General features: G+C 67.7%; 105 protein-coding genes and 1 pseudogene (2 of these 106 only partly in view). 62 read left to right on the forward strand and 44 right to left on the reverse strand.

Translation table 11 applies throughout. The features are described from left to right. Window positions 1-551 carry the final stretch of a cell envelope integrity protein CreD gene (gene creD, locus U5798_RS04515; RefSeq protein ID WP_322081334.1) on the forward strand. The gene continues 838 nt to the left of window position 1, outside the view, so 551 of the gene's 1,389 nt are visible here — the last part of the coding sequence; its start codon lies beyond the left edge, outside the window; its stop codon occupies window positions 549-551. Window positions 552-625: 74 nt separating this feature from the next. Here the strand turns inward: creD and U5798_RS04520 are convergent, their stop codons facing one another. Next, entirely contained in the window at window positions 626-1,048 is a 423-nt protein-coding gene (locus tag U5798_RS04520) for a RidA family protein (protein ID WP_322081335.1), read from the reverse strand. A gap of 144 nt (window positions 1,049-1,192) precedes the next feature. On the opposite strand from U5798_RS04520, the gene U5798_RS04525 reads away from it, so the two are divergent. Then, window positions 1,193-1,390 carry an oxidoreductase-like domain-containing protein gene (locus tag U5798_RS04525; protein WP_124449758.1) on the forward strand — a complete coding sequence of 66 codons (198 nt, stop codon included), beginning with the start codon at window positions 1,193-1,195 and terminating at the stop codon, window positions 1,388-1,390. A gap of 69 nt (window positions 1,391-1,459) precedes the next feature. Here U5798_RS04525 and U5798_RS04530 read toward each other — a convergent pair whose 3' ends face one another. Next, window positions 1,460-2,920, reverse strand: coding sequence for an MFS transporter (locus U5798_RS04530; protein ID WP_322081336.1), 1,461 nt, complete (start codon window positions 2,918-2,920; stop codon window positions 1,460-1,462). A 145-nt stretch (window positions 2,921-3,065) separates the two neighbouring features. Between U5798_RS04530 and U5798_RS04535 the strand changes: the two genes are divergently transcribed. After that, window positions 3,066-3,938, forward strand: coding sequence for a LysR family transcriptional regulator (locus tag U5798_RS04535; RefSeq protein ID WP_322081337.1), 873 nt, complete (start codon window positions 3,066-3,068; stop codon window positions 3,936-3,938). 43 nt (window positions 3,939-3,981) lie between these two features. Continuing rightward, entirely contained in the window at window positions 3,982-4,302 is a 321-nt protein-coding gene (locus U5798_RS04540; RefSeq protein WP_124449764.1) for a hypothetical protein, read from the forward strand. A 31-nt stretch (window positions 4,303-4,333) separates the two neighbouring features. On the opposite strand, the gene U5798_RS04545 is transcribed toward U5798_RS04540, so the two are convergent. Then, a complete protein-coding gene (locus U5798_RS04545; RefSeq protein WP_124449765.1) occupies window positions 4,334-5,236 on the reverse strand; it encodes a LysR family transcriptional regulator in 903 nt (300 codons plus the stop codon). A gap of 98 nt (window positions 5,237-5,334) precedes the next feature. On the opposite strand from U5798_RS04545, the gene U5798_RS04550 reads away from it, so the two are divergent. Further along, window positions 5,335-6,318 (forward strand): NAD-dependent epimerase/dehydratase family protein, encoded by a 984-nt coding sequence (locus U5798_RS04550; RefSeq protein WP_322081338.1) that lies wholly within the window; start codon window positions 5,335-5,337, stop codon window positions 6,316-6,318. 351 nt (window positions 6,319-6,669) lie between these two features. Here the strand turns inward: U5798_RS04550 and U5798_RS04555 are convergent, their stop codons facing one another. The 5 genes from U5798_RS04555 to U5798_RS04575 form a co-directional block, all read right to left on the reverse strand. Then, window positions 6,670-7,371, reverse strand: a complete 702-nt coding sequence (locus U5798_RS04555) for a DUF2848 domain-containing protein (RefSeq protein ID WP_322081339.1) — start codon at window positions 7,369-7,371, stop codon at window positions 6,670-6,672. Window positions 7,372-7,420: 49 nt separating this feature from the next. After that, entirely contained in the window at window positions 7,421-8,740 is a 1,320-nt protein-coding gene (locus tag U5798_RS04560; RefSeq protein ID WP_124449771.1) for an MFS transporter, read from the reverse strand. Between the two features lie 91 nt (window positions 8,741-8,831). Beyond that, window positions 8,832-9,521 (reverse strand): DUF4286 family protein, encoded by a 690-nt coding sequence (locus U5798_RS04565; RefSeq protein WP_322081340.1) that lies wholly within the window; start codon window positions 9,519-9,521, stop codon window positions 8,832-8,834. A 99-nt stretch (window positions 9,522-9,620) separates the two neighbouring features. Continuing rightward, window positions 9,621-10,658 carry a LysR family transcriptional regulator gene (locus U5798_RS04570; RefSeq protein WP_322081341.1) on the reverse strand — a complete coding sequence of 346 codons (1,038 nt, stop codon included), beginning with the start codon at window positions 10,656-10,658 and terminating at the stop codon, window positions 9,621-9,623. A 236-nt stretch (window positions 10,659-10,894) separates the two neighbouring features. Continuing rightward, window positions 10,895-11,686 carry an SDR family oxidoreductase gene (locus U5798_RS04575; RefSeq protein ID WP_322081342.1) on the reverse strand — a complete coding sequence of 264 codons (792 nt, stop codon included), beginning with the start codon at window positions 11,684-11,686 and terminating at the stop codon, window positions 10,895-10,897. A gap of 402 nt (window positions 11,687-12,088) precedes the next feature. Here U5798_RS04575 and U5798_RS04580 point away from each other — a divergent pair, with 402 nt between their 5' ends. The 12 genes from U5798_RS04580 (at window position 12,089) to U5798_RS04635 (ending at window position 25,181) form a co-directional block, all read left to right on the forward strand. Further along, entirely contained in the window at window positions 12,089-12,970 is an 882-nt protein-coding gene (locus tag U5798_RS04580) for a neutral zinc metallopeptidase (RefSeq protein WP_124449779.1), read from the forward strand. Window positions 12,971-13,133: 163 nt separating this feature from the next. After that, on the forward strand, window positions 13,134-13,862 hold the full coding sequence (locus U5798_RS04585) for a helix-turn-helix transcriptional regulator (protein ID WP_322081343.1): 729 nt from the start codon (window positions 13,134-13,136) through the stop codon (window positions 13,860-13,862). A gap of 79 nt (window positions 13,863-13,941) precedes the next feature. Beyond that, window positions 13,942-14,139 (forward strand): hypothetical protein, encoded by a 198-nt coding sequence (locus tag U5798_RS04590; RefSeq protein ID WP_124449783.1) that lies wholly within the window; start codon window positions 13,942-13,944, stop codon window positions 14,137-14,139. Between the two features lie 218 nt (window positions 14,140-14,357). After that, the gene (locus U5798_RS04595; RefSeq protein ID WP_322081344.1) at window positions 14,358-15,860 is read left to right on the forward strand and encodes an aldehyde dehydrogenase family protein; all 1,503 of its coding nucleotides are present in this window, start codon (window positions 14,358-14,360) and stop codon (window positions 15,858-15,860) included. A 63-nt stretch (window positions 15,861-15,923) separates the two neighbouring features. After that, on the forward strand, window positions 15,924-17,264 hold the full coding sequence (locus U5798_RS04600; RefSeq protein WP_322081345.1) for an aspartate aminotransferase family protein: 1,341 nt from the start codon (window positions 15,924-15,926) through the stop codon (window positions 17,262-17,264). A gap of 238 nt (window positions 17,265-17,502) precedes the next feature. Continuing rightward, on the forward strand, window positions 17,503-19,005 hold the full coding sequence (locus U5798_RS04605; protein WP_322081346.1) for an APC family permease: 1,503 nt from the start codon (window positions 17,503-17,505) through the stop codon (window positions 19,003-19,005). Continuing rightward, window positions 19,002-19,589 (forward strand): DUF3156 family protein, encoded by a 588-nt coding sequence (locus tag U5798_RS04610; protein ID WP_124449791.1) that lies wholly within the window; start codon window positions 19,002-19,004, stop codon window positions 19,587-19,589. Before U5798_RS04605 ends, U5798_RS04610 begins: the two co-directional genes overlap by 4 nt. A 70-nt stretch (window positions 19,590-19,659) precedes the next feature. Beyond that, a complete protein-coding gene (locus U5798_RS04615) occupies window positions 19,660-20,598 on the forward strand; it encodes a helix-turn-helix domain-containing protein (protein WP_124449793.1) in 939 nt (312 codons plus the stop codon). Between the two features lie 166 nt (window positions 20,599-20,764). Then, complete coding sequence (locus U5798_RS04620; RefSeq protein WP_322081347.1) at window positions 20,765-21,973, forward strand: porin; 1,209 nt, start codon at window positions 20,765-20,767, stop codon at window positions 21,971-21,973. A 208-nt stretch (window positions 21,974-22,181) separates the two neighbouring features. Next, on the forward strand, window positions 22,182-23,420 hold the full coding sequence (locus U5798_RS04625) for an ABC transporter substrate-binding protein (RefSeq protein WP_322081348.1): 1,239 nt from the start codon (window positions 22,182-22,184) through the stop codon (window positions 23,418-23,420). Window positions 23,421-23,454: 34 nt separating this feature from the next. Next, a complete protein-coding gene (locus tag U5798_RS04630; protein ID WP_322081349.1) occupies window positions 23,455-24,324 on the forward strand; it encodes a sugar ABC transporter permease in 870 nt (289 codons plus the stop codon). After that, window positions 24,321-25,181: a carbohydrate ABC transporter permease gene (locus U5798_RS04635; RefSeq protein WP_322081486.1), complete on the forward strand. Its 861-nt coding sequence runs from the start codon at window positions 24,321-24,323 to the stop codon at window positions 25,179-25,181. The genes U5798_RS04630 and U5798_RS04635 overlap by 4 nt, the downstream gene beginning before the upstream one ends. A 44-nt stretch (window positions 25,182-25,225) precedes the next feature. Here U5798_RS04635 and U5798_RS04640 read toward each other — a convergent pair whose 3' ends face one another. Then, window positions 25,226-26,248, reverse strand: coding sequence for a LacI family DNA-binding transcriptional regulator (locus U5798_RS04640; RefSeq protein ID WP_322081350.1), 1,023 nt, complete (start codon window positions 26,246-26,248; stop codon window positions 25,226-25,228). Window positions 26,249-26,254: 6 nt separating this feature from the next. Between U5798_RS04640 and U5798_RS04645 the strand changes: the two genes are divergently transcribed. After that, window positions 26,255-27,175, forward strand: a complete 921-nt coding sequence (locus U5798_RS04645; RefSeq protein ID WP_322081351.1) for a phosphatidylinositol-specific phospholipase C — start codon at window positions 26,255-26,257, stop codon at window positions 27,173-27,175. 119 nt (window positions 27,176-27,294) lie between these two features. On the opposite strand, the gene U5798_RS04650 is transcribed toward U5798_RS04645, so the two are convergent. Next, window positions 27,295-27,906, reverse strand: a complete 612-nt coding sequence (locus tag U5798_RS04650; RefSeq protein ID WP_322081352.1) for a LysE family translocator — start codon at window positions 27,904-27,906, stop codon at window positions 27,295-27,297. Between the two features lie 95 nt (window positions 27,907-28,001). On the opposite strand from U5798_RS04650, the gene U5798_RS04655 reads away from it, so the two are divergent. After that, a complete protein-coding gene (locus U5798_RS04655; protein WP_322081353.1) occupies window positions 28,002-28,529 on the forward strand; it encodes a GNAT family N-acetyltransferase in 528 nt (175 codons plus the stop codon). 27 nt (window positions 28,530-28,556) lie between these two features. Here U5798_RS04655 and U5798_RS04660 read toward each other — a convergent pair whose 3' ends face one another. Beyond that, window positions 28,557-29,471 carry a LysR family transcriptional regulator gene (locus U5798_RS04660; RefSeq protein ID WP_322081354.1) on the reverse strand — a complete coding sequence of 305 codons (915 nt, stop codon included), beginning with the start codon at window positions 29,469-29,471 and terminating at the stop codon, window positions 28,557-28,559. 118 nt (window positions 29,472-29,589) lie between these two features. Here U5798_RS04660 and U5798_RS04665 point away from each other — a divergent pair, with 118 nt between their 5' ends. From U5798_RS04665 to U5798_RS04675, 3 genes are read left to right on the forward strand one after another with little or no spacing between them, the layout of a single operon-like run. Beyond that, window positions 29,590-30,774, forward strand: coding sequence for a M20 aminoacylase family protein (locus U5798_RS04665; protein WP_322081355.1), 1,185 nt, complete (start codon window positions 29,590-29,592; stop codon window positions 30,772-30,774). 60 nt (window positions 30,775-30,834) lie between these two features. Beyond that, the gene (locus U5798_RS04670; protein WP_322081356.1) at window positions 30,835-32,007 is read left to right on the forward strand and encodes a porin; all 1,173 of its coding nucleotides are present in this window, start codon (window positions 30,835-30,837) and stop codon (window positions 32,005-32,007) included. Between the two features lie 13 nt (window positions 32,008-32,020). Further along, on the forward strand, window positions 32,021-33,301 hold the full coding sequence (locus U5798_RS04675; RefSeq protein WP_322081357.1) for an MFS transporter: 1,281 nt from the start codon (window positions 32,021-32,023) through the stop codon (window positions 33,299-33,301). 65 nt (window positions 33,302-33,366) lie between these two features. Here U5798_RS04675 and U5798_RS04680 read toward each other — a convergent pair whose 3' ends face one another. After that, on the reverse strand, window positions 33,367-34,428 hold the full coding sequence (locus tag U5798_RS04680) for an alkene reductase (protein WP_322081358.1): 1,062 nt from the start codon (window positions 34,426-34,428) through the stop codon (window positions 33,367-33,369). A 69-nt stretch (window positions 34,429-34,497) separates the two neighbouring features. Next, window positions 34,498-34,818: an ArsR/SmtB family transcription factor gene (locus U5798_RS04685; RefSeq protein ID WP_124449813.1), complete on the reverse strand. Its 321-nt coding sequence runs from the start codon at window positions 34,816-34,818 to the stop codon at window positions 34,498-34,500. A 378-nt stretch (window positions 34,819-35,196) separates the two neighbouring features. On the opposite strand from U5798_RS04685, the gene U5798_RS04690 reads away from it, so the two are divergent. Then, entirely contained in the window at window positions 35,197-36,675 is a 1,479-nt protein-coding gene (locus U5798_RS04690) for a sensor domain-containing diguanylate cyclase (RefSeq protein ID WP_322081359.1), read from the forward strand. On the opposite strand, the gene U5798_RS04695 is transcribed toward U5798_RS04690, so the two are convergent. The 4 genes from U5798_RS04695 to U5798_RS04710 form a co-directional block, all read right to left on the reverse strand. Beyond that, window positions 36,660-36,881 carry a hypothetical protein gene (locus tag U5798_RS04695; RefSeq protein ID WP_260434841.1) on the reverse strand — a complete coding sequence of 74 codons (222 nt, stop codon included), beginning with the start codon at window positions 36,879-36,881 and terminating at the stop codon, window positions 36,660-36,662. The genes U5798_RS04690 and U5798_RS04695 overlap by 16 nt on opposite strands. Before the next feature lie 66 nt (window positions 36,882-36,947). After that, on the reverse strand, window positions 36,948-38,396 hold the full coding sequence (locus U5798_RS04700) for an aldehyde dehydrogenase family protein (protein WP_322081360.1): 1,449 nt from the start codon (window positions 38,394-38,396) through the stop codon (window positions 36,948-36,950). Window positions 38,397-38,399: 3 nt separating this feature from the next. Continuing rightward, on the reverse strand, window positions 38,400-39,503 hold the full coding sequence (locus U5798_RS04705; RefSeq protein ID WP_322081361.1) for a tartrate dehydrogenase: 1,104 nt from the start codon (window positions 39,501-39,503) through the stop codon (window positions 38,400-38,402). Window positions 39,504-39,815: 312 nt separating this feature from the next. Beyond that, on the reverse strand, window positions 39,816-40,736 hold the full coding sequence (locus U5798_RS04710) for a LysR family transcriptional regulator (protein WP_322081362.1): 921 nt from the start codon (window positions 40,734-40,736) through the stop codon (window positions 39,816-39,818). A gap of 387 nt (window positions 40,737-41,123) precedes the next feature. Here U5798_RS04710 and U5798_RS04715 point away from each other — a divergent pair, with 387 nt between their 5' ends. From U5798_RS04715 to U5798_RS04760, 10 genes are all read left to right on the forward strand, one after another. Next, window positions 41,124-42,452 carry an MFS transporter gene (locus U5798_RS04715; protein WP_322081363.1) on the forward strand — a complete coding sequence of 443 codons (1,329 nt, stop codon included), beginning with the start codon at window positions 41,124-41,126 and terminating at the stop codon, window positions 42,450-42,452. Window positions 42,453-42,510: 58 nt separating this feature from the next. Beyond that, the gene (locus U5798_RS04720) at window positions 42,511-43,413 is read left to right on the forward strand and encodes an NAD(P)-dependent oxidoreductase (RefSeq protein ID WP_322081364.1); all 903 of its coding nucleotides are present in this window, start codon (window positions 42,511-42,513) and stop codon (window positions 43,411-43,413) included. Window positions 43,414-43,749: 336 nt separating this feature from the next. After that, a complete protein-coding gene (locus tag U5798_RS04725) occupies window positions 43,750-44,550 on the forward strand; it encodes a phosphodiesterase (RefSeq protein WP_322081365.1) in 801 nt (266 codons plus the stop codon). Window positions 44,551-44,868: 318 nt separating this feature from the next. Further along, entirely contained in the window at window positions 44,869-47,142 is a 2,274-nt protein-coding gene (locus tag U5798_RS04730) for a LamG-like jellyroll fold domain-containing protein (protein ID WP_322081366.1), read from the forward strand. Window positions 47,143-47,299: 157 nt separating this feature from the next. Beyond that, window positions 47,300-49,537, forward strand: coding sequence for a dockerin (locus U5798_RS04735; RefSeq protein ID WP_322081367.1), 2,238 nt, complete (start codon window positions 47,300-47,302; stop codon window positions 49,535-49,537). Window positions 49,538-49,796: 259 nt separating this feature from the next. Then, entirely contained in the window at window positions 49,797-50,108 is a 312-nt protein-coding gene (locus tag U5798_RS04740) for a winged helix-turn-helix transcriptional regulator (RefSeq protein WP_226196263.1), read from the forward strand. 82 nt (window positions 50,109-50,190) lie between these two features. Next, window positions 50,191-50,883, forward strand: a complete 693-nt coding sequence (locus U5798_RS04745; protein WP_124449832.1) for an HAD family hydrolase — start codon at window positions 50,191-50,193, stop codon at window positions 50,881-50,883. 34 nt (window positions 50,884-50,917) lie between these two features. Next, window positions 50,918-52,270, forward strand: a complete 1,353-nt coding sequence (locus U5798_RS04750; RefSeq protein WP_185658135.1) for an MFS transporter — start codon at window positions 50,918-50,920, stop codon at window positions 52,268-52,270. An 85-nt stretch (window positions 52,271-52,355) separates the two neighbouring features. Next, on the forward strand, window positions 52,356-53,552 hold the full coding sequence (locus tag U5798_RS04755; protein WP_124449837.1) for an alpha/beta fold hydrolase: 1,197 nt from the start codon (window positions 52,356-52,358) through the stop codon (window positions 53,550-53,552). A gap of 59 nt (window positions 53,553-53,611) precedes the next feature. Further along, on the forward strand, window positions 53,612-53,923 hold the full coding sequence (locus U5798_RS04760; protein WP_322081368.1) for a 3-phosphoglycerate dehydrogenase: 312 nt from the start codon (window positions 53,612-53,614) through the stop codon (window positions 53,921-53,923). Between the two features lie 40 nt (window positions 53,924-53,963). On the opposite strand, the gene U5798_RS04765 is transcribed toward U5798_RS04760, so the two are convergent. From U5798_RS04765 to U5798_RS04780, 4 genes are all read right to left on the reverse strand, one after another. Continuing rightward, on the reverse strand, window positions 53,964-55,103 hold the full coding sequence (locus U5798_RS04765; RefSeq protein WP_322081369.1) for a patatin-like phospholipase family protein: 1,140 nt from the start codon (window positions 55,101-55,103) through the stop codon (window positions 53,964-53,966). Between the two features lie 150 nt (window positions 55,104-55,253). Then, window positions 55,254-55,715: a cupin domain-containing protein gene (locus U5798_RS04770; protein WP_322081370.1), complete on the reverse strand. Its 462-nt coding sequence runs from the start codon at window positions 55,713-55,715 to the stop codon at window positions 55,254-55,256. 94 nt (window positions 55,716-55,809) lie between these two features. Next, window positions 55,810-56,151, reverse strand: a complete 342-nt coding sequence (locus tag U5798_RS04775; protein WP_322081371.1) for a cupredoxin family copper-binding protein — start codon at window positions 56,149-56,151, stop codon at window positions 55,810-55,812. Window positions 56,152-56,170: 19 nt separating this feature from the next. Next, the gene (locus U5798_RS04780) at window positions 56,171-57,115 is read right to left on the reverse strand and encodes a metallophosphoesterase family protein (RefSeq protein ID WP_124449847.1); all 945 of its coding nucleotides are present in this window, start codon (window positions 57,113-57,115) and stop codon (window positions 56,171-56,173) included. A gap of 255 nt (window positions 57,116-57,370) precedes the next feature. Between U5798_RS04780 and U5798_RS04785 the strand changes: the two genes are divergently transcribed. From U5798_RS04785 to U5798_RS04795, 3 genes are all read left to right on the forward strand, one after another. Further along, window positions 57,371-58,960 (forward strand): inorganic phosphate transporter, encoded by a 1,590-nt coding sequence (locus tag U5798_RS04785; RefSeq protein ID WP_322081372.1) that lies wholly within the window; start codon window positions 57,371-57,373, stop codon window positions 58,958-58,960. Window positions 58,961-59,040: 80 nt separating this feature from the next. Next, complete coding sequence (locus tag U5798_RS04790; RefSeq protein ID WP_322081373.1) at window positions 59,041-60,795, forward strand: ABC transporter permease subunit; 1,755 nt, start codon at window positions 59,041-59,043, stop codon at window positions 60,793-60,795. Window positions 60,796-60,806: 11 nt separating this feature from the next. Beyond that, complete coding sequence (locus U5798_RS04795; protein ID WP_124449853.1) at window positions 60,807-62,156, forward strand: AAA-associated domain-containing protein; 1,350 nt, start codon at window positions 60,807-60,809, stop codon at window positions 62,154-62,156. Between the two features lie 27 nt (window positions 62,157-62,183). On the opposite strand, the gene U5798_RS04800 is transcribed toward U5798_RS04795, so the two are convergent. Further along, window positions 62,184-63,062, reverse strand: a complete 879-nt coding sequence (locus tag U5798_RS04800; RefSeq protein ID WP_124449855.1) for a MurR/RpiR family transcriptional regulator — start codon at window positions 63,060-63,062, stop codon at window positions 62,184-62,186. A gap of 364 nt (window positions 63,063-63,426) precedes the next feature. Between U5798_RS04800 and ggt the strand changes: the two genes are divergently transcribed. Both ggt and U5798_RS04810 read left to right on the forward strand, forming a co-directional pair. Beyond that, window positions 63,427-65,178, forward strand: a complete 1,752-nt coding sequence (gene ggt / locus U5798_RS04805) for a gamma-glutamyltransferase (protein ID WP_124449857.1) — start codon at window positions 63,427-63,429, stop codon at window positions 65,176-65,178. A 184-nt stretch (window positions 65,179-65,362) separates the two neighbouring features. Continuing rightward, window positions 65,363-66,691 (forward strand): dicarboxylate/amino acid:cation symporter, encoded by a 1,329-nt coding sequence (locus tag U5798_RS04810; protein ID WP_322081374.1) that lies wholly within the window; start codon window positions 65,363-65,365, stop codon window positions 66,689-66,691. Window positions 66,692-66,720: 29 nt separating this feature from the next. Here the strand turns inward: U5798_RS04810 and U5798_RS04815 are convergent, their stop codons facing one another. Together U5798_RS04815 and U5798_RS04820 are read right to left on the reverse strand one after the other, a co-directional pair. Next, entirely contained in the window at window positions 66,721-67,119 is a 399-nt protein-coding gene (locus U5798_RS04815; RefSeq protein ID WP_124449861.1) for a DUF3331 domain-containing protein, read from the reverse strand. A gap of 44 nt (window positions 67,120-67,163) precedes the next feature. Further along, window positions 67,164-68,456 (reverse strand): NAD(P)/FAD-dependent oxidoreductase, encoded by a 1,293-nt coding sequence (locus U5798_RS04820; RefSeq protein ID WP_322081375.1) that lies wholly within the window; start codon window positions 68,454-68,456, stop codon window positions 67,164-67,166. 149 nt (window positions 68,457-68,605) lie between these two features. Here U5798_RS04820 and U5798_RS04825 point away from each other — a divergent pair, with 149 nt between their 5' ends. Beyond that, on the forward strand, window positions 68,606-69,259 hold the full coding sequence (locus U5798_RS04825; protein WP_322081376.1) for a TetR/AcrR family transcriptional regulator: 654 nt from the start codon (window positions 68,606-68,608) through the stop codon (window positions 69,257-69,259). Between the two features lie 236 nt (window positions 69,260-69,495). On the opposite strand, the gene soxR is transcribed toward U5798_RS04825, so the two are convergent. Next, the gene (soxR, locus tag U5798_RS04830) at window positions 69,496-69,975 is read right to left on the reverse strand and encodes a redox-sensitive transcriptional activator SoxR (RefSeq protein ID WP_124449867.1); all 480 of its coding nucleotides are present in this window, start codon (window positions 69,973-69,975) and stop codon (window positions 69,496-69,498) included. Between the two features lie 81 nt (window positions 69,976-70,056). Here soxR and U5798_RS04835 point away from each other — a divergent pair, with 81 nt between their 5' ends. From U5798_RS04835 to U5798_RS04860, 6 genes are all read left to right on the forward strand, one after another. After that, window positions 70,057-71,259, forward strand: coding sequence for an efflux RND transporter periplasmic adaptor subunit (locus U5798_RS04835; protein ID WP_322081377.1), 1,203 nt, complete (start codon window positions 70,057-70,059; stop codon window positions 71,257-71,259). 13 nt (window positions 71,260-71,272) lie between these two features. After that, window positions 71,273-74,446 carry a multidrug efflux RND transporter permease subunit gene (locus tag U5798_RS04840; protein ID WP_322081378.1) on the forward strand — a complete coding sequence of 1,058 codons (3,174 nt, stop codon included), beginning with the start codon at window positions 71,273-71,275 and terminating at the stop codon, window positions 74,444-74,446. Beyond that, complete coding sequence (locus U5798_RS04845; RefSeq protein ID WP_322081379.1) at window positions 74,443-75,960, forward strand: efflux transporter outer membrane subunit; 1,518 nt, start codon at window positions 74,443-74,445, stop codon at window positions 75,958-75,960. Before U5798_RS04840 ends, U5798_RS04845 begins: the two co-directional genes overlap by 4 nt. Before the next feature lie 128 nt (window positions 75,961-76,088). Next, on the forward strand, window positions 76,089-76,544 hold the full coding sequence (locus U5798_RS04850) for a MarR family winged helix-turn-helix transcriptional regulator (RefSeq protein WP_124449876.1): 456 nt from the start codon (window positions 76,089-76,091) through the stop codon (window positions 76,542-76,544). Between the two features lie 249 nt (window positions 76,545-76,793). After that, a complete protein-coding gene (locus U5798_RS04855; protein ID WP_124449880.1) occupies window positions 76,794-77,444 on the forward strand; it encodes a glutathione S-transferase family protein in 651 nt (216 codons plus the stop codon). 202 nt (window positions 77,445-77,646) lie between these two features. After that, window positions 77,647-79,164, forward strand: coding sequence for a purine-cytosine permease family protein (locus tag U5798_RS04860; RefSeq protein ID WP_322081380.1), 1,518 nt, complete (start codon window positions 77,647-77,649; stop codon window positions 79,162-79,164). Between the two features lie 94 nt (window positions 79,165-79,258). On the opposite strand, the gene U5798_RS04865 is transcribed toward U5798_RS04860, so the two are convergent. Further along, window positions 79,259-80,014, reverse strand: a complete 756-nt coding sequence (locus tag U5798_RS04865) for a glucose 1-dehydrogenase (RefSeq protein WP_322081381.1) — start codon at window positions 80,012-80,014, stop codon at window positions 79,259-79,261. A gap of 43 nt (window positions 80,015-80,057) precedes the next feature. Further along, entirely contained in the window at window positions 80,058-80,594 is a 537-nt protein-coding gene (locus tag U5798_RS04870) for a VOC family protein (protein ID WP_322081382.1), read from the reverse strand. 245 nt (window positions 80,595-80,839) lie between these two features. Between U5798_RS04870 and U5798_RS04875 the strand changes: the two genes are divergently transcribed. Next, window positions 80,840-82,090, forward strand: a complete 1,251-nt coding sequence (locus tag U5798_RS04875; protein ID WP_322081383.1) for an MFS transporter — start codon at window positions 80,840-80,842, stop codon at window positions 82,088-82,090. A gap of 179 nt (window positions 82,091-82,269) precedes the next feature. After that, a complete protein-coding gene (locus U5798_RS04880; protein ID WP_124449890.1) occupies window positions 82,270-82,881 on the forward strand; it encodes a cysteine hydrolase family protein in 612 nt (203 codons plus the stop codon). Between the two features lie 19 nt (window positions 82,882-82,900). Here U5798_RS04880 and U5798_RS04885 read toward each other — a convergent pair whose 3' ends face one another. The 3 genes from U5798_RS04885 to U5798_RS04895 form a co-directional block, all read right to left on the reverse strand. Then, window positions 82,901-84,526 carry an amidohydrolase gene (locus tag U5798_RS04885; RefSeq protein WP_322081384.1) on the reverse strand — a complete coding sequence of 542 codons (1,626 nt, stop codon included), beginning with the start codon at window positions 84,524-84,526 and terminating at the stop codon, window positions 82,901-82,903. Window positions 84,527-84,916: 390 nt separating this feature from the next. Continuing rightward, a complete protein-coding gene (locus U5798_RS04890) occupies window positions 84,917-85,732 on the reverse strand; it encodes a helix-turn-helix transcriptional regulator (protein ID WP_124449894.1) in 816 nt (271 codons plus the stop codon). A 126-nt stretch (window positions 85,733-85,858) separates the two neighbouring features. Then, a complete protein-coding gene (locus U5798_RS04895) occupies window positions 85,859-86,335 on the reverse strand; it encodes a nuclear transport factor 2 family protein (RefSeq protein ID WP_124449896.1) in 477 nt (158 codons plus the stop codon). Window positions 86,336-86,671: 336 nt separating this feature from the next. Here U5798_RS04895 and U5798_RS04900 point away from each other — a divergent pair, with 336 nt between their 5' ends. Further along, window positions 86,672-87,058 (forward strand): winged helix-turn-helix transcriptional regulator, encoded by a 387-nt coding sequence (locus U5798_RS04900; RefSeq protein WP_124449898.1) that lies wholly within the window; start codon window positions 86,672-86,674, stop codon window positions 87,056-87,058. Window positions 87,059-87,350: 292 nt separating this feature from the next. Here U5798_RS04900 and U5798_RS04905 read toward each other — a convergent pair whose 3' ends face one another. Then, complete coding sequence (locus tag U5798_RS04905) at window positions 87,351-87,722, reverse strand: YXWGXW repeat-containing protein (protein ID WP_124449900.1); 372 nt, start codon at window positions 87,720-87,722, stop codon at window positions 87,351-87,353. 577 nt (window positions 87,723-88,299) lie between these two features. Between U5798_RS04905 and U5798_RS04910 the strand changes: the two genes are divergently transcribed. Next, window positions 88,300-89,382, forward strand: coding sequence for a porin (locus U5798_RS04910; protein WP_124449902.1), 1,083 nt, complete (start codon window positions 88,300-88,302; stop codon window positions 89,380-89,382). 178 nt (window positions 89,383-89,560) lie between these two features. Here the strand turns inward: U5798_RS04910 and U5798_RS04915 are convergent, their stop codons facing one another. Next, window positions 89,561-89,959, reverse strand: a complete 399-nt coding sequence (locus U5798_RS04915; RefSeq protein ID WP_124449904.1) for a GreA/GreB family elongation factor — start codon at window positions 89,957-89,959, stop codon at window positions 89,561-89,563. A 511-nt stretch (window positions 89,960-90,470) separates the two neighbouring features. Here U5798_RS04915 and U5798_RS04920 point away from each other — a divergent pair. Continuing rightward, complete coding sequence (locus U5798_RS04920) at window positions 90,471-90,800, forward strand: DUF4148 domain-containing protein (RefSeq protein WP_124449906.1); 330 nt, start codon at window positions 90,471-90,473, stop codon at window positions 90,798-90,800. 157 nt (window positions 90,801-90,957) lie between these two features. On the opposite strand, the gene U5798_RS04925 is transcribed toward U5798_RS04920, so the two are convergent. Continuing rightward, entirely contained in the window at window positions 90,958-91,416 is a 459-nt protein-coding gene (locus U5798_RS04925) for a CBS domain-containing protein (RefSeq protein WP_034189919.1), read from the reverse strand. A gap of 178 nt (window positions 91,417-91,594) precedes the next feature. Here U5798_RS04925 and ribA point away from each other — a divergent pair, with 178 nt between their 5' ends. Together ribA and U5798_RS04935 are read left to right on the forward strand one after the other, a co-directional pair. Then, entirely contained in the window at window positions 91,595-92,245 is a 651-nt protein-coding gene (gene ribA, locus U5798_RS04930) for a GTP cyclohydrolase II (protein ID WP_124449908.1), read from the forward strand. A 156-nt stretch (window positions 92,246-92,401) separates the two neighbouring features. After that, the gene (locus U5798_RS04935; protein WP_322081385.1) at window positions 92,402-92,968 is read left to right on the forward strand and encodes a GNAT family N-acetyltransferase; all 567 of its coding nucleotides are present in this window, start codon (window positions 92,402-92,404) and stop codon (window positions 92,966-92,968) included. Between the two features lie 21 nt (window positions 92,969-92,989). Here U5798_RS04935 and U5798_RS04940 read toward each other — a convergent pair whose 3' ends face one another. After that, window positions 92,990-93,376, reverse strand: a complete 387-nt coding sequence (locus U5798_RS04940) for a VOC family protein (RefSeq protein ID WP_124446684.1) — start codon at window positions 93,374-93,376, stop codon at window positions 92,990-92,992. A gap of 296 nt (window positions 93,377-93,672) precedes the next feature. Here U5798_RS04940 and U5798_RS04945 point away from each other — a divergent pair, with 296 nt between their 5' ends. Then, entirely contained in the window at window positions 93,673-93,948 is a 276-nt protein-coding gene (locus U5798_RS04945; RefSeq protein ID WP_322081386.1) for a hypothetical protein, read from the forward strand. Window positions 93,949-94,122: 174 nt separating this feature from the next. Here the strand turns inward: U5798_RS04945 and U5798_RS04950 are convergent, their stop codons facing one another. From U5798_RS04950 to U5798_RS04960, 3 genes are all read right to left on the reverse strand, one after another. Then, window positions 94,123-94,887 (reverse strand): hypothetical protein, encoded by a 765-nt coding sequence (locus U5798_RS04950; protein WP_322081387.1) that lies wholly within the window; start codon window positions 94,885-94,887, stop codon window positions 94,123-94,125. Window positions 94,888-94,938: 51 nt separating this feature from the next. Then, the gene (locus U5798_RS04955) at window positions 94,939-95,547 is read right to left on the reverse strand and encodes an acyl-homoserine-lactone synthase (RefSeq protein ID WP_124446688.1); all 609 of its coding nucleotides are present in this window, start codon (window positions 95,545-95,547) and stop codon (window positions 94,939-94,941) included. Window positions 95,548-95,756: 209 nt separating this feature from the next. Beyond that, the gene (locus U5798_RS04960) at window positions 95,757-96,200 is read right to left on the reverse strand and encodes a DUF4902 domain-containing protein (protein WP_322081388.1); all 444 of its coding nucleotides are present in this window, start codon (window positions 96,198-96,200) and stop codon (window positions 95,757-95,759) included. Between the two features lie 73 nt (window positions 96,201-96,273). Between U5798_RS04960 and U5798_RS04965 the strand changes: the two genes are divergently transcribed. After that, complete coding sequence (locus U5798_RS04965; protein WP_124446692.1) at window positions 96,274-96,993, forward strand: autoinducer binding domain-containing protein; 720 nt, start codon at window positions 96,274-96,276, stop codon at window positions 96,991-96,993. A 42-nt stretch (window positions 96,994-97,035) separates the two neighbouring features. On the opposite strand, the gene U5798_RS04970 is transcribed toward U5798_RS04965, so the two are convergent. The 6 genes and pseudogenes from U5798_RS04970 to U5798_RS04995 form a co-directional block, all read right to left on the reverse strand. Further along, on the reverse strand, window positions 97,036-97,743 hold the full coding sequence (locus tag U5798_RS04970; protein ID WP_322081389.1) for an MgtC/SapB family protein: 708 nt from the start codon (window positions 97,741-97,743) through the stop codon (window positions 97,036-97,038). A gap of 307 nt (window positions 97,744-98,050) precedes the next feature. Further along, complete coding sequence (locus tag U5798_RS04975) at window positions 98,051-99,595, reverse strand: TolC family protein (protein WP_322081390.1); 1,545 nt, start codon at window positions 99,593-99,595, stop codon at window positions 98,051-98,053. Continuing rightward, a complete protein-coding gene (locus tag U5798_RS04980) occupies window positions 99,582-101,651 on the reverse strand; it encodes an FUSC family protein (RefSeq protein ID WP_322081391.1) in 2,070 nt (689 codons plus the stop codon). The genes U5798_RS04975 and U5798_RS04980 overlap by 14 nt, the downstream gene beginning before the upstream one ends. Beyond that, complete coding sequence (gene mdtN / locus U5798_RS04985; protein ID WP_322081392.1) at window positions 101,632-102,681, reverse strand: multidrug transporter subunit MdtN; 1,050 nt, start codon at window positions 102,679-102,681, stop codon at window positions 101,632-101,634. The genes U5798_RS04980 and mdtN overlap by 20 nt, the downstream gene beginning before the upstream one ends. Then, window positions 102,678-102,971 carry a hypothetical protein gene (locus tag U5798_RS04990; RefSeq protein ID WP_322081393.1) on the reverse strand — a complete coding sequence of 98 codons (294 nt, stop codon included), beginning with the start codon at window positions 102,969-102,971 and terminating at the stop codon, window positions 102,678-102,680. The genes mdtN and U5798_RS04990 overlap by 4 nt, the downstream gene beginning before the upstream one ends. A gap of 382 nt (window positions 102,972-103,353) precedes the next feature. After that, window positions 103,354-103,728 (reverse strand): annotated as a pseudogene (locus tag U5798_RS04995) (LysR substrate-binding domain-containing protein); the annotation flags it as partial. 162 nt (window positions 103,729-103,890) lie between these two features. Here U5798_RS04995 and U5798_RS05000 point away from each other — a divergent pair. Next, complete coding sequence (locus U5798_RS05000) at window positions 103,891-105,036, forward strand: metallophosphoesterase (RefSeq protein WP_322081394.1); 1,146 nt, start codon at window positions 103,891-103,893, stop codon at window positions 105,034-105,036. A gap of 298 nt (window positions 105,037-105,334) precedes the next feature. On the opposite strand, the gene U5798_RS05005 is transcribed toward U5798_RS05000, so the two are convergent. Then, entirely contained in the window at window positions 105,335-105,922 is a 588-nt protein-coding gene (locus U5798_RS05005) for a malonic semialdehyde reductase (protein ID WP_124446706.1), read from the reverse strand. Between the two features lie 237 nt (window positions 105,923-106,159). Here U5798_RS05005 and U5798_RS05010 point away from each other — a divergent pair, with 237 nt between their 5' ends. The 7 genes from U5798_RS05010 to U5798_RS05040 all read left to right on the forward strand — a co-directional run. Next, a complete protein-coding gene (locus tag U5798_RS05010; RefSeq protein ID WP_322081395.1) occupies window positions 106,160-106,756 on the forward strand; it encodes an alpha-ketoglutarate-dependent dioxygenase AlkB family protein in 597 nt (198 codons plus the stop codon). Between the two features lie 303 nt (window positions 106,757-107,059). Further along, window positions 107,060-107,266: a hypothetical protein gene (locus tag U5798_RS05015; RefSeq protein WP_124446710.1), complete on the forward strand. Its 207-nt coding sequence runs from the start codon at window positions 107,060-107,062 to the stop codon at window positions 107,264-107,266. A gap of 327 nt (window positions 107,267-107,593) precedes the next feature. Beyond that, the gene (gene gspI, locus U5798_RS05020; protein ID WP_322081396.1) at window positions 107,594-108,025 is read left to right on the forward strand and encodes a type II secretion system minor pseudopilin GspI; all 432 of its coding nucleotides are present in this window, start codon (window positions 107,594-107,596) and stop codon (window positions 108,023-108,025) included. Next, window positions 108,009-108,677: a type II secretion system protein J gene (locus U5798_RS05025; protein WP_124446714.1), complete on the forward strand. Its 669-nt coding sequence runs from the start codon at window positions 108,009-108,011 to the stop codon at window positions 108,675-108,677. The genes gspI and U5798_RS05025 overlap by 17 nt, the downstream gene beginning before the upstream one ends. 178 nt (window positions 108,678-108,855) lie before the next feature. Beyond that, window positions 108,856-111,078, forward strand: coding sequence for a tetratricopeptide repeat protein (locus U5798_RS05030; RefSeq protein ID WP_322081397.1), 2,223 nt, complete (start codon window positions 108,856-108,858; stop codon window positions 111,076-111,078). A 42-nt stretch (window positions 111,079-111,120) separates the two neighbouring features. Continuing rightward, entirely contained in the window at window positions 111,121-113,364 is a 2,244-nt protein-coding gene (locus U5798_RS05035; RefSeq protein ID WP_322081398.1) for a tetratricopeptide repeat protein, read from the forward strand. Continuing rightward, window positions 113,361-114,576, forward strand: the 5' portion of a protein-coding gene (locus U5798_RS05040) for a tetratricopeptide repeat protein (RefSeq protein ID WP_322081399.1). It continues 1,052 nt past the right edge of the window; only the first 1,216 of its 2,268 coding nucleotides appear in the window; it begins with the start codon at window positions 113,361-113,363; the stop codon falls past the right edge of the window. The genes U5798_RS05035 and U5798_RS05040 overlap by 4 nt, the downstream gene beginning before the upstream one ends.

Genomic DNA, 114,576 nt, shown 5'->3' on the forward strand with positions numbered 1-114,576 from the left:
CCGGCAACGGCGGGGACGAGATCGAGATGGCGTCGGTGTCGTTGATCGAACCCGTGAACGTCTATCTGCAGGCGGAGCGTGCGACGAAGTACGGTGCATTGTTCGTGATGCTCACGTTCGCGAGCTTCTTCATGTACGAGCTCGTGAAGCGGCTGCGCATTCACCCGATCCAGTACACGCTGGTCGGCCTGTCGCTCGCGCTGTTCTTCCTGCTGCTGCTGAGCCTGTCCGAGCACATCGCGTTCGGCTATGCGTATCTCGCGGCGAGCGCCGCATGCATCGGACTGCTCGGCTTCTACCTGTCGTTCGTGCTGCACAGCGTGAAGCGCGGCGCGACGTTCACGGCGCTGCTCGGGATGCTCTACGCGGCGCTCTACGGGCTGCTGCTGTCGGAAGACAATGCGCTGATGCTCGGTTCGCTGCTGCTGTTCGCGATCCTCGCCGGCATCATGACGCTCACGCGCCGCGTCGACTGGTATTCGCTCGGCGCCGCATGGCAGCCGCTGGCGGACAAGCAGGGTGCCGCGAAACCGGGCGCGCCGGCGAAGTAATTGCGCGGGTGGCGAGCACGCGCGCCGGCCGGGAATGCCGCGGCCGGCGCGCTTTTGTACGGGGCGCTCGAGCCTTATGCGAGCGATGCAGGCCGGCGAAACCGCGCCAGCGGAATCTCGGCGACGGCCGTGATCTCGATCAGCAGGTCGGGCTGGTAGAGACGCTCGACCTGAACGGTCGTCGTCACGGGATAGGGCTCGGCGAAATACCGCTTGCGGATGTCGCCCGCCTGCATGAACGCGTCGATGTCGGTTGCGTAGTGGACGAGCGAGATCACGTCCTGCATCTGCCCGCCCATCGCGGCCAGTACGTCGCGGATGTTGTCGAGCGTCTGGCGTACCTGGGCGCGCATGTCGCCGTGGCCGACAACCTGCCCGTCGCGGTCGAGCGCGACCTGTCCCTTCAGATGCACGATCCGGCCGTCGCCCTGGATCACGGCCATCGAGAACGCGCCGAACGGCGCCCAGACTTCCGGTGGATTCAAGGCTTCGGCCATCGCGCAGCTCCGGTAGGGCGGGCACGGGATACCCGTGCCATCGCGGCATTATGGCGGAGTTCCTCGTCGCCCCGTCCGTCCGGCTGACAGCGGCGGTGGCTCCGATCGACCTATACTGATCGTTCCACATTACCGGGCCACGCCGTGCCGAACCAAGCTTCAGAAGATCCGTCCGTCGACGATCCCCGTCCGACCCCGCCTGTCCAGCCCGAGCTGGAGGACTGCTGCAACAGCGGCTGCTCGCCTTGCGTTTTCGATTTATACGACGAAGCGCTCGCGCGCTATCGTATCGAACTGGCCGAATGGGAGGCGCGGCAAGCGCAACGCAAGCATCATCATTGAACCGGGCGCCGGCGCGTGCCTGCGCCATCGCGCGATCCGGCTCATTAAGCCGCTGCCATCCCTGTCCGGCTACGCGCCGGCATGCAGCCGCCGATGCAGCGGCCCGAGCGCCGTCGACAATGCGATGCACACCAGCAACACGACCGTCAGCGTGAACATCGACGTCCGGAATCCCTGCACGTAGTCGATCGCGGCCGGATGCACGCCGAGCCGCGCGAAGAACACGCCGCCGATCGTCGCGGCGCCGACGGCCGCGCCGATCTGCAGCATCGCGCTGACCATCCCGGACGCGACGCCCGCGCGGGCCGCGTCGACTTCCGCGAGCACGATCCTCACGACCGACGGCAGCACGAGGCCTTGCCCGATCCCGATCGCCGCGATGCCCGCATAGAAGCCGGGCGCCGGCGCATCCGCACGGGCGAGTGCGGCGGCGGTCGTGACGCCGGCCGCGAGCATCACGAAGCCGAGCGTGAGCACGCGATGGCCGCCGAACCGGCCGACGAGGCGCGGCATCAGCAGCGGGCTTGCGAGGAAGCCGAGCCCGAGCGGCAGGATCGCGAACCCCGACGCGAGCGGCGACCAGTTCAGGCAGCCCTGCAGATAGATCCCGTAGCTCAGGAAGAACGCGCTCAGCATGTAGAACAGGAACGCGAGCAGGAGCCCGAGCGCGACGACCGGGTTGCGGAACAGGCGCACGTCCAGGAGCGGATCACGACCGCCGGCAAGCCGGCGCGATTCGACCGCCAGCAGCGCGCCGAGCATCGGCAGCGCGCCGACGAGGCACGCGATCATCCACAGCGGCCAGCCGGCTTCGCGGCCGTGTGTGAGCGGATACACGAGCATCAGCAGGAACAGCGACATCAGCACCGTGCCGGGCACGTCGATACGCTGGCCGCGCGGCGGCCGGTTCTCCGGAATGAAGCGCCAGCTGCCGATCAGCGCCAGGATGCCGATCGGCAGATTGACGAGGAAGATCGCGCGCCAGCCGAGCCCGAATGGATGCAGGCTGATCAGCGCGCCGCCGCCGAGCTGGCCGATCACGGCCGCGAGGCCGAACGCGAACCCGTAGAAGCCCATGACGCGCACCTGTTCCTGCGGGCTGAACACGCTGCGGATCGTCGCGAGCACCTGCGGCGCGAGGATCGCGGCGAACAGGCCCTGCAGCACGCGGCCGCCGACCAGCACCGTGCCGCTGCCGGCGAGCCCGCACAGCGTCGACGCGAGCACGAAGCCGGCCATGCCGAGCATGAACATGCGCTTGCGGCCGTACAGGTCGCCGAGGCGGCCGCCGGTGATCTGGACGACCGCGCTTGCGCACGCATACGCCGACACGACGAGCTGCAATTCGGCCGGTCGCGCGCCGATGCCGTCGCGGATGGCCGGTAACGCAAGATTCACGATGAAGTAGTCGAGCGGCGGCAGAATGGCGCCGACCAGCAGGACCACGAGCGCCCAGCCGTGATGGCTGCGCGGCGTCGCCGCGGCAGCCGCGCCGGCCGGCGCGCAAGGAGCAAGGGTGGGGTTCGTCATGAAAGCGGGTCCAGAAAAATGAGGGCCGTATGTGCAGGCGACGCACGCAGGCCGTTGACCCCGTATTCTGGCGATGGCCTATGGTTCGGAAAAGCGGGAAAGAGTGGTAGCATCCATCGGGTTATTCGATGGATAGGAGATGGCGATGCGCGGTTTCGACCTGGACCAGTTGCGCACGTTCGCGGCGGTCGCCGACGCCGGCAGCCTGTCGGCAGCCGCGCCGCTGCTGCACCTGTCGCAGTCGACGGTCAGCGAGCAGGTGCGCAAGCTCGAGTCACGTGCCGGCGTGCCGCTGTTCGTGCGCAGCAAGCGCGGTGTCGAGCCGACGCCGGCCGGCACGCGGCTGCTGCATCACGCGCGGCGTATCGTGGCACTGAACGAGGCCGCGTTCGACGAGCTGCGCGGGCAGGCGATCAAGGGCGAGCTGCGCGTCGCGATCACCGATTACTACCGCACGAATGAAGTGGCGGGGATGCTGGCGCGGCTGCGGGAGTGCTACCCGCAGTTGAGCCTGCACGTGAGCGCGATGAAGAGCGTGGACATCGAGGCGGCGCACGCGCGGGGGCAGATCGATCTCGGCGTCGTGATGAACATGTCGAGCGGGCCGTTCCGGCCTGCGTCGGCCGATACGCGCTGGGTGTTGCGTCGCGAGCCGCTGTCGTGGGTCGCATCGCCCGCGCTCGCCGAGCAGTTGCCCGAGCCGCTGCCGCTCGTGCTGCTGCCGGACGACTGCATGATGCATCAGGTCGCCGTGCGCTCGCTCGACGAGCAGCGCACACAGTACGTGCTCGTGCACAGCGCGTCGGGCGTCGCGGGGCTGCAGTCGATGCTCGCGGCGGGGCTCGGGGTCGGCTGCCTGTGCGCGTCGGCGATTGGCGACGGCCTGATGCGGCTCGGCACGAAATACCGGTTGCCGCCGTTGCCCGACGCGGTGTTTTCGCTGACGCCGCCGATGCCGGGCGAGCGCGAGACCGTCACCCAGGCGCGCGAGGTGCTGTCGCGCCAGTTGCTGATGTAAAACCAGGCCGTGCGACACGCGGCGGCGCGTTCGAGAGGCGTGCATGAACGACGAACTGAAGAACCAGATGGCGGCGAAGCTGCAGGACGCGCTGGAACGCGTGGTCGACGAGCGTTCGCTGATCTACTTCCTGCGCGTGCTCGGCCATGACTGGCACAAGGAGCGGCAGCTCGAGGCCGACGTGCCGCCGTCGCCGTACGCGCGCGCCGCGTTCGGCTGGGAAAACCGCTCGATCGGCGAGTATCTGGAGGCGATGGTCGACTGGGCCGAGGCGTCGGAGGAGGGGCTGCGTTTCTACGAGGTGCCCGACAATCCGTGGCGGCGCATCGCGGACATCCTGTTCGCCGGGAAAAGCTACGAGTAGCGACGCGCGGGCGCTTTATGAGCGCGGCGGCCTACTCGGCAACTTCCCCTTCCGCATATGCACGCAACCCGTTGGCCAGCGCATCGAACACGGCGCGGCAGCGCGGGTTCGTCCGCAAATCCTCATGCATCACGACCCAGGTTTCCAGCTTCATCGCGAGTTCGTCCGGCAGCACGCGCACGATTCGCGCATCGCGTTTCGCGAGCGCCGACTGGCAGAAGCCGATGCCGTAGCCGGCGCGGATCATCGCGAGTTGCGCGAGGTTGCTGTCGGTGCGCAGCGCAAACGCTTCGCGCTTCCATAACGGCATCCCGCGCCCCGCCGAGCGGATGAACGGCGTGACCGTATCGAAGCCGATCAGCGCGTGATGCGCGAGTGCGTCGGTCGTCGCGGGCGCCCCGTGGTGCGCGAGATAGTCGTCGCGGGCATACAGCCCGACCTCGATTTCGCCGACGCGCCGCGCGACGAGCGCGTCCTGCGCGGGCGGCGCCATCCGGACCGCGATGTCGGCCTCGCGCTTCAGCACATCCTGGATGCGGTCAGTCGGCACCAGCTCGATGACGAGCCCCGGATGGTCGCGCCGCAACTGCGCGAGCATCGGCGGCAGCACCTCGACGGCGATCACGTCGCTTGCGGAGATCCGCACGATGCCGCGCACGCCCGCGCCGTGGCTCGCGGCCGCACGCTCGAACGCGGCGGCCGCGCTGCGCAGCGCTTCCGCGTGGCCGCGCAGCGCAAGCGCCGCCTCGGTCGGCAGCAAGCCCGACGGCGAGCGCGTGAACAGCGTCTGGCCGAACGCGGCTTCGAGCGCCGCGACGTGGCGGCCGGCGGTGGGCTGCGTAATGCCGAGCGCGCGCGCCGCGCCGGACAGCGAGCCTTCCGTCAGCACGGCGAGGAAGGTCCGGTAGCGTTCCCAGTTCAGGTCGATGGTCATACATAAATGTATAGCTGATCATCCAGGTTAGGTAATTTATTGTTGGCCGCCGGCGCGCGAGAATGCGTCTCACGATGAATCATTCAAGGAGAGCAGCGATGACGACGAATGCAGGCGGGACGCAACGGCAGGCACTCGTGCTCGGCGCGAGCGGCGGGATTGGCGGGGAAGTCGCACGGCAGTTGCGCGATGCGGGCTGGCAGGTGCGCGCGCTCAAGCGCGGGCTCGATGCCGAGGTCGTGGAGCGCGACGGCATCGCGTGGATGCGCGGCGACGCGCTGGATCGCGAGGCGGTGATCCGCGCTGCACGCGGCTGCAGCGTGATCGTGCATGCGGTGAATCCGCCCGGATACCGGAACTGGGCGCAGCAGGTGCTGCCGATGATCGACAACACGATCGCGGCGGCGAAGGCGGAGCGGGCCACCGTCGTGCTGCCGGGCACCGTCTACAACTACGGCGCCGACGCGTTTCCGGTGCTGGTCGAAGATGCGCCGCAGCATCCGTCGACGCGCAAGGGCGCGATCCGCGTCGAGCTGGAGTGCCGGCTGCAGGACGCGGCCGGGCAGGGCGTTCGCACGATCATCGTGCGTGCCGGCGATTTCTTCGGGCCGAAGCTCACCGGCAACAGCTGGTTTGCGGCGGGGTTGGTCAAGGCCGGGCGGCCGGTTGCTGCCATCAGCGTGCCGGGGCGGGACGGCATCGGGCATCAATGGTCGTACGTGCCGGACGCCGCGCGCGCGATGGTCGAACTGATCGAGCGGCGCGACACGCTGGAACCGTTCGCGCGCTTTCACCTCGGCGGGCATTGGGACGAGGATGGCTCGCAGATGGCGGAGGCCGTGCGCCGCGTCGCGCAGCGGCACGGGCTGCGGCCGACGGTGCGCAAGTTCCCCTGGTGGTTCGTGTGGGCCGCGGCGCCGTTCGTCACGACGCTGCGCGAATTGCTCGAGATGCGCTACCTGTGGCGCGAGCCGATCCGGCTCGACAACACGCGCGTGACCGCGGTGCTCGGCCGCGAGCCGGTGACGCCGCTCGATACGGCGGTGGAAGCGACGTTGGCGGGGCTGGGGTGTCTCAAATGAGCCGCGGCCGGTAGCACGAGTTGCACCCGGGCACCGAAACGCGTCACGGCGAACCACTGCACTCGCGGAACAACAATTCTCCACATACCCGCACGCGTCCGGTGCGCATCATGTCGGTCAATGCCGAGACGGCGGAAACGGGGGCGCGATGGGGTATTTCGGATGGAAAGTGTCGGTTGCGGGGGCAATCATGTTCACGTTGAGCGGGTGCACCAACCTGGCCGGCGTGCTGTACTGCGGCAACTCGCAATTCAATTTTCCGGATTACCACTGCTTCGAATCGTACCGGTAGAACAGGCGCGCCGACCGAACGCCGCCGCGCCCGCGTCCCATGCGGTTTCCCGCTGCCCGTTACGCCACGACCGGCAGCACCTCGACCACATACCGGTGCCGCAGGCTGCGCCCGAGCACCGGATCGTGCAGTTCCATTTCGAACGCGTCACCGTCGCCCATCGCCGCGATTGCGCCATGCACGGCGACCGTGCCGCCATACATCGCGCAGCGCGCGGGCATCGTGCGGCGGTCGTCGAAACGCTGGCACAGCACCTCGGGCACAAGCAGGCCGCTGACCGCGCCGTGCTGATATGCCGTCCGTTCGCCAGAGCGCGAAATCAGCCAAGAACGCATCTCGATCGCATCCCAGTGATCCGCTACTTCCGCGTAAAGCCACGCGTCGCGGCCGAGCGGCTTCGCGCATACCTGCTTCGACACTGCGACGCCATACGCCTCGACTTCACGATCCGTATGATCGGAGCCGACGGTCACGAGCGTGCCGGCCGGGCTGTCGACCAGCACGCATTCGATTTCGCCGCCCGAGCGCGCACCGAGCACGCCGATCGACGGCGCCTGCGTGAGCAGCGCGGACGACACGCGGTAGAAGCACGGCGTGGTCGACGGCGGCGCGACGCCGAGTGCCGCGAGTTCGTCGATATGCGCCTGGATCGCTGCCGGGTCGCGGCCGGCCCAGCCGGCAATCACGACGCGCTGGATGTCGACGTCGACGGCGGTTGGCGCGCCTTGCAGGGAAATCATGTTGAACGACAGGGTTGGCATGCGGAGATCCGTTTGAAGTGCGAAGAAAAGAATCGGCTGGCGGCGACGCTCAATCCTCGAGCGGCCGGTGCGCGGTTTCGCGCGCGACGAGCAGCGCAATCGACGTGACGACGAGCGCGGCGGTGACGTACAGCGACACGGCCGTCGTCGTGCCCGTCTGCCGGAACAGCGCGGCGATCACGAGCGGCGCGAAGCCGCCACCGACGATGCCCGCGAGCGTGTACGCGAGCGACGAGCCGGCATAGCGCACGCGGGTCGGGAACTGCTCGGTCACGAACGCGCCCTGCGGGCCGTACATCACCGCATGGATCACGAGGCCGATCGCAACCGCCGCGACGATCGCACCGGGGCGCGCCGAATCGAGCATCACGAAGAACACAAACGCCCACACGATGCCGGCCATTGCGCCGGCGAGATACACGGGCCGACGGCCGAAGCGGTCCGACAGCGCGCCGAAGAACGGCACCGCGAGCGCGTTGCAGGCCGTGCCGATCATCACGGCCGTCAGCGCGACGGGGCGCGACAGGTGCAGCACGGTCGTCACGTAGGTGAGCGTGAACACGACGATCAGCGCATACAGCACATCCGAGCCGATCCGCGAGCCGCCCGCGATCAGCAGGCGCTTCCAGTGATGCTTCAGCACGTCGGCGACGGGTACTTCGGCGGTCGCGTGCGACTCGGCGAGTTGCTCGAACTGTGGCGTTTCGTCGACGCCGCGTCGCAGCCAGAAACCGAACACGACGAGCAGCGCGCTGGCCGCGAACGGCACGCGCCAGCCCCACGACAGGAAGGTGTCGGACGTGGTCGACAGCGTCACGAGCGCGATGCAGCCGGTGCCGAGCAGCGTGCCGAACGACGGGCCGATCTGCGTCCACGACGCGGACAGGCCGCGCCGGTTCTGGTCGCCATGCTCGACCGACAGCAGCACCGCGCCGGCCCATTCGCCGCCGAGCGCGACGCCCTGCACGAAGCGCAGCGCGACGAGCAGGATCGGGCTCAGGATGCCGGCTTGCGCATAGGTCGGCAGCGCGCCCATCAACGCGGTCGTCACACCCATCAGCACGAGCGTGAGCATCAGCACCGCGCGGCGGCCGATGCGGTCGCCGAGGTTGCCGAACACGAAACCGCCGAGCGGGCGCGACACATAGCCGACCGCATAGGTCGAGAACGCGAGGATCGTGCCGGCCAGCGGATCGACCGACGGGAAGAACAGGTGGTTGAAAACGAGCGCGGCGAGCGTGTTGTAGATCGTGAAGTCGTACCACTCGAGCGACGTGCCGATCATGCTCGCGGTCGCGAGTCGGCTGGTGCGGACGCGGCGGGGCGCGCGGGCGGCGGGCTGGGCGAGAGTGCTCATGGTATCGGGCAGGTCGTGACGGATGACGGGAGTAGGCGCACAGCCGGCGTGCCGGCCGCGTACGGGTGCGGTACGGCGAGCGCAGGCGGGCGGCGTTCAGTGTTCAGGCAGGCAATGCGGCAGCGGCGGCCGGTGCGTCTTCGGCGGCGCGGTGTGCAACCTGCAGCGGTGCAGCGGCGCGCCACAGCAGGTCGAACGTGCGCACGTCGTCGTGCCCGGCGAGCGCGGCGGCCACGCGACGCGTCACGGCGGCGTCGCTGCCTTCGATCAGCACGAGCGCATCGGCAGCCGGGCGGGCGGCCGCATCGGCGCCGATCGGCGCGGACAGGTCGGGTGTGGTGCGGAAGAGCCTTGCGGCGTGGATATGCGGTTCGTGTAGCGCGCCGTCGAAGCGTTCGCGCAGGTGCGGCGCGTCGATGCGGTCCGGCGGCAGCACGAACAGCGCGAGATGCGCGCCTTCGCCGTCGCCGGCCTCGATCGTCAGTTCGCCGACGCGCCGCTGCGTGCCCGTCATGCGTTCGAAGTTCGCGAGCGACCACGCGGTCTGCTGCGTGAACGCGCGCCGGTATGCATCGCCGCGGAACACGTCGAGCGCGTCCGTCACGTACAGCGCGAGGTACTTGCGCGGGCCGCCGTCGGTCGCGCGAAAGCGCCGCGCATGCGTGAAGCCGGGAATCGCGACACGCTCCTGCATGTGCTCGCGGTCGTACCACGCGTTGAAATCGGCTTCGTGCGCGGGGTCGATATCCGTCCAGACGCAAAGCTGGCCGTGCGGAAGGGAAAGGCGGGTCATCGCGGGGTTCCTCGTGACGGGGGTGTCAGGAACCTCAGTTTCCCGAAGCCGGGCTGCGCCCGTCCAACAAGAAAACAAATTCGCGGTGAACAGGTTTTCTTATGAGCGGCGCGAGCGGCGTTTCGCGGCGGGGGCGGCAGGCGGCTCGGCCTTGGTCGTGCGCGTCGCTTTTGCGTGCGTTTTCGTCTTGGTCCGCGGCGCCTTGCGTGCCGGCGTTGCATCGATGCGTTCGGGCGCGGCCGGTTTCGCGTGACCGGCGGCGGCGGCCATCGCGCGTGCGACTTCGCTCGCGAGTTCCGCGATGCGCGCGGCCACCGGCAAACCCTGGCTGCGGTACGTCGCGACGAGCGGCAACGCGGGGAATTCGGGTTCGACGTCGAGCAGTTCGAGCGTGCCTTCGTGCAGCTCGCGCCCGATGATCGCGGGCGGCAGCGCGGCCACGCCGAAGCCGTCGGCGACGAGGCGAATCATCGCGGCGACCGACGTGATGCAGTTGATGCTGGCCGGCCGTTCGACGGCAGCGAACAGCCGCTCGATCGTCGCGTGCGGCCCCGAATGGCGCGAGAAGCTGATGATCGGAAACCCGGCCAGGCGCGCGACGTCGAGCGGCTGGCCGCCGAGCCCGAGGCGCGGGCTCGCGGCCCAGCGCACCGGGAATTCGCACAGCGGCAGGTTCGTGAAGTCGGGGCCCGGCACGGGGTCGGTCTGCAGGATCAGGTCGACGCCGTCGGTGCTGAGCAGACGGATCAGGTGCAGCGTCGTGTCGCTCGTGATCTCGACGTCGAGGCGCGGATAGCGCTCGCGCAGTTGCGCCATCAGCGCCGGGAACCAGCTGTGCACGATCGATTCGATCACGCCGATCCGGATCAGGCCCGCGTCGCTCGCCGCATCGATGTCGCGACGCATTTCACCGTCGAGCCGCACGATCCGCTCTGCGTACGCGAGCATGCGGCGGCCCGCGGGCGTCAGCGTGGCCGAGCGCGTGTTGCGGTCGAACAGGCGCACGTCGAACGCTTCCTCGAGCGAGGCGATGCGGCTCGATACGGCGGCTTGCGTCGTGTGCAGCTTTTCGGCCGTGAGCCGGAAGTTTTCCAGCTTCGCGAGCCAGACGAAGGTTTCAAGAAACCGGATGTTCATCGATGACCGAACTGTGAGGCGGCGCCGGACGGGGCGGCAGGATCGGTCGATGGTAGCGGATTTTCGGGGCGGGCAACGGGCAGACAAACGGGCAGACAAACGGCGCGTTTGCCGCCGGGCAGACAAACGGGCAGGCGGCGCGGCGCGTTTGCCGCGGCGGGTACGGATGCTCGCGGCGCCGGTGCCGGCGCACTTGCCCGCTACGACGTGCCGCGCGGGCGGTGCGCCGCTCCGTGTCAAAGCGCGTCGAACGCGAGCGTCGGCACGTCGACGACCATCGCGCCGCCGTCGGCAACGAGCGTCGCTCCGGTGATGAAGGACGCGTCCGGCGACGCGAGGAACGCGCAGACGGCCGCGATTTCGTCCGGCTCGGCCGCGCGGCGCAGCGGCACGTCGGCGCTCACGCGCGCATACGCGCCGTCGAGCGAGTCGCCGTGCGCGGCCATCAGCGGTTCCATTTCCGCGTCGGCCATCGGCGTGCGGACCCAGCCGGGGCATACGGCGTTCGCGCGCACACCGTGCGGCCCGTAGTCGCGTGCCAGCGACCGCGCGAGCCCGAGCAGCGCATGCTTGCCGACCGTGTAGCCGCATACGCCTGGTCCGGCCGCGAGCGCGGCGATCGACGCGACCAGCACGATGCTGCCACGCTGCGTGATCAGGTCGGGCAGGCACGCACGCGCGCTGACGAACGCGGTGTCGAGGTTTGCGTGCATCGTGTTGCGCCACTGCGTGTCGTCCGTTTCGTCCGCTCGGCCGACGCCGTGGCCGCCCGCGCACGCGACGAGCGTGTCGACGCGGCCGAAGCGTTCGGCGATGCGTGGCATGAACGCGGCCCAGTCGGCGGTGCTCGCGGCGTCGCCGGCGAGGACGAGGCCGCCCGTCTCGGCGGCCAGCGCGTCGAGCGGCGCCTGACGGCGCCCGATCAGCACGACGCGATCGCCGCGGCTGGCGAAGCGGCGCGCGCATGCGGCGCCGATGCCGGTGCCCGCGCCGGTGATCGCGATCGTGCGAGATTGCGGGTGCGTCATGTCGTTCTCCGGAAAGGTGTCGTTACCGGCCACTTTAGGCGGCGCGGGCGCGCGACGGTATCCGCCGAAAGGATGAACGCGGGTCGTTCGGACGGCCGGCGCGGCCGTGGCCCATTTTGCAAAGGCTGACGATGTCCGGCGCCGAATCGCTCTATCCTCCACATTTTTGGGATAAGTCACGAAAGCCCGGCAAAATAGCGCAGGCGTGCGCGCGCCTCGACGCGCGGCGCGTCGGCCGGCCGATTCCGTCGTGCGAGCGGAGCGGCAGGCGGACGAGATCGGCGCGAGCCTGCGCCCGATATGCGGGCGTCGTGCCCGCCGATGGATCGGGTCGCCGCGGCGTATCGCCCGGTTGCGCGCTGGCGCGGCCGGACCATCGACACGAACAGGGAGGGGCCGGCAATGAGGCTGGACGACGAAAGTGAAAGCATGAACGTCGAGGATCGCCGCGGCGCCGGCGGTTTCGGCGGCGGGCGCGGCGCGACGATCGGCATCGGCACGATCGTGGTCGCGCTGGCCGCGTCGTATTTCTTCGGGATCGACCCGCGCGTGGTGCTCGAAGGCGCATCGGCGCTGCAGGGGCGCCAGCAGCAGGCGCAGCCCGCGCCGACGCAGCACCAGGGCGCATCGGCGAACGATCCGGGCGCGGTCTTCACGCGCAAGGTGCTCGGCAATATCGAGCGCACGTGGACGGGCGTGTTCAATACCCAGCTGCATGCGCAGTACCAACCGCCGAAGCTCGTGATGTTCACGAATTCGACGCCGACCGCGTGCGGCACCGGCCAGACCGCGATGGGGCCGTTCTACTGCCCGGGCGACCGCAACGTGTATATCGATCTCGGCTTCTACGACGAACTGCGCAAGCGTTTCGGCGCGGGCGGCGATTTCGCGCAGGCCTACGTGATCGCGCACGAAGTCGGCCATCACGTGCAGAACCTGCTCGGCATTTCCGACAAGGTCGACGCCGCGCGCCGGCGGTCGAGCCAGGCGCGCTCGAACGCGCTGTCGGTGCGGATGGAGTTGCAGGCCGACTGCTTTGCCGGCGTGTGGGCGAACAACGCGCAGCGCGCGAACCAGCGGCTGATGGAGCCGGGCGATTTCGAGCAGGGGCTGAAGGCGGCGGCCGCGATCGGCGACGACCGGCTGCAGCAGCAAGGGCAGGGCTATGTCGTCCCGGAAAGCTTCACGCACGGCACCAGCGACCAGCGCGTGTACTGGCTGCGGCGCGGGATGGAGTCCGGCGAGGTGAGCGCCTGCGACACGTTCGCCGCGAACGCGCGCTGAAAACGGGGCGCGCACCGTCGCGCGCCCGTATCGTCCCGCCCGAACCGGCCACCGCAGCCGGAACGGGACGATTTGCCGATTCGTGCTCACCCGTGCTTTTCGGCGCCGGTAGGCTGGCCCGGACTTCGCAATTCGATCCGTGCGCCCGCGAGCCGACTCCACCATGCCGACCCCTTCCGTTTCCGCCGACCCGGACGCCGCCGACTGGCAGCGCGCGCTGCGCGCGTGCGTGGACGCGTTCGATGCGTTCGCGAGCCCGTCCGCGATCGTTTTCTACCGGCTCGACCAGAGCGGCGAGCCGGCCGATTTCGAGCTGTTCGGGATGCCGGAATCGATGCACCGCACCTATGTCGCGCGCTATCGGATGCTCGATCCGCTGCACCCGTCGCGCTGCGCGGCGGGCGAATGCGCGGTCGTCACGCTCGCATCGCAATTGCCTGACGAAAGGCGCGATGCGTCCGCGTACTGGACCCGCTTTCTGAGGCGGCACGACGTCGCCGACGTCATCGAGATCTGGCTGCGCGATGCGGGCCGGACGGTCGGCGCGTTTTCGCTGCTGCGTTTCGGGACGGGGGACGCGACCGGCAACAGCACGGCAGGGCGGTTCGCGCCCGGCGAAATCGACGCGCTCGCGCGGTTGCAGCCGGTAGCCGAAGCCGCGCTGAGCCCGCTGCTGCGCGCGCGGCGCGGGATCCACCGGATCGGCTGCGAGGAACGGCTCACCTACCGTGAGGAGCAGATCGCGCGTCTCGTGCGCGACGGCCGCTCGAACAAGGAGATCGCACGCGACCTCGCGCTCGGGCAACCGACGATCAAGACCCACCTGATGCGCATGTACCGCAAGCTCGGCGTGTCGAACCGCACCGAACTGGTCGGGGCGCTGTTTCTGTAGTCGTTCTGCGAACGGGCCCGCGACGTCGTGCAGTACCATGCGCGATCGTCGTTTCGATAACAATCAGAGGGCCGGGAACATGGACGTCACGATCATTGCCGCTTCGCTTGTGGTCATCGCGTTGAGCGTTGCGTTACCGATTTTCATCATCAGAACCGTGCGAAGCGGGATCTACGACTCGCTGTACTTCCTGATTCCGCTTGCGCTCGGCGTTTACTGGCTGGACTACCAGGCATACAACTTCCTGGCGTCGATGGCGCACGGTTTCAGAAACTGACGATTCAATGACCGGACCTCCGTCCGGCACCAAAACGACTGCAGCCCGGCCGATCACCCGCATCGCTCGCCAGCATCCCCGCGGATTCGAACCCGCCACCTTCCCCCCACGCGCTGCCAATTTGCGCTCACCGGGCGTGATCCCCCGTCGATACAGTGGTCCGACGCCCGCGTGCCTCACCCGCACGCGGTCCAGCCACGACAATCCTCGAGACGCCCATGAGCAACACGAACTTCGTCGCCGTCAGCGACACCGTGCGCACCTTCGTTGCGCGCGATTTCGGCCTCTTCATCGACGGCGACATGCAGCCCGCGCATGCGGCTGCACGGCTCGACGTGTACGACCCCGCCACGGGCGAGCGGCTCGCCACGGTCGCGGATGCCGACGCACACGACGTCGACCGCGCGGTCGCCAGCGCGAAGCACGCGTTCGACACGCGAGTATGGAGCGGGCTGCGCCCGGCCGACCGCGAACGCATCCTGCTGAAGCTCGCCGACCTGATCGAAGCCGACGCCGAAACGCTCGCGCAGCTCGAAACGCTGAACCAGGGCAAGTCGATCCACGTGTCGCGCGCGATCGAAGTCGGCGCGAGCGTCGAATACGTGCGCTACATGGCCGGCTGGGCGACCAAGATCACCGGCCAGACGCTCGACGTGTCGATCCCGTTCCCGCCCGGCGCGCGCTATACGGCCTATACGCGCAAGGAGCCCGTCGGCGTGGTCGCGGCGATCGTGCCGTGGAATTTCCCGCTGATGATCGCGGTGTGGAAGCTGATTCCCGCGCTCGCGGCCGGCTGCACGATCGTGCTGAAGCCGTCGCCGGAAACGCCGCTCACCGCGCTGCGCCTTGCCGAGCTCGCACGCGAAGCCGGCGTGCCGCCGGGCGTGTTCAACGTCGTCACGGGCGGCCGCATCTGCGGCTCGGCGCTCGCGAGCCACCCGTCGATCGCGAAGATCTCGTTCACGGGCTCGACCGCGACCGGCAAGCTGGTCGGCGCGGCGGCCGTGCAGAACATGACGCGCTTCTCGCTGGAGCTCGGCGGCAAGAACCCGATCGTGATGCTCGACGACGTCGACGTCGCGCAGGCGCTCGACGGTGTCGCCGCCGGCGCGTTCTTCAACCAGGGGCAGGTGTGCGCGGCGGCGTCGCGCATCTATGTGCACCGCAGCAAGTTCGCGCAGCTCGCCGACGGCCTCGCGGGCGTTGCGCAGTCGATGAAGCTCGGCGCGGGCCTCGACACGACCGCGCAGATCAACCCGCTCGTGTCCGCGCACCATCGCGACAAGGTCGTCCAGCACATCGAAGGCGCGCGCCGCGCGGGCCTCACGTTCCTCGCGGGCGGCACGCCGGCCGACGACCTGCCCGGCTACTACGTGAAGCCGGCCGTGATCGCCGATCCGCATCCGGACAGCGCGATCGTACGCGACGAGGTGTTCGGCCCGGTGATCGTCGTCGTGCCGTTCGACGACGCGGCCGATGCCGTGCGTCTCGCGAACGCGTCGCCGTACGGCCTCGCCGCGAGCATCTGGAGCAACGACCTGAAACGCGTGATGAACCTCGTGCCGCAGATCGAGGCCGGCACCGTGTGGGTGAACTGCCATATCCCGCTCGATCCGTCGATGCCGTTCGGCGGCTACAAGCAATCGGGCATCGGCCGCGAATTCGGCCAGTACGCGATCGAAGGCTTCACCGAAACCAAATCCGTCTGCATCGCGCACTGACGCGCGGCGCGACCTCCGAACCCGAACGACCTCGGTTCAAACGATCCGACAGTGGAGACTGCAATGAGCTACAACGAAGCGAAATTCTGGCACCCGATGGTGCACCCTAACGAGATGAAGCAGCGCAAGCCGATCCGCATCGTGCGCGGCGACGGCTGCTACGTGTTCGACGAAGACGGGCGCAAGCTCGTCGACGGCGTCGCGGGCCTGTGGAACGTGAACGTCGGCCACAACCGCCAGGAAGTGAAGGACGCGATCGTGCGCCAGCTCGACGAGCTCGAATACTTCCAGCTGTTCGACGGCATTTCGCATCCGCGCGCGGAAGAACTGTCGAAGAAGGTGATCGACATGCTCGAACCGGAAGGGATGCGCCGCGTGCTGTACAGCTCGGGCGGCTCCGATTCGATCGAGACCGCGCTGAAGATCGCGCGCCAGTACTGGAAGGTGCGCGGCCAAGCCGACCGCACGAAGTTCATCTCGCTGAAACAGGGCTATCACGGCACGCACTTCGGCGGCGCGTCGGTCAACGGCAACACGGTGTTCCGCCGCAACTACGAACCGAACCTGCCCGGCTGCTTCCACGTCGAGACGCCGTGGCTGTACCGCAACCCGTTCACGCAGGACCCCGAAGAACTCGGCCGGATCTGCGCGGAAATGCTGGAGCGCGAGATTCAGTTCCAGAGCCCCGACACCGTCGCCGCGTTCATCGCGGAGCCGATCCAGGGCGCGGGCGGGGTGATCGTGCCGCCGGCCAACTACTGGCCGCTGGTGCGCGAGGTGTGCGACCGCTACGGCGTGCTGCTGATCGCCGACGAAGTCGTGACGGGCTTCGGCCGCAGCGGCAGCATGTTCGGCAGCCGCGGCTGGGGCGTGCGCCCGGACATCATGTGTCTCGCGAAGGGGATCTCGTCGGGCTACGTGCCGCTCGGCGCGACGGTCGTGAACGCGCGGATCGAGGACGCGTTCGCCGCGAACGCCGATTTTGGCGGTGCGATCATGCACGGCTACACGTACGCCGGCCACCCGGTGGCATGCGCGGCCGCGATCGCGAGCCTCGACATCGTCGTGAAGGAGGACCTGCCGGCGAATGCGGCGAAGCAGGGCGCGTATCTGCTCGAAGCGCTGAAGCCGTTCGCGGAACGCTTCGCGGCGGTCGGCGAGGTGCGCGGCAAGGGGCTGATGCTCGCGCTCGACCTCGTCGCGAACAAGGACACGCGCGAGCCGATCGACCCGCTGTCCGGCTACGCGAACGCGGTGGCGGAGGTCGCACGCGAGAACGGCGTGCTGGTGCGCCCGGTCGGCACGAAGATCATCCTGTCGCCGCCGCTCGTGATCCAGCGCGAGCAGCTCGACCGGATCGTCGACGCGCTCGCGGCCGGCTTCGAGGCCGTGCCGTTCGCGTGACGGCGTAGTCGCGTGACGGCCAACCTGCGGCGGAGGACGTGGAGTCGCCGCGGGTTTGCCGATTTGCGCTATGACCGGATTATTTTGCCTGCGTATTTTTTCGACATCGGATCACGACGTGATCGACAGGGGACCGGGGTGCCGCAGCACTGAAGCGCCGCCCCGGGCCGACCGCAAGGCAAGTGGCCCCAGCCGCCGACGAAGCGCCGGTGCAGGCCAGTCAAGGAAGGAGACAACGATGTCGGGATGGTCGGGAGTGACCGGCGCCGCGGGCGATACGTCCGCAGGCTCGCCGGCGGAAGCGGGCAGTGGCACCGCGCTGAAGGCCGGGGCAGTCGGCTTTCCGACCGCGCTGGCGAGCGCCGTCGGCCTCATCATGGCGAGCCCGGTGATCCTCACCGCGACGTCGGGCTTCGGGATGGGCGGCTGGGCGTTCGCGGTCGCGATGATCATCGCGTTCGTGATGATGCAGGCGCAGGCCACCACGTTCTCCGAAGCCGCCGCGATGCTGCCGACGGCCGGCTCGGTTTACGATTACCTGTCGTGCGGGCTCGGCCGCTTCTGGGCGATCACCGGCACGATCTCCGCGTATTTCCTCGTGCACGTGTTCGCCGGCACGGCGGAAACGATCCTGAGCGGCATCATGGCGCTCGTCAACTTCGAATCGCTGAACGCCGCGTTCGAGAAGCACAACAGCTCGTGGCTCGTCGGCGTCGGCCTCGTGGTGACGTTCGCGATCACCAACATCATCGGCATCAAGGTGTTCAGCAAGCTCGAGATCGTGCTGACGGCCGGCATGTGGCTGTCGCTGATGATCTTCGGGATCCTCGGGCTCGCGGCCGCGCCGGCCGTGCATCTCGACGGCTGGTTCGGCGGCTCGGAAGTCGGCACGTCGGTGCCGGCCGTGCTGTCGCTCGTCGGGATGGCGATGTTCATGTTCGTCGGCTGCGAATTCGTCACGCCGCTCGCGCCGGAAATGAAGGCGCCGGGCAGGACGATCCCGCGCGCGATGGCGCTCGGCCTCGTCGGCGTCGCGATCTGCATGTTCCTGTACGGCGCGGCGATCCGCCGCCAGGTCGCGAACGTGCCGGTGAGCGCCGACGGCCTCACGCACCTGCTCGACACGCCGGGCGCGATTCCGGCGTTCGCGCTGCAGGTGCTCGGGCCCTTCGGCCGCATCTGGTTCGGCATCGCGTTCCTGTGCGCGGGCGCCGCGACGATCAACACGCTGATGGCCGGGCTGCCGCGCATCCTGTACGGGATGGCGATCGACGGCGCGCTGCCGCGCTGCTTCGCGTACCTGCATCCGCGCTTCAAGACGCCGGTGGTCGGCATCGTGGCGTCGGCGATCGTGCCGATCTTCCATGCGTGGCTGATCAACGGCAATCTCGACAGCATCCTGCACCTCGTGCTTGCCGCGACCTGCGCATGGGGCACCGCGTACCTGCTCGTCACCGCGTCGGTCGTGATGCTGCGCATCCGCCGCCCGGACCTGCCGCGCCCGTACCGGTCGCCGCTGTTCCCGCTGCCGCAGATCGTGTCGAGCGTCGGCATCGTGCTCGCGATCTGGTACATCACGCCGCCCGGCATGAATCCGCGCGACATCTACGTGCCGTTCGGCGCGATGCTCGGGCTCACCGCGCTGTATGCGCTGTTCTGGACGCTCGTCGTGCAGCGCCGGCATCCGTTCAAGCCGGTGCCGGTCGAGGACGTGCTGCGCAACGAGCACATCGCGTCGTGAGGGCCGTACTCGCCCGCTGGCGCACGGCGCCCGACGCACCGCCGCCCGGTCATCGGCCCGGCGCGATCGCCGCGCGCGTGCTGGCCGATCTGCAGGCCGTGCGTGATGCCGACGGTGCGTTCGGCGCCACGGCCCGGCTGCCGAACGGCGTGCGCGTAAGCGTCGACGAGCGTGTCGAGCGCCAGTTCCTGATGCATACGGTCAGCGTGAAGGTGGCGGCGACCGCCGGCGGCCCGGCCGCGCAGGGGAGCGCCCGCGTGCGGCAGACCGGCTGGCTGCGCAGCACGGGAATCGATGGTGTGCCCGCATCCGGATGCGACCCCGTATTCATTGAAACGCTGGCCGCGCTGATTGCCGGGCCGTCGCTGGCCGGCGCGTTGCGGCCGCTGCATCTGGCCGACTGCACGATCGACGCGCGCGACGGCCGCTGGACGCTCGCGATCGTGCCGTTCGGCGGCAGCGAAGTGGTGAACCGGATGCCGTCGTTTCGCCGCTACGTCCGCCTGACCGGCGAGCAGGCCGCCGCGCTGTCGGCGGCGCTGCTTGCGTTCGAAACCGCACTACACGGGATTTTGCGAGGGTAAGCTGTGGCGTTGCGTGCCGTGCGAACCCGGCGGCCGCATCCAGGACCCAAGGGTTTTACCGGAGATGCCGATGCTGTTCCAGTCACGCTCACACGAAGACGTGCACGATCACGGGCTCGCGATCGCGGGCTGGCATCAGGTCTACCGCCAGATGACGCCCGGCCGCTTCAAGGGCACCGTCACGCAGGTGCTGTACGACGATTTCCATTTCTTCCGCGAGACGACCAACCGGCGTGTCGCGCAAACCGGGCTCGCGCCGGCCGGGCGCACGTCGCTCGCGGTGCCGCTGTCGGTGCCGCTCGCGGGCACCTTCCAGGGCCAGCCGGTCGACGGCTATGCGCTGCTCGCGCTGCGCGCCGGCGAGGATTTCGAATTCCACACACCGGAAGGGATGGGGCTCGTCGGGATCAGCGCGGCGTCCGACATGGTCGACGAGCTGTGCGAGGCCGAATTCGGCGCGGCCGGCGCGCGCAAGCTGCGGCATGTGACGCGGCTGTCCGACGAGCAAGGCGTCGCGCTCGGCGTGCGGCTGTCGTCGCTGATCGACGACGCGCAGCGCAATCCGGGCCACCTCGAATACGCGGCCACCCGCAAGGTGTTCCGCGACGCGATGCTCGGCATGTTCCTCGACGCGCTCGAACAGGGCATCGGCGTCGAGCGCCGCGACATCACGCACGCCACCTACAGCGACATCGTGAGCCGCTGCGAGAAGCATCTGCGCGACCGGCCCGAAGAACCCGTCACCGTGCTCGAACTGTGCCGCGCGCTGCGCTGCAGCCGCCGCACACTGCAAACGAGTTTTCAACGCGTGGCCGACGTCACGCCGGTCGGCTACCTGCGCACGATCCGGCTGAACGCGGTGCGCCGCATGCTGCGCACGACGTCGGTGCGGCAGCTCGGCGTCGGCGAGGCTGCCGCGAGCTGGGGCTTCACGCATCTCGGCTATTTCGCGCGCGAGTATCGCGACCTGTTCGGCGAACTGCCTTCCCAGACGACGCGTCCCGAATGACGCACGCACGCCGCGACGGCGCCGCCGGGCAGCGTCGCGGGCAGTGCAACCCACCGTTTGCCGATTTGCGATAGAGGTCCTGAATTTTCGCTGGATAGAGTCCTGTCACCCATATCGACAACGCCATCGATTCGCACTGCGAATCGATGAACACAGAGGGCGGGACATGAAGATCGGACGACGACTGGCCGCAGCCGCGGCGACGCTGGGGTGCATGCACGCCCATGCGCAGACCTCGGGGAGCGTGACGCTGTACGGCACCGTGGACACCGGCATCATCTATTCGACGAACCAGCAGTTCACGCGCGCCGACGGCAGCACGGGCGGCGGCCATGCGTGGCAGATGGGCGGCGGCAACCTCGTGCCGTCGCGCTTCGGCTTCCAGGGCGCCGAGTCGCTCGGCGGCGGGCTCGACGCGGTGTTCACGCTCGAGCAGCAATTCCTGTCCGCGAACGGGCAGGCGCTGCAGGGCGGCACGGCGTTCAGCCGGCAGGCGTGGGTCGGGCTGCGGCGGGACGGCATCGGCACGCTGGGCCTCGGCCGCCAGTACGACTCGTACACGGACATGCTCGGCGCATACGTGTCGAGCAACAACTGGGCAACGCCGTACGGTTCGCATCTCGGCGACGTCGACAACCTGAATGCCGCGTTCAACTTCAACAACGCGGTGAAGTTCACCAGCGCCGATTTCAACGGCCTCACGGTCGGCGGCACGTTCAGCTTCGGCGGGCAGGCCGGCGACTTTTCCGCGAAGCGCGGTTATGCGGTGGCCGCGACGTACACGCGCGCGCCGGTGGCATTCTCGGTCGGCTACCTCGACCTGCACCAGCCGCTCGACGCGGCGCTCGGCGGCGCGAGCGGCTATATCGGCGACTTCGCGTGCAGCAATCCGGGTGCGATGTACTGCCTGCTGCAGGATGCCGGCTCGATGCGCGCGTTCGGTGCAGGCGGCTCGGTCACGCTCGGCGCGGCGACGGTCGCGCTGACCTACACGCATACGCGCCTCGGCGACAGCCGCTATTTCTCGACCGCCGCGCAGCCGCGCACGCAGGCGTTCACGTTCGACATCGGCGAGTTGAACGTCACGTACATGTTCACGCCCGCGCTGCAGGGCGGCGTCGCGTATCTCTTCAACGCCGCGCATACGGACGGGCGCGGCACGACGCGGTTCCACCAGGTGAACGTCGGCACGAACTACAGCCTGTCGAAGCGCACGGCGCTGTACGCGGTCGCGATCGGTCAGATCGCGAGCGGCACGGGCCTCGGCACCGACGCGAACGGCAATGCGGTGAACTACGCGCAGATTCCGGTGCTCGCGAACAGCAACTCGAGCCGGCAGCTCGCGGTGATGGCCGGGATTCGCGTGAACTTCTGATCCGGCCGGGAAGGTCCGGCCGGAGGCCGGGGCACCAGGCGGGGCGGGGCAGGCGGGCACGGCGGCTGCCGTTCCCGCCGTGTGCCATAAATTCTTAACGATCGGCGTGAACAATGGCGTTCGCACCCGGCGGCCAGCCGCGTCACCCGCGTTGCACACGTGTGCAACGCCTGGCCGTCCCGCCATCACGCCGAACGAGAGAGACCTCATGACCTTGCTGAGCCGCCTGCGCGCGCTGTCCGCCGCCGTTGCGCTATCCGTTGCCGCCACGCACGCCTTCGCGGCGGATCTCGTCATCGCAGGCCGCGACGACATCTACGGCAAGGGGCTGGCCGACGCCGTCGCCGGTTTCACCAAGCTGCACCCGGGCACCGAGATCGAGCTGCTCAAGCTGCCGAACGCGAACCTGTACCAGAAGCTCAAGCTGTCGATGCGCGAAGGCACGGGCGCATACGACCTCGTGATGATGGACGACACGTGGGCGCCCGAATTCATCGGCAACGGCTGGCTGAAGCCGCTGCCGGCCTCGCTCGCGGACGCCGATCTCGTGCCGTCCGCCGTCGCGCTCGGCCGCAACGCGGCCGGTGCGCTGTACGCGCTGCCGATCGTCGGCAACGTCGAGATGTTCGCGTACCGCAAGGACCTGCTCGCGAAGTACAAGCTGCAGCCGCCGCGCAACTGGGACGACGTGCTGAAGATCGCGCAGACCGTCGGCGGCGCGGACAAGAGCGTGTCGGGCGTCGTGTTTCGCGGCACCAAGGGCAACCCCGTCGTGACGGGTTTCCTGCCGATCCTGTGGGCGTACGGCGGCGACGTGTTCGACCATGCCGGCAACGTGACGATCGATTCGCGCGAAGCGCAGGCCGCGCTGAAGACGTTCCTCGCGCTGAAGGCGTCGGCGCCGAAGGACGTCGACGTGTACGGCGCGGCGGAAGTGCGCGACGCGCTGCAGCGCGGCACGGCCGCGCAGTCGATCGAGGTGTGGCCGGCGTGGGTGCCGGCGCTCGACGATCCGAAGCAGTCGCGCGTGGTCGGGCAGATCGCGCTGCAGCCGCCGCCCGGGCAGACCGCCGGCCCGGCGCCGATGCTCGGGATCTGGCAGATGGGCATTCCGAAGGATGCGCCGCACGAGAAGCTCGCGCAGGATTTCCTCGCTTACCTGACCGCGCGCGATACGCAGACGCGCCTCGCCGGCATCGGCATTCCGCCGACTCGTCGCAGCGTGTTCAACGATCCGGCGCTGGTGCGTCAGTACCGCTGGTATCCCGATCAGCTCAAGGCGCTCGAAGCCGGCCGTGCACGGCCGCGCGTGAAGGACTGGCAGCAGGTCGAGAGCATTCTCGGCGACCAGCTGCAGCTCGCGCTGACGGGGCAGGCCGCACCCGACGCCGCGCTGCGCCAGGCGCAGCAGAAGATCACGCAGGCGACGGCCGCGGCCGGCAAGTGACCGCGCACGTGAATCCGTCGGCCGGAGATCGCGCATGAAAGGCTTCGGCCGCAGCCTGCCGTTCGTCGCGCTGCTCGGTCCCGCGCTGCTGGTGCTCGCCGCGCTCGCGCTGTATCCGGTCGCGCAGGTGCTGATCGATTCGTTCTGCCAGGTCGACTACGCGGCCGGGCGCCGCGCGTTCGCGGGGCTCGCGAACTACCGCGCGGTGCTAGGCGACGATGCGTTCACGGCCGGCTTCGGCAACACGCTGCGCTTCACGATCGTTGCGTCGCTCGCCGAAGTCGCGCTGGGCTTCGGCCTCGCGCTGCTGTTCGTGCGTGCGTTTCCGGGGCGGCGCATCGCGCTGCCGCTCGCGATCCTGCCGATGATGCTGTCGACGCTCGTGTGTTCGGCGATCTGGCGCAACTGGCTGAACTTCGACGGCTTCCTGAACGCGCTGCTCGCGGCGTTCGGCATCGAAGGCGTGCGCTGGCTGTCCGACCCGCATCTCGCGCTGTGGTCGCTCGCGCTCGTCGACGTCTGGCAGTGGACGCCGATGGCGTTCCTGATCGTGCTGGCCGGGCTGCAGTCGATTCCGCAGGAACTCTACGAAGCCGCGCGCACCGACGGCGCGAGCGAGTGGCAGTGCCTGCGCGACATCACGCTGCCGCTCGCGGCGCCGCAGATCGGCCTCGCGCTGCTGCTGCGCTCGATCGACACGTTCAAGCTGTTCGACAAGGTCTATGCGTTGACGGGCGGCGGCCCCGGCAACGCGACGCAGACGTTGTCGACCTATATCTACGACACGGGCTTCCGCTTCTTCAACGTCGGGCCGGCGAGCGCCGCGTCGGTGCTGATGCTCGCGGCGTCCGCCGTGCTGGTTTCGGGGTACGTATGGCAGACGGTTCGCAAGCGGCGCGCATGACGGCGCATCCGGCAGGCATCACGGGCGCGCGAACGGGCGCCGCATTCGGTCGCGCGATGCCGTGGGTCTTGCGCATCGCCGCGCTCGCGCTGTTGCTGCTGCCATGCATGTGGATGGCCGGCGCGGCTTTCATGCCGACGCTCGAACGCCTCGATCATCCGCTGCGGATCTGGCCGGCCGCGCCGACGCTCGAGCATTTCGCATCGGTATGGTCGAACGGCATCGGCGCGCCGCTGTTGAATTCGCTGCTGGTCGGTTTCGGCACGACGCTGCTCGCGCTGGCGCTCGCGTTTCCGGCCGCGTACGCGCTCGTGCGTCTGCGGTTTCCGGCGCGGCTCGACCTGCTGTTCCTGGTGCTCGTGCTCGCGTTGAAGCTGATGCCGCCGATCACGATCGCGGTGCCGTTGTTCGCACTCGCGAAGCGGCTGCACCTGCTTGATTCGACGCTCGGCCTGATGCTCGCGTACCAGATTTATGCGCTGCCGATGGCGATCTGGATGCTGCTCGCGTTCGTACGGGAAGTGCCGATCGAGTATGAAGAGGCGGCCTGCATCGACGGTGCGGGGCTTGCGCGCCGGCTCGTGCAGATCGTGCTGCCGCTGTGCGCGCCGGGGCTGATCGCGACGGCGATCTTCGTGTTCATCGCCGCATGGAACGAATTCCTGATCGCGCTGCTGTTCGTGTCGACCCCGAGCCGTTTCACGCTGCCGCTCGCGATTGCCGGCTACGTGACGGAGAACGGCATCGACTGGGGCGACCTGATGAGCGCGGGGCTGATGGCATCGCTGCCCACGCTGGCCGTGGCCGGCTATGTGCAGCGCTACCTGTTGCGCGGGTTCGCGGGCGGGCTGAAGTGACGCGCGGCCGTGCCGCGCCCGATGTCACGCCCGATGTCATGCCGTCACGCGCAGCTGTCCCGTACCACCTGCGTGACCGGCACGACGCGCGTGCGCGACGGGCCGTCGAACGTCTGCATGCGGTCCGCGAGCAGCTCGATCGCCGCGTGCGCGAGGCCGCGCGTGTCCTGCCGCAGCGTCGTCAGCCGGTACGCTTCGTACTCGGCGGCCGGAATGTCGTCGAAGCCGATCACGCACAGGTCGTCCGGCACGCGCAACCCGAATTCGCTGCGCGCGACATCGATCACGCCGAGCGCGAGCAGGTCGGACGAGCAGAACACGCCATCGGGCCGTTCGCTCGCCCCGAACAGTTGCCGTGCTGCATCGATTCCGCCGGCATGGGTGTCGGACGGTGTGTCGATCACGTGCGCGAGCGTCGCGTCGAAGGCGTCGCGTTGCCCGATCGCGTGTTCGAATGCCGCGGCGCGCGACCGCGCGCTGTAGCTGGCACCGCGCGGCCCGACGAACGCGAGCCGGCGCGCGCCGGCCCGCACGAGCCGCTGCGCCGCATGAACGGCCCCCGCCGCGTTGTCGCTGACGACGACGTCGGCACCCGGCAGGTTCGCCTCGCGGTTGATCATCACGACCGGAATCCGGTGTTCGAGATACTGCTGCGCGACCGACAGCGGCGGCGACGCGGACGTCATGACGAGCCCCGCGATCCGGTAGCTGAGCAGCTGTTCGAGCGATTGCCGGACCTGACGCGGATCTTCCGCATTGGTCACGAGCGGCGTGAGCGCACGTTGCCCGAGCGTGGCCATCAGGTCCGACAGCAACCGTGCGCGGAACGGGTTCTCGAACCCAGCCGTCACGACGCCGATCATGCTGCTGCGCTGCGTGATCATGTCGCGCGCGATCAGGTTGACCTGGTAGCCGAGCGCGCGTGCGGCGACCATCACGCGTTCACGGGTTTGCGGTGCGATGCTCGCCGTCGGCGAGAATGCGCGAGATACCGCGGAGCGCGAGACCCCGGCCCGCGCCGCGACGTCCGACGCCGTTACCCACGGCTTTCTTTCCTTGTCATTCATCGATTCATGATCCCTTCGAGCCACGAAACGTGCATGCCGCTCGCCGACTGGATGTCGGCGCTCGACGATGCGCGGTTGCTGCATACGCTGACCCTACCGGGCAGCCATGACACCTGTGCGTATACGGTCGACGACGGGCTCGTGCGCACGCAGCGCGCACCGCTCGACGCGCAGCTCGCGCACGGCGTGCGGCTGCTCGACATCCGCTGCCGGCACGTGCGCGATGCGTTCGACATCCATCACGGCGGCATCGCGCTCGGGATGACGTTCGACGACGTGCTGGCAACCTGTACGCGCTTTCTCGATGCGCATCCGCGCGAATGCATCGTGATGTCGGTGAAGGACGAGTGGCCGGCGCACGCATGCACGCGCGGTTTCGACGCGACGTTCGACGCGCATCGCGCGCGGCATCCGCGGCTGCGCTGGCATGCCGGCGGCACGCTGCCCGCGCTCGGCGACGTGCGCGGCGCGATCGTGCTGCTGCGGCGCTTTCGCAGCGGCCGGCCGCTCGGTATCGACCTGACCGCTTGGCCCGACAACGCGACGTTCACGATCGATCATCCCGACGGCGCGTTCGTGATTCAGGACGAGTACCGCGTGCCGGTGGCCGCGTCGATCGCGTGGAAGTGGCGCGCGATCGACGCGTTGCTGACGCACCTGCCGCTGCCGGACAGCGGCCGCTGGGCGATCAGTTTCTGCAGCGGGACGGGGATGGGCGCGAATCCGTCCGTGGTGGCGCACGGCGACGGCAGGGTCCAGGGCATTCATGCGCGGTTGGCCGAACGATTGCGTGAGCAACGCGGTTCGTATGGCGCGGTGCTGCTCGATTTCTGCGACGACGACGACTGGGCGCTGGTGCGTGCGCTGATCGAGTGCAACGACCCTATGCCGGAGCCGCGCACGTGGCGCAGGGCGTTTCGCTGTTGATCAGCGCAGCTTCGCGTTGAAGACTGCGAGTGCCTTGGCGTCGAACGTCTGGTGAAAGGCGACGCGATCGAGCGATGGCACGACAGGCGGCAGGCGCAGGCGTCGTGTGGCCCGTCGGACTACCGCGTCGCGATCGCCACCGCCGCACCGGCCATCGCGGTCGCGCTCGTGCGGTTCGCGATCCGCTTCGCACGTGCCGACGTCAGGAACGCACGGGCACGCGACGCGAGCAGCGACCAGAAGCAGTCGGCGAGGACCAACACCGCGAGCATCGTGCCGACCAGCTCGGCCCACGCGACGACGCCGACGTGCGCGAGGTCGACGATGGTCGGCAGCAGCGCGAGATAGAACACCATGATCTTCGGGTTGCCGAGCGTCACGAGCGTGCCGGCGACGAACATGCGCCACGGCGACTGGCCGCGCGGCAGGTCGTCCGCACCCGTGTCGGTCGGTGCGGTCCACATCTTCCACGCAAGGAACAGCAGGTACGCGACGCCGAGCAGCTTCAGCACGATCAGGCCCGTCGCGAACGTGCGCGCGAATGCCGACAGCCCCGCGACCGCGAGCGTGAGCCACAGCGCCTCGCCGAGCCACATGGCCGCGAGGAACGGCAACACGTCGCGCACGCCGTTCGTCAGCACGCGCGCGACGAGCGCGGCGACGCTCGGGCCGGGCGTGCCGGCGGTGACGAGCAGGGCGAAGGCGAAGACGGCGAGTGCGGACAACGTCATGATGGACCTCGTGGATCGGGTGGTCGAATCGATACGTATGAAGTTTCGATTATAGTGACGTCCGTCCGTCCAGACTGCCTGCCTGAATTGCCGTCATGCCTGCATCGATCCTGATTCGCCCCGCCACGCGGGAAGACGCGGCCGCGATGGCCGCCGTGGAAGTCGCCGCCGCGCAGCGGTTTCGCGAAATCGGCATGATCGACATCGCCGACGGCGAGTCGACCGACGCGGCTGCCGTGCTCGTGCGGATCGACGACGGCCGCGCGTACGTCGCGGTCGATCCGCAGGGCGCGTGCGTGGGGTTCGCGTTCTACCGGCTGCTCGGTGCGCAACGGTTGTATCTGGAGGAACTTGATGTCGCGCCGTCGCATGCGGGGCAGCGGATCGGCGCGCGCCTGATCGAGCGGATCATGACGCGCGCCGCGCAAGACGGCATCGCCGAGGTCGTGCTGTCGACGTTTCGCGGCGCGCCGTGGAACGCGCCTTACTACGCGCGCCTCGGTTTTCACATCATCGACGACGCATTGCTCGACGGTATGCTGCGCGCGATTCGCGCGCACCACATCTCGCTGGGTCTCGACGAAACGCAGCGCGTGTTCATGCGGCGCGCCGTGGCGGCCTGATGCCCGCGCGGACCGATTCCGGCGCAGTCAGCGCCGCGTATCGCTCCCGAACGAACGCGCCGCGAACGCGGCTTCGATGTACGCGAGAAAATCCGTCGCGGGGCGCGTCAACTGCAGGCCGGGCGGCGTGAGCCGATAGAGCTGCAGCGGTGGCGGCGCCAGCGGCAGCGGGAGCGGCGTGAGCGCCTGGCCGAACACGGTTTCCGACAGCGAGTGCCGGGTCCACGAGAAGATTGCGTCCGTCGTGAGAAGCAGGCTGTAGAACAGCGCATACGACGTGCAGCGCGTGATGCAGCGCGGCGCCGGCAGGCCCGCGTGCGCATGGAGAGCGCGAATGTGCGCTGGAAAATTGTCGCTCGGATCGGTGTGGATCCATTCGGCATCGCGTAGCGCGTCCAGCGAAGTCGCACCGGCGAAACGCCCGTTCTCGCGGGTGACGAATGCGGTGTCGAAGGTGCGGATCGGCTTCACGTCGGCGGACTCGGCGACCTCGCCGGTGATGGCCGCGAACGCGAGATCGAGGGTCCGGCTGTGCAACTGCTCGGTCAGCTGGCTGAACGACAGTTCGCGCAGTTCGCACTCGACATGCGGCCAGTGGCGTCGAAATTCGGCATAGGCGTGCGCGAACCCCGTTACCGCGACGATCGGCGTGAAGCCGAGCACCAACCTGCCTTCACGCAGCCCCTTCAGATGCGCGATGTCGTCGCGCGCACGCTCGAGTTCCCGCACGACCGCATGCGCGCGGCCGAGCAATACGTCGCCTTCCGGCGTCGGCACGACCCCCCACGGCTTGCGTTCGAGAAGCGCCACGCCGAATTCGCTTTCCAGTTCCTGAATCGCCTTGCTGACGGCCGGCTGGCTGACGTGCATCGTTTTCGCGGCAGCCTTGATGCTGCCCGCCGTGGCCACTGCGACCAGCGCGCGCAATTGATGGGTTTTCATGATGCGGAGGATATAACCAAATCTTATTCGTATCAAAATTGATGTGTTTTTTGACCTGGCGCGTCTCTCCATACTTGGCCGCAGCGGTTGCGATGCAGCCGATCCAATGGAGCCAGACATGACGCAGGACCTTGCCCCGACGCTCGCGGCGATCCGTGAAGCCGCTCCCCGCTTTGTCGCGATCCGACGCGACATCCATGCCCACCCGGAACTCGGTTTTGCCGAAACCCGCACCGCGCGGATCGTCGCCGCGCAATTGGCCGAGTGGGGCTACGACGTGACGACCGGCATCGGCGGCACCGGCGTGGTCGGCCGGTTGCGGCGCGGTACGTCGTCGCGCACGCTCGGCTTGCGCGCCGACATGGACGCGTTGCCGATTCGGGAAGAAACGGGCCTGCCCCATGCAAGCACGGTCGCCGGCACGATGCACGCGTGCGGTCATGACGGCCATACGGCGATCCTGCTTGCGGCGGCTCATCATCTGGCCGGACGGGGGCGTTTCGACGGCACGCTGAACGTGATCTTTCAGCCCGCGGAGGAAGGACTGGGCGGCGCGAGGCGAATGATCGAGGAGGGCCTGTTCGAGCGCTTTCCCTGCGAGCGCGTCTATGCGCTGCATAACGCGCCTGGCGTACCGGTCGGCCATTTCGCGTTGCGCTACGGCGCGATGATGGCGTCGTCCGATTCGGTGACGATCACCGTGACGGGCAAGGGCGGGCACGGCGCGATGCCGCAGCACGCGAGCGATCCGATCGTGGCGGCGGCGAACATCGTGACCGCGCTGCAATCGATCGTCGCCCGCAACATCGATCCGGCCAAGGCGGCAGTGGTGACCGTCGGTACGTTCCATGCCGGCACGGCCCCGAACGTGATTCCGGAGACCGCGACGCTGCAACTGTCGGTCCGCTCGCTCGACGCAGCCACGCGCGACGAGGTCGAGGCGCGGATTCGCCGGATCGCCGACGCGCAGGCGCAGGCCTACGGGACCGTTGCGCAGGTCGACTACCAGGCCATCTCGCGCGTGGTCGTCAACGATGCCGCTGCCGCGGATCTCGCGGTCGAGACGATCACGGCGCTGGCCGGCGCCGGTGCGCTCACGCTGCTCGCCGACGGCGTGATGGGCAGCGAGGATTTTTCATGGATGACGGAGTGCGTGCCGGGTTGCTACGTGATGCTCGGCAACGGTATCGATTCGCACGGCGGCTGCTCGGTTCACAACCCGGGCTACGACTTCAATGACGAGGCGCTCGGCTGGGGCGCCGCCTATTTCGTCGGCATCACGGAGCGCTTCCTGGCGGTTTGACGAGCAGGTAGGCCAGTCGCGGCAATTCCGAATTTTCTCGCTGAAAAATAAGGAAAACGAATGAAGAAGAGGCTGACATGGGGTGCGGGGTGTCTGGCGCTGGTCACCGGAAGCGCCTGCGCGGTGCCGTATCAGGACGTGCTGCTCGCGGCGGTGCCGGAGTTCAACGGCGGGTTGAAGGAGGGCGTGGCGCTGTACGGCTCGGTCGACATGGGGATCAACTACCAGACGGTTGGCGGGCGGTCGACATGGCAGACCCAGAGCGGCGGCGAGTGGACGTCGAAATTCGGCTTCTTCGGGCGCGAGAATCTCGGCGGCGGGTGGCGTGCCGAATTCAATCTCGAGAGCGGTTTTCTCGCGAACAACGGCGCGCAGCAGGATACGCAGTCGTTCTTCAACCGGCAGTCGTGGATCGGCCTCATGTCCGACCGCTATGGCCGGCTGCGAGCCGGCAAGCAGATCGGCACGGGGCTGCCGCTGTTCATCGACGTGTTCGGCACCGTGGGCACCAATTCGGTTTACACGTGGCTCGGCGCGGCCGCCGTGCAGACGGCGCGCGGCGTCGGCTACAACAGCGACCTCGGACCGGGCGCGACGCAACTGCCGGCACGCGTCGACAACGCGATTACCTATCGCACGCCGATCGTGGCCGGCACCACGACGCTGATGCTGATGTACGCGCCCAGCAACGTCGCGGGGCGCGCACCGGCTGCGTCCGCGCAGGGTGCGCTGCTGCAGTGGTACAACGGCACGACCTATCTGGCGGCGAGCTACAACCAGGTGTGGGGCGTCAACGGCGCGAGCACGGTACGCAACGACCTGTACGGGCTTGGTGCCGTGTACGACACGGGGCGGCTTGTGCTGTCCGCGTCGTTCAATCAATATGCGCCGAAACTTGCCGGCGACGGGATCGCACGCGTGTACACCCTCGGCACCATCGTGCCGTTCGGGGTGAATGCGGTTCGCGCGTCGGTCGTCTATCGCGATACGTCGGGCGTGCGCGATGCCGCCGGCCGATCGGCGAAGGATTCGGCGCTGGGCGTCATGCTCGGCTACGACTACCTGTTGTCGAAACGTACCGGCCTCTATGCGCGGGCCGGGTTCATCCGCAACTACGGCGTGTCGACCGTTCTGCTGAACGGCAATCCGTTGCCGACCGAGCCCGGTCGCACGACGCCGCGCACCGGCACGACGCCCGTGACGGTGTCGCTCGGGATGTATCACAATTTCTGAACGAGGGCTTCGGATGAGCACCCTGAATCGCGCGGCTGCCGCGCAGACAATCGACGAACGACGCGCGATGCGGCGGACCGTTGCCGCGGCAGCGCTCGGCAACGGACTCGAATTCTTCGACTTCACCGTGTACAGCTTCTTCGCGGTGCTGATCGGCCGGCTGTTCTTTCCGGCGTCCAGCGATACGGGTGCGTTGATGCTGTCGCTGGCGACCTTCGGCGTCGGGTTCGTCGCACGGCCGCTCGGCAGCGTCGCGATCGGCGCGTATGCGGATCGCGTCGGGCGCAAGCCCGCGCTGGTACTGACGGTCGCGCTGATGGCGCTCGGCACCGGCATCATCGGATTCGCACCGACCTATGCGCAGATCGGCATCGCGGCGCCGCTGCTGATCGTGATCGGCCGGTTGCTGCAGGGTTTTTCGGCAGGTGGCGAGGTCGGGGCCGCGACGACGTTGCTGATGGAGTCGGGTGGTACCCGTCGGAGTGGCGAACTGGTCAGTTGGCAGATGGCCAGCCAGGGTGGCGCGGCGCTCGCCGGCGCGCTCGTCGCGTTGACGCTGTCGCGCGGGTTGCCGCCCGATGCGCTGCAAGGCTGGGGCTGGCGTGTGCCGTTCGTGCTCGGCCTGCTGATCGGGCCGGTCGGGTTTTATCTGAGGCGCCATCTCGACGACACCCTGCCGCATGCGGCAGCGGGCGCGCCGCGTGCCAGCCGCCGCATTCCGTGGCGGCAGGTCGCGGCCGGCACGTTGCTGGTGATCGGCGGCACGTCGACGATGTATACGATCGTGTTTTTCCTGCCGTCGTTCCTGACGCTGACACTCGGCATGCCGGCTTCCGTCTCGTTGCTGTCCGGCTGCACGGCAGGCGCGGTGATGCTGGTCGGCTCACCGTTCGCAGGCCGGTTCGCGGACCGCCTGCGCCGCCGCAAGCCGATGCTGCGAACGGTGTGCGCGATCTCGACCGCACTCGTGCTGCCGGCGTTCCTTGCGATGCGCACATGGCCGTCGGTCTTCACCGTGCTGGCGGTCGTGATCGTGCTGATCGGACTGATGACGCTGTCGAGCCCCGCGGGCTTCGTGATGATCCTCGACGCCTTGCGACCGGAAGTCCGTGCGACATCGCTCGGCATGATCTATGCACTGGGCGTGACGATCTTCGGCGGTTTCGCGCAGTTGATCGTCGGCGCGTTGTGGCGTGCGACGGGCAGCTTCTATGCGCCGGCCTGGTACGTGCTCGGCGGCGGGGTGGCCAGTCTCGTCGGCCTGGCGTTGTTTCGCGAGGACACGGCACGCTGACGCGCCGCGCCCAGGCGACGGGAAGGGCGCGGCACACGACCGTGCGCCGCGCGTGTCGCCGGCCGTCAGGCCGCGTCGCTCAGCGCCGGGTAGTCGGTATAACCCGTTTCGCCTTCCGCATAGAACGTCTCCGGCACCGGCTTGTTGAGCGGTGCGCCGATTTCGAGGCGGCGCGGCAGGTCCGGGTTCGCGATGAACAGCTTGCCCCACGCGATCGCGTCGGCGCTGCCGTTCTCGAGCGCGGCCTGCGCGGTGTCGAGCGTGAACTGCTCGTTTGCAATCAGCGGGCCGCCGAACGCTTCCTTCAGGCGCGGGCTCAAGTGGTCGCCCGAATACGATTCGCGCGTGAAGATGAACGCGATCTTGCGGCGGCCGAGTTCGCGCGCGACGTAGCCGAAGGTTGCCGCCGGATCGGAATCGCCCATCGTGTGCGCGTCGCCGCGCGGCGCGAGGTGCACGCCGACACGGCCGGCGCCCCACACGTCGATCGCTGCGTCGACCACTTCGAGCAGCAGGCGTGCGCGGTTCTCGATCGGGCCGCCGTACGCATCGGTGCGGCGGTTGGTGCTGTCCTGCAGGAACTGGTCGAGCAGGTAGCCGTTTGCGCCGTGGATCTCGACGCCGTCGAAGCCGGCCGCCTTCGCGTTCTCGGCGCCCTTGCGGTAGGCGGCGACGATGCCCGGGATTTCGTCGAGTTCGAGGGCGCGCGGCGTCACGAACGGACGCGGCGGACGCACGAGGCTCACGTTGCCGCCCGCGGCGATCGCGCTCGGCGCGACCGGCAGGTCGCCATTCAGGAACATCGGATCGGAGATCCGGCCGACGTGCCACAGCTGCAGCACGATGCGCCCGCCGGCCGCGTGCACGGATTGCGTCACCTGCTTCCAGCCTGCGACCTGCTCGTCGGACCAGATGCCCGGCGTGTCTGCATAGCCGACGCCTTGCGGCGTGACCGACGTCGCTTCGGTAATGATCAGGCCGGCCGATGCGCGCTCGGTGTAATAGCGGGCCATCAATGCATTCGGCACGCGCGCTTCGCCCGCACGGGAGCGGGTGAGCGGCGCCATCACGATGCGGTTCGGCAGGGTCAGGTCGCCAAGGGTAACGGGATCGAACAGCGTAGGCATATCGGAAAACCTCTTCACGAAAGGCGGGAGCACCGTCGCGTCATGTGCGGCGGCGCACCGCATGGCCGGTTAGGCCGTTTGCTGGAGTTCGCGGCGCAGGGCGTCGTGAAATGCGTCGATGACGGCCTCGTTGCGCCGGAAAAATGCCCACTGGCCGATCCGCGTCGACGTCACGAGCCCCGCGCGCTGCAGCGTGGCGAGGTGCGCGGAGACGGTCGACTGCGACAGCCCGCAGCGCGCGTCGATCTGGCCCGCGCAGACGCCGTGTTCGTACGGCAGCGTCTGTTGCGGGAAATACTCGCCGGGCGTTTTCAGCCAGACGAGGATCTCCCGGCGCACGGGGTTCGAGAGCGCTTTCAGGATGGCGTCGATGTCGAGTTCGGTCGGCATGGAAGGGTGGGGCGTTTCGGTCGGGCAAACGGGTATCGTCGATTGGCGAATCTTATATCGTGTTTCGACGATATGTTTGAAAGCACTGCTGGCTATGGGGTTGATAGGTATTGACATGCAAAAGGAACGCACTTCGCATTTCACTATGCGGTGAATCGACGTAACCAATTGATATCAATGTGTTTTATGTCTCGCTGCGTTGGGTGGGCTTGAGTGTCGGCAGGCGTGAGCACGCGTTACCCATCGAGGAAATTGATAGATATTTCCAAGTCGCACGGGGCCCGTCTGGGTCTTCTCGGGCTTGATGCGTCCCCATCGGTTTTTTACTATGCGGGAGACGCGCCAGCACGTGCGCCCACACCACATCCGAGAGCCTCCATGCGATCCAAGTCGACTGCCCCCTACACCGTCGTCGTCACTGGGATCGTTATCGCCTGTGCACTGATGGGACTGTGCGCACTGCTGCTGTTCCAGAGCCGCGACGATGCGCTCGACCGCGCCCGCGAAACCTCGCGCAATCTCGGCCTGATGGCCGAGCGCGACATCGAGCGCAACGTCGAACTCTACGATCTCTCGCTACAGGCGGTGCTCCAGGGCCTGCAGCGGCAGGACGTGATGAATTCTCCCGCGAGCCTGCGCCGCGGCGTGCTGTTCGACCACGCGATGACGGCCCGATTTCTCGGCTCGATGCTGGTGCTCGACGCGGGCGGCAACATCGTCCTGGACTCCGCCAACGACGTGCCGCGCCAGGGCAATTTTTCGGATCGCAAGTACTTCACCGTCCATCGCGACAATCCCGACGTCGGGCTTTACGTCAGTGACCCGTTCGCATCGCGGTTGCGGGGCGGGTCGCCCAGCATGGTGCTGTCGCGGCGGGTCTCGAACCCTGACGGCTCGTTTGGCGGCATCGCACTGATCGCGATCAACCTCGAGTATTTCCGTCAGCTGTTTGCCGGCCTGTCGCTTGGGCAGCACGGCTCGATGTCGCTGATCGGCAGTGACGGCATCATGGTGATGCGTTACCCGTACGACGTGCACACGATCGGCCGAAACATCAGCAAGGCTGCGACCTTCCAGCGTTTCCAGACGGCACCCGAGGGTTCCTTTTCGGAAACGTCGTCGATCGACGGGCTGCGCCGCCTCTACTACTTCAAGCACCTGCCGAAGCTGCCACTGATCATCATGGTCGCGGAGGCCGAACAGGACATTTACGCCGGCTGGCGGCACCGCGCCGTGACGATCGGCGCGCTGGTGGCCACGTTCGGCGCCGCGTTCGTCGCCGTGTCGGTCATGCTGGGCATCCAGCTGCGGCGCCGGATGCGTGCCGAGTCCGAGCTCGTGCTGCTGGCCCGCACCGATGGGCTCACCGGCCTGAACAATCGACGCACGTTCGGGGAAGTGCTGGACCGTGAATGGCGCCGCGCGCGCCGGGCGCATTCCGTTTTCTCGCTGCTGTTTGTCGACGTCGACCGCTTCAAGGCATACAACGACACGTACGGCCACCAGGCGGGCGACGACGCGCTGGCGGCGGTCGCGCGCTGCATCGGCGAGAACATCCGTCGCCCGGCCGATACCGCGGCGCGCTACGGCGGGGAGGAGTTCGTCGTGTTGCTCCCGGATACGCCGCAAACCGGCGCCGCGCAGATTGCCGAGCGCATCCGTGCGGCCATCGATGAACTCGGCCTCGAGCATGCCGGAAGCGAATACGGGCGCGTCACGGCCAGCATCGGTCTGGCGAGCTGGGCGCCGGAGCAGGAAGGCGAGCCGGGCTCGTTGATCAAGGCGGCGGACGAAGCGTTGTATTACGCGAAGGCAACGGGCCGCAACAAAGTCGCCACCCTTCAGTCCGTCGATTGATCGGGAATCCGGGTGTCAGGCACCGACAGCAGCCAGATGTCGGCGGGCTCGATCAGCTGTAGATCATCGACCGGCCGTCCGGTGCCGACGATCTCGACAGCGGCACGCGCGTACGCGTTGTCGCGAGCGTAGATCTGCCCGACGTCGACAACGGGGTTCGCGACGATCGGATTGCCGAGCGTCTTGCCGCCGCCTCCGGCACCCACGATGGTCAGTCGGGACCCGGCGATTCCCTGGCGACGGCCCGAACGGCCGTCGCGTCGTTGCGGCGGTCAATCGTGCTTGATCGCGATGGTCTTGAGCGCGGTAAAGCCGAGCAATGCCTCAAAGCCTTTCTCACGGCCATATCCGCTTGCCTTCACGCCGCCGAACGGCAGTTCCACGCCGCCGCCGGCGCCGTAGTTGTTGATGAAGACCTGTCCGGCCTGCAGCTTGCGCGCGAGCCGCAGCGCGCGGGCGCCGTCGCGCGTCCAGACGCCCGCGACGAGGCCATACTGCGTGCCGTTCGCGAGCGCGACCGCCGCGTCTTCGTCGTCGAACGGCATGGCCGCGAGCACGGGGCCGAATACCTCTTCCTGCGCGAGTTCGCTGTCGGGCGGCACGTCGCGGAACAGGACCGCTTCCTGGTAATAGCCTGCCCCCGATGCGCCGGCCGCGATGGTGCCGCGCGCCGCCACGCGAATGCCGTCGGCCTGCGCACGCTCGACGATGGCGCGGACCCGCGCATGCTGCTTTGCGTTGACGAGCGGCCCCATCTCCAGGTTCATCGACGGCGGCCCCGAACGCAGCCGCGCAAATTGCTGGGCGAGACGATCGAGCACGCGCTCGTACACGGTGCGCTGGACGAGCAGGCGGCTGCCGGCCGAGCAGGTTTGCCCTGCGTTCTGCACGATTGCGTTGATGATGACGGGCAGCGCCTGGTCGAGGTCGGCATCGTCGAACAGCAGTTGCGGCGACTTGCCGCCCAGCTCGAGTACCGCCGGGCAGTGACGCTCGGCGGCCGCGCGGCCGACCAGCGCACCCGTTCCGGTCGAGCCGGTAAACGAGACGTGACGAATGCCGGGATGGGCCGACAGCGCCGCGCCGGCTTCGCCGCCCAAGCCCGTGACGACGTTGACGGTGCCGGCCGGAAAGCCGACTTCGGCCGCGATTTCGGCCAGCCGCAGAATGGACAGGCTCGCATCCTCGGCCGGCTTGACCACGCACGCATTGCCGGCGGCGAGCGACGCGCCGACCGAGCGGCCGTAGATCTGCATCGGGTAATTCCACGGAATGATGTGGCCGGTCACGCCGATCGGTTCACGCACCGTCAATACCGTGAACCCGGCGGTATAGGGCAGTGTGTCGCCGTGCAGCTTGTCGACGCATCCGGCGTAGTACTGGAGGTAGCGCGCGAGCACCGCTGCGTCGGTACGCGCGGTGTTCAGCGCCTTGCCCGTGTCGCGTGCCTCGAGCTGCGCGAGTTCGTCCGCATGCTGCGAGACGGCGGCGGCGTACGCGAACAGCAAGTTGCTGCGCTCGACCGGCGACAGCCTCGCCCACGGGCCGTCGAGCGTGTCGCCCATCGCGCGCTGTGCCGCGGAAACGGCGTGCTGCACGTCCGTCGCATCGCCGCGCGCGATCGTCGCGAACGGTTCGCCGGTGCTCGGGTCGACGACGTCGATCCGCGCGCCGGTATTCGGCGCGACGCGGGCGTTGTCGATGTAGTGATCAAATTGCATGGGTCATTCCTCGATCGATGCGGGATTCGCGATGGCGTGCGCAATCGCGGCGCCCAGTTCTTCGGTGGTGGCCGTGCCGCCCATGTCGCGGGTGCGCGGGCCGGCGACGAGCACGGATTCGATCGCGGCGACGATTTCGGCGGCCGCGGCTTCGTAGCGCGATTCGCCGCGACCGAGGTGTTGAAGCAGCAACGCGGCCGACCAGATCTGGCCGATCGGATTCGCGATGCCGCGACCCGCGATGTCGGGCGCCGAGCCGTGCACCGGCTCGAACAGCGAAGGGAAGCGGCGCTCCGGGTTCAGGTTCGCCGACGGCGCGATGCCGATCGTGCCGGTGCAGGCCGGGCCGAGGTCGGACAGGATGTCGCCGAACAGGTTCGAGGCGACGACGACATCGAAGCGATCCGGATTCTGGACGAAGTGCGCGCACAGTATGTCGATGTGATATTTGCGCGTTTCGATGTCCGGGAACGAGCGGGCGATCTCCGCGACGCGCTCGTCCCAGAACGGCATGGTGATCGAGATGCCGTTGGATTTCGTCGCCGCCGTCAGCTGCTTGCGAGGGCGCGAGCGGGCGAGTTCGAATGCAAACCTGAGCACGCGGTCGACGCCGATGCGCGAGAACACCGACTGCTGCACGGCGATCTCGCGGTCGGTCCCGGCGAACATCCGGCCGCCCACCGACGAATACTCGCCTTCCGTGTTCTCGCGCACGACGATGAAGTCGATGTCGCCCGGCTGGCGCCCGGCGAGCGGCGCGGGCACGCCCGGCATCAGGCGCACGGGGCGCAGGTTCACGTATTGATCGAACTCGCGCCGGATCTTGATCAGCGATTCCCACACGGCGACGTGGTCCGGCACGATATCGGGCGCGCCGACGGCGCCGAAGAAAATGGCGTCGTGCGCGCCGATCTGCCGTGCCCAGTCGGCCGGCATCATCGTGCCGTGGCGAACGTAGTGATCGGTACACCAGTCGCCGAACTCGTCGAATGCCAGCGGAATGTCGAAGCGGTCCGCGGTAGCGCGCAGCACGCGCAGGCCTTCGGGCATCACTTCCTTGCCGATGCCGTCGCCGGCGATGACCGCGATGCGGTGCGGGTTCTTCATTTTGCGGGAAGCCTCCATGACGAAGCTGGCGTCCCGGACGGGAGGGGCAGACACGGGGAGGGTGTGCGAGCCGGACAGCATCGAATTGCTGCGCGGTGGCCGTTGATACGCGACGCTGCCTCCGATCACGTCGGATCACATCGGATCGCGTCGGCGTGTCTCCTGTGTCTCTTCCGTTGCGGTAACCGGCGGACTGTTGAATCTGTTCGTCGAATCTACTGCGTCGCAGGCGCCGCAAGGAAGTGCGGATCCGTGAACGGGACCTTCGAATATCTGCAACACGCCGGCGCGCGCGGCCGCGTGGCGGCACAGTCAGTCGGTCGATTGCCCGGCGTCACCGGAGACGAGCGAGGGCGGCGCGAACGATGCGAGGAACTCGAACAGCTTGCGCGTCGGCAGCGGCACGGCGCCGGCGCGAATGCCGACCGACATGACGCGGTTCGCCCACGGATCGTTGAGGCGGATGAAGCGCAGGTGCATCGGATCGCGAAACAGCGCGACCGCGCGCTCGGGCAGGATGCCGATGCCTTGCCCTGCGGCGATCAGCCGGCACATCGCTTCGAAGCTCTGCACCTGCACGCGGAAGCGGACCGACTTGCCGAGCAGTGCCGCTTCCCGGACGAGCGAACGCGTGAGTTCCGAGCGGTCGTCGAGCGCGACCAGATCGTGGTCGAGCAGCGCGCTGAAGTCGATCGCGTCGCCGGTGAGCGGGTAGTCGTCGGGCACGACCACGCTGGCCCGGTCCATGCAGTAAGGGGCGAGGTGGATCCCTTCGGGCGCGGAGCGCGACGTGACGATGCCGACGTCCGCGCGGCCTTCGCGCAGCGCCTGCAGGATGTCGGAACTTCTCAGCTCGCTGATCTGCAGCTTGATGTCGCGATAGCGTTGCGAAAAGGTGCGCAACTGATCGGGAAGATCCTGACTGATCGCCGAGATGTTCGCGAACACGCGGACGCGGCCGACCGCGCCTTTCGTATAGTCGGACAGCTCGCTGTAGATCGCATCGGTGCGTAGCAGCAGGTCGGTCGCGTGGCGCAACAGTGCTTCGCCGGCAGGTGTGAGCTCGACGCCGGCCACCGTGCGGTTCAGCAGCACCACGCGGAAGTGATGCTCGAGCAGCGCGATCCGGCGGCTTGCGGTGGAAAGCGACATGTGGGACTGCTGCGCGGCGCGCGACAGGCTGCCCAGCTCGGCTGCACGGACGAACAGGGCGAGGGACGTGAGATCGAACAAGCGCGGACTCCGATTGAAACTGCGGCAAGTATGTCATTCATCGATGCGCTCCATGGTGTCGAGCGAAGTGGTGCTAACCCTGACTGGCCGCGAATGGTGCGCCGCACACCGCGACGCCGCCGTCACGCTGCACCGGCCCGTGTCGTGCGAGCGATCGGCGGCTGGAATCCGTTTGTTCGGCGGCTTGTGCATCGCACCGTACGATGCCGGCCGGCCCGTGCGTTCGAGATATTCGAAGTGCCGCTTGAAGGATTTCGCATATCGAGTGCGCGGGGCAGCCGGTAGATTCGAACCGTCCCCTGTCGCACACACCTATCTCGACAGCGACTGCACGCGCGCCGATGCAAGCATGCACGCGGGGCCATCCAAGAACTTTCGGAGACAAACGTGGAAATCGACGCGACCTGCAACCCGGGCGACCTCGCAGCCCCGGCCTCGGCGCACGACCTCGCAACGGAGGACCGGATCTTTCGTCGGCTCGCCGTGCAAATCCTGCCCATCCTGATGTTCGCGTACGTCACGTCGTACATCGATCGCGTGAACGTCAGCTTCGCCAAACTGCAGATGAGCCAGCACCTGGGCTTCTCCGAAGCAGTGTTCGGCTTCGGTGCAGGGATATTCTTTCTCGGTTACGTGATCTTCGAGGTGCCGAGCAACATGCTGCTGGTGCGCGTCGGGCCGCGCCGCTGGATCACGCGGATCGTCGTGTCGTGGGGCGTCGTTTCGGGATTGACGGCGTTCGTGTCGACGCCGATGCAGTTCTACGTGATGCGCTTTCTGCTCGGCGTCGCCGAGGCCGGCTTCATCCCGGCCATCGTGCTCTACATGGCCCGTTCGTTCCCGGGGCGGCGGCGCGCGAGAATCCTGTCGATGTTCTATGCGGCGCTCGCGCTGGCCGGGTTGATCGGATCGCCGTTGACCGGCTTCATCCTTCAGTATTTCGACGGGGCGCTGCAGATCCCGGGATGGAAATGGATCTTCGCCCTCGAGGCGCTGCCGGCGTTCCTGGCCGCCTTCTACGTATGGAAGGGGCTCGACGACGACGTCACGCGCAGCGAGCGCTTCTCGCCCGCGGACCGCGCCATCCTGGCGCGCGTGCTGAAGGAAGATCGTGCGACGACCGAGTCGATCGATCACCGCGGTCTGTTCTCGAACTGGCTCGTGTGGGCATTCTGCGTGATCTACTTTCTCGACGTGTTCGCGATTTACGGCTATACATTCTGGGCGCCGACGATGATCAAGCAGATGGGCATCGGCAGCGATTTCGTCATCGGCTTGCTCGCCGCGCTGCCGAATGCGGTGGCCGTGGTCGTGATGGTCCTGTTCGGACGCAGCGCGGACCGGCGCGGCCGGCAGCGGCTGCACGTCGCCGCGCTTTTGCTGATGGGCGCGACCGGGCTCGGGCTGTCGGTCGTCTGGCACGATCAGCTGTGGCTCGGCATGTTCGCGCTCTGCATCGCGAACGCGGGGCTCATCTCGTTTCCGCCGCTGTTCTGGAGCATGCCGACCGCGGCGCTCGGCACCGCGTCGGTATCGATGGGTATCGCGGTGATCAGTTCGTTCGGGAATCTCGGCGGCTTCTTCGGGCCCTACGCGGTCGGCTACCTGAAGCAGATGTCGGGCAGTCTCGCCGCGCCGCTGTTCCTGATGGTCGGGTGCCTGCTGTCGGGCATCGTCCTCACGATGCTGCTGCCGTCGCGGCTGGTCGACCGGTAGCGGCAATCCATTTCGCCGCGGACACTGCGTCGCGGCGCCATCTTTTGACGGGAACGACATGAAACAGCAGATTGGCCTGATCGGCGTAGGTTTGATGGGGCATGGCATTGCGCGCAACGTGCTGAAGCACGGCTATCCGCTCACGGTCGTCGAGCATCCGGGCAACCAGCCGCTCGACGAATTGCTGCGCGGCGGCGTACGGACCGTGCGGACCGCGCGCGAACTGGCCGCGCAAGCGGACGTCATCATCCTCTGCGTGACGGGCTCCCCCGAAGTGGAAGCGGTGCTCACCGGTGACGACGGCGTGTTGGCCGGCCTGAAGGACAACGCGATCGTCGTCGATTGTTCGACCGCCGTTCCCGAGTCGACCGTCAGGATGGCACGGCGGGTCGAAGCGGCGGGCGGCCGTTTCGTCGACGCGCCGATGACGCGCGGCGCCAGGGAGGCGCACGAGGGCCGGCTGAACCTGCTGGTCGGTGCGTCGCCCGCGGTGTTCGCGGAGATCAGGCCGGTGCTCGCGTGCTTCGCGGAAAACATCACGCGCGTCGGCGATGTCGGGGCCGGCCACAGCATGAAGCTGCTGCACAACTATGTTTCGCTCGGGACCATCGCGCTGCTGTCGGAAGCCGTTGCGTGCGCGAAGCGCTCGGGCGTGGACGTCGCGGTGCTGGCCGACGTGCTCGCCAACGGCGGTGGCGGCGGCGCCGCGCTGAACCGGCTGCGTCCGTTCCTGGAGACGGGCGACACGTCCGCGCTGCCGTTCCATATGGCGAATGCGCTCAAGGATCTGTCCTACTACTCGGCGATGGCCGAAGGCGTCGAGGCCGCCCATGCGATCGCGGCGGCCGTCACGGATACGTACCGCGATGCCGTTGCCGGCGCCGGTGCGCATTGTCCCGTGCTGAAGTTGTCGGATGTCCTGATGATGGGGCCCGCGCACGACGAGGGCGCGTCGCGTTGATGCGTCGTGCGGCGGCGCGCTCGGCGAATGACGAGCGCGCCGCCCGCCGAAGTCGACTGCCCCGTCACATAGTGGGACGCCGAACTGCACAGCCACGGTTGGACGTTGCCGGTCGAGTGGCGCAGGGCGGTGGCTGGCGGCTTCCGGCGGAAGCGGTCGTTCGTGCTTCGCCACCCGGCGTTTGCTTGTCATCGCGAATCAGCCGCTCGGACGCACAACTGGGAGCGCGTGGAGCAAGATCGTTGTCACGGAAAGGCTCTGTCGATGGGCGAATTTTGTCCGGCCTAGAATCTCTTTGATTCATGTACGGGCAGGTCAAAGCCAACGGAGCGCCGAGTGACGGTCATCGCACAACTTTCGGATATTCATGTCCGGCCTCACGGCGCCCTGTATCAAGACGTCGTCGATTCAAACGCAATGTTTTCGGCAGCCGTCGATTCGGTGAACCGCATTCGACCCGAGCCAGACATGGTTGTCATCTCCGGCGACCTTACGGACGAGGGCACCGAAGACGAGTATCGAAAGCTTCGCGAGTTGCTTGTCGAGTTGAGGCGACCGTTCGTGGTCCTGCCGGGTAATCACGACGACCGTGGCAATCTGCGAGCCGCGTTCCCGGATCACGCGTGGCTTCCGAACGAGGGGGCACTCTCGTTCGCGCTGGACGTGGGCGAACTACGCCTCGTGGCGCTGGACACCTCCGTTCCTGGACTACATCACGGTGAACTGGACGCCGAAACCTTGGCGTGGCTCGACACTGAACTGACCGAGCATCGCAGCCGGACCGTGGTTATCGTCATGCATCATCCACCGTTCACGACCGGCATTCCTTATCTGGACATCTACGGGTTGCGAAATGCGGATGCGTTTGCGATGGTTCTAGCGCGGCATGGCAACGTAGATCGCATTCTTGCCGGGCACGTCCACCGGTCGATGCAGACGCGTCTTGGGAGCGTTCCGGTATTCACCTGCCCGAGCACGACCACTCAGATTGCGCTGCGAGTGGAAGCGGACGCGCAGCCCGCTTCTTTTCTCGAACCGCCTGCATACATGCTGCATCGCTGGACGGATCGAGGTCGGTCAGCGGTCTCCCACTTGTGTTACGTGGGGCATTTCGAAGGCCCGTTCCCCTTCGCGTAACCGCCCCCGTAAAGTACGCAGCGGCCGATGACGTACGAGCCCCTGGCACGCTATGGACACGTGACCGCTTGTTGTCTCGGAGCAGACATTTCAACTTTCGACGTCAAGCTTCGCAACGGGTCCCAAAATCTGCATCACCGATGTGACAGTTGCATGTCAGTGATGAATATGTTTTTTTTTCGCTTGATTACATCCCTGTCGTGCTGGATAGAATGCTACGCGTTCCTGATGAATACGGAACGGTTCGTACATTTATGCCGCTTCGACCATAGCTAAAAAACTGGGGATCCAGACATGCGAGACAACGGAGCATCGACGATGCTGTCCGAGGAAGTCGTCCCACTCGGCGACATCGAGAATATTGCACGACGCCATTTCGTGATGGGGCTCGGTGCAACGCTTCTGGCCGGATGCGGCGGTGACGGAAGCAATGCGGTTACAGGCGGTGAGCGTACCTCGGCAAACGGCACCGGCCAGCCATCCGGAGTGGCTCCGGCTTCGGACGGTATCGACGCAGGGGCGACGTCTGCAGGCACTGCCCAAACCCGCGCCTTCACGCATCCCGGCTTGCTGCATACCGAGGCGGATTTCGAACGCATGCGCGCCAAAGTCGGCGCCCACGCTTCCCCGTGGATCGACAGCTGGAACGTGCTCGTCGCCAACGGTCACACGCGGCTGACGAACAAGCCGAACCCGCAGGTCGGCATCTACCGCGGCAATGATCCCACTCATGGTCAGAACTACGGCGCGCTCTACAACGACATCGCCGCCGCCTATGGCGACGCGCTGCGCTGGAAGGTGTCGGACGACAAACGCTATGCCGACAAAGCTGTGGAGTATCTGGACCAATGGGCGTCGACGCTGACGACGCTTGGCGGCAGCGACGTGGCGCTCGCTGCCGGCATCTACGGCTACGAGTTCGCCAACGCAGCCGAAATCATGCGCGGCTACAGCGGCTGGAGTCCGGCCGGACTCGCGGCGTTTCAGGCAATGATGCGCAATGTCTTCTACCCGGTCAGCCATGCCTTCCTGACCCGCATCGACACCGCGATGGACACGCACTACTGGGCCAACTGGGGCCTGGCCAACATCGCGTGCGTCCTGGCCATCGGCGTGCTGTGCGACGATGCCGAACTCGTCAACGAGGCCATCACCCATTTCAAGACCGGTGGCAGCAACGGCTGTATCCGGCAAGCCGTGTACTACCTGCACCCCGGCAACCTCGGGCAATGGCAGGAAGCCGGCCGCGACCAGGGCCACAGCACGCTCGGCATTGCATTGACGGGCGCCATTTGCGAGATGGCGTGGAACCAGGGCATCGACCTGTACGGCTACGACAACAATCGCTTTCTGGCGGGCGCGGAATACGTGGCCAAGGCCAACCTGAAGCAGGCAGGCGGCGCGTTCTACACGGTGCCTTTCGTCACGTACCAGAACAGCGCCGGCGTCATCCAGACGCAGTTCGCCGCCGGCGGGCAAGGCAATGCCCTGGGGCGGCCCTGCTGGGCGCTGGTGGCCAACCATTACGTCAACCGCAAAGGTCTGGCGGCGCCTTACACCAAGCGCGCTGCCGAGCTTGTGGCGCCGGAAGGCGGCGGCGGCAACTACGGCCCCAACAGTGGCGGCTTCGACCAGCTTGGCTACGGCACGCTCACCTGCACGCTCGACCCCGGCACTCCAGCCGCAACGCCGACCGGCCTGACCGGCTACGCCAGCGCTGGCAAGGTGGTGCTGTCGTGGTGGGGCAGCAGCAACGCCGTCAGCTACAACGTCAAGCGCGCCACCATTGCCGGCGGTCCGTACAGCACCATCCAGAGCGGTATCACCGATCTGCTGACCTATACCGATATGCCAGCCGGTGCCGGCACGTATTTTTATGTCGTGACAGCGCAAACGATTGCGGGCGAATCGGCGCTCTCCAACGAAGTGAAAGTGATCACGACGCAGCAGCTGCTCGCGCATCTGACATTTGATGAAGGCAGCGGCATCACGGTCGCCGATAGCTCGGGCAACGGGCGCAATGGCACGCTCAACGGCGCAACGTGGGCGGCGGGGCACAGCGGCAACGCGGTCTCGCTCAACGGCTCGGGCGCGTATGTGGCCTTGCCCGACGATCTGCTGGTCGATGTGTCGGACTTCACCATCGCCAGCTGGGTGTTCTGGAACGGCGCGCAAACGTGGGCACGCCTGTTCGACTTCGGCACGGGCTTCCACCGCTACATGATGTTCACGCCGCGTGGGCAGATGCGCAACGGCTGGGCCGGCATGCGCTTCGCCATGACGGCCAACGGCCCCGGTGACGGCCCGCCGGAACAGATCATCGACGCCCCCACCGAGCTGCCGAGCAAGCGATGGGTGCATGTGGCCGTCACGCTGTCGGGTTCGACCGGCACGATATACGTGGACGGCACGCCCGTCAGTACCAACACGGCGATGTTCCAGGCGCCGTTCCGCCTTGGCAGTACCACGCAGAACTGGCTGGGCAAATCGCAATACAGTGCCGACGCCACGTTCCACGGCCTGATCGACGATTTCCGCATCTATCGCGGTGCGCTCGGCGCTGCGCAGATTGCATCGCTCATGGCGCATTGATTGCGCGGGGCCCGGTGGCGGGCCCTGCGATGGACCTCTCCCTTCAAGGACCTTTCGGATGACTATGTTTTCTCGACGATGGATTGCCGCGGCGGCGATGGCGTGTACGTTATGGGGCTGTGGTGACGGATCCGATAGCGCGACAGGCGTGACCAAGGTGGGGGCCAATGTAGCTGCCAATCGTAGTCAGATCGGCGGAAATGGCAGCGGCAGCAACCTGCCGGCGGCCAGCTGGACCAGCGTCAAGTGGGGCGGCGGTGGCTATGTCACCGGCCTCATCTACCATCCAGCCAACGCGAGCCTGCTGTACGCACGCACCGACGTTGGCGGCGCGTACCGCTGGAACGCGACCAACTCGACGTGGACGCCGATTACCGACGGCATCGGTTTCGGTTCGGGCGAAGGCGACTTCCACGGTGTCGAAAGCCTCGCGCTCGACCCGAACAACGATCAGCTCGTCTACATGATGACCGGCATTACCGTGACGCAGGGTCACAACGGCCGCATCTACATCTCGAGCAACCGTGGCAACACCTGGACGCACTACGACCTGCCGTTCCCGGTGGGCGGCAACGACAACGGCCGCGCCACGGGCGAGCGCCTGCAGGTCGACCCCAACAATCCGTCGACGCTGTTCTACGGATCGCGCACGGCCGGCCTGTGGAAGAGTGCCGATTCGGGCCGCACCTGGACGCAGGTCACGGGTCTGTCCTCCACCACGATCAGCGGCGGCGGCTCTCCGCTGGGCGTCGAGCAGGTCATCTTCGACACGTCGGGCACGGGCGGCGGCCAGCCGACCTGGATCATGTGGGCCACCGTCGCCCCGGACTACGCCAACGCGGCGGGCCTGACGTCGACGCTGTACAAGTCCACCAACGGCGGCTTCTCGTGGACGCCGGTGCCCGTCCCGTCGACGGTGTCCGGCTACTACATCCCGCACGTCGTGCGCACGTCCGACGGCAACTTCTACGTGGTGTTCAACGCGGGCGTCGGCCAGGGCATCGGCGGACCGAGCTATCTCTACAAGTTCGGCGGAAGCAACAACAGCAACTGGACGCTGCTCAAGAGCTCCAGCAGCAATGGCTTTGGCGGCCTGTCCGTCTCCGGTCTGGGCGCGTCCGCCCGCATCGCACTGGGCATGACGGGCTGGAGCGACACCAGCAAGACCATCCAGCTGTCCGACGACGGCGGCAGTACGTGGCGTGAAATCGAGGCCGGCATGCCGCACACCGGCCTTGCCGCGGGTGGCTGCGCCGGCTGGGTCGAGGGCGTCACCATCGACCCGGCCAATCGCGATCACGTCATGCACGTCCACGGCGGCGGTATCTGCGAAACCATGAACGCGTCGTCGCCGACGCCCACCTGGAGCGCCAAGGTCGACAACCTCGAGGAAACCGTGACGCTGGCGCTCGTCACGGCGCCGCCCGGTGCGTCGTACAAGTTCATCAACAGCGCCGGCGACATCGGCACGTGGGTCAATACGGATCTCTCGACGAGGCCGACGAAAGGCCCTTTGAACACATGGAGCAGCGGCAATTCGGCCGACATGTCGTGGTCCGATCCGACGTACATCGCCGCCGCGGGCGTCGACAACGCCAACGGCCATGCCACCAAGGGCTTCTGGTCGGGCGACAGCGGCAACAGCTGGGCGACGTTCGCGTCGCTGCCCAACGGCGCCGCGGCCAGCCAGAGCAACGTGGGCAACCTGGTCGTCCCGTCCCGCAACAACGTGACCTGGGCACCGCCGGACTCGGTGCCGTCGTACACGACAAACAATGGCGCCAGCTGGACCGCGACCAACCTGCCGGCGTTCAGTGCGACCTGGAACGGCTTCCAGCGTGCCTATCGCCTGGCCGCGGACCGCAAGAACCCGAAGAAGGTCTATGCGTACGACTCCGGCGGCGCATCGTGGAGCTGGCAGCGCGGCAAGATCTACGTGTCGAACGACGGCGGCCACACGTTCACGCTGAGCCAGGGCTCGGTGAACGCGAACCTGGCCTGGAATTCGTGGCGCGATACGTCGATGGCGGTCAATCCGAACGCCGAGGGCGACCTCTGGCTGGCCGACGGCACGGCCGTGTACCACTCGGTGGACTCGGGCGCGACCTGGACGAAACTCGGCGCCTTTGCGTCGACCAGCAACACACCGGGCGCCACCGTGATCGCGCTGGGCAGGGCGCCGACCGGTTCGCCATACTCGGCCGCGGTCTACGTGGAAGGCACGATGAACGGCGTCTGGGGCATCTACCATTCCGACGACGGCGGTGCAACGTGGTCGCGCTTCAACGATGACGCGCACCAATTCGGCGACTCCGGCGTGATGGCCGGCGACTGGAACACCTATGGCCGGATTTACGTCAATGGCGCCGCTCGCGGTCTGATCTTCAGCAATTGAGGTTGATCGACCTGTCGACCGTCCGGTTGCGGTTTGCAACCGGACGGAGAGGAATCCAAGCCGGAAATCTCCACTTCCGACCGGGACCCGTTCCGGTTCAGCGTCAGTGGCAGCGTAGACACCGTGCTTTAAAAAGTAAAGCAGAAGAGAGGCTCGGTTCAGGCGATTGACTCTGCCTGCCGATTGCTTTAAAAAGTAAAGCATGACGACACCAAGAATCGGACAACGCGTTCGCGGATCGACGACGGGGCGGCCCATCATGGTCGTGCTGGATCTGCTCGGGCGCCGCACCGCGCTGCGCATCCTGTGGGAGCTGCGAGGCGCGCCGCTCACGTTCCGCGCATTGCAGGAAGCCTGCGAAACGAACGCGCGCCTGCTCAACACGCGGCTGGCCGAGCTCAAGGCGTCGGGCCTCGTCGAGCACGGGGAGGGCGGTTATTGCATGACCGCCGAAGGCCGGCGGCTCGAAGCGGCGCTGCAGCCGTTGCTGGGATGGGCAAGACAGTGGGCGAAGCGCGACCCGGAGGGGCTGGACGCGGCCGATCGCGAGCAATCGGGCCAGGCGCGTTGATCGTCCGCGCCCGGTGCGCCTCGCGACATCGTTCCGGGTCACGCGTCGAGCGTGATCCATTTTTTGTTTGCGGAGTCCTTGCATGTCTGTCCGGGCCGTCATCTTCGACTTCGACCTGACGCTAGCGGATTCGTCCGCGGCGATCATCGAGTGCACGGAATACGCGTTGCGTCAGCTCGGCGCGGCACGCGCGACGCCGGCGCAGATCGCCGCCGTGATCGGGCTGCCGCTGCCGCAGATGTTCCGCGCGTTGACGGACGAAACGGAACCGGCGCGGGCGGAAGCGTTCGCACGGCACTTCGTCGCGCGTGCCGACGAGATCATGGTGCCCGGTACGCGCATCTATCCCGAGGTGCCTTCGCTGCTTGCGCGGTTGCGCGAGCAGGGGCTCGCCGTTGCGATCGTGTCGTCCAAGTTTCGCTACCGGATCGACGCGATTCTCGAACGCAACAACCTGCGACCGCTGGTCGACGTGTTGATCGGCGCGGAAGACGTGCAGCGTCACAAGCCGGATCCCGAGGGGCTCGTACAGGCATTGGCGCGGCTCGGTCTGCCGGCCCGCGCGGCGATCTACGTCGGCGACCACGCGGTGGACGCGCAGGCGGCCGAGCGCGCCGGCGTGCCGTTCGTCGGCGCGGTGACCGGCATGACGTCGTTCGATGCGTGGGCGCGCGCCGGCAAGCAGGCAGTATCCACGCATATCGGCGAACTGGCCGCGCTCGTGCAGCGGATGCAGTGCGAACCGGGCCGGGCGTCCGGCCCGCACGACGCCTGACGGCCGATCCGGGAGCCACACGATGCCGCGCCACGTGAACCATCTCCGCTGGACGATCGTTGCGTTTCTGGTCGCGCCGCTGACCTTCGTGATGACGCTCGATCGCGCGGCGATGGCCGTGGCCGCACCGACGATCCAGGGCGAACTCGGCCTGTCGATCGTCGAGATGTCGATGATCCTGACGATCTACTTCTGGGCCTATGCGATCGGCCAGATTCCGGCCGGTCGCGCGGCCGAGCGCTTCGGATCGCGCCGCGTGCTGTTCGGCACGAGCACGCTGTGGTCGCTGATGATGATCGTCACGCCGCTCGGCGGTTCGTTCGCCTGGCTGTTCGGTTGCCGGCTGGTGCTCGGCGGCGCGCAGTCGGCCGACTGGTCGAGCAGCGTCGTCGCGCTCAAGCGCTGGTTTCCGGCCGGCGAGCGCGCGAAAGGCAACGCGGTGCTGCTCGCGGGGCTGTATCTGGGCCCGATCGTGTCGGCGCCGCTCACGGCCTGGACGATCGTCCATTTCGGCTGGCATGCCGTCTTCTACGGATTCGGCGCGCTTGGCCTGCTGCTCGGTGCGATCTGGTGGTTCGGCTACCGCGATGCGCCGGCGTCGCATCCGCTCATCACGCGGGCCGAGGCGGACTACATCGCGGCCGGCCAGCCGCCCGGCCACGCGGCCGCGTCGGGTTCGCTCGTGCGTTGCCTGCGGTTGGGGCGCTTCTGGATCTTCGGCATCCAGTATTTCCTGCTCGTGCTGATCCAGAGCTTCTACACGACGTGGCTGCCGACTTACCTGATGCGCGCACGCGGGCTGTCGTTGAAGGCGATGGGGATATACGCGTCGCTGCCGTGGGTTGCCGTGTTCGTGGCGGTATTCGTCGCGGGCGCCGTCAGCGACCGGCTGCTGAGGAAAACGGGCTCGATCTACTGGGCGCGCACGCCGGTCGCGATCGCGGGATTCGTCGTGAGCGCGCTGGCACTCGTCGCCGCGTCGCGCGCGGAGGCGATCGCCGCGGTCATCGCGCTGCTGTGCCTGTCGTTTGCGGCCGTCGGGTTCGTGCAGGTCGTCGTATGGTCGGCCGCGCAGGATCTCGGGCGGCCGTTCGCCGGCGTGATGTCGGGCTGGACCAACGTGTGGGGCGCGCTGTCGAACGTCGCGGGGCCGATGGCGCTCGCGCTCGTCGTCAAGGTCACCGGCAGCTGGGGCAGCGGGATGGTCGTGATCGGCGCCGCGGCGGCCTGTGGCGCGGTGCTGTGGCTGTTCGTGCATCCCGAGCGCCCGTTGCTCGCCGTGGCGGCGGGCGGCGTGCCGCCGGCGGCCGGGGGCCGGAACGCGCGGCGCGGCGACGCGCGCCAAACCCGAGCCGACGCCGGGCAGGTTTCCGAGCCGGCCGACTGACCCGGGTTTCGCAACGGGCCGGCAGCGCGCGACGGATTCTGCGACCATCGCCGTTAAAACGATATCCGCCACTCGATCTGCCGCCATGTCCCTCATTTCCGTTGCCTTTGCAAGCGTCCGGCGCTCACGCGTGCTGCCGGCCGCCCGATTCCTGTCGTTTGCGATTCCGCTCGCCGCGGCCATCGGCGTCCTGGGTGGCGCGCACCGGGTCGAAGCCGCGACGCCCACCCAGCGCGAACGTCTCGACGCGCCGGTGAAGGCCGTCGCCGACCAGCGTCTGGCCGTCGACACGCCGCAGGGCAGCGCGATGCTGCCCGTGTATGCCGACCATCCGGTCGACAAGGCTGCACCCGACGTCACGCGCGTGTTCATCGTGATTCACGGCACGCTGCGCAATGCCGACGGTTACTACGCGTCGGGGCGCAAGGTCGTCGAGAAGGCCGGCGCGGCCGGCAACGGCACGATGGTCGTCGCGCCGCAGTTCCTGACACGTGCCGATACGCGTGCTTTCTCGTTGCCCGCCTCGACGCTCGCGTGGACCCAGGAAGGATGGAAGGGCGGCGAACCCGCGCGCCAGCCGGGCCCGGTCAGCTCGTTTGCCGCGCTCGACGCGCTGCTCGCGCATTTCGCCGACCGCGGCCTGTATCCGTCACTGACGACGGTCGTCGTGATCGGCCACTCCGCCGGCGCGCAGTTGCTGCAGCGTTATGCAGTGGCCGGGCGCGAAGGCGACGCGCTCGCACGGGCCGGCATCGCCGTGCGCTACGTGGTCGCGAATCCGTCGAGCTACCTGTACTTCGACGACGAACGTCCGAATGCCGACGCGATCGCGGGCGGCACCTGCCCGCGCGCGACGGAATGGAAATACGGGCTGAAGTCGGCACCGCCTTACGTTGCGTCGCAGGACGTGCGCGAACTCGAAACACGCTACGTCGCGCGCCATGTCGTGTATCTGCTCGGGCAGGCCGACACGAACCCGACCACGCATTTCATCGACCGTTCGTGTGCGGCGATGGCGCAGGGCCCGTACCGGCTCGCGCGCGGGCTTGCCTATTTCGATTACCTGAAGAAGCGGCACCCGGACGATCTCGCGCAGCAGGTCGTCGAAGTGCCGGGCGTCGGGCACGACGGGCTCGGCATGCTCACGTCTGCTTGCGGGCTGGCCGTGCTGTTCGGGCAGGCATTGCCGCAGTCGTGTCCGGTGGTGGCCGGCACCGCGGCGGACTTGCAGGCGCCCGACGAAAATCGATCGATCAGAAAAATGCAGGAATCGGCAAGATAAATTCATTTCCCTGCGCGGCGTTCGCGGTTCAGGATGAGGGCGTTCCCAGGAGCGTCCCCATGAACATCACGATCGTCGACGATGACCTCGAGCCGGATGGGCAGCCGATCCACGTAGTGCCCCCGGACGTACCCGAGCGTGAAGCGGCATCGATCGAGCCGTTGATCCTCGACCTGCTCGAATGGATCGGGCCTGGCGCGCGGCCGTATGCCGAGGTGATCGACGCGTGGCGCACGTCGTGCCCGCGCCTGCCGGTGTGGGAGGAGGCCTGCGCGCGCGGCTACGTGGTCCGCCATCATGCGCCGGGCGGCGTGGCCGAGGTCGAAGTGAGCGAGGCCGGTCGCGCGCATGTCCGGGCCGCGCGCGCCTGACCGTGCGGGGCAGTCGGCGCGTGGTGGTGATTCCCGCGCGTCATGCCGTTTTTGCCGCGATCGGCGGGGCATCCGGATCGAACATCGTCAAGCCTTCCGTCGGGTCCATCGGCAGGTTCCACGGCCGGGCGGCGATGGCCCGTTTCGCCGCGTCGTAGCCGGCCTGCCGGCGGGCCGCGATGCCGGCCGGCGTGAAATCGATATCCTTCAGCTGATTGTCGCCGTCGAGCCGCGGCGCGGCGAGCTTGATCAGGTGCATCGTGGTTTCGCATCCCCACGCGGCGAGCCGGCGCACGGCCGGCGACGCACGATCGGCTTCCGGCACGTGCCGGACCAGTTCGCGGATCACGTGACGCAGCCGGTGAATCTGCTGCTGGCGCGCGATGTGGCTGTCGGTGCGGCTCGCGTACTGGATGTCCTTTTGTCGTTCCGACACCTGCCAGATGCTCTCGGGCTCGGGGCCGGCCGGATTCCACATCTGTACCGAGAAGATGATCGAGCTGCGGCGCGGGTTGTCGTCGAGCACGACCTCGACCGGCGTATTCGAATACACGCCGCCGTCCCAGTACGGCGCGCCGTCGATCCGTATCGCCGGGAACGCGGGCGGCAGCGCGCCCGAGCTCATGATGTGCTCGATGCCGAGCCGCGTATCGCGCGAATCGAAATAGCGCATCGTCCCCGTGCAGGCATTGACCGCGCTGACGGTCAGGCGCGGCTCGCCCGCGTTCAGCAGGTCGGGTTCGATCAGCGACGCCAGCGTGTCGCGCAGCGGCGCGATCCGGTAGTACGACGCGCGATCGACACCGAGCCGCACCATCGGCCCGAGCCACGACGCCGGATTGGGCTGGAAGAAGCCCGCGATGCCGCCGCCGATGATCATCAGTTCGGCCAGTGCCCGGTCCCAGCCAGGCATCAGCGGTGGGACGTCGAAGCGCGTCCGTTCGGTCACGCGATGCCAGAACGCCGACAGTTTCTCGTAGCGCCGTTCCGGCGGATTCCCGGCGATCAGCGCCGCGTTGATTGCGCCGATCGACGTGCCGACCACCCAGTCGGGCCGGATCCCCGCTTCATCCATCGCCTGGAATACACCGAGCTGGAACGCACCCAGGGCGCCGCCGCCCTGGAGCACGAGCACGACTTGCCCTGGGAGGTCCATTCGTGCCGGCTGGCTCGCGGTCATGGCTTGCCTCGCTGCGTGTGACGGTGGGTCGGAACCGAACAGTTCGATTCAGTTTAGGCGATCGACGGCGCGGGACCACCCGCTGTGCGCTGCCTGCCGCGCCGGTCGCTTCCGGCCCTTTGAAGCGGCGGGCCGGCCCGGCGACGGACGTCACGCGTCCGGGTAGGGCGTGCCGTCCTTGTGCAGGAACCGGCCGTCGCGGCTCGGGCTCATCATGTCGATGTCGGGGCAGGTGATCACGTCGTCCGGTGAGCGCGAGCCCACTTCGAGATAGACGGCGACCGCATGCGACCGGTTGACGAGGTGATGCCCGTTGCCCGAGTTCTTCGGAAACGCCGCGCAGTCGCCCGTGCGCAGCACGGTTTCGCCATCGTCCTCGATCATCACGAGTTCGCCTTCGAGCACATAGACGAATTCGTCCTCGTCGGAATGCCAGTGGCGCTGGGCCGACCAGCCGCCGGGCGGCACGCGCATCAGGTTGACGCCGAAATCGTGCAGCCCGCCGGCGTCGCCGAGACGCTGGCGGATGCGCTGCGCGCACGGCGCGTCGAACGGCCGCGGATAGCCGCTGCCGCGGCGTTCGGGCACGGTGCTGAGGTCGATCCTGGGCATGGGCGGCTCCGTCTGCCACGCGGGCGAATGGGACGGCGATCATTGTAGGCCGCTGCCGTCCGCCGTCCGTCCGCGCGTTGCAGGGCGGGCCGCGTCATTCGACGGTGATCGTCTCCTTCATGTACGGGTGAATCCCGCAGAACACCTTGTAGACGCCCGGCTTGTCGAAGCGGAACGAGTACGTCTCGTCCTGGTCGAGCGCCTTCGAATGGAAGATGCCGGCGTCGTTGACGACGGTGTGCGGCTCCCCGTCGAGGTTCTTCCACGTGATCGTCGTGCCGGCCTTGATCGTGGTCGACATCGGCGAAAACATGAAATTGCGGATCGTCACGAGCGGGCCGTCCGGACCCTGCGCGAACGCGGCGAGCGGCGTACCGGCGGCCGCCGCGCACAGGATCAGTGCCGCGCTGATTCGGGATGGCTTGAAGCGGATCATGTCGGTCTCCTCGTGTTGGTCAGGCGAGCGTCGCATCGTGCAGCGACGACGCGGCCGGATGGCCGGCGAATTCGACGGTCGTCACGCCGAGCATCGACGGCAGCCGGTCGTGCGGCACCGTGAGCGGCACGGGGCCCGGGCCGTTGCCGGCCGTCGGCTGCGGGAACGCGGTCGAGCGCGCGGTGTGGAACGTCACGTTGCCCTCGACCTTCGACACGATCTGGTGGATGTGCCCGTTCAGCACCGTGACCGAGCCGAAGCGGCGCAGCAGCGCCATCGTCTGCGGCGCGTCGCCGGTGCCCCAGCCCCACGGTTCGTAGATGGTCCACATCGGCATGTGCGAGAACACGACGATCGGCGTGCTCGACGAACGCCCCTTCAGATCCTGCGCGAGCCATGCGAGCTGCTCGTCGCCGAAGCTGCCGAGCCCGTTCGGCTTGAAATGCATCACGTTGACGAGGCCGATGAAATGCACGCCCGCGTGATCGAAGCTGTAATAGCCGCGGTTGTCCGATGCCTTGCCGAACCGGCCGAAATATTCGGCACCCGAACCGTCGGTGACGTCGTGCTCGCCGGGGACCGTGTGCAGCTCCGGCACGCGCAGCGCGGACAGCAGCTGCGATGCGTGGTCGAATTCCTCCGGCTTCGACAGGTGCGTGATGTCGCCCGTATGGATGGCCAGCGCGGGCATTGCGGGCATCCCGTTGACGAGCTCGATCGTCTGCTTCAGCGTGGCCGACACGTCGGGATTCGCGTCCTTGTTGAAGCCGATGTGCGTATCGCTGATCTGCACGAACAGCGGCTTGCCCGCATCGGCCGGGCGCGCGTCGCCGGTCTGCGCGAGCGCGAGGTCGAACGGCGTCAGGATGCCGCCGGACAGCGTAAACAGCGTGCCGAGGCCGCCGAAGGCCATGCATTGCAGGGCTTTGCGGCGCGACGGGCGGGTAGGGGTCGATGAAGACATGTGAGCCTCGCAATCGTATGACGAAACCGGACGGCCGGATCGTCCTGGAATAAGCCGGCGCCTTCGCATGCCATACCGGCGAAGCGGCGGATTTATTCCCGCGCGTGACAAGGTCGAACACCCGTGTTTTCGGCTTGGCGGGCGACGTGCGATGCCTCGAGGATGACCTGTCAATGTCCTGTAAGTGACACGTCACATTTGCGTCACGACCGATCGATAGCCTGCCACTCCGAGTCACCTCTCCGGAGCCCCTTCATGCCGAATCTCGCGGCAACGGAAACCAGCGGTGCGGTCAGCCATCGCACGCGCACCATCAGCCTTGCGCTGTTTTTCCTGATCATTGCCTGCGGCATCGTCTATGTCGGTGTTCATCTCAGCGCCGATCTCAGTCCCGTCAAGGAAAGCTCGGCCCTCCCGTTCCTGCTGCTGATCGTCGCGCTGCTGATCGCGCTCGGCTTCGAGTTCGTGAACGGCTTTCACGACACCGCGAACGCGGTCGCGACCGTCATCTATACGCATTCGCTCGACCCGCACCTCGCGGTCGTCTGGTCGGGCCTCTGGAACCTGTTCGGCGTGCTCGTGTCGAGCGGTGCGGTCGCGTTCGGCATCCTGCAGTTGCTGCCGGTCGAATTGATCCTGCAGGTCGGCAGCGGCTCGGGCTTCGCGATGGTGTTCGCGCTGCTGATCGCGGCCGTCACGTGGAACCTCGCGACCTGGTATTTCGGCCTGCCGTCGTCGAGCTCGCACACGCTCGTCGGCTCGATCATCGGCGTCGGCCTGATGAACCAGATCGTCAGCGGCCCGTCGGGCACGAGCGGCGTCGACTGGAACCAGGCGCTCGGCGTCGGCAAGGCGCTGCTGTTCTCGCCGCTGATCGGCTTCGTGCTGTCCGCGCTCGTATTGCTGTTGCTGAAGGCGCTCGTGCGCGTGCCGGCGCTGTACCAGGAGCCGAAGGGCAACAAGCCACCGCCGTTCTGGATTCGCCTGCTGCTGATCCTGACCTGCACGGGCGTGTCGTTCGCGCACGGCTCGAACGACGGGCAGAAGGGCATGGGCCTGATCATGCTGATCCTGATCGGCGTGATGCCGACCGCCTACGCGCTGAACAAGGCCGTGACGCCGGACCAGACCAGCACGTTCGTCGCGGTCGCGCGCCACGCATCGACGACGCTCGTCAAGTACGCGGACCCGGCCGTGCAGTCCGCCAACCCGCGTGCCGATGTCGAAGCCTACGTGCGCACGCACAAGCTGACGCCCGCGACGATTCCGGCGCTGGGCAAGCTTACCGACACGATCGCCGACCAGGTCGCGCAAGCAGGCGGCATTTCGAGCGTGCCGCAGAACCTCGTCGACAACGTGCGCAACAACATGTATGTCGCGTCCGAGGCGATCCGCCTGATGGAGAAGGCGAAGGCGCCGGCGTTCCCGATCGAGGATGCGAGCGCGCTCGAAGCGTTCAAGAAGCAGATGGACCGCGCGACGAAATTCATCCCGACGTGGGTGAAGGTCGCGGTCGCGATTGCGCTCGGCCTCGGCACGATGGTCGGCTGGAAGCGGATCGTCGTGACGGTCGGCGAGAAGATCGGCAAGTCGCATCTCACCTACGGGCAGGGCGCGTCGGCCGAAGCCGTCGCGATGCTGACGATCGGGATGGCCGACGCGTACGGGCTGCCGGTATCGACGACGCACGTGCTCGCGTCGGGCGTGGCTGGCACGATGACGGCGAGCGGCGCGGGCCTGCGCTGGGATACCGTGCGCAACCTCGTGCTCGCGTGGGTGCTGACGCTGCCCGCGTCGATCGCGCTGTCGGCCGTCCTGTACTGGGCGCTGCACGGGCTGTTCTGATTCGCGCCGGGGGCGCGACGCCCGGCCGCGCGGCACGCGGCCGGACCCATCGATTTTCAATTCAACACAAGACGCTACCGATGGATATCAGTTTCTTCGATCCGAATCGCACCGCCAACGCGTCCGCGTGGCGCGTGCTGCCCAACCGCTGGGACGTGGTCGCGTTTCCGCTGATCATCGGCATACTCGCGATGGCGATCGTCGGCTTCCACCAGACGATGGCGCCGATCGGCGTGCTGCAGACGCAGAAGATCTCGCTCGATCCGTCGAACCTGCCCGAATACGCGTTGCGCACCACGCTGCGGATGCTGGCCGCGATGGTCGCGTCGCTCGCGTTCACGCTCGTCTACGGCACGCTCGCGGCCAAGAGCCGCCGCGCGGGCATGGTCCTGATCCCGATCCTCGACATCCTGCAGTCGGTGCCGGTGCTCGGCTATATCTCGTTCACCGTCACGTTCTTCCTCGCGCTGTTTCCGGGCCGCGTGCTCGGCGCCGAGCTCGCGGCGATCTTCGCGATCTTCACGAGCCAGGCATGGAACATGACGTTCAGCTTCTACCAGTCGCTGCGCACGGTGCCGCGCGACCTGAGCGAAGTGTCGCGCGGCTTCCACCTGACGCCGTGGCAGCGCTTCTGGAAGCTCGAGGTGCCGTTCTCGATGCCGGGCCTGATCTGGAACATGATGATGTCGATGTCGGGCGGCTGGTTCTTCGTCGTCGCGTCCGAGGCGATCACCGTCGGCAACCAGACCATCACGCTGCCGGGCATCGGCGCGTATCTCGCGCAGGCGATCTCGGACAAGAACCTCGGTGCCGTCGGCTGGGTGATCGTCGCGATGTCGGTCGTGATCCTGGCCTATGACCAGTTCCTGTTCCGCCCGCTCGTCGCATGGGCCGACAAGTTCCGGATGGAGAACACCGCGTCGGGCGATGCGCCGCAGTCCTGGCTGCTCGACATGATGCGCCGCACGCACCTGATCCATCAGCTGCTCGTGCCGGCCGGCTGGCTGCTGTCGCAGGCCGCGCGGATTCCGTTGCGCCTGCCGTCGCTGCACGGCACGCGCTCGCGCGGTGCGTCGGCGCGCCGTTCGTCGCGCATCGGCGACATCGTGTGGGGGGCGTTCGTGATCCTGCTGACGGTGTACGTCGTGTGGCGTGTCGTCAGCTTCGTGTCGACCGGCGTGACGATGGCCGAGGTCGGCCACGTGCTCGTGCTCGGGCTCATCACGCTGCTGCGCGTGCTGATCCTGATCGCGATCGCGTCGGTGATCTGGGTGCCGCTCGGCGTGCTGATCGGGCTGCGCCCGGCGCTGGCCGAGAAGATCCAGCCGCTCGCGCAGTTCCTCGCCGCGTTCCCGGCGAACCTGCTGTTCCCGGTGTTCGTGATCGTGATCGTCCACTTCCACCTGAACGCGGACATTTGGCTGTCGCCGCTGATCGTGCTCGGCACGCAGTGGTACATCCTGTTCAACGTGATCGCGGGCGCGATGTCCTATCCGAACGACTACAAGGAAGCGACGAAGAATTTCCGCATCCGCGGCTGGCAGTGGTGGCGGCAGGCGATCCTGCCCGGCATCTTCCCGTACTACGTGACCGGTGCGATCACCGCGTCGGGCGGCGCGTGGAACGCGAGCATCGTGTCCGAGTTCGTGCAGTGGGGCGACACGAAGGTCGTCGCGCACGGCCTTGGCTCGTACATCGCGCAGACCACGGCCGCCGGCGATTTCCCGAAGATCATCCTGGGCATCGCCGTGATGTCCCTGTTCGTCACCCTGTTCAACCGTCTGCTGTGGCGTCCGATGTATGCCTACGCGGAATCCCGGCTCCGTCTCGATTGAGAGTAAGCGCGATGCAACAAAATTCGACTGTTATCAACGCTCCCGCCAAGACGTCCCAGCCGCTGCAGCCGCCGCGTCTCGGCGAGGAAATCCTGCGCGTCGAGCACGTGAACCGCGGCTTCAACAAGTCGCAGGGCGAACTGCTCGTGCTCGACGATGCGAACCTGTCGCTGCGCGAAGGCGAGATCGTCGGGCTGCTCGGCCGTTCCGGCTCGGGCAAGTCGACGCTGCTGCGCATCATCGCCGGCCTGATCGAGCCGACCGGCGGCGAAGTGACCTACCTCGGCAAGCCGCTGAGCGGCCCGGCCGAAGGTGTCGCGATGGTGTTCCAGACCTTCGCGCTGTTCCCGTGGCTCACCGTGCTGCAAAACGTGGAAGCCGGTCTCGAAGCGCTCGGCGTCGGCGCGCGCGAGCGGCGCGAGCGCGCGCTCGCGGCGATCGACCTGATCGGCCTCGACGGTTTCGAGAACGCGTACCCGCGCGAACTGTCGGGCGGCATGCGCCAGCGCGTGGGCTTTGCGCGCGCGCTCGTCGTCGACCCGACGATCCTGCTGATGGACGAGCCGTTCTCCGCACTCGACGTGCTGACGGCCGAGACGCTGCGTACCGATCTGCTCGACCTGTGGACGCAGGGCCGCATGCCGATCAAGTCGGTACTGATCGTCACGCACAACATCGAGGAAGCGGTGTTCATGTGCGACCGGATCCTCGTGCTGTCGTCGAACCCGGGCCGCGTGATCGCCGAGATCAAGGTGCCGTTCAAGCATCCGCGCAACCGGCTCGACACCGATTTCCGCAAGCTCGTCGACGACATCTACGCGAAGATGACCGCACGCCAGACCGGCGAGGCGACGAAGAAGGGGCTCGAACTCGGCAGCTGGATGCCGCGCGTGTCGACCAACCTGATGGCCGGCCTGATCGAGACGCTTGCGATGGCGCCGTACCACGGCCGCGCGGACATGCCGGAAATCGCGCGCACGCTGCATCTGGAAGTCGACGAACTGTTTCCGATCGCGGAAGTGCTGCAGTACCTCGGCTTCGCGGACGTGCGCGAAGGCGACGTGTTCCTGACGCCGCCCGCCCGCGTGTTCGCGGAATTCGGCACGCAGGAGCGCAAGCTGATGTTCGCCGACCATCTGCTGAAGCACGTGCCGCTGGCCGCCCGGATCAGGAAGGTGCTGAACGAGCGTCCGGGCCATCGTGCGCCGCGCGTGCGCTTCGAACAGGAGCTGGAGGATTTCCTGTCCGACGAAGCGGCCGAGGAAACGCTCGATGCGGTGATCGACTGGGGGCGGTACGGGGAGGTCTTCTCGTACAACGACAAGACGGAAGTGTTCAGTCTGGAGGATGTCGAGAGCTGACGCCTGCGCCCGGATGGCGAGCGATCGTCATTCGGGCAGATCGCGCCGGCTCATATCCCACTCGGTTCCGTCCGCATTGAGCCGCTCGATCTTCTCCATCCGCTGCCGCGCCAGCTCCGGCAACTGGTTCGTCACGCCGATCACCAGCGCTTCGGCGAGCGCCAGCGCCGGTACGTTGGTCTGCAGCATCGCGAACGGGCGCCCCTGGATCCGCAGCACGATCTCCGCGAACTCGCTGATCGGGGAGCGCCATTCGTCGGTGATCAGCAGGATCCGCGCGCCGAGCCGGTGCGCGGCCCGCGCGAAGCGGATGCTGTCCTTCTGGTAGCGGCGAAGGTCGAAGATCACGAGCACGTCGTCACGCCCCATGTCGGCCAGCGCGACCGACGCGAGATTCACGTTCGGCTCGACGTACTGCACCTGCGGCCGCGTATAGGCGAGCATGAACGAGAACAGCGACGCGAGCGGCGCCGTATAGCGCCCGCCGCCGCAAAACACGCGAACATCCGGATCGGCCAGCACCGCCACGGCTGCGTCGAACGCGGCCGCGTCGAGCCCTTCGATCGTGGTCGCGAGCGATTCGGACAGCCGCTGGAAGATCGCCGAATGACTGTCGCGCGTGCCCGTTTCCGAATGGAACGCGTCCATCCGCGCGAGCGGTGAATTCATCGCAGTGTCGATCTCGTCGTGCAGCGCCTGCTGGAACGACGAGTAATTCGGAAAACCGATCCGGACGACGAAGCGGAATACGGTCGGGTCGCTGACTTCCGCCTGCTTCGCAAACTGTGCGATCGGGCCCAGCCCGAGACTGGGATAGCGATCCAGCAACGCCTGTGCAACCTTTTGTTCCGACGGCGTGAAGCTATCCATCTGGGATAACAGCAACGCCCTGATGCTCGTCCCCATCGGGCACTCCAGCTCTCTTATCTGTATGACAAACGGCAGACCGCAATCTGCCGACGACTCCACGCATGTTAGCCGATTGACGTACGGCGGGCCGAGTACGTCCCGGTATTAGAGGGACGCATCGCTCTGCCGCCTGCTTCGCGCATAAATGTAATAAAACAAACATATATCGATCGTCGTCTCAGCGGATCATCGCTCAAAATTGAGTGATAACCCTAGTTTTTGACGTAAAAAGACGAGTGTTATGATCGCGGCCTCGCGGGAATGTATTGTTTATTACATGTCCGGATGCGCTGCGTCGGCACACGAATGCACGGTGGCGCAGCCCGGCCCGGTCCGGTTTATTTGTCTGGAGGATTCCGTCATGAGGCGGCTCGTAGTACTCACCCTGTTGTCGGCCCTGAGCGTGAGCGCGTTCGCTGCGTCGACCCCCGCGGTCGAAGCGAAGAACGGCATGGTCGTGTCGTCGCAGCACTTTGCGTCGCAAATCGGCGTCGACATCCTGAAGGAAGGCGGCAACGCGGTGGACGCCGCGGTGGCGGTCGGCTATGCGCAGGCCGTGACCAACTCCTGCTGCGGCAACATTGGGGGCGGCGGTTTCATGACCGTCCACCTGGCCGACGGCCGCGACCGCTTCATCAACTTCCGCGAGACCGCGCCGGCCGCGGCGTCCGCGAACATGTATCTCGATGCGGCAGGGAACGTCATTCCGGACGAAAGCCTGTACGGCTATCGCGCGGTCGGCGTGCCGGGCACGGTGGCGGGCCTCGATCTCGCGCAGCGCAAGTACGGCAAGCTGACGCGCAAGCAGGTGATGGCGCCGGCGATCCGGCTGGCGCGCGACGGCTTCGTGCTGACGCGCGGCGACACGGACATCCTCGACACAACGGTCGACCGCTTCAAGAAGGACCCGGAAGCCGCGCGCATCTTCCTGCGCCCGGACGGTACGCCGCTGCAACCGGGCGACCGCCTGGTGCAGAAGGACCTGGCCCGCACGCTCGAGCGCATCGCGGAGCAGGGGCCCGACGCGTTCTATCACGGCGAGATCCCGAAGATCGTCGAGGCCGCGGCCAAGCGCGGCGGCGGCGTGATCACGGCCGCCGACTTCGCGTCCTACCGCGCGCAGGACATGGCGCCGCTGACGTGCACGTATCGCGGTTACGAGTTCGTGTCGGCGCCGCCGCCGAGTTCGGGCGGCGTGACGATGTGCGAGACGCTGAACATCCTCGAGGGGTACGACCTGCGCAAGCTCGGCTACCAGTCGGCCGCGGTGGTGCACTACATGACCGAGGCGATGCGGCACGCGTACGAGGACCGCAACACGCTGCTGGGCGATCCGAACTTCATCGACAATCCGGTCGCGAAGCTGACGAGCAAGCAATATGCGGCCGAGCTTCGCAAGCAGATCAGCGGCGACATGGCGACCGCGTCGGTCGACGTGCAGCCGGGCGTCGGCGTGCACGAGAAGCCGGAAACGACGCACTATTCGATCATCGACCGCGATGGCAATGCGGTGTCGACGACCTATACGGTCAACGGCCGCTTCGGCGCCGTGGTGATCGCGCCGGGCACGGGCTTCTTCCTGAACGACGAGATGGACGACTTCACGGTGAAGGTCGGTGCGCAGAACCTGTTCGGCCTCGTGCAGGGCACGCGCAACTCGATCGCACCGGGCAAGCGTCCGCTGTCGTCGATGGCGCCGACCATCGTGAAGAAGGACGGCAAGGTGTTCATGGTGGTCGGCTCGCCGGGCGGGTCGCGCATCATCACGATCACGCTGCAGACCGTGCTGAACGTGATCGACTACGGGATGACGCCGCAGGATGCGGTCGATGCGCCGCGCGTCCACCATCAGTGGCTGCCCGACACGGTCTACTACGAGACGCGCGGCCTGTCGCCCGACACGCTCGCGATCCTGCGCAACATGGGCTACAAGATGGTCGAGCAGACGCCCTGGGGCGCGGCCGAGCTGATCATGGTCGGCCTGCCCGGCACCGAAGCGGCGAGCCGCCAGAGTTCCGGCAACGATTCGTCGGTGTCCGGCAACGTGCGCGTCGGCTACGTCTACGGCGTCAACGATCCGCGCCGTCCGGCCGGCTCCGCGATCGGCTACTGACCTGATCGCTTCATGCCGAACCGCTGCCGCCGGCGTTCGCGTCTGCGCGAATGCCGTAGCCGCGGCAGCGCGTCCGTTCGCGGACATCCGCAAGCCTGACCGGCGCGCCGCGCGCGCGTCGTGGCACGGCGCGGGGCGCGCGTCTTTCATCCGTCAACTCTTTCACCGTGCGGTGAATTCCGTCATGAACAAACGAATGTCTGCGGCAGGCTGGATCCTGCTCGCGATGGCGGCCGGCATCCTCATCGGCTACCTGATCTACACGCAGTTTCCGGACAAGCAATCGGCCGCCGAAATCGCCGGCTACATCTCGCTCGTGTCCGACGTGTTCCTGCGGCTGATCAAGATGGTGATCGGCCCGCTGGTGTTCTCGACGCTCGTCGTCGGCATTGCACACATGGGCGACGCGTCGTCGGTCGGGCGCGTGTTCGTGAAGGCGCTCGGCTGGTTCGTCACCGCGTCGCTGGTCTCGCTGCTGCTCGGCCTGCTGATGGCGAACCTGCTGCGACCGGGCGAGAACCTCGGCCTGCCGCTGCCGGACATCGGCGCGTCCGCGCATCTGGCGACGTCCAAGTTCACGCTGAAGGATTTCGTCGGCCACATGGTGCCGAAGTCGTTCGCGGAGGCGATGGCGAACAACGAGATCCTGCAGATCGTCGTGTTCTCGATGTTCTTCGGCGTCGCGCTGTCGGCGCTCGGCGAGCGCGGCAAGATCCTCGTCGCCGCGATCGACCAGCTCGCGCACGTGATGCTGAAGATCACCGGCTACGTGATGAAGCTCGCGCCGCTCGCGGTGATGGCCGCGATGGCGTCGACCGTCGCGATCAACGGGCTGTCGATCCTGCTGAAGTTCGCGGTATTCATGGGCGATTTCTACGTGAGCCTCGTGCTGCTGTGGGCCACGCTCGTCGCTGCCGGGCTGCTGTTCCTCGGCCGCCGCGTGTTCAGGCTGCTCGTGCTGATCAAGGAAGCGTTCATGCTGTCGTTCGCGACCGCGAGCTCGGAAGCCGCGTACCCGAAGATTCTCGACGCGCTCGACCGTTTCGGCGTGCGGCGCAAGATCTCGAGCTTCGTGATGCCGATGGGTTATTCGTTCAACCTCGACGGTTCGATGATGTACTGCACGTTCGCGTCGCTGTTCATCGCGCAGGCCTACAACATCCACCTGTCGCTCGGCACGCAGGTCACGATGCTGCTGATCCTGATGCTGACGTCGAAGGGGATGGCCGGCGTGCCGCGCGCGTCGCTCGTCGTGATCGCGGCGACGCTGCACCAGTTCAACATCCCGGAAGCCGGGCTGCTGCTGATTCTCGGTGTCGACACGTTCCTCGACATGGGCCGCTCGGCCACGAACGCGGTGGGCAACTCGATCGCCAGCGCGGTGGTGGCGAAGTGGGAAGGCGCGCTGATGCCGGAAGCGGAAGCCGAAGCGAATGCGGCGCGGCTGGATGCGGAAGCCGAAGCACGCATGAACGAGGCGGTTCGCGACACGGATCGCGTCACTACGGCCTGAAGCGGATTCCCGGGTCGAATCACGGGCTTTCAGGCCGCTTCGGCGGGGCGGGCCGCGTCGATGCACGCGGCCAGCACCATCGCGGCGGCGTTGCCCGGTGCCGAGCCGAGCAATTGTGGCGCGTAGACGCTGTCGCCGATCTCGATCGGCCGCCCCGACAGCGCGCACACACCGCGCTTGCGCGTGGTGAACAGCCGCCACTTCTGATAACCGTAGTGCCCCGTGCACGCGTCGCGCCATGAAATCATCACGGTGTCGGCCGTGGGCCGCTCGAGCACGCTGATCGACGGCTTGCTCGTCGCGTCCCACGACGGCAGCCGGTCGCGCGTGATGCTGCGCCGACGCGGCACGCCCCACGAGACGGACGGCATGTCGAAGCTGCTGATTGCTGCGACGGTCACGAGCCAGGGCGCTAAACGGTTGTTCATGTCAGTTTTCCTCTAAACGTTACGCGACACCGCCAAGCGCGGCATCACGACAGGCGGATGCGCGGCTGCACCCAGCCGTTGATCCGTTCGGCGATCCACAGCAGGGTCGCCTTGGAGAAGCCGTGCAGCGCCTGCTGGTGCCGCCGGTAGAGCATCAGGTGGCTGAACTGCGCGAAACGCCCCTGGATGAAGCCGCCGCGAAAGAACCCGAACTGCCCGAGCGTGCCGAATGCGTCGTAGTCGCTGATCGACACGAGCGCGCCGAAATCGTGGAACGCGAACGGCGGAATCGGCGTGCCGTCGAGCCACGCGGGCAGGTGCTTCGCGAGATGCTCGGCCTGCTGCGTCGCGACCTGCGCGGTGGGCGGCAGCGGCCGTTCCTGGCCGTCGAGCTGCAGGCTCGCGCAATCGCCGATCGCGAACACGTGCGCGTCGCCCGTTGCCTGCAGCGTGGGCCCGACGACGACCTGGTTCGCGCGGTTCGTGTCGAGTCCGCCGAGCGCCCGCATGAAATCGGGCGCCTTCACGCCGGCGGCCCAGACCATCAGGTCCGCTTCGGCAAACGAACCGTCGCCGTAATGGAAACCGTTGGCGTCGGCCGACGTGACGCGCGTCGACGTCAGCACGTGAAAGCCGATCTGTTCAAGGCGCCGCTGCGCCGACGCGGAAATCCGCGGCGGAAACGCATTCAGGATGCGCGGGCCGCTTTCGAGCAGCGTGAGCTGCAACCGCTCGCGCACCGTCTCGTCGCCGTAGGCCTGCGCGACTTCCAGCAGGCGGCTGAGCTCCGCCGCGAGTTCCACGCCCGTCGCGCCCGCGCCGACGATCGCGACGCGGAACGGCTCGTCGCGCGCGATGCTGCGGAACACGCGCATCCGCAACGCTTCGTTGAAGGTCTCGGCCTGCTGCTGGCTGTCGATGAAGTAGCAGTGCTCGCGCACGCCCGGCACGCCGAAGTCGTTGGCCTGGCTGCCGAGCGCGAGGATCAGCACGTCGTATTCGAGCTCACGCGCCTCGATTACCACCTCGCCGTCCTGCGAGCGGATCTCGCCGAGTTGCACGCGGCGGCGCGCGCGATCGAGCCCCTTCAGTTCGCCGGGTTGGTATGTGTAGCCGTGGTCGCGGGCATGGGCGAGGAAGATCACCTGCTGCTGCTGGACGTCGCGCGTGCCGGCCGCGATCGTGTGCAGCATCGGCTTCCAGATGTGGGTCGGACTGCGGTCGACGACGGTGACCTGGGCGCGACCGGATCGGCCGAGACGCTCACCCAGGCGGGTGGCGAGCTGCAATCCGGCGATCCCGCCGCCGACGATGACGATGCGCGTAGGGGTTGTCATGGATAAATCATCACGTGATGAATAAGGTATGATCCTAGCGCTTCCCGGCTCCGCGTGTCAACGGAGCAGGGCGAGCCATCCCATTCCGGGGAAATGAAACCGGGGCCCGGACACGGGCATTCGAACCATTCAAAGGGGAGCAGGAAAACGTGGCTGAAGTCACTGAGCGCGAGCCGTCGAAGCGACGTACGCGCGGGCGGCCGCTGGCGGATGCGTCCGTCGGTCCGGACGTGATATTGCGGGCCGCGCGCCGCACCTTCGCGAAGCGTGGCTACGACGCGACGAGCGTGCGCGAAGTCGCGCGCGAGCTGGGCATCGACGCGGCGCTGATCGCCCATCATTTCGGCACGAAGGAAACGCTGTGGCTGGCTGTCGTCGAGCAGATCGTCGAGCTAGCCGAGCCGATGTTCGACGCGCTGCGCAAGCTGCACCTGTCGTCGCTGCCGCATCGCGACCGCGTGCGGCGCGCGTTCGAGCTATGCGTCGATCACGAGTTCGCGGAGCCGGATATCGGCATGTTCTTCTCGACCGCGGCGACCGAGGAGGGCGCACGGCTCGACCGGCTGCAGGAGCGGATCGTGCGCCCCTATCACGATGCGATGTTGCCGCTGCTGACGGAGGCGGTCGAGGCCGGTGCGATCCGCCCGGTCGATCCGAACCTGCTGTTCTTCATGATCGCGAGCGCGATCGGCACCACGGTGTCGTACAGCCACATGATGCTGGAGTACACGTCGCTGCCCACGCGGCCGGAGGCATTCCGGCAGGCCGTGCTCGCGGTCGTGTTTACCGTGATCGCCGACTGAGCGCCGCCGCGCGCGCAACGCGCGCGGTCGCGTCGCGGCAACCGGCGCCAGTTCGGTCGCCGCGTTTCGCGCGGTTCCGCACGGCGCATCGACGAGCGGTGACGCGCGTGCGGCAAGCGATCGCCGGCTCGTACGCAAGCAGGCTGCCCGCGTCATTCAGTTCGCACAACGTAATGCCATGCGGCTGGCGCGTCGGGTGATGCGCACCGCGCCAGCGGCGGGCGCGGGTTAGCCCGTCACTCCGGATCCGTCGGCGGCTTGTCGCCGAGCCAGCGCCGCGCGCCGGGCCCGTTGCGGCCCGCGCGGTCTTCCGGATTGGTCAGCTTGCAGCGCTTCAGCGACAGGCAGCCGCAGCCGATGCATTCGTCGAGGTTGATGTAGAGCCGCTGCAGCTCCTCGATCCGGCTCGCGACGCGCTGCTTCCAGCCGCGCGACAGCCGCTGCCAGTCCTTGTTGCTCGGCGCGGTGTCCTCGGGGAGGCTGACGAGCTGCTCGGCGATTTCGTCGAGCGAATAGCCGATCTTCTGCGCGAACACGATGAATGCGATCAGCCGCAGCACCGCACGCGAATAGTGGCGATGGCTCGAGCCGTTCCGGTGCGACTTGATGAGCCCGCGCGTCTCGTAGAACCGCAGCGTCGACGCCGGCACGCCGCTGCGCGCGGCCACTTCGCGGATCGACATCAGCGGCCATTTCGATTCTTCCGGGGTACCCATGACGTTCTCCGGGGGAAAGCTTGACTTGAAGTTAACTTCAACTTTTATGCTACGCGGCAGTTTAACCCGTCGCGAGGCACCATGCTCTCCTTATCCCTACGCAGGACGTCGCCTTTGGGCGCCGCCTGCGCACTGTTGCTGGCGTTGTCCGGCTGTCACGAAGGCAAAGGCGCAGCGTCGGCCCAGCCCCTTCCCGAAGTCGGCGTCGCCGCCGTCGCGCCGCGCACGGTTCGCCTCGCGGATGAATTCAACGGGCGCGTCGAAGCGGTCGACGCGGTGGAGTTGCGGCCGCGCGTGAGCGGCTATCTGCAGCGCGTGGCCTACAAGGAAGGCGACCTCGTCGCGCAGGGCGCGCTGCTGTTCGAGATCGACCCGCGTCCGTACCGGATCGCGCTCGACCGTGCCAACGCGCAGCAGCAGCGGGCCCGTGCGGCCGCGAGCCTCGCTCAGGTGCAGCTCAAGCGCATGCAGACGCTGATCGATGCGCATGCGACGTCGCAGGAAGAACTCGACAACGCGCGTGCCACCGCCGAGCAGGCCCGCGCGGATCTGCAGGCAGCCGACGCGGCCGTCGCGGACGCGAAGCTCAATCTCGGCTTCACCGAAGTGCGCGCGCCGATCGCGGGCCGTGTCGGCCGCGCGGTCGCGACCGTCGGCAACCTCGCGCGCGCGGACGACACGCTGCTGACGACCGTCGTCTCTCAGGACCCCGTCTACGTGTACTTCGACTGCGACGAGCAGAGCTACCTGCGCTACAACGCGCGCCGTGCCGATCCGAAGCATCGCGCGATCGGCGCCGATCCGGTGCGCGTGGGCCTCGCGAACGAGACGGGCTTCCCGCACGCGGGCACCGTCGATTTCCTCGACAACCGGCTCGACCCGCAAACCGGCACGATCCGGGCGCGCGTGCGGCTGCAGAATGCGGACCATGCGTTTACGCCGGGGCTGTATGCGCGCGTGCAGCTCGTCAGCGGCCGCGACCAGGACGCGCTGCTCGTCGACGACAAGGCCGTGCTGACCGACCAGGACCGCAAGTACGTGTACGTGATCGGCCCCGGCGACAAGGCGCTGCGCCGCGACGTGACGATCGGCCGCGAGATGCAAGGCGAGCGGATCGTCGAGAAGGGGCTGCAGGCGGGCGATCGCGTGGTCGTCGACGGCGTGCAGCGGATCTACTATCCGGGCGCGCAGGTGAAGCCGAAGGCGCTGCCCGCGCGCGCCGATGCAGGTGGCGGCAACGACACGCAGGCCGTGGCCGATGCCGGCGCGCCTGCCGCGCAGTGACGGGAGAGACGCAATGGATTTCTCCCGATTCTTCATCGACCGGCCGATCTTCGCGGTCGTGCTATCGATCGTCATCTTCGCGATCGGCCTGATCTCGATTCCGATGCTGCCGGCCGGCGAATACCCGGAAGTCGTGCCGCCGAGCGTCGTCGTGCGTGCGACGTATCCGGGCGCGAACCCGAAGGAAATCGCCGAATCGGTTGCCGAACCGCTGGAAGAGGCGATCAACGGTGTCGAAGGCATCATGTACATGAAGTCGGTCGCCGGATCGGACGGCAGCCTGCAGGTCGTCGTCACGTTCCTGCAGGGCGTCGACCCCGACACGGCTGCCGTGCGCGTGCAGAACCGCGTGAGCCAGGCGCTCTCGCGCCTGCCCGACGAGGTGCGGCAGTACGGCGTGACCACGCAGAAGCAGTCGCCGACGCCGCTGATGTACGTGAGCCTCTACTCGCCGGACAACAGCCGCGATTCGCTGTACCTGCGCAACTACCTGACGCTGCACGTGAAGGACGAGCTGTCGCGGCTCACCGGCATCGGCGACGTCGGCGTGTATGGTTCGGGCGACTACGCGATGCGGCTGTGGCTCGACCCGAACCGGCTCGCGTCGCGTGGGCTCACCGCGAGCGACGTGATCGCGGCCGTGCGCGAGCAGAACGTGCAGGTGTCGGCCGGCCAGCTCGGCGCGGAACCGTCGCCGAAGAAAAACGACTTTCTCGTGTCGATCAACGTGCGCGGCCGCCTGCGCACGGTGCAGGAGTTCAGCGACATCGTGCTGCGCAACGGCGACGACGGCCAGGTCGTGAAGCTGTCCGACGTCGCGCGCATCGAGCTCGGCGCCGGCGACTACACGCTGCGCTCGTACTTCAACGACAAGCATTCGGCCGTGGTCGGCATCTTCCTGTCGCCCGGCGCGAACGCGCTCGACGTCGCGAAGTCGGTGTACGCGAAGCTCGACGAGCTGTCGAAGCGGTTCCCGCCCGGCGTTGCGTATCGCCCGGTGTGGGACCCGACGGTGTTCGTGCGCGAATCGATCCGCGCGGTGCAGCACACGCTGATCGAGGCCGTCGTGCTGGTCGTGCTCGTCGTGATCCTGTTCCTGCAGACCTGGCGCGCGTCGATCATTCCGCTCGTCGCGGTGCCCGTGTCGGTGGTCGGCACGTTCGCGTGGCTCTACCTGCTCGGCTATTCGATCAATACGCTGACGCTGTTCGGGCTCGTGCTCGCGATCGGGATCGTCGTCGACGATGCGATCGTCGTCGTCGAGAACGTCGAGCGCAACATCGCGCAGGGCTTGAGCCCGCGCGATGCCGCGCACCAGGCGATGCGCGAGGTGTCGGGGCCGATCGTCGCGATCGCGCTCGTGCTGTGCGCGGTGTTCGTGCCGATGGCGTTCATGTCGGGCGTCACGGGCCAGTTCTACAGGCAGTTCGCGGTGACGATCGCGATTTCGACGGTGATCTCCGCGATCAACTCGCTGACGCTGTCGCCCGCACTCGCCGCGAAGCTGCTGCGCCCGCACGGCGCGCCGAAGGATGCACTGACGCGCGCGCTCGATCGCGCATTCGGCTGGCTGTTCCATCCGTTCAACCGTTTCTTCGAGCGCAGCTCCGACCGCTATCACGGCGTCGTCGGCCGTACGCTGAAGCGGCGCGGTGTGGTGTTCGCGGTCTATGCGGCGCTGCTCGCTGCGACCGCGCTGCTGTTCAACGCGGTGCCGGGCGGCTTCATCCCGGTTCAGGACAAGCTGTACCTGTTCGCGGGCGCAAAGCTGCCGGAAGGCGCGTCGCTCGCGCGTACCAGCGCGGTGACCGAGCAGATGACGAAGATCGCGCTCGGCACCGACGGCGTCGAGATGGTGCCGGCGTTCGCGGGGCTGAATGCGCTGCAGGGCGTGAACACGCCGAACATCACGAACTCGTACGTGATCCTGAAGCCGTTCGACCAGCGTCACCGCAGCGCCGCGCAGATCAACGCGGACCTGAACGCGCGCTTCGCGGCGATCGGCGGCGGCATCACCTACGCGCTGATGCCGCCGCCGATCCAGGGCCTCGGCAACGGTTCGGGCTATTCGCTGTACCTCGAGGATCGCGGCGGCCTCGGCTACGGAGAGTTGCAGAAGGCGCTGTCGGCGTTCCAGGCCGCGGTCGCGAAGACGCCGGGGATGAGCTATCCCGTCAGCTCGTACCAGGCGAACATCCCGCAGCTCGAGGTGAAGGTCGACCGGCTGAAGGCGAAGGCGCAGGGCGTCGCGTTGACCGACCTGTTCAATACGCTGCAGGTGTATCTCGGCTCGATGTACGTGAACGACTTCAACCTCTTTGGCCGCGTGTATCGCGTGATGGCGCAGGCCGATGCCGGCCATCGGCAGACGGCCGCCGACATCGCGAACCTGCGCACGCGCAATGCCAAGGGCGAGATGGTGCCGATCGGCTCGATGGTGACGGTGGGGCCGGCGTACGGGCCCGATCCGGTCGTTCGCTACAACGGCTATCCGGCCGCCGACCTGATCGGCGATGCCGATCCGAAGGTGATGTCGTCGTCGCAGGCGATCGCGAAGCTCCAGCAGATCGCGAAGGACGTGCTGCCGCCCGGCATCACGCTCGAATGGACCGATCTCAGCTACCAGCAGGTCACGCAGAGCAATGCGGCGATCGTCGTGTTCCCGCTGGCCGTGATGCTCGTGTTCCTCGTGCTCGCGTCGTTGTATGAAAGCTGGACGCTGCCGCTTGCGGTGATCCTGATCGTGCCGGTGTGCATGTGCGCGGCGTTGTTCGGCGTATGGCTGTCCGGCGGCGACAACAACGTGTTCGTGCAGGTCGGCCTCGTCGTGCTGATGGGGCTTGCGTGCAAGAACGCGATCCTGATCGTCGAATTCGCGCGCGAACTCGAAATCCAGGGCAAGGGCGTGATCGAGGCGGCGCTCGAGGCATGCAAGCTGCGGCTGCGCCCGATCGTGATGACGTCGGTCGCGTTCATCGCGGGCTCGGTGCCGCTGCTGATCGGCAGCGGCGCGGGCAGCGAGGTGCGTGCGGCCACCGGCGTCACCGTGTTCGCGGGGATGCTCGGCGTCACGCTGTTCGGGCTGTTCCTGACGCCCGTGTTCTATGTGGCGATCCGCAAGCTCGCGGGCGGCACGCCGGCCGTCTGGAGCGAACAGCACGGCACCCTCGAAGGAGAAAACCGATGAGCGCCGCTTTTCGTCTTTCCGCGCTCGCGATGTCGGTGACGCTTGCCGCGTGCGCGGTGGGCCCCGATTTCAAGCGGCCCGATACGGCCACGGCCGCACGGTTCGCGCGTGACGGGCATCCGGCGACGCAGCACGACGCGTCGCCGTCCGCTACGCCGCCCGATGCATCGGCCGCCGCCGATGCGACGTTCTGGCGCGGCTTCGGCGATCCGGTGCTGACGCAGTTGATCGATGCGGCGCTCGCGGCCAACAAGGATCTGCAGGTCGCGGTGTCGCGCTACGATGCATCGAATGCGCTGCTGTCGCAGGCAACCTTCGATCGCTATCCGACGCTCACCGCAAGCGGCCGGATCGGCCACCAGCTGATGAGCAAGGACCAGGCGTTCGGCGCGCCGCGCAGCGAGCGCGATGCACCGACGTCGAGCGTCGGGATCAATGCCGCGTGGGAACTCGACCTGTTCGGCCGCGTGCGTCGTTCGATCGAGTCGCAGCGCGCCGAAACCGCGGCGAGTGCGGCCGACGTGCGCGCGGTACGCGTCGCGATCGCCGGCGAAGTGGCGAGCACGTACGTCGACCTGCGCGGCTCGCAGGAGCGGCTGCGGATCGCCCGCGAGAACGCCGACAACCAGAAGCAGACGCTTGCGCTGATCAATGCGCGCGTCGGTGCGGGGCGAGGGTCCGAACTCGATGCGGCGCGTGCACGTGCGCAGTACGAATCGACGACGTCGCGGATTGCCGTATACGAAGCCGCGATCGGCGTCGACGAGCATCGACTCGCGGTGCTGACGGGGCAGACGCCCGATGCGTTGATCGGCCGCTTCGATCCGCCGACAACCGGCATGCCGCCGGGCAAGCCCATCCCGCTGCCGGCGCTGGCTGCCGACATCGATCCCGGCACGCCGGGCGACCTGCTGCGCCGGCGCCCCGATGTCGCGGCGGCGGAGGCCAGGCTGCACGCGGCGACCGCGCGCGTCGGCGTCGCGACGGCCGATCTGTTCCCGCGCTTCACGCTGTCGGGGCTGCTCGGCAGCGCGACGAGCAGCTACGGGTTCTTCCGCGCGGGCAGCGACACGAACCTGATCGCGCTCGGCATCGACTGGTCGTTCCTCGATGTCGGCCGCGTGCGTGCGCGGATCGCCGCGAGCGACGCGGAAGCGGCCGGCCAGCTCGCGCAGTACCGGCAGACCGTGCTCGGCGCACTGGAGGAAACCGAGAACGCGCTGCTGCGTGTCGCGCGTACGCGTGACGAGACCACGCACCTCGTGCGCGCGGCGGACGACAGCGCGCGCGCCGCGCAGCTCGCGCAGACACGCTTCTCGGCCGGTGCGATCGACTACTACGAAGTGCTCGACGCGCAACGGACGCTGCTGCAGGCGCAGGACGCGGCGGCCGACGGACGCATGCGCAGCGCGGCGTCGACGGTCGCGCTGTACAAGGCGCTCGCGGGCGGCTGGCCGTCGGGCGCGGAGCAGGGCGTACAGGCGCCGCTCGCGCAGTCGCGGTCGCAGCCGTAGCGCGGGCGGCGCCGCGCGGCAGGCTGGAGGGGGCGTGCCTGCCGCGTCGCGATGCAATCGTGTCGCGGGCGGTTGCATCGCGGTAAGATTTAATTGCAACTGCAATTAAATGAGAGGAATGACCTGACATGAGCGCACCTGAACCCGATCTGTGGTTTTCGTTCGTCCGCGCGCACCGGACGATGATTCGCGAGATCGAGCGCCGTCTCGCGGATGCCGGCCTGCCTGCATACGCGTGGTACGACGCGTTGTGGGGGCTTGAAAGCGGGCCCGAAGGCACGCGCCGCATGCACGAACTGGCCGACGTGCTCGTGATCGAGCGCTACAACCTCACGCGGCTCGTCGACCGGCTCGAACACGAGGGGCTCGTCGCGCGCACCCGTTCGGCGGACGACGGCCGTGCCGCATACGCAAGCATTACCGACAAGGGGCGGATGCTGCGCAAAAAGATGTGGAAGGTGTATCAAACGACGGTCGCGGAGCTATTTCTCGACCAGTTCACCAGCAAGGACCGGGCGGCGATGGTCGCCGCGCTTGACCGTGCGACCGCTGCCGCGCGCGACGCGGCAGCCGACGTGAAGTAACGGTATCCGGCACACGGCGCGTCGAGCGCAGACGTCGCGCGCCCGGCGGCGCGAGCCGCCGCGTCGTCAGCCGTTCGAGGCAGGCCGTGGCGGCGCGGCGGGTGTCGGGCGTCCGCACGGGCGGACCGGGTCGCGCAGCCGTATGCCCCTCCTTCGAGTACTGGCATGTCGCCGGCGCCATCGGTTTCGGCATAGGATTGCAATTGCAACGATTGCAGTTGCAGCGATAATCCGACGACAAGGACCGACATGACCTCGAATCACTCTCTCACGTTCTATACGGCAGACACGCCGAACGGGCACAAGATCGCGATCTACCTGGAAGAGGCCGCGATCGCGCACGACCTCGTGCACGTGAACCTGTCCGCCGGCGAGCAGCGCAGCCCGGCGTTCCTCGCGATCAACCCGAACGGCAAGATCCCGGCCATCGTCGACCACGATACCGGGCTGGCCGTGTTCGAATCCGGCGCGATCCTCAGCTATCTCGCCGCGAAGACGGGTTGCCTGCATCCGGACACGCTCGCCGAGCGCACGGCGGTCCAGCAGTGGCTGCACTTCCAGATCGGCGGGATCGGGCCGATGCTCGGCCAGCTCTGGTGGTTCCTGCGTGCATCGAAGACGGCCAATGCGGAAGCGATCGACCGCTACCGGAAGGAGGCCACGCGCCTCTACGGGGTCGTGAACGGCCGATTGTCCGAATCGGCGTACCTCGCATCGCCGCGGTATTCGATCGCCGACATCGCGGCGTTCCCGTGGCTGCGCTCGGCAGCCGAGCTCGATATCGACGTCGCCGGCTTCCCGCACGTCGAGCGCTGGCTTGCCGACATCGCCGCGCGGCCGGCCGTTCAGCGGGGCCTGATCGCCTGCCGCGCGCCGGCGGCGGCAGCGGCGGCGCACTGACGTCGCATCGCCCGCGCCGCACGGGCGGCGCGGAATCCGGCCGGTTGCCCGCCCGGAAACATTGTTCCCCATCGTCGTAAACGTCTCGAATGCGTGATATTTGCGCCGCGCGATCCGGTTTAGAGTGGCCGCGAATCGATGACGATGTGTCGTATGGCCGCAGCCCCGGGCCGTACAGGTGCACCAGAGGAGTGGGAGACAAATGGGTGAAGGCAGGATTACGCAGGTCGAGTCGTTCGGTTTCGAGCGCATTCCCGATGCATCGCGCTACGCGCGGCCGATCGATCTGTTCCGGTTGCTGTTCGGCGGCTGCAATACGTTTTCCACATCGGTGCTCGGCAGCTTTCCGGTGCTGGTCGGACTGTCGTTCAAGGCGGGCGTCTGCGCGGTCGTGCTCGGCGTGCTCGCCGGCACGTGCATCCTCGCGCCGATGAGCCTGTTCGGCCCGCGCAACGGCACGAGCGACCCCGTGTCGTCCGGCGCGCATTTCGGCATCCATGGCCGGATCGTCGGCTCGTTTCTCGCGCTGCTCACGTCGATCGCGTTCTTCTCGCTCGCGGTGTGGAGCTCCGGCGATGCGCTCGTCGGCGGCGCGCACGACATGGTCGGCGTGCCCGTCAACGGCGTCACGCTCGGTGCGGCCTACATGGTGTTCGCGGTGCTCGTGCTGATCGTCTGCATCTACGGTTTCCGCTTCATGTTGTGGGTCAACAAGATCGCCGTGTGGGCCGCGAGCGTGCTGTTCGTCGCGGGCCTGTTCGCATTCGCCGGCCTGTTCGACATCAACTATGCGGGCACGCTGCAGCCGGGCGGCGCAGGTTTCTGGGCCGCGTTCGTCGGCGCGGTGCTGGTTGCGCTGAGCAACCCGGTATCGTTCGCGTCGACGCTCGGTGACTGGGCGCGCTACATTCCGCAGCACACGCCGAAGCATCGCGTGATGGGCGCCGTGTTCGCCGCGCAGGTCGCGACGTTCGTGCCGTTCTTCTTCGGCCTCGCGACCGCGACGATCATCGCGGCGAAGGCGCCCGCGTTCATCGCATCGAACGACTACGTCGGCGGGCTGCTTGCGATTTCGCCGCGCTGGTTCCTGCTGCCGATGTGCCTGATCGCGATCATCGGCGGGATGTCGACCGGCACGACCGCGCTGTACGGCACCGGGCTCGACGTGTCGAGCATGTTTCCGCGCCTCCTGAACCGCGTGCGTGCGACGCTGCTGATCGGCACGATCGCGATCGCGTTCATCTTCGTCGGCCGCTTCTGGTTCAACCTCGTCGAAAGCGTCGCGACGTTCTCGACGCTGATCGACACGTTCAGCTGCCCGTGGATGGCGATCATGGTGATCGGCTACGTGACGCGCCGCGGCTACTATCTCGCCGACGACCTGCAGGTGTTCAACCGCGGCCTGCACGGCGGCCATTACTGGTTCACGCACGGCTGGAACGTGCGCGCGATGGGCGCATGGCTGCCGGCCGCGTTCACCGGGCTCGCGTTCGTGAACCTGCCGGGCCAGTTCGTCGGGCCACTCGGTCACCTCGCGGGCGGGCTCGACCTGAGCGTGCCTGTATCGCTGGCGGTGGGCGGGCTGCTGTACTTCGTGCTGCTGACTTTGTATCCGGAGCCGGACGGCGTGTACGGCCCGTACGGGCGCCGCTTCGTGCGCGGCGGCAAGCAGGGTGCGCGCGGAGCCGGTGCGCCGGCGATCCAGCCGAAGGGGTATTGAGCGGCGCTTGCTCCTTGCCGCAAAGCGCCAACGCCGCCGTGCGGATCGAGCCGCCGGCGGCGTTGGCGTTGGCGTTGCCGGCTGGCGCGGTGGCTCAGTGGAACGTGCTGCCCGCGAGCAACCCGCCGTCGACGATGAATTCCGCCCCCGTGCAATACGCCGATTCGTCGGACGCGAGGAACAGCACGAGGCTGGCCACTTCGTCGGGTTTGCCGATGCGTGCGATCGGCAGGCCGCTGTAGATCGACGACGGATCGAAATCCGCGAACTCGGGCGGGCGCGCCATCACCGTGTCGATGCCGCCCGGATGCACCGAGTTCACGCGAATGCCGTAGCGGCCGAATTCGAGCGCGGCTGCCTTCGTCATCCCGCGCACCGCGAACTTGCTCGACACGTATGCGCTGCCGCCCGCGACGCCCTCCATCCCGGCCGTCGACGACACGTTGACGATCGAGCCGCCGCCGGCTTCCTTCAGCGCGGCCACGGCCGATTTCATGCCGAGCCAGCAGCCGACCTGGTTCACGTCGATCACCTTGCGATAGTCGTCGAGCGAACACGATTCGATCGGCACGAGCTTCAGGATCGCCGCGTTGTTCACGAGGACGTCGAGCCGGCCGAACTGCGCGAGCGTCGCTCGGACGGCCGCCTGCCAGTCGGCTTCGCTCGTGACGTCGAGATGCTGGAATCGTGCGGCGTCGCCGAGTTCGGCCGCGACGCGCCGGCCGGCGTCGTCCAGCACGTCGGCGATCACCACGCGCGCGCCTTCGGCGACGAACCGACGTGCTTCCGCTTCGCCCTGGCCGCGGGCGCCGCCCGTGATCAGCGCCACCTTGCCTTCGAGTCGTTTCATTCTGCTTGCTCCTGTGAGTGAGAGGGGGCGCGCGCGGGGCCGCTCATGCGGAGGCGTCCGCCGCGTCGACGATGCGAACCGGATCGGTGCCGTCCCAGGCGTGTGCTTCGGCGATGCCGTGCGCGATCATGTCGCGCATGCCCGCGCCTTCGATTACTTCGACGCGCACGCCGGGATCGTCGGCGTCGTCGAGATACGCGACGCGCGTGGCCGGGTTGCACGCTTCGAACACGATGCGCAGGCCGAGCGCGGTGAGCCGTGCGACCGCCGCATCGAGATCGTCGACGACCCACGCGACGTGATGCAGGCCCGCGAGCGGTTGCCCGTGCCCATCGCGGTACGGCGACGGCGTGTCGTTCGTTACGTGGATCAGTTCGATCTGCAGATCGCCGCGATACGCGAGCCCGACGTCCATCGTGACCGTCACCGGTTCGCCGAGATACCGGCCGTCGAGGCGGACATTGCGGAATACGGTCCACGGGCCGACATCGTGGCGGGCGCGCCAGCGCGCGATGCTGCGGTCGAGGTCGGCGACCACGTAGCCGATCTGGTCGACGGGGCCGGGGAGTGGGGCGTTCATGTCGTCTCCGTGGCGGACGCATCGATGCGTGCCGCGCGATGAATGACGGCCATGATCGCAACAAAGCGCGTGCTCCGTGCCGTCCAAACGGACGAGTACGCGTGGGCTGCGCCGGCGACCCATCGGCGCGGGCGGCATGGCGGGTATCGGCACGGCCGATGGTTAGCATCGCGGGCGGCGGCCTACCGGCGCCGCCGCGCGGTCATTACGCTTGGGCGATCATCCACTCCGTCCGGAAGGTCGCCATGTCCCGTCTCGACTACAAGTTGCTCGGCCCCTGCCTGCTCGCCATCGCGCTCGACGCGATGGGGTTCGGGCTCGTCTACCCGATGATGTCCGCGATCTTCAGCGATCCGCACGCGGGCATCCTGCCGGCCGACGCCGGCGAGCACGCGCGCAATTTCTATCTCGGTCTCGGCTACGGGATCTACCCGCTGTGCATGTTCTTCGGCTCGTCGCTGATGGGCGAACTGTCCGATCGCTACGGCCGCCGCCGCGTCCTGCTGCTGTGCGTGCTCGGTCTCGCGGCCGGCTACGCGATGATGGCGGCCGGCGCGTGGCGCGCCAGCATCGCGCTGCTGCTGGCCGGGCGCGGGCTCACCGGCCTGATGGCCGGTTGCCAGGGCATCGCGCAGGCGGCGATCACCGACCTGAGCACGCCCGAGAACAAGGCGTACAACATGAGCATCATGTCGCTCGCGTTCAGCGCGGGCGTGATCGTCGGTCCAGTGCTCGGCGGCGTCACGTCCGACCGGACGATCTCGCCGCTGTTCGACTACGGCACGCCGTTCGTGCTGGTCGCCGTGCTGTCGCTCGCCTGCGCGTTCTGGACCTGGGCGTCGTATCGCGACTCGGCCGCGCCGCGCGGCGACACGCGCATCGATCCGCTGCTGCCGCTGCGGATCATCTGGGAGGCCGCGCGCCAGCGCAACGTCGCGTTCCTGTCGGTGGTGTTCTTCCTGATGCAGGTCGGCTACGGGCTGTACCTGCAGACCATCATGCTGCTGCTGCAGGCGAAATTCGGTTATACGAGCGCGCGGCTCGGGCTGTTCAGCGGCGTGATCGGCATCTGCTTCGTGTTCGGCCTGCTGTTCGTCGTGCGGCTGATGCTGCGCGTGTGGCGCGTGATCGACATCGCGAAGACAGGCTTGCTCGTCGCCGGGCTGGGCCAGGTCCTGTCGGCGTTGTTCCCGCACGAACCGGTGCTGTGGGCGCTTGCGATGGTCGTCGGCTGTTTCGACATGGTTGCGTACACGACGATGTATACGGCGTTCTCCGACGCCGTCAGCGAGGACCGGCAAGGCTGGGCGCTCGGCGTCGCGGGCTCGGTGATGGCGGTCGCGTGGGTCGTGACGGGCGCGCTGACGAACCTGCTGCCGGTGTTCGGCGAGACCGGCCTGCTGCTGATCGGCGGTGCGGGCTTCCTGCTCAGCTTCGCGATGATGGTCGCGTACGCGCGGACGCGGCCGGGCGCCCGTACGGCCGCGCTGTCGTAAGCGGCCCGTGCGCACGTTGGCCCGATCCTGTCGGACCTTGTCCCGCGCGCCGCTGTCGCGCACGGCCGCGCGGCCCGACACTGGCGCCTCGCGGCCGGTGAAGGATCGGGCCGCGTCCGGCGGCGCCGGCAAGCCCGGCGCGCCGTCCGATCGATGTGCGAACCGAAAGAGAGCGACCCATGCAACACCCGACCATCCGTACCCTGGCCGGCGCGACCGCGCCGACGTCGATCGACGCCGCCCGCAGCGCGCTGCTGGTGATCGATTTCCAGAACGAGTACTTCAGCGGCCGCCTGCCGATTCCGGAAGGGCCGCGCGCGCTGGGCAATGCGCGGCGCGTGATCGCATTCGCCGACCGCGCGGGCATTCCGGTGTTTCACGTCCAGCACGTCGATACGGCCGACAGCCCGATCTTCGCCGAAGGCAGCGACGGCTTCCGCTTCCACGCGGAGCTACAGCCGGCGCCGCACCACGCGGTCGTGAAGAAGACGTCGGTCAGCGTGTTCCCGACGACGGACCTCGATGCGCGCCTGAAGGCGGCCGGCATCGACACGCTGATCGTCACGGGCCTGATGACGCATGCGTGCGTGGCCGGCGCGGCACGCGACGCGGTGCCGCTCGGCTATGCGGTGATCGTCGTCGACGACGCGTGCGCGACGCGCGACCTCGACGTCGCGGACGGCGGGACGGTGCCGCACCGCGACCTCCATCGCGCGACGCTGGCCGCGCTGTCGGACACGTTCGGCGACGTGCTGACGACCGAGCAGGTACTGGCGCTCGGCGTCGCCTGACGACGGCCCGGGCCGACGCTCAGTCGGCCCAGCCCGGCGCGGCGTGCACGACTTCGCCGCGGAAGCACGTCTCGATCACGCGGGCCTGCGCGAACGTCTCGACCGGGTGCGCGAACGGATTGCGGTCGAGGATCGCGAAGCTTGCATCCTTGCCCGCTTCGAGCGAACCCGTGCAGTCGTCGAATCGCAGCGCGTACGCGGTGTTGACCGTATAGGCCTCGAGCATCGTGAGCAGGTCGAGCCGTTCGTGCGGATTCCACGGCGGGCTGTCGGGCTGGTCGATCAGCAGATGCGTGACGCCCGTCTGGATGATCTGCATCGGGTCCATCGTGCTGACCGACCAGTCGGAACCGGCCGCGAGCATCGCGCCCGCGTTGCGCAGGCTGCGGAACGGATAGTTGCGCGCGGTGCGCTCGTCGCCGAGCAGATCGCGGTAAAGCTGTTGCTGCTCGTCGCGGGCGGCCGTCCACAGCGTCTGCACGCTCGCGATCGCGCCGAGCCGGTTGAAGCGGCTCATGTCGGCCGGATCGACGAGCTGCAGGTGCGCAAGCTGCGCGCGCCGGTCGCGCATGCCGTTGCGGCGCTGGATGTGTTCGAGCGCGTCGAGCGTCATGCGCACCGCGCGGTCGGCGAGCGTATGGAAGTGCAGGTCGAAGCCGGCCATATCGGCGAGCAGGCAGATGTCGTTCAGCGCGTCCTGGCTCCAAAGCGCGAGGCCGCAGTCGTCGGTGCCCGCGTACGGTTCGAGCAACGCGGCGGTTTTCGATTCCGGCACGCCGTCGACGAAGATCTTCACCGTATGCAGGCGCAGGTTGTCGCGTTCGTATTCGCGACGCCAGGCGACGAAGCGTTCGACCTGCTCGCGTGGGTCGCGGCGCGGGTTCGCGTACAGGCCCGCGCTCATGTACGCCTTCAGCGTACCCGCACGCTGCGCGTCGGCATAGGCCTTGAGCTGGTCTTCCTCGACGCGGGCATCGAACCAGCCGGTGATGCCGTAGCCGTGCGCCATCGCGTGCGCCTTGGCGAGCGACTTCGGGTAGCCGGCCGGGCTCAGTTGGGGAATGATCGGGCACACGCGGTAGAACGCCGCTTCGTGTACGACGCCGGTCGGCGCGCCCGACGCATCGCGCTCGATCACGCCGCCCGACGGATTGGGCGTGTCGGCCTGGATGCCGGCCGCTTCGAGCCCCTTCGTGTTGAGGCAGCCGCTGTGCACGTCGAAGCCGACCACGAGCAGCGGCCGGTCGGGCACGACGCGGTCGAGCAGCGCGCGGGTCGGATATGCGCCGAACGCAGCGAGGTTCGCGCCGCCGAGGTAGACCCACGGCTCGTTCGGCGTCGCGTCGGCACACGCACGGATGCGTTGCAGGATCGTCTCGGGATCGTTGATGCCGGACAGGTCGAAGTCGCCGAGGATCTGATGGCCTTCGAGCGGATGCACGTGACCGTCGATCAGTCCCGGCAGCATCAGGCGGCCGGCGAGATCGACCATCCGCGTCGCGGGGCCGGCCAGCGGGCGGATGTCGTCGTCGCGGCCGACCGCGACGATCTTGCCGTCCTGGGTGGCGAGCGCCTGCGCGAAGCGGCGCTGCGCGTCGCCCGTGTAAAGCAGGCCGTTCAGATAGACGGTATCGGCGTATTGCATGTGTCTGCTCCGGTAGGGAGATCGACGGACGCACGTGTCCGGCAGGCGGGCCGTATGGCTCGTCCGGTCGCGTGAACCCGGTCGGGTTGGAAGGGGATAGGGGCGTTACGTGCCGGCGCTGCGCGGCCCGGGCGGCGCAGCGCCGTGCCGGAGGCCGGCGATGGTTGCCGGAGCGTCATGCCGGTTTCGCCGATGAATTCGTATCGGCGAATCGAGGGGCGACGGGCGCGCGGCCGCGCGGGCCGGCGTCGAACCGGTATTCGGCATTCCGTATCTCCGTGGTATCCGACGCGCTGCGGCGCTCGGGTGAGTCAGATACTAGGAGCGGGGCGGGCGGCTGTCTGTCATTGTTTTGAGGACAACGCGCGACAAAGGCGGTGGGGGCGGCGCCTACTGGCTGCGGTCTTCCGGCGCGGCTTCTTCGGCCACGCACCACGCGAACAGCCCGGCGCGGTTCGCGACGCCGAGCTTCGCGAGCGCACGCCCGAGATAGGTGCGCACGCTGCTCGGCTTGAGCGCGAGCGTGTCGGCGATCTGCGGCACGGGCTGCCCTTGCAGCACCGCGCGGCAGACGAGCCGCTCGCGCTGCGACAGCGCCGCACCGCTGGCCGCCAGCCGCTGTTCGAAGCGCCGCAGCAGCGCGCCGTCGTCCGAGCGCGGCGTCAGGCGGGCGAGCCGCGCGTGCTGGATCAGCAGCGGCAGCACGAAATCGCCGAGCTGCCGCAGCAGCGCCAGTTCGGCCAGCGTATAGGACGGCTGGCCGCGTCGGCGGAACAGCGAGAACGCGTAGACATAGTCGCGCTCGCTGCCGAGCAGCGTGCAGTCCTCGCCGAGATCGCCGAGCGCGAACTGGCGGCCGTACTCGGTGGCCGTGTCGATGTCCTCGTTGCAGGAGAACACGAGCTGCGAATCGGTAGCGCGCTCGATATGCGGGAGCAGCGTGTCGGTGCGCCAGTCGCCCCGTGTATACAGATCGAGTGCATGGCGCGTGCCGTCAGGATCGTCGCCGCCGGCGAAGAACAGCACGTCGACGCTGTCGACCGAATGCGACGGCGCGTCACGCCGGTAGCGTGTCGCGACGCTGTAATGGGATTGCGGATCGACGGTTTCGCGCAGCCACGCCCAAAGCCGGGCGGGAAACTGCGGACTGCCGAGGCTGGCGACCAGGTCGCCGGCGCTGCTCAGGGAAATATGGGCGGGGCTCATCGTTGACACCGTCTGCGCGAACGGCCGCCGGTGCGGGCCGTGCTTCGCCTGCGCCGGAGCGGCGGCGAAGCACGATTGTAGGAGACTTCGCCGGCGCCGGGCATCCGCGCTTGCCCGGCGCGCGCGTCAGAACATCGTGTTCCCGTTCGCGGCCGTCTCGGGCACGGGCTGGATCACGTCCCAGTGCTCGACGATCTTGCCGTCCTTCACGCGGAAGATGTCGACCACCGCTTCGCCGCGATCGCCCGGACGCTCGGTCGCATGCACGTGCAGGTATACGAGGTCACCGTCGGTCGCGCTGCGGACGATGCGTGCGCGCGATGCCGGGTTTTTCTGGAACGCGCCGACGAAATACGACACGAATGGCTTCTTGCCGTCCGGTACGTGCGGGTTGTGCTGTTTGTAGTCGTCCGCGACGACGGCGGCGGCTTCGACCGCTTCGTGCTTGTTGAAGAAGCGGTCGTAGAACGTCAGCACGAGCTGGCGGTTGGCTTCCTCGGCGGCCAGGTCGCGGGTGGCCGGGCCGGCAGCCGGCGCGGCCGTCGATGCGGCCAGCAGCACGCATGCGGCAACGGCGCGAGCGGGGGAGCGGAACAATGACATGTAGCGGTTTCCTTGACTGACGGTTCGTGGGGACGCACGACGCGCGATATGCGACTGCGGGGCGGCGCAGATCGTGACGCGTGGCGGCCCGCGGCGCGAAACTGCCGGCACGCGTGCGGTCCCGATGCGAAGGATTCGCCGCAACGCATGTGTCGTCGCTGCGGCCGATACGCCGACGCCGCGCGTCATCGTCATGTTTCGTTGAACTGGCGAATCGTGACGGCTGTCGGGCCGATCGAATGGTACAGTTGCCGCGAACCCGTCACAAGAAGTCACCGCGGTGTGAACAGGTCACACCGCGATGACCGTGCGTTGCCCGTGAAAGAGAATCCAGTCATGCCGTTGCCGTCTGCCGACGAATCCGTCGAACTCGACCAGCCGTGCCCGATCCGCGATGTGCTCGACCGCATCGGCGACCAGTGGAGCCTGCTCGTGCTCGAAGCGCTGTCCGGCGGAACGATGCGTTTCAACGAACTCGGTCGCGCGATCGGCGATGTGTCGAACCAGATGCTGTCGCGTACGCTGAAGCGGCTCGAGCAGGACGGCTTCGTCAGCCGCGCGCTGTTTGCCGAAGTGCCGCCGCGCGTCGAATATGCGCTGACCGATCTCGGGCGCTCGTTCCTGACGCCGATGCAGGCGATGATCCGGTGGGCCGACGAACACCATCGCGCGATCTGCGCGGCGCGTCGTCGTGCGCGGGAACCGGCGGGCGACGGGCGTTGAGCAGCGCGCACTGACCGCTTCGCCGGTGCACGGCGTACCGAAGATGACGCGCGATGGGATGGCGCACGGCCGGATGCGTTCGCATCGGCATCGATTGATTTCGTTATCCGAAGGATCCCGTCACGACGAAGCGCTGCGATGATGCGCCGAGGTGTTCGGCGCGGAGCCGGCAGGGCGCTGGTGCAACGACGCGCCGACGGCGGCCACGCATCCTGATGCAACGGCGCGAACGGCGCCGCTACCCGCGCGCCGTCCGGCTCCGGACCTTCATCGGCCGGAGCCGGGCGGCGGCTTATCGCCACGAACCGTCCACGTAGACCCACACCGGCCCCTGACGGCGCCAGTAGCCGGGTACCCAGCGACGGCCGGGGCGCCGTGCGACCCAGCGGCCGGACACCCATATATAGCGGCCGCGCTGCCAGCGCCAGTAGCCGTCCGTCCATATATAGCCGTGTGGCCGGGGCGGCGGCGGCCGGCGATCGTGCCGGGCTGCCGGCGGCCCGGCGCGCGGGCGATCGTCGTAGGGCGGCCCGCCGGGCACGCGGTTCGGGCCGGACGGCCGGTACACGGGCGGCGCGGGCTGAGCCGAGGCGGCGCGCAGCCAGCCGGTGCCGGCGAAGGCGGCGGTCAATCCGATGGCGCGCAACAACGAGCGTCGATTCATGGCGTGTCCTGTTCAGTATCGAAGGCTGCCTTACATTAGCCTGCCGGTGCGCCGGCCGGGTTACGCGAGCGGTTAAGGCTGTTACTGCGCGTCACGGCAGGCGGCCGACGCCCGTTCCTTTCTGTCGGCTGACGGAGACGTCGCCCGAGGCGGCCTGTTTACTGATGGGCGAGTGCGTTTTAGGCGTCCGACACCGGGGAATCGAGGCTGAAATAGGTACAAATTACCGATTTCGGGGTGCTGAGCCAGATCCGTTTGTTGTTTCTATGCAACCGTCAAGACGATGACATGTAAGAATGGTGCGATGAATGCCTCCAAAATGCCGTCGTCAAGAAGTCAAAAACAAACGTTAAAACAAATACTTATGAACGACCCCCACTTTCATTATTTCTAGTTCTGGAAAAGCTTATTTCTTTATTTGCGGATCGCTCCCCTAGGGTACACCCCTAAACTCACGGTTCCCAAACGGGCAACTATCCGGGCGTCGCCAGCAGGACCGATGGCACTCCCGGGCGGTTGCAGACCGTTTATGAACAAGGTCGCGAGACCTGCCTCTTTTTAGAAGGGAGCTCCACGAATGAACAAGACTCTGATCGTTGCAGCAGCTGCAGCATCGTTCGCAACCGTCGCTCACGCGCAAAGCAGCGTCACGCTGTACGGCGTGCTGGACGCAGGCATCACCTACCAAAGCAACGTCGCCAGCAAGTCGCTGTGGTCGATGGGCTCGGGTATCGACCAGAGCCGTTTCGGCCTGCGTGGTTCGGAAGACCTCGGTGGCGGCCTGAAGGCAATCTTCACGTTGGAAAGCGGCTTCGGCATCGGTAACGGCAAGCTGGGCAACAACGGCGGCATGTTCAACCGTCAAGCATTTGTCGGCCTGTCGAGCCAGTACGGCACGGTCACGCTGGGCAAGCAGTACGACGCAACGCAAGACTACCTGGCGCCGCTGACGGCAACGGGCACGTGGGGCGGCACGTACTTCGCGCACCGCGGCAACAACGACCGTCTCAGCACGAACGGCGACGTCGCACTGAACAACTCGATCAAGTACACGAGCGCTAACTACGCTGGCCTGCAATTCGGCGGCACGTACTCGTTCTCGAACAACCAGAACTTCGGCAACAACCGTGCGTACAGCGCTGGTGCGTCGTACCAGTTCCAAGGCCTGAAGCTGGGTGCAGCGTACTCGCAAGCTAACCTGGGCGACGGCACGAACGCAAACGGCGCGACGAACATCGCTTCGCAAGGTCGCGTCCGCACGTACGGTGCTGGTGCTGGCTACGCATTCGGCCCGGCACAAGTCGGCGCTGCATGGACGCAATCGCGTATCGACAACGTTCCGGGTCAAGCTGGTGCGTTCCGTACGGACAACTACGAAGTCAACGCAAAGTACAACCTGACGCCGGCTCTCGGCCTGGGCGCAGCATACACGTACACGAACACGAAGGCAGACGGTGGCAGCTCGCACTGGAACCAGTTCGGCGTGCAAGCTGACTACGCTCTGTCGAAGCGCACCGACGTGTACGCACAGGCTGTGTACCAGCGCGGCGCGAAGGGCAATGCGTTCGGCACGTCGATCTACAACGGCGACAACACGACGGCAGCGAGCTCGTCGATCAACCAAACGGCAGCAACGGTTGGTCTGCGTCACCGCTTCTAAGCGTGACGGCGGGGTAACCCGCTTCGCAGCATCGAAAAAGGCGCCTTCGGGCGCCTTTTTTTCGTCTGCGGAATGCAATGGCGACGATTCGGGTCGCCCGGATGCAAAAAAGCGAGGCCGGTGCCTCGCTTTTTTGATTTTGCGCCCGTGTCGAACGTGGCGCGGGCTGCCGATGGCGTCAGCGCGTGTATTCGCCGTTGGCTTCCGGCTGGAACACGATCGCGGAGACCTTCATCAGCTTTTCGGCGCCGCTCGGCTGCATCACCTTGACCATCTGGCCACGCTGCGTGCCCAGCAGCGCCATGCCGACAGGCGAGAAGACGTTCAGGCGGCCGAGTTCGAGATTGGCGGCGTCCGGATAAACGATCGTCCAGGTGGCCTGTTCCTGGGTCGCCTCGTCGAGCAGCGTGATCTGCGAGTTCATCGTGACGACATTGGCCTTGATGGCGTCGGGCTGGACGATGTCGGCACGCTCGAGCAGCGTGTCGAGCATGGCCTGGAAGCGCGGGTTGTGTTCGGCGTGCTTTTCGAGGCGTGCAACGTCGAGTTCGGTCAACTGGTAAAGGCGTTGTTTCATGGCAGTTCTCCAAATGATCGGCAAGGGCAGGCGTGGCGTGCCTATGGGATCGCCCGGAGCCTGTCTGACCTGGCTCCGGGAGGAGGCCGAGCCGTCAGATCAGGCGCCGGGCAGGGGCGAGCGGCGCCTGGGCCGTGCGTCGAGCGAGGGGATGCGCCGGATGGCCGGCGTGCGCGCGCACGCCGGCCGGGCCGGACGGCGAAACCGAAAGGGGCGTGAGCGCGTACATGGTGGATGGGATATCGACTGGCAAATAAAACCTTACGATTCTACAACACAACCTTCGGGATAGGTGATTCGGCTGTCGGCGTTTCGTCAGCAATTGTTGTGCAGATGAAGCAAGTCGCAAGAGCTGCGCCCAGAAACACGCGACGATTTTTTCCAAAATCGCAACGCTGTATGTTCAAACTAAGGGTTTCCCCTTGGAATGGCGAGCACTACACTGGACTCAATCGCTTCAGACAGTCCTGCCGAGGCGACGTCAAAAGAGAACATATTCCGGAGGTAAATCATGAAGTCGATCATCTACGCAGCCATCGCCGCATCCGTCCTTGCCGCACCGATCGCATCGTTTGCACAGTCCGAGCAGGGGCTGACGCGCGACCAGGTCAAGGCTGAACTCGTGCAACTCGAACAGAACGGCTACAAGCCGCTGGCGAGCGATTCGCAGTACCCGAACGACATCCAGGCAGCCGAACAGCGGGTCCAGCCGAACCAGCCGACGCTCGCGCAGGCCGATACGAGCGGCTACGGTGCCGTGGCGACGGGTGCCGGCCAGGCAGGCCGCCGCGTCACGCATGATGCGCCGAACCCCGTGAACTCGGTCTACTTCGGCAACTAATCGAACGTCCCCGGTCTGCCCGAGCGCACCATTCAATCGACGACACGCGCGCCATGTGCGCGCGTCGTTCGCCCGCAGGAGCAGAACCTCCGTCGCCGCATGTCGGCGGCTTTCCGCCCAGACGCTGACGCGTTTGGGCCTTTTTCGCTGGGGCGAATCAGGTGGAAGCGACCGGCGTGCCGTGAATGTAGTGTTCGAGCTGGCTGATCGTGAACTGCTGATCGGCAATCACGCTCTTCACGAGGTCGCCGATCGAGATGAGGCCGACCAGCTTGCCGCCGTCGAGGACGGGCAGGTGGCGCATCCGGTGTTCGGTCATCAGCGCCATGCACTCGTCGGTGGATTGCGACGGTTCGACGTAGCGCACCTTTGCCGTCATGATTTCCTCGACGCGGGTGGCTTTCGATGAACGGTCCTGCAGGACGACCTTGCGCGCATAGTCGCGCTCGGTGACGATGCCCGCGATGTCGTCGCCGTCCACGACCAGCAACGCGCCGATCCCCTTTTCCGCCATCAGCTTGATGGCGTCGTAGACGAAATCGGTCTTCGTGACGGTGTAGATCGTGCGGCCGGAATCCGGCTTGGCCTTGAGAATCTGCGCGACAGTCGTGCTCATTCGCTTTCTCCGTGTGCAGGTCGATACAGGGAAGGCTGGGGGTTGGTGCGCGACACCCGATAAGCCCAGTATAGCCGGGCAGGCAGCGGCAGTCGCGTGACGTTTCCAGATTAGCGGTAAACTCCCGTCACGCACTATCCACACAACTCCTACATTCCTGAACGTTTCGATTGAATTCATGATGTCTTCGCGTCCCCAATCGCCCATGCCGGGCAATGACCAGGCCGACGAGTGCGTGACGCTCGTCGCCACCGCGTCGCTGCCAACGCGCTACGGTACGTTCAAGTCATACGCGTTTCGCGTATCGGGCAGCGATGCCGAACATCTCGCGCTCGTGATGGGCGACGTGGCCGGCGAGCAGTCCGTGCTGACGCGGCTGCATTCCGAATGCCTGACCGGCGACGTGTTCGGCTCGTATCGCTGCGATTGCGGCGAGCAGCTCGACCTCGCGTTGCGCTACATCGCGGCAGAAGACCGCGGCGTGCTGCTGTACCTGCGCGGCCATGAGGGGCGCGGGATCGGCCTGAGCAACAAGATTCGCGCTTACGCGCTGCAGGAGCAGGGGCGCGACACCGTCGAGGCGAACCTCGACCTTGGCCTGCCCGATGACGCCCGCGAATACGATTCGGCCGCCGCGATCCTGCGGATCCTCGGCGTGACGTCGGTGCGGCTGATGAGCAACAACCCGGAGAAGTTCGACACGCTCGCGAAGCACGGCATTCCGGTCTGCGAACGCGTGGCGCTGGCGGTGCCCGTGCGCGAGGAAAACGAGCGTTATATCCGCACGAAGCAGACGAAGTTCGGGCATTACTTCGAGGAAAACGAGTAATCCCCGCGGGCGCACCAGCGCCCGTTTTTCGTTGTGTGTTCTATCGATCGTCGCGGGCAGACGCGACGATCGAGATTCCCCCTGCGTCAACCGTCCCGCCTTCGGGTTCGTGACGTCGCCTGCGTTCCGTCACTTCCCGTACGATCCGCATCACCCATGTCCACACCCTCGAAGATCGAAACCGAACGTTTGACGTTGCGTCGCTGGCGCGCGTCGGATGCGGGTGCGCTTGCGGCGATGCATGCGGACCCGGACGTGACCGCGTGGCTCGCGCGCGGCCCGATGTCCGTCGACGAAGCGAGCGACGCCATCGCGCGCTTCGAAGCGCATTTCGATGCACACGGTTTCGGTGTGTGGGCGGTCGAACGGCGCGCCGATGCGATGCTGATCGGGCTTTGCGGCCTGTCGCACGAAGTGCGTGCAATGCATCCGATGGCGCCATGTGTCGAGATCATGTGGCGGCAGGCGCGCCACGCGTGGGGGCATGGCCATGCTGCAGAAGCGGCTGCCGCCGCACTGGCCGACGGGTTCGGCCGGGCAGGGCTCGACGAGATCTTCGCGTGGACGGCCGATACCAACCAGCGATCACGGCGCGTGATGGAACGGCTCGGCATGCTGCGCCGACCCGCGCGCGATTTCGATCATCCGGCGTTGCCGGACGGGCATCCGCTGCGGCCGCACGTCGTGTATGTCGCACGCGCCGACGGGGTTGCCGGCGCGTAACGGTTCACGCGTATCCGCGTGTCAGCGCCAGGTGCCGTTCTGCAGCACGATCCGGTAGCCGTCGGCATCCTCGAAGGTCTGGCCGGAAATTTCCCAGTACGGATTGAACGACGTCACGGGCATGAAGCCGTGCGCGGTGGCGCGCTCGCACGCGGCTTCCCATTCCGGGCGATCGGGCAGGTAGAAGACGATCAGGTCTTCGGGCGTCGGCGACGGCGCGATCGGATGATCGGGGCAGTGCGTGAATTCGAAGTGATAGTCGAGACCTTCGCGTCCGATCATCACGCCGGAAAAGCCGTCGTGATCTTCGAAGCGTGCGAGAACCGACAAGTCGAGGGCGTTGCGATACATGCGTTCGGTGCGGGCGAGGTTGCTGACCGGGCGGGCAATGCGCAGGTGGGCGTGCAAGATGGCCTCGGGGGAGAGTGGCGGGCCGGTCAATGATAAGCCGGCCGATCAGGATTGCGCGAGGCGAGCGGATCGTGTCGCGGCGCACGCTCGTCGTATCGAACGATATCGCTTCATTCCGGCCAAACGAAGCGACCGGTCGACTCCCGACTCACGAAACAACAACATGACGCTTCCGAATCAATGTGTGCACCGCGTCGCAGCGGCTGCACGTTCGCAGGACCTTCGAATCCCCGCCTTCCGCAGCGCCGGCCGCTCGACGCGTGGATACCTGCGCGCCGGACGGGAGGTGACGTATGGGTAAGCCCGATCTGCGTCGGGCGGTTGCCGGACCGTATCGCCAGTCGCGATGGGCGACCGGACTGGAGGCCGCCTTTGGATGGGTGGCAAAGGGAACGTTGGTACTGGTCGGGCTCGCGGTGGCCGCGTTGGCGGCGCTGACGGGCGACGTCGGTGCCCTGGCAGATCTGCCGTCGACCAGGAAGGGCTGGCTGTATCTGTTGCTGATACTGGTCGTGACGGTCGCGCTGATATTTGCGGTGCATCACTACTGGCTGCGTCCGGCGGCCTAGCCGGAGCGGGAAACGATGTGGCCCCCGTAATCCGCGCAGGCAATAAAAAAGCCCGCTGCTTGAGCGGGCTGAATCCATGTTTGGAGACATGGAGGAGACAGGCGTGAATTTAAGGGAAAACCCGGACGTTTGCAAGCCCTAGTTGTATCCATGCAACTCGCAGCCGTCACCGGTTCACATGCCGCCGGCCCGTGCATGCGCCGCAAACGCGCCGAACCGCTCTTGCGCGACGGGCAGCGCGTACTTGTCGCGCATTTCCGTCTCGATCCATGCACAGGCTTCGCGGGCGCAGTCGGTCAGCGCGTGCCGCGTCGCATGCCCGTCGATGTCGTAGACGAAACGCACGCCGACCTCGTCGTCGGCGACCTGTCGTTCGAGCTGGTTGAGCTGCAGTTGCGGCCCGTGCTGCTGCGACAGCGCGCGCAGTTCGTCAAAGTGATATTCGAGCCAGTCGGCGAAAAACAGCGCATCGCTATGGCACGGCAAGCGGAAGGCCGCGCTGCGCGACGGACGCGGTGCGGCGTCGCCGGTCGTCGCGAGCGGCTCGCCGTCGGCGGCGAGGGCCGTATCGACGGGCGCAAGCGGGTGCTGAATGTGCCGGTAGGGTTCGCGGTCGCGCAGCGCATGCCACAGCAATTCGTCGCCGGCGGCGCCGGACGGCTGCATCGTCAGGTCGTGCCGGCCGCTGTCGGCCGGGGCGACGTCGCGAATCACGAGGCGCAGCGAGCAGAGCGGTTCGTCGGCGACCAGCAGCGTCGCCGGGCGCGGCAGCCCGCAGACGAGCGGCGCAGCGCCCGCGGCACGAAACACGAGCCCGCGGCGGTCGAGCCGCACGAGCGGCAGCGGCCTGGGAAACGACGGATAGGCGACCGTGATGCGGGCGCCGCCGACGCTCGTCAACCCGGGCATCATCGCGCGAAAGACCTGAGACTGGTCCACGTTGGTTCTCCTTCGTTACGAGGCCGCCCGGACGGAAGCGCGTGCTCCGGCTCAGGCGGCGATGGCTTGCCGGGCTGCCTGCCCCGGCTCGATTCCTAGTGCCGCAAACGTTTGCGGATCGATGTCGATCCAGCACGCGACCACCAGACGACCGTCCACCTGTTTCGGCGGCCCTGCGCGGTGCGCGTGAATGCCGATCCGGCGGAACAGCCGCTCCATGCTCGCGAACGTCACGCCGATCAGCTGCCGCGCGCCGAGTTGCGCCGCGCATTCGACGACGGCCGCCAGCATCGGGCGCACGGCCCACTCGGCATTGCCCGGCCCGCCTTCGTCGTCGGTCGCCGCGAACCTGGACAGCTCCCAGACGGCGGCCGATTGCGGCAATGGCATGTCTTCGGCGATCAGGTCGGCGAACAGCGACTTGAGCAGATACGGGCGCGTGGTAGGCAGTAGGCGCGCACATCCGCACATGTCGCCGCCGGCGTTCCTCGCGAACACGTAGACGGTATCGTCGCGATCGAACTGGTCGCGCTCGAAGCTTTCGTTCGCCGACGGGAGCGCCCAACCGAGCTGCTCGATGAACACGCGGCGCCGGTAGCGCCCGAGATCCGCTGCAAGTTCGTGTGGCAACCGCCCTTCATCGTGAACGAAGGTCCGCATGGTGTCCTCGGATCTGTGCTTTTGTATGCGTGCATTACATCGCGCGGCACGAGGAGGCGGTAACTGGTAACTCTTACAGGGTGACCGCGCAAAAAGGATATTTGCGGCGTGGTAACGGTTTCTTGATCAACGGGATTGAAAACTGGACGGCTTTTGCTTATAAAGAGCGCCAGTCTTGCGAAATGATCGGAGGAATGCGCGACAGGTTGTCACTGGAGCGTGGGACCGGCATGATAGGCGTCGTTGCGACCGAGCAGGGCCGCTGCGACCGCGGCGGGCCAGTCGATGCCGGCGAGCCGCGCGGCGAGCGCGGCGGCGGTGCGGAACATGCCGATGTCGGTGCCGGCGGCATCGATGACCATCACGTTGCTGCGGACGTCGCCGCCCGCGATCACGAACGTGCCCGTCGCGCGTTCGAGGTACCAGTCCCAGCCGACCGTCACGTAAGGGGCGCCGGCACTGGCCGTGCGATGCCATTCGGTATAGCCGGCAAGGCGTGCGTCGATCGCGCTGTTGCGCAGTTCGGACAGCAGCGATGCGTCGAGGCCGCTCGAGACATGGTCGAGTGCAAGCACGGCCAGTGCGCCTTCTGGCAGGCGTACGTAGCCGTCCGGGGACGGGCCGGGGACCGGGTGCAGCAAAGGTGAGGTCATGCGCGGAATGTATCAGCGTCGAACGGGTGCTGGAACCTGACAAGTATGACAGCGTGACGTTGTCGGAGAAAGAATGGAACTGCGCTGGCAGGATGCCTATCAACAATTCAGCGCCGCGGAAGACGAGCAGCAGCTCTTCCAGCGGATCGCCGCCTATTCCAAGCGGCTGGGATTCGAATATTGCTGCTACGGCATTCGCGTACCGTTGCCCGTATCGAAGCCGTCGGTCGCCATCTTCAATACCTATCCCGACGGCTGGATGGCGCACTACCAGGCGAAGAACTACATCGAGATCGATTCGACGGTTCGCGACGGCGCGCTCAGCACCAACATGATCGTCTGGCCGGACGTCGACCGGATCGATCCGTGCCCGCTGTGGCAGGACGCACGCGATTTCGGGCTGTCGGTGGGCGTCGCGCAGTCGAGCTGGGCGGCACGCGGTGCGTTCGGCCTGCTGAGCATCGCGCGCCATGCCGACCGGCTGACGCCTGCTGAAATCAACATGCTGACGCTGCAGACGAACTGGCTCGCGAACCTGTCGCATTCGCTGATGAGCCGCTTCATGGTGCCGAAGCTGTCGCCCGCGGCGGGCGTCACGCTGACCGCGCGCGAGCGCGAGGTGCTGTGCTGGACGGCCGAGGGCAAGACTGCGTGTGAAATCGGCCAGATCCTCAGCATCTCGGAGCGGACGGTCAACTTCCACGTCAACAACATCCTCGAGAAGCTCGGCGCGACCAACAAGGTCCAGGCAGTCGTCAAGGCGATTTCGGCCGGACTCATCGACGCACCGTGACGCAGGCGAGGGCGGCGCCGGATACGGTGGCCGCCACGCCGCTCACTCCATCATCGGTTCCGCTTCCTTCGCGGTCCAGCTCACGCTGGAAATGCTCTTCTCCATGCTCATCCGGCTCGCGATCTGCTCGAGCTTCTGCTGATCCTTCGGATGCAGCTTCAGCGTCGCCGTCACCTTCAGCCGGTCCGGCTGGTCGGGCACGTCCTCGCTCGTCAGGCTCTGGAACGACAGCGGCTTCGCGTACATCGAGTTCGACAGCAGCGTGCGGATATGCACTTCGTCGGCGGTCAGGCAGATCACCGTGATCTGGTATTCGCGGACGAGATCGGCATTCGATACGGGCGTGGCGTTGATCGCCTGGCTGACGCCGCGCAGCACGGTATTGGTGAGCAGCACGACACCCGTGCCGGCAAACGCGGGCACGTAATGGCCGGAGCCGGCCAGTACGCCGACGGCGGCCGAGCACCACAGCGTCGCGGCCGTGTTGATGCCCTGGATCGAGCCCTTGTCGCGCATGATCACGCCGCCGCCGAGGAAGCCGACGCCCGACACGACGTACGCGGCGATCTGCGTGACGCCCGCGACGCCGTTGCCGGTCAGCACGCCGAGCGTGACGAACAGGCATGCGCCGCTCGCGACGAGCGTGATCGTGCGCAGGCCGGCCGTGCGCTGGCGCATCTGGCGCTCGAGGCCGATGGCGACGCCGCAGGCGAACGCGGTGAAGAGACGGAGTGCGAAATCGAAAGTCATGGTTGTCCTGCCGTGCAAGAAGCGCATGCCGGCTCGCGTTGCCGCGGTGCAAGGCCGCAGGCGACGCGGCAATAGCCGTCAGCGCGCGGTACTCTACCGCGCGAATGCGTCATTCAGTGTGAAACGGGTAGGCGTGCGGCTCGCGGAACGCGAGCCGCGGCAGGAGAACTGCGTCGGACAGGCGTTCAGGCGGCAAGCGGCGCACGCAACGGAGTGCTGCAACTGTCCACGATGGTTCCTGAAGGAAGAATGGGCGGCATTCTAGTGGGCGGCGCGTGCAGGCGTCAACCGCCTGGCGGCCGCCGCGCTACTGCGCCGAGCCGATCGTGCCCGTCGCGAGCGCGAGTGCGGCGGCCGCCGACAACGCACCGGCGTAGCTGTCGACCTCCGCGTTCCGGGCCGCGAGCAGCTGGCTCTGTGCGATCGTCGCGTCGGTGACCGAGCCGACGCCGTTGCGGTACGCGGTCATCGCCGCGTCGTAGCTCGTCTGCGCGGCATCGACGAGCGCCTTGGCCGCGTCGTGCGACGCGAGGCTCGTCTGCACTGCGTTCTGCGCGGCGACGACCTGGCGTACCGCTTCCTCCTTGGTCCGCGTGAGGCGGGCAGACGCGCTTTCCGCGTCGTTGCGCGCCTGCATCAGCACGGCCGAGCGCAGGCCGCCGTCGTACAGCGGGATCGTCACGCCGAGGAACACGCCGCCGCCGTAGCGGCTGCCGTTCAGGTTGACGGTCGGCGCCTGGTCGCCGATCGCGGGCAGCGCGGAGATGGACGTGCCGCCGCTCGCGTACGACGTCGACGCGGACAGGAAGATCTTCGGCATGAATGCGGCTTGAGCCGCCTTGATCTTCGCGCGATTGGCCTTTTCGAGCGCGAACGCGCCCTGCAGGTCGGGGCGGCGCGCGATCGCGTCCGACACGATCGCATCGACCGACGAACCGAGTGCGGGCGGTAGCGGCCGCTTCGGCAAGGCGGCGATCGTCGGCTTCGACAGCGGCGAGATGCCGAGCGCGGAGACGAGCGCGAGGTAGCTGTCGCTTTCCGCGCCGTTCGCCTGCACGAGCGCGAGGTTCGCCTGCGCGCGGTTCTGCGTCGCTTGCGCGAGCTCGACGACCGTGCCGACGCCATGCTTGAGCCGCGCGCGCGATGCCGCGAGGATCGCATCCGCGTTCGCGAGGCCCTGCTGCGCGCTGACGGCGCGCGAGCGTGCGGCCTCGTAGCGGTAGTAGCCGACGGTCACGTCGTGGATCACCTGCTGATGCACCGCGGTGAACGCGACGTTCGACGCGATCGAGGCCTGTTCGGCCGCCTCGACGCGCGCCGCGCGGCCGCCGAAATCGAACAGCAGCCATTGCAGCGACAGCGCCGAGATCGTGCCGTGCACGGTGGTGTTGCTCGACGAATCGCCGAGGATCGTCGACGTCGAGCCGTGGTTCGCCTGGTACGCGCCCATCGCGGTCGCCGACAGGCGCGGCAGGTAGGCGGACTTCGCGAGGCCGACCGCGAGCGCCGCGTTGCGCGCGTCGTTCCAGGCGATGCGGGTGAGCGGGTTCGCCGATTCGGCGAGATCGATCAGTTCGGGCAGCGTGTATGGATGCGCGGTATCGAGCGTGGCCGGCGGCGAGACCGACGCGAGCGCCGGCGATGCGGGCAGCGTGTAGTCGTGCGCGCCTTGCGCTAACGCGTGCGGCGGGCCCGGCACGATGTCGCCCGCGGCCGACGTTTGCGGCTGCCACGGGCGATCGGATGCCTCCGGCGCCAGGTCGATCGACGACGTCGCGCAGCCGGCCAGCGCGACGGCGGTCGCGAGGGCGGCTACGGCGATCGAGGCGGCCGGCGGTTCAGGTCGACGCATGGGGGGCAGGCTCCTTCGGTGTGGCTTGACGGGCGGCGTCGGCGATCTGCGCGAGCCGTGTGTCGATCAGGTTCAGCAGCGCGTCGCGTGCAGGGTCGATGGGGGCGGCGCCCGGCGGCGGAGCCGTTGGCGCGGGGGAGGCCGCATGGGGCGCGGCTTCGTCGTCGTGCGGTTCGGTCACGCGCGAGAGTTGCGCACCGATCGCCGCGTCGCCGGGCTGGCGTTCGGCGAGCAGGAACAGCGGGCCCTCGATCGCACCGAGTTCCGCAAGGGCGCGCCGTCGCGTGGCGAGCCACGTCGCGGCCGGCCGCACCCACGATGGTTCGTAATGGACCAGGCCGAGTTCCTGCGAGATCGCCCCGTGACGCGCGAACGCCTCGGCCGCGAGCGCGCGCCGTTCGGCCGGTTGCGCGATCTGCGCGATGCGCCGCCACTGGTCGAGCAGCGCGGCGAACGCGACGTCGATCTGCTTGCCGATGCTGACGGGCCAGATGCGCGTGAACACGAGATACACGACGACGTTGCCGAGCAGGATGCCGATCGTGCGGTCGCGTGCGATCGTGAGGTCGAAGCCGGGGCCGGCGCCCTGGATCACGCACAGGAAGAACGCGAACGCGATCTGGAAGCCCGCATACGCGATGCGCGGCGAGCCGAAGGCGATCCACGCGGACAGCCACGCACCGGCGAACACCAGCGCCATCAGGTGGCCGACCGACGACAGCGCCGGCACGACGAACACGAGCGCGGCGGTGCCGAGCAGCGCGCCGATCATGCAGCCGAAGATCCGCAGCGTGAGCTTCTCGACCGTTTCGGCCGTCGAGCCGAGCGACACGATGTAGCAGGTAACGACGCAGGTATGGATGCCCGACCAGTCGAGCTGCGAGTACAGCAGATAGCAGAAGATCGCCGCGGCGGTCGTCTTCAGCGCATAGCGGATGTGGTCGGGATTGGTGCGTGCGTCGGGCAGGAAGAAGCCGCCGCGCGGGGCCGGTGCGGCAGTGGGTGCTTCGTGCGTGGCTGCGGGGGCGGCGTGCGTCGTGCCGGCCGCAGCCTCCGTCGCTGCATCGGCCGTCGGGGCCGTCGCGCCCGGCTCCGCGAAGTGCATGATCGCTGCCTTGAGATCGGTCGCGGCGATGCGCGCGAGCGGCGGCAGCGCATCGACGGGCGGCAGCGCGAGCGTCACGTCGACCGGGTAGCCGCCGCGTTCGAGAATGGCGGCCATCTCGTCGAGCGTCGCGGCGATCGGCGTGGCGAACGCATCGGGCAGCCATGCGTCCGGTTCGCGATCGGCCAGCGCGACGCCGACCATCAGCGCGGTGCTCGACGCGATGGCCTGCCGCAGCGCCGCGAAGTCGGCGGCGGTCGACGAGCCTTCGAGCTTCGACAGCTTGAGCCACGTGAGCAGCTGCTTGTCGCCTTCGCGCAGGCTCGCGTCGAACGCGGCGCGTGCATCGTCGTCGCCGCGCAGTCGCCGTGCGGCGAGCCGCAGCCGCTTCGCGAGCTGCGCGTGCGCAAGCTTGCGCGGCGACGGCGCGATCAGCAGGTTGACGACGATCGCCACGCCGACGGGAATCGCGATCGTCAGCCAGATGTACAGCAACGCGCGGGTGGCGGCTTCGCCGAACGGTGCGAGGCCGAGCTGGTCGAGCCCGAAGCCGACGATCATCGCGAGGATCGCGCCCACCGGGCGCAGCTTGCTGGCGGACGTCAGGTACAGGAGGGCGACCGACAGCACGGCCATGCACGCGACCCGCAGGATCGAATAGTCGATGCTGAAGATCGCGATGCCGAGCACGAGCCCGATCACGATCGTGACGATCAGCAGCAGCGCGGCCGCGAGCACGACGCTCGTCACGCGGTCGGCGCGGATCATGAAGAACACGACGTACGCGGAAAGTGCGGCTTCGGGCGTGCCGTACGCGGCCGTCACGAGCGCGGTCAGCGCGCAGATCAGCGCGACGCGCACGGCGATGGCCATGCGCCCCGGAAACGGCGCGAGCAGTCGCAGGACTTCGCGCGGTCCCGGCGCGCGAACGTCAGCGGCAGGCAGTGCCATGCCGGACCTCGACGATCGCGCTGGCGCCGACGCGCACGAGCCTGGCATCGGGTTCGTCGAGCTTCACGCGCACCGGGAAGCGTTGCGCGACGTGCACCCAGTTCACCGAGTTCTGCACGATCGGCAGCGAGCGCGGCAGGTTGATGCGCGCGCTGTCCGCGATGCCGGCGCCGATGCCGACGACCTTGCCCGTGAGCGGGCGGCTGCGGTCGATCATCGAGTAGACGGTCGCGCAATCGCCGACCGCGATGCGGCTCAGCGCCGTCTCGCGGAAATTGCCGACGGCGAACCATTCGCGCGCGTCGATCAGCGTGAAGATCGACTGGTTCGGCGCGAGGGTTTCGCCGGCGAGGACGCTCAGGCCCGTCACGAGCCCGTCGTGCGGCGCGCGCACGACCGTATCGTCGAGCGCATGCTGCGCGCGGGCGAGCGCGGCTTCGCGCGCATGCAGCGTCGCGATCGCGTCGGCTTCGTCGCCGATCGTCTGCGCGGATGCACGCTGCTGCTCCTGTGCCTGCGCGAGCGACACGGACGCGTCGCGCTGGCGGACCTTCGCCTGGTCGAACTGCTGCGCGCTGACATAGCCTTGCGCGGCGAGCGGCGCGAGCCGGTTCACGTCGCGCGTGGCGAGATCGTAGTTCTGCGTCGCGCGCTTGAGCTGCTCGGCGGCGACGGACGCGTTCGAACGCTCGCCGATCAGCGAACGGCGGCGCGTGTCGAGCGACGCGCGCGCGAGTTCGACGTCGGCCTGCGCCTGCGCAACCGTCAGCCGGTACGGCACGGGATCGATTTCGTACAGCAGGTCACCCTTCGCGACGCGCTGGTTCTCGTGCACCGCGAGCTGGACGATGCGTCCGCCGACTGGCGATGCGACGTGCACGACGTCCGCGTCGATCGACGCGTCGTCGGTGGACGGGTAGGCGGTCGTGCGGCAGTACGCATACACGAGCGCGGCGATGCCGAGCGCGACGATCGCGAGTGCGATCACGCGGCCCTTCACGGAGGGGCGGGGGAGTCCGGCGGCCTTCATGCGAACGGCCCCGTGCCGGTGAGCCAGACGATCACGGCGACCACGAGCCCGATCGCGGTGCAGACGGCGAGCTGGTAAGGCACGGTGGAAGCCCAGCCGGTCGCGACGAACACGCGGTGCGCGACGATCGCGCCGATGACGCCGACGATCGCACTGACGAGCCAGAGGGGGAAATACGCGCCGAACAGCACGTACGACGGTGCGCCGCGCGATGCGCAGCCCGCGAGCGGCAGGGCGGGCGCCAGGACGGCGGCAACGCGCAGGCGCGCGCGCGGCGTTGTTTTTCTCATGGTGTGACGAGCTCGACGTTGGGGGTGGATGCCGGGCGCGGCGCAATGTGGATCGTCGCGACCGGCCGGGCCGCGACGACGATCCCTGGATACGGAGCCGATCATAAATCAGCGCGATATGGATCGCCAGCCATCCGGCATGCATACGCGGCACGGGCCGTGGCCGGTCGCCGGCGCACCGGCGGTCGTGCCGGCTCGTCCGGTCGCGCGTTTCCGCGGCAACGGTCCGATCGCCGCGATTCTGCCAGCGCACGCTCGCGCAGGGTTGCTGGCAGACTGTAAAGAATCGTCAGACTAACGAGGAATGGCGGTATTTGCCGTGCCGGCGTAGCGGAATCGGCGCACACGCGGGCGATTGCATCTCGAATGCGTGCGAATCCGGTCAGTCCGGCTGGCTGCGGGCAGCCTCGACGAGCGGGTCGACGAGATCGCGCGCGAAGCGCGGCAGTGCATCGAGATCGGCGACGCAGAGCTGCAGCTCGCGTTCGGCCCAGTCGTCCTCGAGCGCGACGACGCGCAGCGCCATCGTCTTCGCATGGCGGCGTGCGGTGCCTTCGGGCAGCACGCCGACACCGACGTTCGCCTCGATCATCCGGCAGGCTGCCTCGAAGCTGTTGACCTGGATGCGCCGGCGCAGCGTGCGCTGCACGTCGGCGGCCGCGCGCTTCAGGAAATTATGGATCGCGCTCGCTTCGGACAGGCCGATGAAATCATGGTCGAGCGTCGCGGCGAACGGCGTCGAGGCCTGGCCGGCGAGCGAAGCCGCACGGCGCTCCACCGGCGGCCGCGACCGGTCGTCATGGCCGGGATCTGTGTACCATCGTGCGTAGGGTGCGACGTGCGGCACGCGGGGCATCACGATCCCGTGCGGCGCGCGGCGCGGAAGCGGTATCGGTATCGCAACGAAGGTGAGCGTTCCATGCGAAGTTTCTTTGTCCGGTTCATTGCAATCGGCGTGCTGTTCCATCTGTACGTCGGGATGCGGATCATTCCCGATGCGTTCGCGTCGCCGGTCGCGCGCACGATCGCGGCGCTCGTGCTGGCGAGTTTCGTCGTGCTGATTCCGGTCGGCATGTTCTCGCGCCGCTTCGACGAAGGCTGGGCCGCGACGCTGGTCGGCTGGGCCGGCGCGCTCGCGATGGGTTTCTTTTCGTCGCTGCTGGTGCTGACGTTCCTGCGCGATTGCGTGCTGCTCGGCGTGGTCGCGTGGCGACATCTCGGGCACGACGGCGCGTGGAGCGGCGCCGCGGCCGACACGGCGCTCGGCGTGCTGGTGGCCGCAGTGCTCGTCACCGCGATCGGGTTCGTCGGCGCGCGCCGCACGGCGGCGGTCAAGCGCGTGTCGATTCCGGTCGCGGGGCTGCCGGCGGCGCTCGACGGGCTGTCGATCGTGCAGCTGTCCGACATCCACGTCGGGCCGACGATCAAGCGGCCGTATATCGAACGGATCGTGCGCGCGGTCAATGCGCTCGACGCCGACCTGGTGGTCGTGACGGGCGACGTGGTGGACGGCTCGGTCAAGCGCCTGCGCGACCACACGGCGCCGCTCGGCCGGATGCGGTCGCGGCACGGCAGCTTCCTCGTGACCGGCAACCATGAGTACTACGCGGGCGCACATGCGTGGATCGACGAATTCCGCCGCATCGGGCTGACGGTGCTGCTGAACGAGCACGTGCTGATCGAGCACGACGGCGCACGCGCGGTGCTCGCGGGCGTGACCGATTTCACGGCCGGCGGGTTCGATCCCGCGCATCGCAGCGACCCCGCGCAGGCGCTGGCGGGTGCGCCGCGCGATGTCGCCACGAAGATCCTGCTCGCGCACCAGCCGCGCAGCGCGGAAGCGGCGAACCGCGCGGGTTACACCGTGCAGCTGTCGGGCCACACGCACGGCGGGCAGTTCCTGCCGTGGCCGCCGTTCGTGCGGATGCAGCAGCCGGTGATCGGCGGGCTGAACCGCTTCGGCGACATGTGGCTCTATACGAGCCGTGGCACCGGATACTGGGGGCCGCCGAACCGCTTCGGCGTGCCGTCCGAAATCACGCTGATCCGGTTGACGCGAGGCTAGGGCCTGTTCACGTTAATAACGGGCTTGCGCTGACCCCCAGAAGGGCCGAGCGCAAGGATTGCGACGAAGCGAATACTCGACGTATTCGCGGGGAGCATGACGCGGCGATCGGCCCTTCTGGGGGCCAGCCCTACGAATGAATTTCTCCAAACAGGGGAACGTGCCTTGCCGGCCGCATTGCGGCGTCGCGCGCCGCTTGTTTGGCTCGGCCAAACGGCGCTCCTTGCTTCTTGCACTGCGGCCGGCAAGGCACGTTCGCAAGCCCGTTATTAGCGTGAACAGGCCCTACCGGCAACGGTTACTCGATGCGAGCGATATCGTCGAAATCGAAGCGCGGGCTGCGCGGGAACAGGCCGGCCGGATCGCCGTAGCCGAGGTTCACGAGGAAGTTGCTCTTGACCGTGGTGCCCGCGAAGAATTCGGCATCGACCTTCGCGCCGTCGAAGCCCGACATCGGGCCCGCGTCGAGACCGAGCGCGCGGGCGGCCAGGATCAGGTATGCGCCCTGCAGCGACGCGTTGCGGAACGTGGTGGCCTGGATCAGCGCATCGTTGCCGGCGAACCAGCTGCGCGCGTCGGCATGCGGGAACAGGCGCGGCAGGTGCTCGTAGAACGCGTAATCCATCCCGACGATCACGGTGACGGGCGCGGCCATCGTCTTCGCGAGGTTGCCTTCGGACAGCGCGGGTTTCAGGCGCGCCTTCGCTTCGGGCGACTTGACGAACAAGAAGCGCGCGGGGCTCGAGTTCGCCGACGTCGGGCCGAATTTCGTCAGGTCGATCAGCCGGTGCAGCAACGCGTCGTCGACGGGTTTGTCCTGCCATGCGTTGTGCGTGCGGGCGGAGAGAAACAGTTGGTCGAGGGCGGAATCGGAGAGCGTCGTCATGATGGGATCCGGGAAGAAAGCGGCCGGGGCGCGCCGGCCGGCGTGGCGGAGAAAAGCGGCGCCCCTCGGCAGGGCGCGCCGCGGCACGCCGCGATGATAGCGTGATGCGCGAACGCGCATCGCGGTGCGCGGCGGTTTCCTTTCAGCGGTGAATGAAAGCGCATGGCGGTGCAGGACGCCGTTGGCTAGTATGCAGACATGTACCCATCACGCCATTCCTCGCCCGTTCGTTCCGACATGTCGACACTCGATCTCTTCGCCGATACGCCCGTGCCCGACGTGGACTGGTACCCGGACTGGCTTGCACGACCCGATGCCGACCGCACGCTCGCCGCGCTGATCGGCGAGGTCGCGTGGCGGCAGGACACGATCCGCACGCCGCGCGGCCGCATTCCGTTGCCGAGGCTCACCGCGTGGCAGGGCGAGCCGGATGCCGTCTACGTGTACTCGGGAATCCGCAACGTGCCCGCGCCGTGGACGCCGGCCGTGCTCGACCTGAAGCAGGCGGTCGAGGCGACCTGCGGCGCGCGCTTCAACAGCGTGCTGCTCAATCGCTACCGCAACGGGCTAGACAGCCTCGGCTGGCATGCGGACAACGAGCCGGAACTCGGCGACGAACCGGTGATCGCGTCGGTGAGCCTCGGTGCGATGCGCGTATTCGACCTGCGCCATCGCGCGACCGGCGTCACGCATGCGTACCGCCTCGTGCACGGCAGCCTGCTCGTGATGCGCGGGCGCACGCAGGTCGAATGGCAGCATCGCGTGCCGAAGGCGCCGGGCGTGCAGGGCGAACGCGTCAACCTGACGTTCCGGCGCGTGATGTCCGCCGGATAGATCGCGCCCCGTTTCTGCGATCCACGAATGGCCGATGCAAGCAATCGGTCGCATGTGCGGCACGTTGCCGCACGAATGCGTCACCGTGCTGCCTGTTAGCGCCCGGAAGCCTGTCCCGTATGGGTTTCAGTCAATCTCGATCGACCGGACGGTTCCGATAGATGAGTGAAACCTCTGATGGTGCGTCGCAACAATTATTGATTAGACTGTCGAATAGCAGAAACGCGTCGGCACCCCGGCGCGACCCTTTCGACATGCCCGGAGTGTTGCCGATACGGCGCGCAAGGGGCAGGAGCAAAACGCGTGACCGTACTCGACCCTTCCTTCGAACCCTCGCTGCACGTCTTCGAACAAGACGGCGGATGGCAATGGGCGCTGACGGTGAAGCGGGCGACCGGTGTCGGCGTGAAAGTCGTAGCGTTCAGCCGGGAAGGCTTTCGCGGCGAGGCCGAGGCGGTCGCCGCCGGCCAGCTTGCCCGCGCCGAATACGACGCCGCCGTGACGGCCTGACACCGCCGCGGCGATCCCGCCCGAGGATCGCCTTCGCCGTTTGCCGTTCACCTTTCGCCGTCCGTTGCCGGACGGTTCTTTCCCGATTCCTTTCCGTTTTCAGCTTTTTGGCCGCCGGCCGCCGCGATGCGCGCAGCGCGCGACTCCGCCTGCGCGGCACCGGCACGCCCGCCCGCGCTTGTCGCGCCGAATGGTCCGTACCATTCGACACGTGCGTGCCATACGTCGCGCTTAACGTCCGTGCACGGCGTCCGTCGCGCCGGCGACGCGGCCTGCGCCGCGGTTTGACCGCCGGACGCCGACCCATCGACAAGAATGATGCAGGTCATGTGCGACGACAGAACCGACTACCACCGCCAGGCGCGCCGCGGATCGCGCACGGCGCATGCGCCGCAACGGGGATTCACGCTGATCGAGGTGCTGATCGCGCTGGCGATCGTGGCCGTGGCGCTGGGCGCCGTGATGCGCGCGATCGGCGCGCTCGCGTCGGATACCGACATGGCGCGCATGCGGCTGCTCGCGCTATGGAGTGCCGACAATGCGCTCGGCGAAATCCGCATCGCGTCGACCTGGCCGTCCGTCGGCACGAACACGTTCGCGTGCCCGCAGGGCCGCTACCGGTTCGTGTGCCGCCAGTCGGTGGCCGCGCTGCCGAGCCCGCTCGTGCGGCGCGTGACGGTGAGCGTGTATCCGTCCGCGGCGAGCCGCAACGTGCTCGCCGAAGTCGTCACGGTGATCCAGAATGAAGCGCGCCAGTGAACCGCGCGCGGCGGCGCGTGCGCCGCAACGGGGCTTCACGCTGATCGAGATGCTGGTCGCGATCGCGCTGCTCGCCGTGATCGCGTTGCTGTCGTGGCGCGGCCTCGATGCGACGATGCGCGGTCGCGACGATATCGCGTCGAATCTGGCGCAAACGCGTCTGCTCGGCCGCTATTTCTCACAGTTGCAGTTCGACCTGACCAACCTCGTGACGGCCGACGAAGTGTTCGGGCCGCCGCTGCGCATTCGCCCGAACGAACTCGTGATGGTGCGCCATCTCGGCGTCGGCGGCGGGCCGGCGCAGATGCAGGTCGTGCGCTACCAGCTCAAGGGGCGCGAGCTCGTGCGCAGCGCGTCGCAGCCGCTCGCGTCGCTGGCCGACGTGGAGGACGCGCTGCAGCACATGGACGCGTTCGCGCGCGTGGTGGTCAGCAACGATGCGCGGACGATGCAGCTTTCCGTGTGGATTCCGCCGGGCGGATGGACGACGAGCCAGGCCGTCATCGAGCAGAGCTATGCGCAGTTTCTCGCACAGCACGGCGTCAGCAATCTCACGTCGCTCGGCATGCCGCTGCCGCGCGGCGTGCGCTTCGCGGTCACGATGGGCGCGCCGGCAGTCGAATACGTGCGGACGATCCCGATCGGCCAGTGACGGCGGCACGGGGTGTTCGACGCGCGGAACGTGTTCCGTCCCCCGGACAAAATGGTCCGTAACTTTCGTCATACATCTGTTATTGCCCGTCCGTTAGTCTCGTGGCGAGCATGACCGCCGCGACCGGTTCCATCGAGCCGTGTCAGCGGCGGCATCGGCAAACGGGAAGGGGGCGAACGTGACGGTCGAGCACCGGCATGATGCACACGCGGGCGCGTCGGGACTCGGCGCGCGCGGGCAACGGCAATCGGCGGCGATCCTGAGCCGCGCACAAAACTGGCACGGTGCAGGACGGTTCGACGACGCGGCGCGCGAATATCTCGCCGTGCTCGAGCAGGAACCGGACAATCCCCAGGCATTGCACCTGTACGGCGTGCTGCAGTTCCAGCGCGGCGCGGCCGACGATGCCGAAGCGTTGTTGCGCCGGTCGATCGCGATCGCACCCGGCACGCGCGTCCTGTCGGATCTCGGCGCGATCGCCGGCGAGCGCGGCCGCATTGGCGAGGCGCTCGAGCATTTCGCGGCCGCGCTGCGCACGACACCCGACGACGTGCAGACGCTCGTGCGCCGCGGCAACACGCTGCTCGGATTGCGTCGTTACGACGATGCACTGGCGTCGTTCGACCGCGCGCTCGCGGTGTCGCCGCTGGTACTCGATGCGCTCTGCAATCGCGGCAGCGCGCTGCGTGCGCTGCGCCGCTTCGACGATGCGCTCGATACCTACGATCGCGCGCTGATGGTCGACCCGCGTTCGTTCGAATCGTGGTTCAACCGCGGCCTCGTGCTGCGCGAACTGCAGCGGCCGGCCGATGCGCTGCAGTGCTTCGAGCGCGCCAGCGCGATCCGTCCCGGCATGGCCGCGATCATGGCCGAGCGCGGCCGCACGCTGATCGATCTCGATCGGCCGGGCGAGGCGCTCGACGCGTTCAACGAAGCGATCGCGGCCGATCCGGCGCGGCTCGACGTGCTCTACAACAGCGCGGTCGCGCTCGAACGGCTCGGCCGCGCGGACGAAGCGCTAGCCCGCTGCGAGCGCGTGCTGGCGTTCGATCCGGATCATGTCCGCGCCCATGCGAGTCGCGGCAACGCGCTGCTGCAGCTCAAGCGCCACGACGAAGCTCTGGCCGCCTATGCGCGTGCGCTGGCGCTCGATCCGCACTCGGCGCAGACGTTGTGCAACCGCGGTACCGCGTTGCGTTACCTGAAGCGCTTCGACGAAGCACTGGCCAGCTACGACGCCGCGCTTGCGCGCGACGCACGGTTCGCCGAGGCCTGGACCAACCGCAGCAACGTATTGCAGGACCTGCATCGCTACGACGAAGCGATGGCGTCGCTCGACCGTGCGCTCGCGCTGCGTCCCGATCACGCGACGAACTGGCTCAACCGCGGCAACCTGCATTTCGAAACGGCGCGCACGGACGACGCGCTCGCCGCGTACGACCGCGCGATCGCACTGCATCCCGACTATGCCGAAGCGCATTTCGCGCGCGCGTCGCTGTATCTGATCGAAGGCGATTTCGCGCGCGGCTGGCCCGAGTACGAATGGCGGCTGCGCGATGCGCAGCTTGCGCGGCACTACCGGCCGTTCACGCAGCCGGCGTGGCAGGGCGACACGCCGCTCGACGGCCGGACGGTGCTGATTCATGCGGAACAAGGGTTCGGCGACACGCTGCAGTTCTGCCGTTATGTGCCGCTGGTGGCCGCGCGCGGTGCGCGGGTCGTGTTCGAGGTGCAGCCGCCGCTGCGCGCGCTGATGGCGTCGCTGCCCGGTGCGGTCGACGTGATCGCGCGCGGCGAGCCGCTGCCGGCGTTCGACTGCCAGGCGCCGCTGCTGAGCCTGCCGCATGCGTTTCGCACCGACGAAGCCACCATTCCGCAAGCCGGCGCCTATCTGCATGCCGACCCGCAGCGCACGCGCGAGTGGGAAGCGCTGCTCGGCGAGCGGCGCCGGCCGCGGATCGGGATCGCGTGGGCCGGCAATCCGGAGCATCGCAACGATCACAACCGGTCGATCGATTTCGCGCGGCTCGCGCCGCTGTTCGATCTCGACGTCGACTGGATCAGCCTGCAAAAACCCGTGCGCGAACGCGACGCGGCGCGGCTCGCGGCGGCGCCGGTGCTTCGCGTCGACGACGAACTTGGCGACTTCGCGGACACGGCCGCGCTGATCGGCGCGCTGGATCTCGTGATCGCGGTCGATTCCGCGGTCGCGCACCTGGCGGGCGCGCTGGGCCGCGCGGTCTGGGTGCTGCTGCCCGAGCCGGCGGAGTGGCGCTGGATGCGGACCCGCGGCGACAGCCCGTGGTACCCGTCCGCGCGGCTGTTCCGGCAGGCGGCGCCGGGCGACTGGACGAGCGCGATCGACGCGGTGCGTGCCGCGCTCGCGCCGATGGCACGTTAGACACGACACGCGACACGAACAGTGACCAGTGGGGGCCACACGATGACACCGAACGGGGAAGGGACGACACTCGCGAGCGCGCCGGTCGCGCCGGATCGCCGTCCGCCCGACACCGCGCAACTCGAACGGCTGCTCCTGCGCGCGCGCAAGGCACACCACGACGGCGCGCTGCAGCATGCGGAACACGCGTATACCGAATTGCTGACGCTCGATCCCGAGCATCCGGAGGCGCTGCACCTGCTCGGCGCGGTGCGGTTCCAGCAAGGGCGCCTCGACGATGCCGAGCCGCTGATGCGGCGCTCGATCGAGCGCCGGCCGGTGCCGCTCGCGCTCGCGAATTATGCGGCGGTGCTGACGGGGCTCGGGCGCGAGCACGACGCGCTCACGCGGCTCGACGAAGCACTCGCGATCAATCCGGTCCATCAGCGCGTGCTGTTCCAGCGCGCGGGCCTGCTCGCGCAACTCGCGCGGTACGACGATGCGTGCGCGGTCTACGATCGGCTGCTCGAATTGACGCCCGGTTTTGCCGACGGCTATGTGAAGCGCAGCGACATGCTGCGCGCGCTCGGCCGTCACGACGACGCGCTCGCCGATTGCGACCGGTCGATCGCGCTGGCCGGGCGTTCGTTCGACGCGATGCGCGCGCGTGGCCTCGCGCTGCGCGAACTCGGCCGCTTTCGCGAGGCGGTCGACAGTTACGGCTACGCGCTCGCACAGAAACCGGGCAGCATCGAGGTGCTGTTCCTGCGCGGCGTCGCGTATCTCGACCTGAGCGATCCGGAACGCGCGCTGGCGGATTTCAATGCGGCGATCGCGGCGAGCCCGACCTTCGTCGATGCGATCTTCAACAGCTCGATCGCGCTCGAACAGCTCGGCCGGCACGACGAGGCGCTCGTGCGCTGCGACCGCGTGCTCGCGATCGATCCGCGCCACGCGCGGGCGCTCGCGAACCGCGGCAATGCGGCCAGCCACCTGGAGCGCTATCGCGACGCGGTCGACAGCTATGCGCGCGCGCTCGACGTGGAACCGCGCAGCCCCGGCGTGCTGTGCAACTACGCGAGCGCGCTGATGCGCGTCGAGCGTCACGACGATGCGCGCGACATGTGCGACCGCGCGCTGGCGCTCGACGCCGGCTACGTGCCCGCCTGGTTCACGCGCGGCCGCGTGCAGCTCGAGACGCACCGCTACGCGGCCGCGCTCGACGACTTCGCGCGCGTGATCGACGCGACGCCACGCGACAAGCTCGCGCACTTTCACAAGGGCAATGCGTTGCGCGCGTTGCGGCGCCACGATGCCGCGCGGCAGGCGTATGCGGATGCGATCGATATCGATCCCGACTACGTGCTCGCGCACTGCATGCGCGCGTTCCTGTGTTTGTCGATCGGCGATTTCGAAGCCGGCTGGGCCGAGTACGAATGGCGCTGGCGCGACACGCAGCTCGATGCGAGCCGGCGCACGTTCGCGCAGCCGCGCTGGACGCACGGGATGCCGCTCGACGGCAAGACGATCCTGCTGTACCCGGAACAGGGGCTCGGCGACACGCTGCAGTTCTGCCGCTATGTCCCGCTCGTGAAAGCGCTCGGCGCGCGCATCGTGCTCGAAGCGCCGGTCGAACTGAAGACGCTGTTCGCGACGCTCGACGGCGTCGATACGCTCGTCGCGCGCGGCGAGCCGCTGCCGCCGTTCGACCTGCATTGCCCGCTGCTGAGCCTGCCGCTCGAATTCCGCACGGACCTGGCGTCGATTCCCGCCGGCGTGCCGTATCTCGCGGCCGACCCCGTACGTGTCGCGCAATGGCGCGAACGGCTTGGCGCCGCGACGCGGCCGCGTATCGGCCTCGTGTGGTCCGGCAACCCGCTGCACCTGAACGACCGCAACCGCTCGATGACGCTCGCGGATCTGCTGCCGCTGTTCGACGACCGTTACGAGTGGATCAGCCTGCAGAAGGTGGTCCGCGACGAGGACCGTCCGGTGCTCGACGCGAGCGCGGTGCGCTTCGTCGGCGACGATCTTGCCGACTTCGCCGATACGGCGGCGCTGACTGCGCTGATGGACGGCATCGTCAGCGTCGATACGTCCGTCGCACATCTTGCCGGCGCGCTCGGCCGGCCGCTTGCGCTGATGATTCCCCATACGCCCGATTTCCGCTGGCTGCTCGAACGCGACGACAGCCCGTGGTATCCGTCGGCGCGGCTGTTCCGCCAGCCCGAGGGCGGGCAGTGGGCGCCCGTCGTCGAGCGGATCGCGGCCGGGTTGCCAATGCTCGTCGGCGGAGGCGCGCAATGAGTGCGCGCCGCGCGGCTGCGCCGCTGGCGGGCGCCGTACCGGGCGCTGCGGCCGTGCCGCTGCAAGCGGTGCTCGCCGATGCGCTGCGCCAGGCGCGCACGCGTCTCGAACAGCGCGACTTCGCCGGGGCCGGACGGCTCTACGAAGGCGTGCTGGCGATGGCGCCCGATCATGTCGAGGCGCTGCACCTGCTGGGCCTCGTGCACCTGCAGCTCGGCGATCCCGCGCGGGCCGAGCCGCTGATCGCGCGCTCGATGACGTTCGGATTGACCCAGCCGTGGAATCTGGCGAACCACGCGGCGGCATTGACCGGTGTCGGCCGTCATCGCGATGCGCTCGCGCTCGCCGATCGCGCACTCGCGATCGATCCGGACCATGCGCCGTCGCATGCGGCGCGCGGCGATGCGCTGCTTGCGCTCGGGCAATACGACGCGGCGCTGGCGGCCTACGACCGGGCGCTCGTGCGCGAGCCGGCGCATGCAACGGCGTGGCGCAAGCGCGGCGAGACGTTGCGCCGGCTCGAGCGGCCCGCTGACGCGCTGATCAGCATCGAGCGCGCGTTGCGGATCGACCCGAACGATGCGGCCGCGAACATCGAGCGCGGGCATGCGCTGCGCGCGCTCGGCCATCGCGAGCAGGCGCTGCACAGCTATCAGCTCGCGATGGTCGTGCGCGGCAAGACGCCGGAGCTCGTCTACGCGTGCGGCGTCGTGATGACCGAACTGGGCCGCCCGGCCGACGCGCTCGCGTGTCTCGACGAAGGGCTCGCACGTCTGCCGAAGGACGAGCAGTTGCTGTACGCGAGTTGCGTTGCGCTGGATTTGCTACATGCCCGCGACGAATTGCTGAAGCGCTGCGACCGGCTGCTCGCGCTGAATCGCGGCAACGTCGCCGCGTGGGTCGGGCGCGGTAACGCGCTGCTCGGGCTCGAGCGTCACGCGCAAGCCGCCGAAGCCTACGCGCAAGCGCTGGCACGCAATCCCGGCGATATCGACGCGCGCCGCAACCGCGCGGCCGCGCTGCGCGCGCTCGGCCGGTTCGACGACGCGCTCGCCGATTACGACGCGGCGCTGGCGCTGACGGGCCCGCACGCGGAACTGCATTACAACCGCGCGCTCGCGCTGCAGCAGCTCGGCCGCTACGACGACGCGCTCGCGAGCCACGCGGCGGCGGCAGCCGCGCCGGCGGACACGGCGCAGGCGTTGTTCACGC

The sequence above is a fragment of the Burkholderia sp. BCC1972 genome (assembly GCF_905339605.1).
Lineage (GTDB): Bacteria > Pseudomonadota > Gammaproteobacteria > Burkholderiales > Burkholderiaceae > Burkholderia.

Bases quoted from the DNA above. Each gene is read 5' to 3' on its own strand.
- U5798_RS04520 (WP_322081335.1), bottom strand. From the start codon at position 1,048: ATGGCCGAAGCCTTGAATCCACCGGAAGTCTGGGCGCCGTTCGGCGCG.
- U5798_RS04530 (WP_322081336.1), bottom strand. From the start codon at position 2,920: ATGACGAACCCCACCCTTGCTCCTTGCGCGCCGGCCGGCGCGGCTGCC.
- U5798_RS04535 (WP_322081337.1), top strand. From the start codon at position 3,066: ATGCGCGGTTTCGACCTGGACCAGTTGCGCACGTTCGCGGCGGTCGCC.
- U5798_RS04540 (WP_124449764.1), top strand. From the start codon at position 3,982: ATGAACGACGAACTGAAGAACCAGATGGCGGCGAAGCTGCAGGACGCG.
- U5798_RS04545 (WP_124449765.1), bottom strand. From the start codon at position 5,236: ATGACCATCGACCTGAACTGGGAACGCTACCGGACCTTCCTCGCCGTG.
- U5798_RS04550 (WP_322081338.1), top strand. From the start codon at position 5,335: ATGACGACGAATGCAGGCGGGACGCAACGGCAGGCACTCGTGCTCGGC.
- U5798_RS04555 (WP_322081339.1), bottom strand. From the start codon at position 7,371: ATGCCAACCCTGTCGTTCAACATGATTTCCCTGCAAGGCGCGCCAACC.
- U5798_RS04565 (WP_322081340.1), bottom strand. From the start codon at position 9,521: ATGACCCGCCTTTCCCTTCCGCACGGCCAGCTTTGCGTCTGGACGGAT.
- U5798_RS04570 (WP_322081341.1), bottom strand. From the start codon at position 10,658: ATGAACATCCGGTTTCTTGAAACCTTCGTCTGGCTCGCGAAGCTGGAA.
- U5798_RS04575 (WP_322081342.1), bottom strand. From the start codon at position 11,686: ATGACGCACCCGCAATCTCGCACGATCGCGATCACCGGCGCGGGCACC.
- U5798_RS04580 (WP_124449779.1), top strand. From the start codon at position 12,089: ATGAGGCTGGACGACGAAAGTGAAAGCATGAACGTCGAGGATCGCCGC.
- U5798_RS04585 (WP_322081343.1), top strand. From the start codon at position 13,134: ATGCCGACCCCTTCCGTTTCCGCCGACCCGGACGCCGCCGACTGGCAG.
- U5798_RS04590 (WP_124449783.1), top strand. From the start codon at position 13,942: ATGGACGTCACGATCATTGCCGCTTCGCTTGTGGTCATCGCGTTGAGC.
- U5798_RS04595 (WP_322081344.1), top strand. From the start codon at position 14,358: ATGAGCAACACGAACTTCGTCGCCGTCAGCGACACCGTGCGCACCTTC.
- U5798_RS04600 (WP_322081345.1), top strand. From the start codon at position 15,924: ATGAGCTACAACGAAGCGAAATTCTGGCACCCGATGGTGCACCCTAAC.
- U5798_RS04605 (WP_322081346.1), top strand. From the start codon at position 17,503: ATGTCGGGATGGTCGGGAGTGACCGGCGCCGCGGGCGATACGTCCGCA.
- U5798_RS04615 (WP_124449793.1), top strand. From the start codon at position 19,660: ATGCTGTTCCAGTCACGCTCACACGAAGACGTGCACGATCACGGGCTC.
- U5798_RS04620 (WP_322081347.1), top strand. From the start codon at position 20,765: ATGAAGATCGGACGACGACTGGCCGCAGCCGCGGCGACGCTGGGGTGC.
- U5798_RS04625 (WP_322081348.1), top strand. From the start codon at position 22,182: ATGACCTTGCTGAGCCGCCTGCGCGCGCTGTCCGCCGCCGTTGCGCTA.
- U5798_RS04630 (WP_322081349.1), top strand. From the start codon at position 23,455: ATGAAAGGCTTCGGCCGCAGCCTGCCGTTCGTCGCGCTGCTCGGTCCC.
- U5798_RS04635 (WP_322081486.1), top strand. From the start codon at position 24,321: ATGACGGCGCATCCGGCAGGCATCACGGGCGCGCGAACGGGCGCCGCA.
- U5798_RS04640 (WP_322081350.1), bottom strand. From the start codon at position 26,248: ATGAATGACAAGGAAAGAAAGCCGTGGGTAACGGCGTCGGACGTCGCG.
- U5798_RS04645 (WP_322081351.1), top strand. From the start codon at position 26,255: ATGATCCCTTCGAGCCACGAAACGTGCATGCCGCTCGCCGACTGGATG.
- U5798_RS04650 (WP_322081352.1), bottom strand. From the start codon at position 27,906: ATGACGTTGTCCGCACTCGCCGTCTTCGCCTTCGCCCTGCTCGTCACC.
- U5798_RS04655 (WP_322081353.1), top strand. From the start codon at position 28,002: ATGCCTGCATCGATCCTGATTCGCCCCGCCACGCGGGAAGACGCGGCC.
- U5798_RS04660 (WP_322081354.1), bottom strand. From the start codon at position 29,471: ATGAAAACCCATCAATTGCGCGCGCTGGTCGCAGTGGCCACGGCGGGC.
- U5798_RS04665 (WP_322081355.1), top strand. From the start codon at position 29,590: ATGACGCAGGACCTTGCCCCGACGCTCGCGGCGATCCGTGAAGCCGCT.
- U5798_RS04670 (WP_322081356.1), top strand. From the start codon at position 30,835: ATGAAGAAGAGGCTGACATGGGGTGCGGGGTGTCTGGCGCTGGTCACC.
- U5798_RS04675 (WP_322081357.1), top strand. From the start codon at position 32,021: ATGAGCACCCTGAATCGCGCGGCTGCCGCGCAGACAATCGACGAACGA.
- U5798_RS04680 (WP_322081358.1), bottom strand. From the start codon at position 34,428: ATGCCTACGCTGTTCGATCCCGTTACCCTTGGCGACCTGACCCTGCCG.
- U5798_RS04685 (WP_124449813.1), bottom strand. From the start codon at position 34,818: ATGCCGACCGAACTCGACATCGACGCCATCCTGAAAGCGCTCTCGAAC.
- U5798_RS04690 (WP_322081359.1), top strand. From the start codon at position 35,197: ATGCGATCCAAGTCGACTGCCCCCTACACCGTCGTCGTCACTGGGATC.
- U5798_RS04700 (WP_322081360.1), bottom strand. From the start codon at position 38,396: ATGCAATTTGATCACTACATCGACAACGCCCGCGTCGCGCCGAATACC.
- U5798_RS04705 (WP_322081361.1), bottom strand. From the start codon at position 39,503: ATGAAGAACCCGCACCGCATCGCGGTCATCGCCGGCGACGGCATCGGC.
- U5798_RS04720 (WP_322081364.1), top strand. From the start codon at position 42,511: ATGAAACAGCAGATTGGCCTGATCGGCGTAGGTTTGATGGGGCATGGC.
- U5798_RS04730 (WP_322081366.1), top strand. From the start codon at position 44,869: ATGCTGTCCGAGGAAGTCGTCCCACTCGGCGACATCGAGAATATTGCA.
- U5798_RS04740 (WP_226196263.1), top strand. From the start codon at position 49,797: ATGGTCGTGCTGGATCTGCTCGGGCGCCGCACCGCGCTGCGCATCCTG.
- U5798_RS04745 (WP_124449832.1), top strand. From the start codon at position 50,191: ATGTCTGTCCGGGCCGTCATCTTCGACTTCGACCTGACGCTAGCGGAT.
- U5798_RS04755 (WP_124449837.1), top strand. From the start codon at position 52,356: ATGTCCCTCATTTCCGTTGCCTTTGCAAGCGTCCGGCGCTCACGCGTG.
- U5798_RS04760 (WP_322081368.1), top strand. From the start codon at position 53,612: ATGAACATCACGATCGTCGACGATGACCTCGAGCCGGATGGGCAGCCG.
- U5798_RS04765 (WP_322081369.1), bottom strand. From the start codon at position 55,103: ATGACCGCGAGCCAGCCGGCACGAATGGACCTCCCAGGGCAAGTCGTG.
- U5798_RS04770 (WP_322081370.1), bottom strand. From the start codon at position 55,715: ATGCCCAGGATCGACCTCAGCACCGTGCCCGAACGCCGCGGCAGCGGC.
- U5798_RS04775 (WP_322081371.1), bottom strand. From the start codon at position 56,151: ATGATCCGCTTCAAGCCATCCCGAATCAGCGCGGCACTGATCCTGTGC.
- U5798_RS04780 (WP_124449847.1), bottom strand. From the start codon at position 57,115: ATGTCTTCATCGACCCCTACCCGCCCGTCGCGCCGCAAAGCCCTGCAA.
- U5798_RS04785 (WP_322081372.1), top strand. From the start codon at position 57,371: ATGCCGAATCTCGCGGCAACGGAAACCAGCGGTGCGGTCAGCCATCGC.
- U5798_RS04790 (WP_322081373.1), top strand. From the start codon at position 59,041: ATGGATATCAGTTTCTTCGATCCGAATCGCACCGCCAACGCGTCCGCG.
- U5798_RS04795 (WP_124449853.1), top strand. From the start codon at position 60,807: ATGCAACAAAATTCGACTGTTATCAACGCTCCCGCCAAGACGTCCCAG.
- U5798_RS04800 (WP_124449855.1), bottom strand. From the start codon at position 63,062: ATGGGGACGAGCATCAGGGCGTTGCTGTTATCCCAGATGGATAGCTTC.
- ggt (WP_124449857.1), top strand. From the start codon at position 63,427: ATGAGGCGGCTCGTAGTACTCACCCTGTTGTCGGCCCTGAGCGTGAGC.
- U5798_RS04810 (WP_322081374.1), top strand. From the start codon at position 65,363: ATGAACAAACGAATGTCTGCGGCAGGCTGGATCCTGCTCGCGATGGCG.
- U5798_RS04815 (WP_124449861.1), bottom strand. From the start codon at position 67,119: ATGAACAACCGTTTAGCGCCCTGGCTCGTGACCGTCGCAGCAATCAGC.
- U5798_RS04820 (WP_322081375.1), bottom strand. From the start codon at position 68,456: ATGACAACCCCTACGCGCATCGTCATCGTCGGCGGCGGGATCGCCGGA.
- soxR (WP_124449867.1), bottom strand. From the start codon at position 69,975: ATGGGTACCCCGGAAGAATCGAAATGGCCGCTGATGTCGATCCGCGAA.
- U5798_RS04835 (WP_322081377.1), top strand. From the start codon at position 70,057: ATGCTCTCCTTATCCCTACGCAGGACGTCGCCTTTGGGCGCCGCCTGC.
- U5798_RS04840 (WP_322081378.1), top strand. From the start codon at position 71,273: ATGGATTTCTCCCGATTCTTCATCGACCGGCCGATCTTCGCGGTCGTG.
- U5798_RS04845 (WP_322081379.1), top strand. From the start codon at position 74,443: ATGAGCGCCGCTTTTCGTCTTTCCGCGCTCGCGATGTCGGTGACGCTT.
- U5798_RS04850 (WP_124449876.1), top strand. From the start codon at position 76,089: ATGAGCGCACCTGAACCCGATCTGTGGTTTTCGTTCGTCCGCGCGCAC.
- U5798_RS04855 (WP_124449880.1), top strand. From the start codon at position 76,794: ATGACCTCGAATCACTCTCTCACGTTCTATACGGCAGACACGCCGAAC.
- U5798_RS04860 (WP_322081380.1), top strand. From the start codon at position 77,647: ATGGGTGAAGGCAGGATTACGCAGGTCGAGTCGTTCGGTTTCGAGCGC.
- U5798_RS04865 (WP_322081381.1), bottom strand. From the start codon at position 80,014: ATGAAACGACTCGAAGGCAAGGTGGCGCTGATCACGGGCGGCGCCCGC.
- U5798_RS04870 (WP_322081382.1), bottom strand. From the start codon at position 80,594: ATGAACGCCCCACTCCCCGGCCCCGTCGACCAGATCGGCTACGTGGTC.
- U5798_RS04875 (WP_322081383.1), top strand. From the start codon at position 80,840: ATGTCCCGTCTCGACTACAAGTTGCTCGGCCCCTGCCTGCTCGCCATC.
- U5798_RS04880 (WP_124449890.1), top strand. From the start codon at position 82,270: ATGCAACACCCGACCATCCGTACCCTGGCCGGCGCGACCGCGCCGACG.
- U5798_RS04885 (WP_322081384.1), bottom strand. From the start codon at position 84,526: ATGCAATACGCCGATACCGTCTATCTGAACGGCCTGCTTTACACGGGC.
- U5798_RS04890 (WP_124449894.1), bottom strand. From the start codon at position 85,732: ATGAGCCCCGCCCATATTTCCCTGAGCAGCGCCGGCGACCTGGTCGCC.
- U5798_RS04895 (WP_124449896.1), bottom strand. From the start codon at position 86,335: ATGTCATTGTTCCGCTCCCCCGCTCGCGCCGTTGCCGCATGCGTGCTG.
- U5798_RS04900 (WP_124449898.1), top strand. From the start codon at position 86,672: ATGCCGTTGCCGTCTGCCGACGAATCCGTCGAACTCGACCAGCCGTGC.
- U5798_RS04905 (WP_124449900.1), bottom strand. From the start codon at position 87,722: ATGAATCGACGCTCGTTGTTGCGCGCCATCGGATTGACCGCCGCCTTC.
- U5798_RS04910 (WP_124449902.1), top strand. From the start codon at position 88,300: ATGAACAAGACTCTGATCGTTGCAGCAGCTGCAGCATCGTTCGCAACC.
- U5798_RS04915 (WP_124449904.1), bottom strand. From the start codon at position 89,959: ATGAAACAACGCCTTTACCAGTTGACCGAACTCGACGTTGCACGCCTC.
- U5798_RS04920 (WP_124449906.1), top strand. From the start codon at position 90,471: ATGAAGTCGATCATCTACGCAGCCATCGCCGCATCCGTCCTTGCCGCA.
- U5798_RS04925 (WP_034189919.1), bottom strand. From the start codon at position 91,416: ATGAGCACGACTGTCGCGCAGATTCTCAAGGCCAAGCCGGATTCCGGC.
- ribA (WP_124449908.1), top strand. From the start codon at position 91,595: ATGATGTCTTCGCGTCCCCAATCGCCCATGCCGGGCAATGACCAGGCC.
- U5798_RS04935 (WP_322081385.1), top strand. From the start codon at position 92,402: ATGTCCACACCCTCGAAGATCGAAACCGAACGTTTGACGTTGCGTCGC.
- U5798_RS04945 (WP_322081386.1), top strand. From the start codon at position 93,673: ATGGGTAAGCCCGATCTGCGTCGGGCGGTTGCCGGACCGTATCGCCAG.
- U5798_RS04955 (WP_124446688.1), bottom strand. From the start codon at position 95,547: ATGCGGACCTTCGTTCACGATGAAGGGCGGTTGCCACACGAACTTGCA.
- U5798_RS04960 (WP_322081388.1), bottom strand. From the start codon at position 96,200: ATGACCTCACCTTTGCTGCACCCGGTCCCCGGCCCGTCCCCGGACGGC.
- U5798_RS04965 (WP_124446692.1), top strand. From the start codon at position 96,274: ATGGAACTGCGCTGGCAGGATGCCTATCAACAATTCAGCGCCGCGGAA.
- U5798_RS04970 (WP_322081389.1), bottom strand. From the start codon at position 97,743: ATGACTTTCGATTTCGCACTCCGTCTCTTCACCGCGTTCGCCTGCGGC.
- U5798_RS04975 (WP_322081390.1), bottom strand. From the start codon at position 99,595: ATGCGTCGACCTGAACCGCCGGCCGCCTCGATCGCCGTAGCCGCCCTC.
- U5798_RS04980 (WP_322081391.1), bottom strand. From the start codon at position 101,651: ATGGCACTGCCTGCCGCTGACGTTCGCGCGCCGGGACCGCGCGAAGTC.
- mdtN (WP_322081392.1), bottom strand. From the start codon at position 102,681: ATGAAGGCCGCCGGACTCCCCCGCCCCTCCGTGAAGGGCCGCGTGATC.
- U5798_RS04990 (WP_322081393.1), bottom strand. From the start codon at position 102,971: ATGAGAAAAACAACGCCGCGCGCGCGCCTGCGCGTTGCCGCCGTCCTG.
- U5798_RS05000 (WP_322081394.1), top strand. From the start codon at position 103,891: ATGCGAAGTTTCTTTGTCCGGTTCATTGCAATCGGCGTGCTGTTCCAT.
- U5798_RS05005 (WP_124446706.1), bottom strand. From the start codon at position 105,922: ATGACGACGCTCTCCGATTCCGCCCTCGACCAACTGTTTCTCTCCGCC.
- U5798_RS05010 (WP_322081395.1), top strand. From the start codon at position 106,160: ATGTCGACACTCGATCTCTTCGCCGATACGCCCGTGCCCGACGTGGAC.
- gspI (WP_322081396.1), top strand. From the start codon at position 107,594: ATGTGCGACGACAGAACCGACTACCACCGCCAGGCGCGCCGCGGATCG.
- U5798_RS05025 (WP_124446714.1), top strand. From the start codon at position 108,009: ATGAAGCGCGCCAGTGAACCGCGCGCGGCGGCGCGTGCGCCGCAACGG.
- U5798_RS05035 (WP_322081398.1), top strand. From the start codon at position 111,121: ATGACACCGAACGGGGAAGGGACGACACTCGCGAGCGCGCCGGTCGCG.